The following is a 111,675-nucleotide window of genomic DNA, read 5'->3' as shown; positions in this document are numbered from 1 at the left end:
GGAGGCCGGAACGGTGAAGGTGAGGTCGGTGTATTTGCCGTCCTCGGACACGTTCTGCACGATCATGTCGACATTGATGCTCGCATCCGCAAGCGGCCCGAAAATCGCGGCTGCGATGCCTGGCTTGTCCTCGATCTGGCGCACGGAAATCTGGGCTTCGTCCTTTGAGAACGCGATCCCGGTGACGACCTGGCTTTCCATGATTTCCTCCTCGCTGCAAATCAGCGTTCCCGGCGGCGTGCCGTGGGGATCGATATCTTCCGGCTTGTCGAAGCTCGAGCGCACGAACACCGGCACGTTGTGAACCATGCCCAGCTCCACGGAGCGGACCTGCAGCACCTTGGCGCCAAGCGACGCCATTTCCAGCATTTCCTCGAACGCGACCTTCTCCAGCCGCCGCGCTTTCGGCACCACGCGTGGATCGGTGGTGTAGACGCCGTCGACATCGGTGTAGATGTCGCAGCGGTCGGCGTGGATCGCAGCCGCAATCGCAACGGCGGATGTATCCGAGCCGCCGCGGCCGAGGGTGGTCACGCGGCCCGTCGCTTCGTGGATGCCCTGGAAGCCGGCGATCACGGCGACTTCCTTGCGTTCTTTGAAACGCTGGATCAGCTCGCTGCCGTCGATGCCGGTGATGCGGGCGGACGCATGCGCGTCGCTGGTATGGATCGGAATCTGCCAGCCCTGCCACGAGCGGGCCTGGATGCCCAGCGACTGCAGCGCAATGGCCAGCAGACCGGACGTGACCTGTTCGCCTGACGCCACGATGGCGTCGTATTCACGCGCGTCGTGCAGCGGCGAGGTCTCTGTGGCCCAGGCCACCAGTTCGTTGGTTTTGCCGGACATGGCAGACACGACAACGGCGACGTCATGACCGGCATCGACCTCGCGCTTCACGTGCTGTGCGACGTTGCGGATGCGGTCGATGTTGGCGACGGAGGTGCCGCCGAATTTCATCACAAGGCGGCCCATGGTGAATGGTGCGGTCCCGGTTAGGCTGGTTGTCAGTAAGGGGCCAGTTCCGCGCAAAACGGCAGCACGGCCCCGAAAAGGCGGCTATACATACCCATCAGGTCGCGAGCAAGCAACACGGGACGGGAATGAGCCGCTATATCGACGATATCCTGCAGCCAGGCGAGAAGATTCTGTATTCCACCACGATTCACGGGATCGTCTATCTCCCGGGACTGGTTTGCCTGGCCGCCTCCGCGGCCTGTCTGGTCGGTTCGGGCGGCGGGGTCATCTTCCCGCTCCTGGCGTTGAGCGCCCTTCTGGCGCTTGTGGGCGGCTTCCTGCTGTTTCGGGCCTGGTTCCAGCGTTGGACGACGGAAACGGACGTGACGTCGCTGCGGGTGGTCCACAAGGAAGGCTTCATCAAGCGCCAGACCTTTGAGATGAGCCTCGATAAAATCGAAAGCGTCGATGTCAGCCAGAGCATCCTGGGCCGGATTTTTGGATGGGGAGATGTCAGGGTTAACGGTGTCGGAGAGGGCACGAAGACGATAAAGATGATCGGTGCGCCGATCGAATTCCGCAATCATATTACGGCACGCTAAATTTTCGGCAGGCATTGTCGATAACCCGGTAAACGCCCGTTATGAGTACAAACTCTCCATCTGCGTCCACGGTCGATCCCGGCGAAGTCGCGCGGTTCTCCGAACTGTCCGAACAGTGGTGGGATCCGAAGGGCAAGATGGCGCCGCTGCACAAGATCAATCCGTTGCGGCTGGCCTATATCCGCGACGCGGCGTGCCGCAAGTTCGACCGCAACCCGAAAAGTCTGAACTGTCTGTCGGGATTGCGCATCCTTGATATCGGCTGCGGCGCAGGCCTGCTGTGCGAGCCGCTGACCCGTCTCGGCGCGCAGGTGATCGGTGTCGATCCGTCGGCCACCAACATCGCGGTTGCCAAACTTCATGCCGAACGGGGTCATCTCAGCATCGACTACCGCTGCACGACCATCGAAGAGATGGACCCGCGTGAACGGTTCGACATCGTGCTGGCGATGGAGGTTGTCGAACACGTCGCCAATGTCGGGATGTTTCTCGATCGCTGTGCGGCGCTGCTCAAGCCGACCAGCATGATGGTGGTTTCGACCATCAACCGCACCTGGAAGAGTTTTGCCCTCGCCATCGTCGGCGCGGAATACATTCTGCGCTGGCTGCCGCGCGGCACCCATCAATGGGACAAGTTCGTCACGCCGGCCGAACTGACGCATCATCTCGAGCGCAACAAGCTCGCCATCAGCGATCAGGCGGGCGTGGTCTACAATCCGCTGGCCGACCGGTGGAGCCTCTCGTCCGACATGGATGTGAACTACATGGTGATCGCGGAGGCGGCGGTTTAGGATCGTGCAACGCCGGCATGAGATCGTGCCGGTTGACCGGGGCCCGCTGACAATGGCCCTCTGGGATGCAGCGCTCCCGCCGTTCTGGCCCTGTCCCTCATCATGACCCAGTTCGTTTGGCTCTGGATACCCTTCACCCTGCTCGCGGCGGCAGGTCAGGTCGTGCGCAACGCCATGCAGCGCGGGCTGACGGCTCAGCTTGGCACGCTGGGTGCGACCCATATCCGATTCCTGTTCGGATTTCCGTTTTCGCTTGTCTTTCTTGGGCTGATCCTCGCCGTGAATGGCGACCGGCTGTCGTGGCCCGAGACGGGGTTCTGGGCGTGGCTCGTGGTCGGCGGCATGGCGCAGATTCTTGCCACTGCCCTGATGCTGATGGCGATGAACGAGCGCTCGTTCGTGGTGACGACGGCATATCTGAAGACCGAGGCCATCCAGGCGGCGATCTTCGGATTTGTGTTCCTCGCGGACCATCTCACGGTGTTGAAGGTGGCGGCCATTCTGATCGCCACCATCGGTGTGGTGATTACCGCGCTGCGGCCCGGCGGCATGAAGGGCTTCGGCACCCTGAAGCCGACCGCGCTGGGATTGCTGGCAGCGTCGTTCTTTGCACTATCGGCGGTGGGCTATCGCGGCGCCATTCTCAATGTGACCGGCGTCAGCTTCGTCACCGCCGCAAGCGTGACGCTGGTCGCGACCCTGCTGATGCAAACCATCGTCCTGTCAGGCTGGCTGATCGTGCGCGCACCGGGCACGATGACGGCGATCTTCCGGCTCTGGAAGCCGTCGATGTTTGCCGGCTTCATGGGATCGTTCGCGTCGCTGTTCTGGTTTCTTGCCTTCGCGCTCACCGCAGCCGCGAATGTGCGGACGCTGGCGCTGGTCGAGGTGCTGTTCGCGCAAGTGGCGGCTTATTATTCGATGAAGCAGCCCATATCGGCGCGGGAAATATCCGGTATCGCGCTGATCCTGATCGGCGTGGCGATGCTGGTGGCGGTTTAAGTTACTTCTTCACGGCAAGAAGCACCGCGCCCGCCGCGATCAGCACGATCCCGAGCCATCCCGTTGCGGACGGCCGCTCGCCAAGAAACAGAAAAGCGAACAGCGCGACCAGCACCACGCTCAGCTTGTCGATCGGCGCCACGAGCGTCGCTGGCCCAAGCTTGAGCGCGCGAAAGTAACAGAGCCACGACGCGCCGGTTGCGAGCCCGGACAGCACGAGGAATGTCCAGGTTCTCGTTGAGATGGGACCGGGTGCGCTGAACTGTCCGGTGGCGAAGAGAATGACCGCGAAGCTCGCCAGCACGATGATCGTGCGGATGAAAGTCGCCAGATCCGGGTTGATGTCCTCGACGCCGACCTTGGCGAAAATCGCGGTGAGCGCGGCGAACACCGCCGACAGCAGCGCCCACATCTGCCATGAACCGGACCAGGACATCGAATCGGGGCTCATATCAGGTTCTCGGGTGGCTCCCAGGTTTGATCCAGGACGCAGACTCATGAGCGCCGAGCCATTGCGCCTCGTCGGGTTACCCTAGCGGACCGCCGATGGAGGTCGCCACTTTTTTCTCTCGAAGCGCGCCCAGGGTCAGAGCCGACCATCTTGCCGAGATTGCGCCGCCGATTTCTGATACTCCCGCGGTGAAGCCCCATACGCTGCTTTAAAGCAGCGGCCAAAGTGCGTCATGTCCGAAAACCCCCATCCCTGCGCGATTTCGGCTATGGTTCGATGCATCTGGTTGGGATCTTCGAAAGCAACCCGGCAATGTGAGAGCCGCCTGGACAGAATGAGACGGTGAAGCGAGAGATCCTGTTCGGCAAGAATTGCGTTCGCATATCGGACGCTTATTCCGACAATATCGGCGACCTTCTGTCCGTCGAGGTCGGGATCGGTGAGCCTCGCTTCGACCACTGCACGAATCTGTCCCAGCAACAACGCTTTTGGATTTGAGACGCGAGCAGTCGCGCCCCCTGTTGTTCTCGCAATGGATAATCCGATTAAGTCGAGGACATGATTTCCGACCATCTCTTCCATTAAAGAAGTTATCCTCCCAGCGAGCAATGGCAGCTTTGCGGCAACAGAAAGTGCCAGATCATCGTCCGCCCGCTCTGTCGACACACGGCGCCCGATCAAATCCTGGCAACCACCGATTCGTGCGCGTAGCTCGCGACGCGGAGCCTTGATAACAAGGGTTTTCGAATCTCGCGAAAACCGCGCATCATAAGGCAAGCGCGGCTCAAGAAGTGTCAGCGAACCGGCGTCCAGGTTAACCTCGCGCGCGTTCTGGACGATAAAGATTTTACCCGACAACTGGTAACACAGGAACACTGTGTCCGGGCTGGTGCGCCCGACATGGGCCAAGGTGTGAGCGACCTGCATCGGCGAGTTGTTGAATTCAACAAGGTCCAGATTGCCGAAGTTCGAGGCTTTGATCTCGGCCTGAAATGTCGCCCGGTTTTCCGGCACAGAGTCATGACCGATGATCTCCCTGCAGGCGACGCTGTGCCAAAAATCAAATCGGTCGCGGGGGTGAACCGCAGAGGTGGAGAATATCGCTTTCAACTGGTTGCCGTTCCTTAACCGTCGCGTAGCCGACGAATTGATCCATGGTAGCCGAATACAAGCACACACCATTTGCTAGGAACAAACGCAACTCGAAATTCCGTTGTTGGACGTTCACTCGCAGGGAACCTAGGACTTTTTCGCCGCCATTAGCAAAAATACGGGCTGCAGATGCAACGACCGACGATTCACGACCGTCAGGCGACTCAACTGTCAGAACAACTGCCAGTAGAGGCGGGAAACTTTTCCCGCATGCGAGCCATTGTCCTCGCAAATGAGTCGAGGACCAGGCAGACGCTGGGGTTTCCGTCCTTGAGTCTGGCGAAGCCGAAGCGCGTAGCTTTCTCCACTCCACTTTATGCGAGATGCACGTCGGTCGATGGATTGTGGGCCACAAACTGCCGGGTCTTGAGCGTTTGGGACCTCGGTGCCCAAATTGAGGCGATTCTTCCGGGCGATCTCACCCAGTTCCACCTCTTATTCACGCCCCCTCCAAGGTTGGTCTCCAAACAATGCAGGAGAGTCAGCACACGCGGCAACCTGATCGAAGTCTTGTATCTGCGAAGACAACCGACCTTCCTCCTGAACGCGAGTCTGGATTTATGAGCGAACGCAGCTTTAACGTTGATCAAATGTTGTCGGCATCCTGGGATCAACTGCTCGCTAGAGATCTCGCCTCAGAGGTAAAGGATTTTTGCGGCGACAAGCGTTATCCGTTTCCGGAATTGCGGAGATTCTTCGCCATAAAGGGGTATCGCGACCTTCTCGTTAGGTTGAAGACAGCATGCAAGGACCAAACGTCATTTGACGCCTTGAAGTCGGTTGCCCGAGAAATGCGACAGTATGCGTTGGACCGTCCCGCCTTGTGGGCTGCGACATCCAGAACGGCCACAATTGATTGTGCCGAATGGCGGGCAGGCGACAAAGAGCTTTACGACTTCATTAAATCTATTCTCGCCGAATGTGGAGTGCATGGGCAACACGCAGAAAGCGCTTGGTATATGCTTCGCAGCTTAGTGCGCGGCTTTACCATGCATCAGATCCTGGGCTCATTCTCGCAAGTCCATTCGTATGACGAGAGCTTCGAGAGGATGGTCGAGATTTACGTGGCCGGGGTGTGCTCGGTCGGGGCTTCTGCCAGGCAGCCGTGCGCGACCACGCCGGAGTAGGCCTGCCGCTTCATGAGCACGTGCCTTAATTCCTGTCGCCCGGCAGCACAGGAAGAGGAGCCACTTCGATGCCTTCGTCGATCAGCGCGCGCGCCTCTTCGGTGGTTGCCTCGCCGTAGATCGCGCGATGCTCGGTGTCGCCGTAGTGCATCCTGCGGGCTTCCTCGGGGAACTTGTTGCCGACATTGTCGGCATTCTTGAGGACGGTGTCGCGCAACTCTCTCAGTTTGGCCACAAGCTCGCGTTCCTGCGGCGCCATCACCAGCGATGTCGATGTGGTGTCGTCGGCCGCTGGGGCTACCGGCTCCGGCGCCGATTTGGATTTCCCCTTGCGCGCGATGCGCGGGGCCATGATTGCCTTATCGACCCTGATGGATTCACAGACGGGGCAGGCGACAAGCCCGCGCTTGCGCTGGCTGTCGTAAGCTGCGGAACTCTGAAACCAGCTATCGAATGCGTGGCCGCGCTCACAGCGCAGCGCATAGCGGATCATGCCGATCCTCGTACGAGATGCAGATGTTCAGGCCAGGCCTTCGGGTCGGCGAGGCCGAAGCGGCGGCCATGCTGCAGAGACGGGATGCTCTTGCGGACCGCCTGCACTTTCGCCGGATCGATCTTCGCCAGCACCACGCCGGGTTCGGTGCCGCCTTCCGCGAGGATTTCACCCCATGGATCGACGATCAGCGAATGGCCGTAGGTTTCGCGGCCGCTTTCGTGTTTGCCGGCCTGCGCGGCCGCGAAGATGAAGCAGCCGTTCTCGATGGCACGGGCACGCAGAAGCGTGCTCCAGTGCGCTTCGCCGGTCCTGACCGTAAAAGCGGACGGCACCGCAATGAACGATGCACCGGCCTCCGCGAGCGCACGGTAGAGCGCGGGGAAGCGAACATCGTAGCAGATCGTCAGCCCGATCCGGCCCCACGGCAGATCGGAGATGACGGCGGTTTCGCCCGGCTGATAGTTGGCGGACTCGCGGTAGCTCTCGCCGCCGTCGAGTTCGATATCGAACATGTGAATCTTGTCGTAGCTGGCAAGGATGGTGCCGTCCGGCGCGATCAGGAACGAACGATTGGCTGCGCGTTCCGGTGTAGCGCGTACCGCAATCGATCCGATGTGCAGGTAGATTTTCAGTTCGCGCGCGAGGTCGCGATAGGCCTTAAGCGAACGGTCGTCTTCGTCGTTCGCCAGCAGTTCGAACAGCGCCTTGCGGTTCTGCTGGATGATGTTGGTGACTTCAGGTGTCTGGACGTAGTCCGCACCCTTGGCCTTGGCTTCACGGATCAGCTCGATTCCCTGGGCAAGGCTTGTCTCCGGCAGCATCGCGGTGCGCATCTGCACCATGGCTGCGGTGAACGGAGCGCCGCTTTCGATGCTGGCTGTCATGAAGATACCTTCTGACCGGCGAGCAGGCCGTCGAGCCTGCCTTCGCGGTCGAGCGCATAGAGTTCGTCGCAGCCGCCGACATGCTGCTTGTCGATGAAGATCTGCGGAAACGTCGCGCCGCCGTTCGAGCGTTGGACCATCTCGGCGCGCCAGTTCGGATCGACCGCCACATCGAACTCGGTGAAGGCCGCACTCTTGCGGTTCAGCAGCGACTTGGCAGCGCTGCAATAGCCGCATCCGGGGCGGGTGTAGATCTCGACGACTGCGGGCATGGCTTGCCTTTGTGAAACGGGAAGTACCCAAATTATATGGGGCTCTGGAGCGTGTCCACAACCCGCGAGAACACCAGTACATCCACCGATGCAGCCCTGGCCCGCAGCAGCGCACGGGCGCAGGCATCGACCGTCGCGCCGGAGGTCAAAACGTCGTCAATCAGCACAATCCGGCGGCCCTGCACGGAAGATTTGTTCTCTAAAGGCACCTTGAACGCGCCTTGCACGTTGAGTGCGCGGTCAGCCTTGGAAAGACCGACCTGTTGCAGCGTCGGCCGCACCCGGCGCAGGGCGTTCCCGATCACCGGCAGATCTGCGGATTTGCCGATCACCGCCGCCAGCGCTCCGGACTGGTTGTAGCGGCGGCTCCATCCGCGCCGCCAATGCAGCGGCACGGGGACAAGTGCATCGGCCTCGCCGAGAAGCTCCTGACCGGCGCGCGCCATCCATCGCCCCATGGCGGGCGCCAGATCGGTGCGGTCCTGATACTTCAGGGCATGGACCATGGTCCGCGCCACCTCGTCGTACCGGACCGCGGCGCGCGCGCGCTGATAGGCCGGTGGATTGGCGATGGCCTGCATCGACAGCAGACCGGGTCCCGGATCGTAGACGAAGGGTATCCCGAGCCGCGCACAGAACGGCGGCGCGATGAACGACAGTTTGGCCCAGCAGGCCGCACAAACACCTTCGCCGGAGACGGGCTCGCGGCACGACACACAAAGCGTCGGCAGGGCAATGTCGAGAGCAAGCCGCGGCAGTGAGGTGAGGGCGGTTCGAAGCATGCCAAGCAGCGGCTGAAGCAACCGGCCTGAAGGATGTGACGCTGCCTGATCGAGCCCCGACATGATTTCCCCGCCGCCAGAGGCTAGTTGCTGTCCTTGCCGGAAACAAGCGCGGCCAGTGGTCCGATTCTAACACGCGCTTGCCCTATCGGCACGCAGGCAATTGCCAGACCAGTCTCCGAGGGCGTACCAACGGCCATGACCTCGCCTTCGACCGAAATGCCGCCGCGCCTGTTCGATCGCGCCCTGCTGCGCGACCGGCAGACTCGCGCGGTGAAGTACGGGGCCGCGTCCTTCCTGCTCGACCGCGTGGCCGAGGACATGGCGGAGCGGCAGCAGGCGGTGCTTCGCGAATTTTCCGACGGCATCGATCTCGGCACATCCGGCGACCAGGTGCGTGACGCGCTGAGAGGCAATGTCCGGCAGTTGCGTGCGGTGGTGCTGCCGGTCTCTGATACCGAGCCGCTGGCGCTTGCACCGGCCTCCGTCGATCTCGTGGTCTCGGCGCTGGCGCTGCAGTTCGTCAATGACTTGCCGGGTGTGCTGGCGCAGATCCGGCGCGCCCTGAAGCCTGACGGGTTGTTTCTCGCCGCGACGATCGGCGGCGAGACGCTGACCGAACTGCGGCAATCCTTCGCTGCGGCTGAAGCCGAGGTGGAAGGCGGCGTGTCGCCGCGCGTGGCGCCGTTCGCCGATCTGCGTGATCTGGGTGCGCTGTTGCAACGCGCCGGCTTCGCACTGCCGGTGACCGATGTGGACCGCATCGTCGTGCGCTACGACAACGCGTTTGCGCTGATGCAGGATTTGCGGCGCATGGGCGCGACCAACATTCTGAACGAGCGCCGCCGCACGCCGTCGCGCCGCGCCACGTTTCTGAAGATGGCGCAGGTTTATGCCGAGCGGTTTTCCGATCCCGACGGACGCATCCGCGCGACGTTCGATGTGGTCTGGCTGTCGGGATGGGCGCCGCACGAAAGCCAGCAGAAACCGCTCAGGCCAGGTTCGGCGAAAATGTCGCTGGCGGACGCGGTGAACAAGGCGCGCAAGGATACGACGTGATTTTTCTCGGTGTCGTCCCTGCGCAGGCGGGGACCCATACTCCCTGAGTCTTCAGTGCTGTGGCGATCGCGGGTCAACTCTTTCCTGGTCTTCACTGAGGATGGTGGTTACGGGTCCCCGCCTGCGCGGGGACGACTGGAGTGTGATGTGACAGCTTACGTCACTTCGGCTTTTCCGATTCAATTTTCAAACAGCATGCGCGTGTGGGGCTTGCCCCATTCGCGCCAACGAAAGGCGTGCGCATTCGTTCTCGCGCATCGTGCGAGGTGAGCTTTCGTTCTGCCCCTAGAAATTTGAGGGGCATGGAGCGCCGCGAGGCGCACCTTTGTATCGTCTCGCTTCCGGCATCGCGTGCGAAGCGATGTGAGGTCCGGAAGCGCATCGCCTTGCGGCGCTCCATTGCGGGACTTTGGGCGAGGGGACCGTACTTCCGGGTGCGGACGGGGGAGGTTACTCGACCCCTGATCCGGACGGCTTTCGCCGCCTTCGTCCGCTCCGCGTCCAGCCGGCGAACGGCAGAGCCACATAGTTGGCCCGGACGGTGACCCCAGCCTCCCGGGCGCGTGTTTGCGAGACACACGCGCAGGCGCCGCATCCTGCTCCGCCTTGAAGACGCCTCTAGAAAGCGCCCCTCACGAACAGGACGTGACGAACTTAAGCGCGGTTCAGAGCACGGGGACGCGTATCCCCATCACGAAATGTTTCGGGCCGCGCGCCCGCAATATTTTCCGCCGTCATTCCGGGGCGCGCGTTGCGCGAGCCCGGAATCCATGGCCACTCAGGAGATCGTCGCAATCATGGATTCCGGGCCTGCGCCTTCGGCGCATCCCGGAATGACGGAGGGAAGAGATCGCCGCGCCTACAGCAGCAAATCCGTCAGATGCGCGATCAGCGGAATGTCCGCGGGCGGCATCGGATAATCGCGCAGCTTGTTGGCGCGCACCCATGCAAGCTGCTGGCCTTCGTGCGGCGTCACGGTGCCTTCCCATTTCCGGCAAATGTAAAGCGGCATCAGCAGATGGAAGGTCTCGTAGCTGTGGCTGGCGAAGGTGAGCGGCGCGAGGCACGGCTCCTCCACCTTGATGCCGAGTTCCTCCGCCAGTTCGCGGATCAGCGCCGGCTCCGGCCGTTCGCCGGGCTCCAGTTTGCCGCCGGGAAATTCCCATAGCCCCGCAAGCGTCTTGCCTTCGGGGCGCTGCGCGATCAGGACACGGTTGTCCGTGTCGATCAGCGCGCAGGCGACAACGAGAACGAGTTTGATCACGAGCGGTAGTCGCCGTTGATGGCAACATATTCCTTGGTGAGATCGCAGGTCAGCACGCGGTCGCGGCCCTTGCCGAGACCAAGCCCGACCTTGATCTGGATCTTCGGCTGCTTCATCAGCGCGGAGACTTCCTTCTCATCATAGGACGGATCGCGCGCGCCCTTGGTGGCGACACGGATTCCATTGAACGCAATCGACAGCTTGTCGCGGTTGGCGGGCTCGCCGGCCTTGCCGACGGCCATCACCACGCGGCCCCAGTTGGCGTCCTCGCCCGCGATCGCGGTCTTCACCAGCGGCGAGTTGGCGATCGACATCGCGATTTTTCGCGCGGACGTCTTTGATGTCGCCCCCTCGACCACAACCTCGACCAGCTTGCGCGCGCCTTCGCCGTCGCGCGCGACCTGTTCGGCGAGATCAGCCAGAATGCCGTTGAAGGCCTTGGTGAACGCTTTCAGGCGCGGATCGGAGGCACGGGTGATTTTCGGTGCGCCATGTGCTGCTGCGGCGCCGGTGGCGAAGGCCAGCAGCGTGTCCGATGTCGAGGTGTCGCCATCGATGGTCACCGCGTTGAACGTGTCCTCGACGCCGGTCTTGAGCAGTGATTGCAGCGCTCCTGCCGAAATCGGCGCGTCGGTGAAGATGAATGACAGCATCGTCGCCATGTCCGGCGCGATCATGCCCGCGCCCTTGGCCATGCCGTTGATCGTGACCCTGGCCTTGCCGAGTTTCACAGTAGCGGTCGCAACCTTCGGGAAAGTGTCAGTGGTCATGATCGCGGTGGCCGCGTTCATCCATCCATGGGGTTCGGCGGCCTTTGCGAGATCGTCGAGCACACCGTTGAACTTGGTGGCGTCGAGCGGCTCGCCGATCACTCCCGTGGAGGCGAGAAAGATTTTGGCCGGCGTCGAGCCGGTTGCTTTCGCTGCGATCGATGCGGTCAGCGTGGTTGCCTGCTTTCCCGTTTTGCCGGTGAAGGCGTTGGCGTTGCCCGAATTGACCACCAGCGCGCGGGCCTCGCCGCCCTTGAGCCTGGCGCGGCACCAGTCCACCGCGGCGCTCGGGCACTTCGATTTCGTGAACACGCCGGCCACCGTGGTGCCCTTGTCGAACAGCGCCAGCAGCACGTCGGTGCGGTTCTTGTAGCGGATGCCGGCCGCCGCCGTCGCAAGGCGCACGCCGTCGATCTGCGGCATGTCAGGAACATCGGTGGGGGCGAGCGGGGAGACGGCGGTGGACATGAGGGCTCAATTCCTTGGTGAGGATGAGCGCTCTGTATCACCTCTCCCCGCCTGCGGGGAGAGGTCGGCTTTCGCGCGCAGCGAGAAAGTCGGGTGAGGGGCAAATCGGTAACATTCGGCCCCTCATCCGGCTCGCAAGCGCTCGCCACCTTCTCCCCGCTTGCGGGGAGAAGGAAACAAGTCGATTTACTTCTTCTTCGCCGGTGCCGCCTTGGCATCCGGCGTGGCAGCCGGAGCGGCAGCATCGGCCGGCTTATCGGTGCGCTCGACCTTGGCTTCGGTGCGCAGCTTGGTGACGTAGTCGGCCTGCGCCTTGCGGATCACGAAGTTCTGGATCTGGCCCTTCACCTGCTCGAAGTCCGGCGGCTTGCGGTCGCGGGCTTCCTCGACCTTGATGATGTGCCAGCCGAACTGCGACTTGACGGGATCGGAAATCTTGCCGGGCTCAAGCGCGAAGGCGACGGCGGAGAATTCCGGCACCATCTGCTCCTTGGTGAAGAAGCCGAGATCGCCGCCGTCGGCTGCGCCCGGGTCCTTGGATTTTTCCTTGGCGAGCTTGGCGAAGTCGGCGCCCTTATCGAGCTCGGCCTTGATCGCCTTCGCTTCTTCTTCGGTCGGGACCAGAATGTGCCGGGCGCGGACTTCCTTCTCACCGGACACCTGCTTGGTGGCGTCCTCATAGACCTTCTTCATGGCCTCGTCGGTGACGGCCGCCTTGCCTTCGGTCGCGAGCAGGCTGTCCATCAAGAGACGGTCGCGCGCAAAGGCGATTTTCTGCTTGAACTCTGCCGAGTCGCCGATCTTCTTGGCTTCGGCGGCCTTGGCGACGATTTTCATATCGATCAGGAAGGCGATCAGATTGTCGCGGCGGGTCGCGGGGTCCATCTGCTGGAGGCTCGGTCCCAGTTCTTCCTCGGCGACGGTCAGATCGCTCTGGCGGATCTCAGCCCCGTTAACCTTTGCGATCACGGCGTTGGCGTCCTGCGCGCGGAGCGGCTGGCCGGTGCTCAGAACGGCCGTGAGACAAATTGCAGCGGCCGATGTGAGCAGTCCTAGTCGCGCGCCCAGTCCGGTGTGGGAGGCTGTGCGGTTCGGAGAAACGGTCATGGAAAATCCTTATGGGTCAAAGGCTGGTTACCGAGCCGGCGTTCGCTTCGTGATGATGCGAATCTCAAAGACCGGAGGACCGGGCGGTTCGGGAGGCCGGACACTCGCCCAACCTCTGCCCGGACGCAACGTGAAAAACCCGCCAAAATCATGAAATCCTTGACAGGTTCGCGCGTTGACAAGGCTTTGGACGGCCCATATCTCTCCCGGCAGGCTCTCCTGGCTGCTGCGGGGCTTTGCCGCGCTCAAGCGGGTGAACCTTTAGAATTCGCTCCCGCACCCATCCTCGAGGATTCGCGCAAGGGTTTGCTCCATCAGCAATTCTGCGGACGTTTCATACCGGTTTCAGGGCTGCGGTGACTTCAGCCGCAACGCCAACTGCAAGACAGGAATTTTTCATGCTCGGCGCGCTCGCCCGCAAGTTTTTCGGCTCCGCCAACGACCGGCGGATCAAGGGATACCAAGCCCGCGTCGACGCGATTAACGCGCTGGAACCCGAGATCGCGGCCCTGTCCGACGAGGCGCTGAAGGCGCGGACCGCGGAGTTCCGCAAGCAGATCGCGGAAGGCAAGACCCTCGACGACCTCCTGGTTCCTGCATTCGCCACCGTTCGCGAGGCCGCCAAGCGGACCCTCGGTCAGCGCCATTTCGATGTGCAGCTGATCGGCGGCATGGTGCTTCATGAAGGCGACATCGCCGAAATGAAAACCGGCGAAGGCAAAACGCTGGTGGCGACGCTGGCGGTCTATCTCAATGCGCTCGCCGGCAAGGGCGTTCACGTCGTCACCGTCAACGACTATCTCGCCAAGCGCGACTCCGCCTGGATGGGGCAGATCTACGGCTTCCTCGGGATGACCACCGGCGTGATCGTCCATGGCCTCGACGATGCCGAGCGTCAGGCGGCCTATGCCTGCGACATCACCTACGGCACCAACAACGAGTACGGCTTCGACTATCTGCGCGACAACATGAAGTATCGGCTCGAGGACATGGTCCAGCGTGGTCACGCTTACGCCATTGTCGACGAAGTCGACTCGATCCTGATCGACGAAGCCCGGACGCCGCTCATCATTTCCGGACCGCTCGACGATCGCTCCGAATTCTACAACACTATCGACACCTACATTCCGAAACTGGAAAAGGTGACGGACTTCGAGGTCGACGAGAAGCAGCGCACCGTCACGCTGACCGAAGCCGGCATGGAGAAGATCGAGAACCTGTTGCAGGCCGCCGGCCAGCTCAAGGGCGATTCGCTCTACGACGTCGAGAACGTCTCCGTCGTTCACCACATCAATCAGGCGCTGCGTGCGCATTCGCTGTTCCAGCGCGACAAGGACTACATCGTCCGCGACGGTGAAGTGGTCATCATCGACGAGTTCACCGGCCGCATGATGCCGGGCCGCCGTTATTCGGAAGGCCTGCATCAGGCGCTGGAAGCCAAGGAACATCAGCCGGTCCAGCCTGAAAACCAGACGCTGGCCTCGATCACGTTCCAGAACTACTTCCGCATGTACGACAAGCTCGCCGGCATGACCGGTACGGCGGCGACGGAAGCGGACGAACTGTTCGACATCTACAAGCTCGAGGTCATCGAGGTCCCGACCAACGTGCCGATCGCGCGCCTCGACGAGGACGACGAGGTCTATCGCACCGCCGAGGAAAAGCATCGTGCGATCCTCGCGGAGATCGAGCAGGCCAACAAGCGCATGCAGCCGGTGCTGGTCGGCACGGCGTCGATCGAGAAGTCGGAAGTGCTGGGCGAGTATCTCGCCAAGAACGGCTACAAGCAGATCGACTTCGGCAATCCGAAGGCGCTGGAGAAGCTCTATGCGGCCGCGCGCGCGGGCAAGCCGGCCAAGCTGTTCGCCGTTCTGAACGCGCGCTTCCACGAACAGGAAGCCTACATCGTGGCTGAAGCCGGCGTGCCGGGCGCGATCACCATCGCGACCAACATGGCTGGCCGCGGCACCGACATCAAACTCGGCGGTTCGCTGGAAATGCGCAGCCAGATCGAGACCGCCGACATCACGGATGAGGCCGAGAAAAAGGCCAAGATCGAACAGATCAAGGCCGACATCGAACGCTTCCGCGAGATGGTGTTGAAATCCGAGGAAGTGATCGAGATCGAACCGGCGAAGGGCAGCAAGCCGGCCAAGACCATCACCAAGCCGGGCGGCCTCTACATTATCGGTTCGGAGCGTCACGAATCCCGCCGCATCGACAATCAGCTTCGTGGCCGCGCCGGCCGTCAGGGCGATCCCGGCCGCACCAAGTTCTATCTGTCGCTCGAAGACGATCTGATGCGCATCTTCGGATCGGACCGGCTCGACAGCATGCTGACCCGTCTCGGCCTCAAGGAAGGCGAGGCGATCATCCATCCGTGGATCAACAAGGCGCTGGAGAAGGCGCAGCAGAAGGTCGAGGCGCGCAACTTCGACATCCGCAAGAACCTGCTCAAGTTCGACGACGTGCAGAACGACCAGCGCAAGGCGATCTTCGATCAGCGCATCGATCTGATGCGCGACCAGAACGTCGCCGAGACCGTCGCCGACATGCGCCATGCGCTCGTCGACGATCTGGTCGCCAAGCACGTGCCCGAGCATGCCTATGCCGAACAGTGGGACGTCGCCGGCCTGAAGGACGAATTGAAGCGCGTCCTCGATCTCGATCTGCCGGTCGATGAATGGGCCAAGGAAGAAGGCATCGCCAACGAGGAGATGCTGTCGCGCATCGAGCAGCGCGTCGACGAACACATGGCGGCGAAGTCGGCCCAGTTCGGTCCCGATGTCATGCGCTATGTCGAAAAGTCGATCCTGCTTCAGACGCTGGATCATCTGTGGCGCGAGCATCTGGTGATGCTGGATCACCTGCGGCAGGTGATCGGTCTGCGCGGCTACGGCCAGCGCGATCCATTGCAGGAGTACAAGTCCGAGGCGTTCAATCTGTTCGAGGGCCTGATCTCGCACCTGCGCGAAGCGGTTACCGCCCAACTGGTGCGCGTCGAGATCGTGCCGCCGGACGAGCAGCCGGAACTGCCGCAGATGGAAGCGCACAAGCTCAATCCGAATACCGGCGAGGACGAGATGGCCTTTGCACAGGCAGCTCTCGCGCCGGTCCCGGCCGCACAGCGCGATCCGCAGAATCCTGCGACCTGGGGCAAGGTCGGCCGCAACGAGGATTGCCCGTGCGGTTCCGGCAAGAAGTTCAAGCACTGCCACGGCAAGTTCGCCTGAGCAGTCCAACCCGCTGAATAAAAAACGCCGGTCGAAAGACCGGCGTTTTTTTATGTGCGGTAATGACGCTTGCTTAGCGGACCGTCGACCAGCGGCTGTCGAAGGAGTTCGCCTGCACTGCGGGCTGAGCCCCGGCCAGCGACGGCTGAGATGCCGGAGCGGCGGGCGCGGCTGCCGCGGCTGTTGTCGCAGGCGCTGGAGCGGCAGGCTTGGCGGGCGCCTGAGCCTGCTGCGAACGATCAAGCGGAATAACGCGCGGCGGGGTGCTCTTGGCGGCTTCCCTGGTCGGGCCGGGCGACTTTGCCTTCGGTGCAGTGGTCACCGCGGTGGGCTTTGCCGGCGCAGCGGCAGGCTGGGGATCGGATCCGCGCAGGCCGACGGAACGGGACAGCTTGCTGAGGAAGCCCTCGGACGAGCTCGCGCTGGCATTGGAAGACGCAGCAGGCGTCGTGCTGGTCACCGCCACCACCGGCTCGCTGTTGGACGATGAGGTGAAGCTGAACGACGGCGCGGTTTCCGGCGCCTTTGGAAGGGTCGCGTGAGCGGGAATGGTGCCCGGAGCAGGCAGATACGCCGCGACCGCATAGTCGGTGACGTCCTTGTCGATCGCGGCTTCGCCTTCGGGCAGCTTGGAGGCGAACACCGGATGCATGCCGCCGTCGATACCGGCGCGCGAACGCGCCGTCGCCGTGCCGCGCGAGATCAGTTGCGCAGTCTTCAATTCATCCTGACGCTGCTTCTCCTGGACCGCTTCGGCGATCTCGGGCGAAACCTGATAGGCGGGGCATTGCGCCGAGGCGTTGAAGGTCAGCGGGCGGGTCGAACCTGCGGGCTTCTCCGCGTCGAAGACGTACTTCTTCTCGCAGAAATCGACCTTCGGCTCCTGCTTCGTGACCTCGAAGTGATCGTTGCCTTCCTTGATCATCTTCCAGAACGGCATGTTCGGATTGTTGCGGTGGCGGGCCATGTTCTGCGGCGTCATCCGGAACGGATAGGCCTGCACCTGAAATGCGTTCTGGCCGCCGAAGAAGGATTCACGGCCGAGCGCATAGATTTCCGAGATCTGCTCGTCGGTCATCGCGTAGCAGCCGCGCGACGAGCAATCGCCGTGGACCATCAACTGCGATCCGGTACGGCCCCATGCCTTATCGTAGGCATTGGGATAGCCCATGTTGAACGACAGGAAATACGCCGACGTCGGATTCATCTGCGCGGGGGTGATCGAGTAGAAGCCCTCCGGCGCCTGACGGTCGCCTTCCTTGACCTTCGGTCCGAGGTCTCCCGACCAGCGGCAGATCGGGTAGGTCTTCAGCAGCGCGAACTTGCCGTTGCGGTCCTGCTTCCAGACTTCGAGTTCGGCTTCCTGCTTGAACAGGCGGACAAGGATCGGCGACGCCTTGTCCATGTTCTTCGTTTCGATGTCGGCGAGCAGCTTGTCGGGGATCGGGCGATTGGCCTTTGAACTCGGCGAGAGCTGTTCGCCGTTGCATCCAGCAAGCAAAACGCCGGCCGCAAGCGCAGCCGACGTGACAAGCGCGCGAATGTGCGTGCGGTCAATCATGCAAGGCTCCGCGGCAGACCGGCAATCCCCATACTCCGGCTAGACCCAAGACTCGACCCCGGTAACAGATCGTCTTCCGGCAAAGTGGCGCGCAGGAGGCGGCCGGAAAACACTGTCTGTTAAAACAGGCCGCACGTGTTTTCGTCGTAAAAGCGAGGTTGGCTTTTCGGCTAAAAACGTGCGTCAGCAATTGAGCAATTATTATCCTTAAATACCCCTCTGTCGCAAGCCGAGCGGCCTGTCCCGCAGGGACGGGAAGCGTTTTATGGTCAACGCTAAGTAAATCAAAATACAGGGGAAAAACGGCTAGGACAGAAGCGGGCCTGTCTCGAAAAAGCCACGATGTGACTTCGCCGCATGGATTGCGCAGATTTGGCTTGGGCGACGCCCTAGCCGAGCTTGCGTCCGATATCGAGGAACTTCTGCCGGCGCTGGTTGCGGACCGCCTTGGAATCGAGGCTGCGCATGTCGTTGAAGGCCTGCGCGATGGCGTCGCCGGTCCGGGAGATCATCGCTTGTGGATCGCGGTGCGCGCCGCCCGGCGGTTCCTTCAGGATGGTGTCGATCACACCGAAGCGGGCGAGATCCTGCGCAGTGATCTTCATGTTGATCGCGGCTTCCTGCGCTTTCGTCGAATCGCGCCACAGGATCGAGGCCGCGCCTTCCGGTGAGATCACGCTGTACACCGCGTGTTCGAGCATCAGCACGCGGTTCGCGGTGGCAATCGCGATCGCGCCGCCTGAACCGCCCTCGCCGATGATGACGGCGACATTGGGCACGCCGAGATTGAGGCAGGCTTCGGTGGATCGCGCGATCGCTTCCGCCTGTCCGCGTTCCTCCGCGCCGATACCGGGATAGGCGCCCGCAGTGTCCACCAGTGACAGCACGGGAATACCGAAGCGATCCGCCATTTCCATCAGCCGGACGGCCTTGCGATAGCCCTCGGGCTTGGCCATGCCGAAATTATGCTTGAGCCGGGTTTCGGTGGTCGCGCCCTTCTCCTGGCCGATCACGCAAATGCTTTCGCCTCTGAAACGGCCGAAGCCGCCGATCAGCGCTTCGTCGTCGCCGAACTTGCGGTCGCCCGCGAGCGGCGTGAACTCGGTGATGAGCTGCCTGACGTAATCGAGGCAATGCGGCCGCAGCGGATGACGCGCAACCTGGGTTTTCTGCCATGGAGTCAGGTCGGAATACAGTTCCGTCAGCGCCTGCGCCGCCTTCTCTTCAATGCGCGACACCTCTTCGCTGATGTCGCTGCCGCTGGCGGCAAGCGCACGCAACTCGTCCACCTTGGCATCGAGTTCGGCGACGGGTTTTTCAAAGTCCAGATAACTGCGCATCAGGTCCGGCATGTGACAAATATAAGGGGCGGGCACGATTGGGCGAAGGGCGCGCGAATCGGTCTTTTGGTCGCTCTTGATCGAGGATTGAGGTCTTTCGTGGGGTCTTTCAAGTCAAGAAGCGCTCCCAAGTCAAGCGCCGTGGTCAGGAGGGCCGATATTGTTGGGCTTTTCGTCGCCTCATGTGTCGGCCAATGGATGCAGATCGCGCACCAGGCTCTTCAGTCGCTCCTCGACGATATGGGTGTAAATCTGGGTCGTGGAAATGTCGGTATGGCCGAGCAGCGTCTGGACGATCCGCAGATCGGCTCCATTGTGCAGAAGATGGGAAGCGAATGCGTGACGCAAGACGTGGGGACTGATCAGCCGCGGCGCAATGCCCGCGGCCATCGCTAATTCTTTGAGGTCGCGGGCGAAATGCTGCCGCGTCAGATGGCCGCTTTCGCCGGATGAGGGAAACAGCCACTTCGATGCCGCCGATGCCTTCTTCTGCGTGCGCCGCGTCTCGTCAAGGGCGGCGAGATAGTCGGCCATGGCCTGCTTCGACGTTTCGTTGAGCGGGACCAGACGTTCCTTGTTGCCCTTGCCGCGCACCACGATCATACGTGCGTCGCGCCGCGCGGCGGAGAGCGGCAGCGCCACCAGTTCCGAGACGCGAAGCCCCGTCGCGTAAAGAATCTCGAGCAGACAGGAGAGCCGGAGCGCGCGCAGTCGTTGCAGCGGCGATTGTTCGGGCGCAACCGACAGCGCCTTGGCCTGCGTCAGCAGACGATCGACATCGGCGATGGACAGCACCTTCGGCAATGCGCGCCCGCGTTTCGGGCCTGACAGGATTGCAGCCGGGTCATCGCCGCGCACACGTTCGCTGAGAAGAAAGCGAAACAGGTGACGCGTCGACGAGAGCTTGCGCGCCACGCTCGACGATTTGAATCCGCGGGTGTCGAGGTCGGCCAGATAGTCGCGCAGTGTCTGGGTGTCGGCATTCATGAAGGTGGATTTGCGCCGCGCGAGAAATTCGGAGAGGTCTTCGAGATCGCCGCGATAGGCGTCGAGCGTGTTGGCGCCGGCGCCCTGCTCAGCCGCGAGCATATCGAGGAACAGGCCGGTGAGCCGTACGTCGGAGGATTTGTCGGACGGCATGACGTTCCTCCAGCCGCCTACTTCTTGAGAAATCTGTCGGGCGGAACGCTGACCGTCATTTCGCGCGGCTTGGGATTGACGAAATTGGCGAGCGCAAAGATGCCGCCGTAGATCAGCCCGCCGAGCACCGCCACGACAGTCAGGAAGCGAAACAGGCTGGGCATCGCGAATAGCCTCGAAATTAACCTTTGAGATGCGGCGCCAAAGGCGTGTTAACCGCCGGAACACTGCGGTTCGGACCGACTAAACTACCAACATGTTCGCGCCGTTTCGGCAAGAGTCTCTGGCAACGGGATCGGCAGGAGTAGTATAGGTGACACATGAGCTTAGCCGCATTTGCGGCCAACCGGGCCAGAGATGACCGAAACCGCAGCCAGCCATCAGGACGGCATGACCCATGAGGCCGACATCGTCGCGGCTCTGGGCGGCCGCTCGATCGTGCTTGTCGGCATGATGGGGTCGGGCAAGTCAACCATCGGGCGCCGGCTGGGTGCGCGGCTGCATGTGCCGTTTCTCGATGCTGATCATGAAATCGAAATCGCGCATGCGGGCATGACGGTCAGCGAAATCTTCGCGCAGCATGGCGAACCCTATTTCCGCGATGGCGAGGCCCGGGTGATCGCGCGGCTGCTGGAGACCGGCCCCTGCGTGATCGCCACCGGCGGCGGCGCGTTCATGCGCGAGGAGACGCGCAGGCGAATTCATGACAAGGCCGTCTCCATCTGGCTTCAGGCGGACGGCGATATCATTCTCAGGCGCGTCAAGCGCCGCGCCGACCGGCCGCTGCTGCAGACTGCCGATCCGGCTGCGACCATCGCGCGTCTGATCGGTGAGCGCAGCCCGTTCTATCAGCTTGCCGATCTGGCGATCGCGTCGCGCGATGTGCCGCACGAGAAAATCGTCGATGAATGCATCGACGCGCTGGCCGCACACCTGTTGTCGGGCGGCACGGCGTCCTCTTCCTCAAGCGAAACACAATGACCGCTCCCATCAAGACCAATAACCCGGTGACCGTCGGCGTCGCCCTCGGCGACCGCGCCTATGACATTGTCATCGGCCGCGATGTGCTGCCGTCGCTCGGCCATCGCATCGCCGCGCTGCGGCCCGGCGCACGCGCGGCCATCGTGACCGATCGCACCGTCGCCAGACACTGGCTCGGCAAGACCGAAGCGGCGCTCGCGGATGCCGGCATTGCATCGTCACGCATCGTGGTGGGCGAGGGCGAGGCGTCCAAAAGCTACGCAGTGTTGCAGGAGGTTTCCGAAGGGCTGATCGCGGCGAAGATCGAGCGCAACGATCTGGTGATTGCGCTCGGCGGCGGTGTGATCGGCGATCTTGCGGGCTTCGCGGCCTCGATCGTCCGGCGCGGGGTCGATTTCGTGCAGGTGCCGACATCGCTGCTTGCGCAGGTCGATTCATCGGTGGGCGGCAAGACCGGGATCAACTCGCCGCACGGCAAGAATCTCGTCGGCGCATTTCATCAGCCGGTGCTGGTGATCGCCGATACGGCGGTGCTCGATACGCTGTCGCCGCGCCAGTTCCGCGCCGGCTATGCGGAAGTCGCCAAATACGGCGTGCTCGGCGATGCGGCGTTGTTCGACTGGCTGGAGGCTCATCACGGCGAGATATTTTCCGGCGGAGCTGCGCGTGAACAGGCCATCGCCGCCAGTTGCCGCGCCAAGGCCGAGATCGTGGCGCGCGACGAGCGCGAAACCGGCGACCGCGCATTGCTTAATCTCGGGCACACCTTCGGCCACGCGCTGGAAGCGGCGACCGGCTTTTCCGATCGCCTGTTCCACGGCGAAGGGGTTGCTGTCGGCATGGTGCTGGCCGCCGAATTCTCGGCGCGTCTGAACATGATCTCTGCGTCCGATGCCGCGCGCGTGCAGCGTCACCTCGCGTCGGTCGGTCTGCCGACGAAGGTGCAGGACATCGCCGGCTTCCAGCAGGAAGGTCTTGCGGATGCCGACACGCTGATGACGCTGATGGCGCAGGACAAGAAAGTGAAGCGCGGGCGATTGACGTTCATCCTGCTGGAACAGGTCGGCAAGGCAGTGATCGTCAACGACGTCGATCCGTCGATGGTTCGTGCGTTTCTTCAGGAAAAATTGTCGGGGTGAGGTGATGCTGTCTCAACGCGGAATGCCAGGACTTGTCGTCGGCGCACCGCATAAAGACGAGGCAGTCGCGGGACAAACATGAATTCAGCCGCCGTCAATCTGCTCATCGCGGTCCTTCTGCTCGCCGCCAACGCATTCTATGTGGCGGCGGAATTCGCGCTGGTGAAAAGCCGCGGGTTTCGCGTCAAGGCGATGGCCGAGCAGAACCGCTTCGGCGCTCGGCTGCTGATGAAAATGATGGGCAATATCGAGGCCTATCTCGCGTGCTGCCAACTTGGCATCACCATGGCCTCGCTCGGTCTCGGCTGGGTCGGCGAGCCGACCGTTGCGGCGCTGCTCAAGCCGGTGCTCGAGCCGCTGGGAATGCCGGAGTCCGCGCTGCATTTCGCGGCCTTCATCACAGGCTTTCTGGTGTTCTCGTCGCTGCATATCGTGATCGGCGAGCAGGTGCCGAAAACGCTTGCGATCAGGCAGCCCGTGCCGGTCTCGCAATGGATCGCGTATCCGCTCTATGTCTCCTTTCTCGTTCTTTATCCGCTGAACTGGCTGCTCAACGGCGCGTCGCGGGCTATCCTGCGGATGCTCGGCGTCAAGGAATCCTCAACGAGCGAAATTCTCACCGACTCCGAAATCGAAGGGCTTGTGGAAGAGTCGGCCGAGCACGGAAAGATCGAGAGCGGCGAAGCCGAATACATCCAGAACGTGTTCCGGTTCGGCGATCTTGCTGTGTCCGACGTGATGGTCCACCGCACCAAGATGGTCAGCGTCAACGCGGACGGCCCGCCTGACGCGGTCATCAAGGGAATTCTCGAGTCCGAATATACCCGTATCCCGCTCTGGCGCGAGAAACCCGAGAACATCATCGGCGTTTTGCACGCCAAGGATCTGCTGCGCGCCATCCGCGCCAACGACGGCGATCTTTCCAAGATCGATGTCGGTGCGCTCGCCTTGCCGCCGTGGTTCGTGCCCGAGATGCGGCCGCTGTCCGAGCAACTCAAAGCCTTCCGCCGCCGCAAGACGCACTTTGCGCTTGTGGTCGACGAGTATGGCGAGGTCGAAGGCCTGGTGACTCTGGAAGACATTCTGGAAGAGATCGTCGGCGACATCTCCGACGAGCACGATGTGGTGGTCGCCGGTGTCCGGGCCCAGCCGGATGGATCGGTTGTGGTCGAGGGCTCGGTGCCGATCCGCGATCTGAACCGCGCGATGGACTGGCATCTGCCGGACGAGGAAGCGACGACCATCGCCGGTCTCGTCATCCATGAGGCGCGCTCGATCCCGGACCGGGGTCAGAGCTTCACCTTCCACGGTTTCCGTTTCAGGGTGCTGCGGCGTGAGCGCAACCGCATCACGGCGCTGCGGATCGTGCCGCTGCCGCGCGACAGCGGCGCGCCCGAGAAAAAGCCGAAGGCGGGAACGGCGTTTTGAGCGCCACCGACGACGATGTGAGGCGATGAGATAGATAAGAGGAGCGCTCCCTGCAGCGGGTGGCTGACGAGACGCGAACGAAAAAGATCGAGGCAGAGGGTTATCGTGTATTGCGGTTCTGGAATCACGATGTGATCCGGAATCTGGACGGTGTGCTTCATGAGATTCAGGATACGTTGACCCCCACCCCCGCCCCCTCCCCGCAAGGGGGAGGGGAGTGATTGATGGATCGTGCCGCTGCCGCGCGAAAGCGGCGCGCCGGAGAAAAAGCCGAAGGCGGGAACGGCGTTCTAGCGCCACCGACGACGATGTGAGGCGATGAGATAGATGATGTGAGGCGATAAGATAGATGACGGGAGCGCTCCCTGCTCCCCTCCCCCTTGCGGGGAGGGGTCGGGGGTGGGGGCGCAGATCTTTGCGCAGCAGTTAAATTTGCGGCGGCTGATCGGCAACAATCAGTGCATCAGTGTTTGCACGCCTTGGCAGGGGCGGGCCGCGGGGCGTCCTCACCGGGGGCGTAGGTGTGCATCGCCAGCGCGTGAACGGAGCCGGCGAGTTCCGGCGCCAGCAGCGTGTTTATCATGCGATGGCGCTCGATCCGGCTCTTCCCTTCGAACGCCTTCGACACGATATATATCCTGAAATGCGTCTCGCCGCCCGGCCTGTGGCCCGCGTGGCCCTCATGCAGATGGGATTCGTCGGCGACATCGAGGCTTTCGGGCGCGAAAGCTTCGCTCAACTTCTTTGTGATGTGATCTTTTGCGGTCATCATCTGCGCAATATCGTGCGTTATTCGCCAAGGTCAATGACCGTTTCAATTGCGGTTCACCGTCGCGGTGATGTATAATCCGCGACCGTCAAAATTCACGCTTCCAGCAAGGCGTTATCGTAGCAGCCATGGCCATCGACTCATCCAAATTCTTCGACAGCATTCGCATCAAGCCCAACAAGCAGAGCGCGAAGCAGCAGGCTGCTGCGCGCGAGGAAGCTGTGATGTGCGAAGCGCCGGGATGCAAGAACAGGGGTGCACATCGTGCACCGAAGGGCCGCGGAAACGAGAAAGAATACTGGCATTTCTGCCTGAACCACGTCCGCGAATACAATCAGGGCTACAATTTCTTCCAGGGCATGAGCGACGAGGCGGTCGCCACCTACCAGAAGGATGCGCAGACCGGACACCGTCCGACCTGGAAGATGGGTCAGAACGGAGCGAAGGGCAAAGGCAAGTCCGGCGCGGTCAACCTGGACGACGCTGTCGATCCTTTCAGCGTCTTCAGCGAGATGAATGGCCGGAGCCGCTGGCGTTCGAATGCGAAGGCGGAGGAGCCGAAAGTCGAGACGCGAAAGATCTTCAATGCCGAGAAGAAGGCGTTGCTGGTCATGGGTCTCGGTCCCGACGCGACGCTTGAGACGGTGAAGGCCAAATACAAGCTGCTGGTGAAGCAGCATCATCCCGATGCCAACGGCGGCGATCGCTCGACCGAAGACCGCCTGATCGAGATCATCAAGGCCTACAACTATCTCAAGACGGTCGTGCGCGCGTCCTGAGCGCGGGCTGTTCCGGCTTGCCGGGTTCGCGCTGTTTCTTTGAAACGGCCTTCTTTACCCCGATTGCTTTTTTCTTCGACGCAGCCTTGTTCTTCGAAGGCGTCTTGTTTTTCGAAGAGACTTTGCGCGCGTGATAGGTCAGCGCCAGCCCGACGCAGTGGCGAAGCGCGTTTTCCGGAATCCGCGTTGCCACCTTGAACAGGATACTGCGGTTGCCGCCGTACTCCATCTGCGTCGGATAAAATTCCCGGAAGGTCTCAACGAGATCGGTCTGGCAATGGAAATACATCGCGACGCGGCCGTCGGATTTTTCGCGGTCGATACGGATCGTGCTGCCGCTGCCGGTTTCAGTCGTGAGATAGCTGGGCTGGCCCCATTTCAGCGTTTCCTCCAGCGGACCGACACCGTCGATGGTTTCCGCGGTCTCGAAAATGATGGCACGCAGCTTCATCAGTTTAGCCCGGACGTCCTCGGGGTAGGCCGCGAAAACCTTCGCGACATTGCTGTCGTTGAAGGTCCCGCTCCGTCCGGTATTGCGCTTCATGGAATGCTCACTGCTGGCTGGAGCGCTTCTCGGCCGGAGCAGCCGTTTTGCGCCGGCTGTGCCAGTAGTGAACCGCGACCACGATCGTTCCGATCGCGATGATGCCGCCGACCAGCGGGAATCCATAGTGTTCGACTTTGGCGCCCCATCGCTCGGCAACGGAACCGGCGAGAAGGCCCGGCAACACATGCGCCGGCGCCCATAACAGGCAGGCCGCGATGCTTGCGGGATAAAAGCGGCGCGGTGGCATGCCGAGTGCGCCAGCCACGACCGGGACGAGCGCGCGGACCGGCGGCACGAAACGCGCGAAGAACACCGCAAATGTCCCGTAACGGTGAAAGAACTCCTCGCTTTGCGCCATGACCGCCGGGTATTTCGACATCGGCCATGATGTCAGGATCTCGCGCTTGCTGACGTAGCCGATCAAGTAGGCGAGAGCTTCTCCGATCACCGCGCCGGCGATGGCGGAAGCCAGGACCGGTGTGAGGCCAAGGCTGCCGGCGGGGATCAGGGCGCTGAGGGCCAGAATGATGGTCGATCCCGGAACGAGCGTGCCCAGGATAGGAATGGCCTCGAGAAACGCCGCCAGGAAAATCGCGGCATAGGCAAGCTCGGCGTGAAGCGAGACGAAGCCGATCAACTGATTGAGGTAATTCACGGGAGGTCCACTGCCGGCGTCAGACGGTACAATACACCGCAGGAACCGGCGGCGAAGCGGCGAGATCGGCTCTCAAAAACGACAAAACCGGCTCCAGACACCCGGCGCGTATCGTCACAATCGCAGGGCAGACCTACCAAACGCGCAAAAATAGCTTATCTCAATGAAAATACACTGGAACTTTCATTGCATGGTGGGCTTCTGCCGTTTGCATCTGTCTGCTAGGTTGAATCACGCACCCCACCCGCAGCAAGCACGTCTGGTTTCGGGAGCATCCGGGACCACGGAGGATTGATGAGCGCCGCCACGACTCTATCGCAGGAACCCACGAACCTCCCCGACATGAAAGTGTCGGTTCGTCAGGTCTTCGGTATCGACAGCGATCTCGAGGTTCCTGCCTATTCCAACAGCGATCCCCATGTGCCCGACGTCGACTCGGATTACCGTTTCGACCGCGCCACCACGCTCGCGATCCTCGCCGGTTTCTCCAAGAACCGCCGCGTCATGGTCACCGGCTTCCACGGCACCGGCAAGTCGACGCACATCGAGCAGGTCGCGGCCCGCCTCAACTGGCCTTGCGTGCGCGTCAACCTCGACAGCCACATCAGCCGTATCGATCTCGTCGGCAAGGACTCCATCGTCGTCAAGGATGGCAAGCAGGTCACCGAATTCCGTGACGGCATCCTGCCGTGGGCGCTTCAGCACAACGTCGCGCTGGTGTTCGACGAGTACGACGCCGGCCGCCCGGACGTGATGTTCGTGATCCAGCGCGTGCTGGAAGTCTCCGGCCGCCTGACGCTGCTCGACCAGAACAAGGTCATCAAGCCGCATCCGGCGTTCCGCCTGTTCTCGACCGCCAACACCATCGGTCTCGGCGACACCTCGGGCCTCTATCACGGCACCCAGCAGATCAACCAGGGTCAGATGGATCGCTGGTCGATCGTGACCACGCTGAACTATCTGCCGCATGACGAGGAAGTCGAGATCGTGCTCGCCAAGGCGAAGCACTATCGCACCGATGCCGGCCGCGACACCGTCAACAAGATGGTCCGTCTTGCGGACCTCACGCGCAACGCGTTCGCCAACGGCGACCTGTCGACGGTGATGTCGCCGCGCACCGTCATCACCTGGGCCGAGAACGCCGAGATCTTCGGCGACATCGGCTTCGCATTCCGCGTCACCTTCCTGAACAAGTGCGACGAGCTTGAGCGTCCGCTGGTGGCGGAGTTCTATCAGCGCTGCTTTAATGCGGAGCTGCCGGAATCCGCGGTCAATGTGGCGTTGAGCTGACGTCTTCTGCGCGAGTCATCGCGTGCGCTGGTCGAATCCCTCCCCCTTGCGGGGAGGGTCGGCCGAGCGAAGCGGAGGCCGGGGTGGGGGTCGACGCAGTACAGAACTTGTAGCTCCCCCACCCGACGCATCGTTCGCTTCGCTCTCGATGCGCCACCCTCCCCGCAAGGGGGAGGGAGTCAGAAAGCGAAGCGTGAGGTCCACGCCGCAATGAGCACGTCCAATATCAAGTTCAGGACCGGGTCGAAGGAATCTCCGACAGAGCCGTTCAAGCGCGCGGTGACGTCCGCATTGCGGGCCATCGCCAAGCAGCCTGAACTTGAAGTGACGTTTGCCGCCGAACGTCCGGGCCTTTCGCCCGGCAAGGCGCGGTTGCCCGAACCGGCGCGCAAGCTGACCCGCAAGGACGCGGCGATCGTGCGCGGCCATGCCGATTCAATTGCACTGCGCATCGCCTGTCACGATCCGAAGGTTCACCGCAAGCTGGTGCCGGGCAATCCGCAGGCGCGCGGCGTGTTCGATGCCGTCGAGCAGGCCCGCGTCGAGGCCATCGGCGCCAAGCGGATGAGCGGCGTCGCCAAGAACCTCACCGCGATGCTCGACGATCATTTCCATCGCGGCAAATACGACGAGATCACCGACCGCGCCGATGCGCCGCTGGCCGATGCGCTGGCGATGATGGTGCGCGAACGGCTGACCGGCCAGGCGCCGCCGGCGGCCGCGCGCAAGATGGTCGATCTGTGGCGGCCGATCCTCGAAGACAAGATCGGTGCGCGTCTCGACCGATTGAAGGAGTTCACCGAAGATCAAACACGCTTCGGCGATGTGGTTCACGATCTGCTGGACGCGCTTGAGCTTGGCGACGAGAGCAATGCCGATCAGGACGAGGACGACAATCAGGACGAGAACCGCGACGGCGAAAAGGATCAGTCCGGCGCGGACGGCTCACCCGACACCGAGTCGGCGGAGGAGATGAGCGCCGACCAGTCGCAATCCTCCACCGAGGAGATGTCGGAAAACGCCATGGAGAGCGCGCAGGCGTCCGCCAGCGATGCGTTCGACGACAACGAGATGGGCGAGGACGAATCGCCGGGCGAGGCGCATCGCCCGCCCAGCCGCGGCGGCAACGAGCCGCGCGGGCCGGAATATCATGCGTTCGCGCCGAAATTCGACGAGGTCGTGTCGGCGGAAGATCTCTGCGAGCACGACGAACTGGAGCGCCTGCGCAGCTATCTCGACAAGCAGCTCGCGCATTTGCAGCACATCGTGGCGCGGCTGGCCAATCGCCTGCAACGCAAGCTGATGGCGCAGCAGAACCGCGCCTGGGATTTCGATCTCGAGGAAGGCATTCTCGATCCGGCGCGGCTGTCGCGCGTTGTGACAGACCCCTTCCATCCGCTGTCGTTCATGCACGAGAAGGAAGCGACCTTCCGCGACACGGTGGTGACGCTGCTGCTCGATAATTCCGGCTCGATGCGCGGACGCCCGATCACAGTGGCGGCGACGTGCGCCGATATTCTGGCGCGGACGCTGGAGCGCTGCGGCGTCAAGGTCGAGATTCTCGGCTTCACCACGCGGGCGTGGAAGGGCGGTCAGTCGCGCGAGGCATGGCTGGCGGCGGGCAAACCCGCCAATCCGGGCCGCCTCAACGATCTGCGGCACATCATCTACAAGTCGGCGGACGCGCCATGGCGGCGCGCGCGCAAGAACCTCGGCCTGATGATGCGCGAGGGCCTGCTCAAGGAAAACATCGACGGCGAGGCGCTCGACTGGGCGCACAAGCGCCTGCTCGGGCGTTCCGAGCAGCGCAAGATCCTGATGATGATTTCGGACGGTGCGCCGGTTGACGACTCGACGCTGTCGGTCAATCCGGGCAACTATCTCGAGCGGCATCTGCGTCACATCATCGAAGAGATCGAGACCCGCTCGCCGGTCGAACTGATCGCGATCGGTATCGGCCACGACGTGACGCGCTACTATCGCCGCGCCGTCACCATCGTGGATGCGGAAGAACTCGGCGGCGCCATCACCGAGAAGCTGGCCGAGCTTTTCACCGAGACTCATACTGAGGCTCCGACGCCGCGCCGCCGCAGACTGCATTCCTGAGATCATGGCCATCGACATCAGCCGCCGGTCGTTTCTGCGGAACGCCATGGCGGCGCTTCCGGCCGGCATGTTGGGCGCAGGCGCAGAGTTCGCGCACGCGCAAACCTCATCCGTCGAGGTCAACGCCCGCAGGATCGAGTCGTTCGATCCACGCGATGCCTCTCACATCCGCTATGGTTCGCTGGAATTCCGCAGCGGCCTGGTGCTGACGTCATCGTTTCGCGGCTTCGGCGGCCTGTCGGGATTGCGGCTGGATAAAAAGGGCGAACAGTTCATCGCCCTGAGCGACAAGGGGAACTGGTTCACCGGCCGGATCGCCTATCGCGGCAAGGTCATGACTGGACTTGCCGATGTGAAGTCCGCGCCGATGCTGGACAGCGACGGCGAGAAGATTACAGCGCGCGGCTGGTTCGACAGCGAGTCCCTCGCTCTCGATGGGTCGACCGTCTATGTGGGTCTCGAGCGGGTCAATCAGATCCTGCGGTTCGATTTCAGCAAGGGCGGGATCAGGTCGCGCGGCGAGATCGTGCCGGTGCTGCCCGAAATCGGCAAGTTGCCCTTCAACAAGGGGCTGGAAACGCTGGTGTTCGTTCCCAAGGGGCAGCCGCTCGCCGGCACGCTGATCGCGATTTCGGAGCGCGGGCTCGATGCGTCGGGAAACATCCAGGGCTTTCTGCTCGGCGGCCCGTCGCCGGGGTTGTTCTCCGTCAGGCTGACGAAAAATTTCGATATCAGCGATGCCACCCTGCTGCCGTCCGGTGATCTTTTGCTGCTCGAACGGAAATTTTCGATACTCGAAGGTGTCGGCATCCGGATTCGCAGGGTGCCGCTCGCCTCCGTCGTTCCCGGTGCGGTGATCGATGGGCCGACAATTTTTGAGGTCGATCTCGGCTACGAGATCGACAACATGGAAGGCATCGACACCCATGTCACGGCGGAGGGCGATACGGTCGTGACCATGGTGTCCGACGATAATTTCTCGATGATCCAGCGCACGCTGTTGCTGCAGTTCACGCTCATTGAGGAGTGATTATCGTCCACCGCTCGCGTTTTCTTCGTCATTGCGAGCGAAGCGAAGCAATCCACTCTTTGAAACAGAAGGAAATGGGGCTTCGTCGCTACGCTCCTCGCAATGACGGTGTCTGCTTCGCACGAAAACAAAAAAGGCCGGGTCGAAACCCGGCCTTTTTGAAATCCTAAATTGCGGATCGAAGGATCAGCTCGCAGCGGCGAGCTTCTTCTTTTCGATCTGGCGCTTCAGCTCGACCGCCTTCGGCGACAGGTCGCCGGAGTTGGCCTTGAGCAGGAACGCGTCGAGACCGCCGTTGTGGTCGACCGACTTCAGCGCATTGGTCGAGACGCGCAGGCGCACGTTGCGGCCCAGCGTCTCCGAGATCAGGGTGACGTTGCACAGGTTCGGCAGGAACCGGCGCTTGGTCTTGTGGTTCGAGTGGCTGACCTTGTGGCCAACCTGAGGGCCCTTGGCCGTCAATTCGCAGCGCCGAGACATCGTGTAATCCTTTGGCGAAACCTAGTGTCGCCCCGGACCGCCCAAAGGGGTCACGTGGGGGTTTAAACCGTCCATTTCAGGAACGGCGGAGCTATAAGGGGCTGGCGGCCCAGCGTCAAGGTTGAGAGGCGATTTCAGCGGCTTTTCTGTGCGCCAGGGGCCAGGCCGCGGCGGCTGGAAATGACGATTTTCCCCGTCAAACCAGTGATTTCCTAACATATAATCGACGTAATCCGTGACCAGACAGATATCTGAGGCTATCGATACGACTTTCGCGGCCTATTCGGGAACAAGTCCCGCAGACGCTGCGCCCGGTGGCTCCGGTCAATCGCTGGTCAGCAGGATTTCGTCGGCAATGCCCCGGTTCCCAAAGCTTTCTTGGATGCTCTCCCGGACCGCCCAAACCCAGCTTTGTCTGGGTATTGTGGCCGTAGCGGGCCTGTTGGCGATGTGTGCCTGCCCGGCCAGCGCCCAGGGCCGTCTGGACGCCAAGTATGAAGCAACGCTCGCGGGCCTTCCGATCGGCAAGGGCGCCTGGGTCGTCGATGTGTCCGAGGATCAGTATTCGGCAGCCGTCAGCGGCGCCACCACCGGATTGATGAAATCCATCGGCGGCGGCAATGGCACCGGCACCTCGCAGGGACGCATCACCGCGGGCCAGTTCGCGCCGCTGAGCTATATTTCGACGGTCAATTACGGAAAGAAGGCGGAAGTCATCCGCATCACGCTGGGCGGCGGCAATATCAAGGATTCATCCATCGAGCCGAAGCCCGACGAGAATCCGGATCGGATTCCGGTCACCGAGGCGCATCGCCGCAACGTTCTTGATCCGATGACGGGTGCGCTGCTGAAGGTTGCGGGCACCGGTGATCCGGTCGGTCCCGAGGCCTGCCGCAAGACGCTGTCGGTATTCGACGGCAGGATGCGCTACGATTTGCGCCTTGAATACAAGCGCATGGAAAATGTGAAGGCTGAAAAGGGCTATCACGGCCCGGTTGTGGTCTGTGCGGTCTACTTCACGCCGATCGCGGGCTACGTCCCGGATCGCGCCTCGATCAAGTACGTGGCCGCCCAGCGCAACATGGAAATATGGTTTGCGCCCATCGCCGGAACGCGGGTGCTGGCGCCTTTCAGAATTACAATTCCGACCCCGCTCGGCACCGGCATGATCGAGGCGACGGAGTTCATCTCGGTGCAGAAGACGGCCAAGACGAACTGACAAACCCGGCTGGCATTGACCGCCGCGAGGATGATTCAGGAACGAATCTCACCGTGAATCGTGTTGACTCTCCGGCCAATCCGATTCGACTCCGGATTTAACGATTTCATTCAAGTCTGGCCGCGCGCGGAGCATCTTCAAACTTCATCTAGTATCGCCATCTATTGGTTTGTGCGACATGTTGAGGCGATCTGGGCAGACTCACTGCGAGTCAGCGATTCGGGCTTCTTTCGTTCCTTAACCGTTCCAAACCTTAAGTCGCGGCGCGAAAAGCGTCGCATTGTGAGACACTTCCTTCAAACTTGCTGCGGCGTCCGCGTCGTGTGCGTCATGCGGACCTCTCGATTATGCCTCTGTCGTCTTCCGTTCCGCTGTTTTCGAATGAGCGCGCCCCCGGAGCCGGTGTTACGGCGGTGCTGGGCCCGACCAACACCGGCAAGACCCATCTCGCCATCGAGCGGATGCTGGCCCACTCGTCGGGCATCATCGGTCTGCCGCTGCGTCTCCTGGCGCGCGAGGTCTACAACAAGATCGCCGCGCGGGCCGGAGCGGGCGCGGTCGCGCTCATCACCGGCGAAGAAAAGATCAAGCCGCCTCATGCGCGCTATTGGGTCTCCACCGTCGAGGCGATGCCCCGCGATCTCGATGTGTCGTTTCTGGCCGTCGACGAAATCCAGATCGCGGCTGATCTCGAGCGCGGTCACGTCTTCACCGACAGGGTTCTGAACCGGCGCGGGCGGGACGAAACCCTGCTGCTTGGCGCGGCCACGATGCGGCCGATCATCGAGCGGCTGCTTCCTGGCGCGAACATCGTCACCCGGCCGCGATTGTCGCAACTCGAATTCGCCGGCGACCGCAAGATCACCCGGCAGCCGCGGCGAACAGCGATCGTCGCGTTCTCGGCGGATGAAGTCTACGCCATCGCCGAGCTGATCCGGCGTCAGCACGGCGGCGCTGCCGTTGTGCTGGGCTCATTGTCGCCGCGCACCCGTAATGCGCAGGTGGACATGTTCCAGTCCGGCGATGTCGATTATCTCGTTGCCACCGATGCCGTCGGCATGGGCCTCAATCTCGATGTCGATCATGTGGCGTTCGCGTCGGACCGCAAATACGACGGCTATCAGTTCCGCCGCCTGACACCCGCCGAGTTCGCGCAGATCGCGGGCCGCGCCGGCCGTGCGACGCGCGACGGGACGTTCGGAACCACCGGGCGCTGCGCGCCGTTCGAGCCCGAACTGGTCAATGCGCTTCAGAACCACACGTTCGACAGCGTAAAGATGTTGCAGTGGAGGAACACGCGGCTGGATTTCTCCTCGCTGGGCGCGCTCCAGGTCTCGCTGGCGCTGACGCCGAACCATGAAGCCCTGACCCGCGCGCCGATCGCCGAGGACATCCGCGTGCTCGACCATGCGGCCCGTGATGAAGACGTTCGGGATATGGCCAAGGGCGCGGCCGCCGTGGAACGGCTCTGGGAAGCCTGCCAGATTCCCGACTACCGCAAGCTGTCGCCCGCCGCCCATGCCGAACTTGTCACCACGCTGTATGGGTTCTTGATGCGGAAGGGCCGTATTCCGGACAACTGGTTTGAGGCCCAGATCGCGCAAACTGACCGCACAGACGGCGATATCGACACATTATCGGCCCGGATTGCCCAGATACGGACCTGGACATTCGCGGCAAATCGTCCCGATTGGCTGGTGGACCCCGAGCGCTGGCAGGCAATTGCCCGCGCCGTCGAGGATAAATTGTCGGATGCCCTGCATGAACGGCTAACTGAGCGTTTCGTTGATCGCCGGACCAGTGTATTGATGCGGCGCTTGCGGGAAAACACGATGCTGAATACTGAGATTGGGAAGACGGGCGAAGTGATCGTAGAGGGCCATATGATTGGCCGTCTCGACGGATTCATGTTCGCGCCGGAGTCCGCTGAAGCGGGCTCCGATGCGAAGGCCTTGCAGGCCGCGGCGCTCAAGGCGCTGGCTGGTGAAATCGATGCGCGCGCCGAAAAGCTTTCAAAGGCACCGGACGAACAGTTCGTGCTGGCGTCCGATGGAACGCTGCGCTGGACCGGCGACGCCGTCGCCAAGCTCGTCGCGGCCGACGATGCGTTGCATCCGCGTATCCGCATCATTGCGGACGAACGGCTGACTGGCCCGTCACGCGAGGCCGTGCAGACGCGGCTCGATCTGTGGCTGAAGACGCATATCGAAAAAATTCTCGGGCCGATGTTCGAACTGTCGAAGGCGGAGGATGTCACCGGCATCGCGCGCGGCATCGCCTTCCAGTTGATCGAGGCGCTCGGCGTGCTGGAGCGGCCGAGGATCGCTGCCGAGATGAAGGATCTCGATCAGCCGTCGCGCGCGAGCCTGCGCAAGTACGGCGTGCGGTTCGGCGCCTATCACATTTTTCTCCCCGCATTGTTGAAGCCGGCCGCGCGCGGTCTGGCATCGCTGTTGTGGGGACTGAAGCGCGACAACGTGGACTGGTCGGCACTGACCGGTGCGCAGCATCTGGCGGCAAGCGGCCGTACCTCGTTCCCGGCGGACAAGGCGCTCGATCAGGAGGCCTACCGCACGCTCGGCTACAAGCTGTGCGGCGACCGCGCGGTGCGTGTCGATATTCTGGAACGTCTCGCGGATCTTATTCGCCCTGCGCTGTCGTGGCGTCCTGGTTCGCCCGGCGACAAGCCGGCCGGCGCGTTCGACGGCCGCTCGTTCACGGCGACACAGGCCATGACATCGCTCACAGGCTCCGCAGGCGAAGATTTTGCCTCGATCCTGAAGGCGCTCGGCTATCGCATGGAGAAGCGTCCGCCGCTGCCGGAGGTTGTCGCGCCGCCAGTCGCTGCGGAAACCGTGGCTGATGCGACTGCTGAAACAGCGGACACCGCTTCGGTCTCCGAAGCGGTCGTTGCCGAGCCCGAAGTTGCCGCGGCAACCGATTCGATCGCAGATGTTACGAACGACGCGACGACTGAGGCGGTGCCCTCTGCCGAATCCGTCTCCACGGAGACATCCGCGTCGCGCTTGCCTGAAGTGAACTTCGCGCCGCCATCGGAAACCTCAGAACCTGTGGCGGAAGCCGTGGTCGCTGAGACATCTTCCGAGCCGGCCATTGTCGCCGAAGCCACGGAAACAGCGGCTGTTGAAGCGCCTGCTGGCGAGGCTGGTCCCGATCAGGCTGCGACTGAGGCGGCGGTTTCTGCAGAACCGGTCCTGGTCGAAGTCTGGCGGCCGGGCGGACGTTCGGACGAGCGCCGTCCGCGTCATGATCGCAGCCGCTACAAGGGGCCGGATAAATCCGCCGCTCCCGCAGCCGAAGGTGAAGCCGCTTCCGGCGATGACAAGCGCGAGCGTCATGGCCGCCATCGCCGCGACCGTAACAACGAGCATCGCCGGCCACGCCCCGACGCTCCGGCGGTTGCAGCGGAAGGCGCAGATGCCGCGCAGGCGCGCCCGCCGCGTGACGACAAGGGCGGCCGTCCGCGCGAAGGCTTCAAGGGCAAGGACCGCAATCAGGAGCGCGGCAAGGGCAAGTTCGACAAGCGCGGCCGCGACGGGCGCAAGGATGACCGCGACCGCAGCGGCGGCTCGCATCGCACCTACGCGACCAGCGCCACGCCCCGCGAGCGCGATCGTCCCGCCGATCCGAACTCGCCGTTTGCAAAGCTGGCGGCGCTCAAGGAGCAGCTTGCGGGCAACCGCAAGGAATAATTTGGATCGTCAGCGCCTCGACAAGTGGCTGTGGCACGCGCGGATCGTCAAGACCCGGGTCGATGCCGCGGCTCTGGTCGCAAAAGGGCGCGTTCGCATCAACGGTATGCGCCAGACGTCACCGGGACATGCGGTGAAGGCAGACGACGTCCTCACCATCGCGCTCGACAGCCGGGTTCGTGTGCTCAAGGTCACCGGATTCGTGGACCGGCGAGGGGATGCGGCTGCGGGACGCGCAATCTACGCTGATTTACAAACGCCTCCCGAGTAACTAGTTGCCTCTCATTACGGGCAGAACTTCCCTTGCGGCGATGCACATCCTGCGCTACGCCAAACTGAAAATTTAGACCTTCCGGAGCTTTGGATGACGTACGTCGTCACTGAAAACTGCATCAAGTGCAAGTACATGGACTGCGTGGAAGTTTGCCCCGTGGATTGCTTCTACGAGGGCGAGAACATGCTGGTGATCCATCCGGACGAATGCATCGACTGCGGTGTGTGCGAACCTGAATGCCCGGCGGACGCGATCAAGCCCGACACCGAGCCCAGCCTTGAGAAGTGGCTGGAGGTGAACGCGGAATACGCCAAGTCCTGGCCGAACATCACCCAGAAGAAAGACGCGCCGGACGACGCCAAGGAATTTGACGGCGTCGAGGGCAAGTTCGACAAATATTTTTCTGCCAATCCGGGCTCGGGCGACTGATCTGGCCTGCTGGCGCCGCCCCCCGGCACGGCTAACTTTTAACCCTACCCAGCGATGAGGGCCTGCCGGACGCCGCCCGGAAGGCGTCGCAGGGCATAAATCATTGATTTTTGCGGGAAATGTGCTATTTTGGGCACATTCAAGAGCCGAACCCCATTTTTGTGTCCCGGTTAGGACTGACGGGTTCCCCGAGAAACCATTGAACAGGGGCGTGGCGTTTCCACGCAAAGGCGCTGTGTCAGACAAATTGCGTCACAAAAAGAACTCCAAAATAAAAGACAAGGGTTCCAAGGATAAGGGCACCAAGAAGGCGTCTGCGATTCGCAGCGCGCCTAAAAAGGATGCTCGCGCATCCGCCCCAACCTCAAAAAACAAAAGAAGCACAATGCCCAACAAAAAAACTGCAAAGCCGTCTGCGAAGGCCCCGGCAAAGTCCGCTGCGAAGCCTGCCAAGACGGTGTCGAAGGCCCCTGTCGCCAAGGCTCCCGTCAAGACCGTTGCCGGCAAGCCCGCCGCGAAGCCGGCTGCGGCCGCACCGCGCGTGGAAGAGCCGAAGAAGCCGCTGACCCAGCGTCAGGGATTCAAGACCAACGAGTTCGTCGTGTATCCGGCGCATGGCGTCGGCCAGATTCTTGCGATCGAAGAGCAGGAAATCGCGGGTGCGCGGCTCGAGCTTTTCGTCATCAACTTCATCAAGGACAAGATGACCCTTCGGGTGCCGACGGCGAAGGTCGCCAATGTGGGCATGCGCAAGCTGTCGGACCCCTCGCTGGTGAAGCGCGCGCTGGAAACCCTGAAGGGCCGTGCGCGCATCAAGCGCACCATGTGGTCGCGCCGCGCGCAGGAATACGAAGCAAAGATCAATTCGGGCGACATCGTCGCGATTGCCGAAGTGGTCCGCGACCTGTTCCGTTCGGAGTCGCAGCCGGAGCAGTCCTACAGCGAACGTCAGCTTTATGAAGCGGCGCTCGATCGCCTGTCGCGCGAAATCGCCGTCGTTCAGCACGTCACGGAAACCGAGGCGGTCAAGGAGATCGAGTCGAATCTCGCCAAGAGCCCGCGCCGCGGCGCAGCCAAGGCTGATGCCGATGCGGGCGCCGACGCAGTTTCCGACGACGCCGATGAGGGCGACGAGGGAGATGACTCGGTATCGGCCGACGAAGCGGCCTGATCTCGTCGACAACAATTGAAATGAAAAGCCCGGCCTTGGAGCCGGGCTTTTTTTATGGAGAATTATTTGTCAGGGCGTGATGTTGTCCCAACGCCGGTTCTCACTTTCGGGATCACGCCTAATCCACGACGATCTTCACGCGATCGCGCGGCTTCACCGTTGAGCGGCTGTCGAAACCGTTCAGAACGCGAAACCGGTCAACCGGACGATCGACGCCCTGCATCCGGGACGCCAGCGATTCAATCGTGTCACCGGGCTGTACGGTCACGATCTTGATCCGCAGCGGCCGCGCGGCCTGAATCTCGGCAAGTGTCAGACGCCGGAATGAATTCACCGTTTCGCGGAAGCTGCGATCGGCCTCGGGTGTTTTCTTCTTCGCCGCGAAAATGAAGCGGTAGACATCGCTGCCGAAACGCAGGGCGTAAATCCTGAACTGCCATTGATCGCCGCTGGCCGTCGCGGTCGCGGACGGAAAGCCGTTGATGCTCGTGTCCTCGGTCGAGGATTTGTCGACATTCTCCATCCAGCCGGAATTGAGATAGTCGCCGAGCGACTGCTCCGCGGGGACGCGCACGACGTCGAAGCGCATCGCCTGGGTGCCGCCTTCGCGAACGCCAACGACGGCCTGCGCGGTGTTCTCCAGCACGAAGCCGTCCGGCACCTGGAACGTGAAGCCAAGTTTGGGATGCAGGAAGCGGCGTCCGCGCACAAACCCTTCGCTGGGATCTTCGCCATAGACAAGATTGTCGATGGCGGAGAGATAGGTGTCGCGGTCGCGTTCACCGGCTTCGGGCGATGAATATTGCCGTGCGTTGGCCTGCGCATTCTGGACACGCTCGGGTGTTGCCGGGTGTGACGACAGGAAGTCCAGCGAGCGCGGATCGGCCGGCGCACGGCTGGCCTTGAGCGCTGCGTTGCGTTCCATCGCGGTGAGGAAGCGCGCCGCGCCGAACGGATCGAACTTGGCGCGCGCCGAGATGCCGACACCGATTCCGTCGGCTTCGAATTCCTGTGCGCGCGAAAAGCTCGCCATCGTCAGCTTGGTCTTGGCCAGCGCCAGCGCGTTCATATCGGGGTCATTGCCCATATCGGCGACGACGCGGGTGACCACGGCGGCCTGCTTGGCCTGGTCTTCGCGGATCGCCGCATGCTTGGCGAGCACATGCGCCATCTCGTGGGCGAGCACGGAAGACAATTCGGATGTATCGCTGGCGAGTGCAATCAGGCCGCGCGTGACATAGAGCTGCCCGGTCGGAAGCGCGAAGGCGTTGACCGCGCCGGAATTCAGGATCGTCACCTTGTAGGTGAGATCGGGCCGCTCGGAGGCCGCGACAAGGCGATCGACGGTCTTGGTGATCAGGGCTTCCAGTCGCGGATCGTCATACGATCCGCCGTAGGATGAGATGATGCGGCTGTGTTCGCGTTCGGTGGCCGGCGTCTGGGCCGCGGGCTTGTTCGGTTTGACCGGAGCGAAACCGGGGCTCGAAGCGGTCTGGAACCGGCCGAGGTCTCCGCAGGCGCCCAGCGCCAATGACGCGCACAGCGAAGCGGCCGCAAAAACGCGGCTGAGGTTCCTGGTTTCGCGTCGGTTGGCAGGTGTCGCCACGCCGCTATTTGCCCTCGTCCCTCGGCATCGTGCCGTTCGCGGCCACGTCCGCCGCAGCAATTAACTCGATCTGCCCCGCGTAGGTGACCTCGATCCTTGGCCCGCCACGCTTCTCGATCCAGCCTCGAACCCGAACTCTCTTGTTTTTCAGAGACTTAAGGTCGATCCCGGCGCTTTCCAACGACGGCATCATGCGCCTTGAAATAGTCGCGGCAAAGTCCCGTGTCCATCGCCGTCCGAAATTGACGTAAAATACCGCCCCGGCCAAACGGGCCGATGAAACCGTTCCTTCCACCACGGTAAAACGTCCAACGCCGGCCAAAATATCGTCGGTGCTTTCCGCGTTTTTTATGGCAGCGGAACTGGCCCAAATGCCGCGCCTAGCGGCGCGGGCGGCAGCCTCGGCGGTCAGCAGCGCGGTGGAACATGATCTGTCCGTGACAGGCGACGCGAGCGCTTCACCGCGCGCCAGGAGTTCGGACTGGATCGGCGTCTCCATGTCTTTCAGAAAGACGAAGGCATGCTGACGTCCATAACGGTCCGGCCCGTCGTCGGAGCTGCGCAGTGTCACATCGCGGCCATCGATCAGGGAAGCCAGAGTTTCCTTCCCGCGCGTGCGTATGTCCCCGGCGGGCTCGATGCCGGCGAGACGTATCTCGCGTCCGTCGCCGAGACGAAACGTACGCATGTCGAGCACGCCGCTGACGCGGCCTTCGCCCTGAAGCGCGAACTCGCATGCGGCGTGAAGGCTGCCGCCACTGCTCGCGGTCAGCAGGACCGCGCAGCAAAAGGTGATCGGGATGCGGCGGTTCATCACCACGCTGTCAGGCCTTGCGGGCACGCCGAAGCGCCTTCGGCATCAAACCAGTTTCGACCTGCGGAATGTGTTGCGGCTTGCACGTGTGAGTCAAGCCGCACGCGCGTTGACCGATGGCATTTGCAGGGCCGGTTGCTTGCCGCGATGTCAGGGTTGCGCCATGATGAAAGCAACCAAAGATGCCGCCGGGGAAGGCGCGCCATCGACAACGGGAGACAACATTGAAGAAAATCCTCGCAAGCCTCGTGTCATCTGCGCTCGTGATCGGCTCAACGGCCGCGATGGCGCAAGGCAAGCCGCCTCTGAAACTCGGCGCGATCCTCGACATGTCCGGCCTCTATGCCGACATCACTGGCACCGGAAGCGAGACGGCGGCGAAAATGGCCGCGGAGGATTTCGGCGGCGAGGTGCTGGGCCGCAAGATCGAGATCATCGCAGCGGATCATCTCAACAAGGCCGATCTGTCATCGAGCATCGCCCGCGACATGTTCGACAATCAGGGCGTCGAGGCGATCGTCGATGTCGCGGCGTCTGCGACCGCGCTAGCGGCCAACGAGATCGCCAAGGCGCGGGGCAAGATTATCATGTTCAACGGCCCGGGATCGGTCCGTCTGACCAACGAGGCCTGCGGCCCCTACACCGTGCATTATGTCTTCGACACCTTCGGGCAGGCGAATTCCACCGGCCTCGCGGCCGTGAAGACCGGACTCGACACCTGGTTCTTCCTTCAGGCTGACTATGCGTTCGGACAGGATCTCGAGAAGGACACCTCCGCAGTCGTCACCAAGATGGGCGGCAAGGTGCTCGGCACCGTCAAGCATCCGCTCAACACGTCGGACTTCTCATCGTTCCTGCTGCAGGCACAGGGATCGAAAGCCAAGGTCGTGGGTCTCGCCAATGCGGGCGGCGACACCATCAATGCCATCAAGCAGGCCGCTGAATTCGGCCTGATGAAGGGCGGACAAAAACTGTCGCCGCTGCTGGCTTTCATCACCGACGTCGACAGCATCGGGCTTGAGACCGCGCAGGGCCTCGTGCTGGCGGAAGCGTTCTACTGGGACCTGAACGACGATACACGCGCGTTCAGCAAGCGTTTCATGGAGAAGGTCAAGCGCGTTCCGACCTCGGCGCAGGCCGGGGTCTATTCATCCGTCACGCATTACCTCAAGGCGGTGAAGGAGGCGGGCACGACCGATTCAGCAGCCGTGATGAAGGTCATGAAGTCGACGCCGATCAACGACATGTTCGCCAAGAACGGCAAGATCCGTGAAGACGGACGCATGGTGCACGACATGTATCTGTTCGAGGTGAAGAAGCCGTCGGAATCGAAGGCGCGGTGGGACGATTACAAGCTGCTGGCGACCATCCCCGGCGATCAGGCCTTCCAGTCGCTCGACGCGTCGCGCTGCCCCCTGATCAAGAAGTAGATCGATCTGCGGCGCCGGTTTGTCCGGCGCTGCTGATGATCCAACACAGGAAATCGCCATGCCCGGTACGATTCTGCAAAGCCTCGATCGCGGTCTCTTGACCATCACCATGAACCGGCCCGAACGGCGCAACGCGATCAACGCCGAAATGTCGGCAGATCTGATCGAGGCGGTGCGGCGGGCGGCGGACGACACCGAAGTCCGGGCTGTGCTCCTGCGCGGCGCCAACGGCACCTTCTGCGTCGGCGGCGACGTCAAGTCGATGGCCGAGAACAGGTCGGAGCTCACCTATGAGGTGAAGCGCGCCAACCTGCGCAAGGGCATGGAAATCTCGCGGCTGCTGCATGAACTGCCGAAGCCGGTGGTGGCGCAGATCGATGGCGCGGCGGCGGGAGCGGGTCTCTCCATTGCACTGTCCTGCGATCTGCGCGTTGCCGGGGCATCTGCAAAGATCACGACGGCCTTTGCCAAGGTCGGCTTTTCCGGCGATTACGGCGGCACGTATTTCCTGACGCAGATGCTCGGCAGCGCCAAGGCGCGTGAGCTGTATCTAATGTCGCCTGTTCTCACAGCGCAGGAAGCGCTTGCGCTCGGAATGGTCACGAAGGTTGTCCCGGATGCAGAGGTCGCCGATGCCGCGACTACGCTTGCGATGTCGCTGGCGCAGGGGCCGACCGTGACGCTCGGCTACATCAAGCGCAACATCAACAATGCCGAGCACCTGTCGCTCGAAGCCTGCTTCGACGCTGAAGCGGCGCATCACACCCGTTGCGGCGAAACGGCGGATCATCTGGAAGCTGCCAAGGCGTTCATGGAAAAGCGATCCGCGGTGTTCAAGGGACGCTAGGGCGTGATCCCGACAAGTGGGGACCCGACAAGATCACGCTTGGACATCAGAACGGGAATGCGTGAATGACGGATGCAACAAGGCTGCGGCAGATCTGCCTCGTTGCGCCGCATCTTGAGCCGGTGATCGGCGATATTGCCGCGATCATGGGTCTGACCGTCTGTTACCGCGATCCCAATGTTGCGCGCTACGGCCTGGAAAACGCACTTCTTCCGGTCGGCACCACCCTGCTTGAAGTCGTTGCGCCGTTTCAGGGCGGCACTGCTGCCGGCCGGTTCATCAACAAGACCGGCGGGCGGGGCGGCTACATGGCGATCCTGTCCTGTGCCGATCCGCGCGAGCGGCAGAAGAATGCCGAAGCCATCGGCGTCCGGACCTCTCACGTGATTGATCGCGCGCCCTATCTCGGGGTTCAGCTTCATCCGCGCGACTGCCGCGCGGCCTTCATCGAGTTCAATCACACCGCAAACAGCGACAACATTCGCGGTCCCTATCCGCCGGCGGGGCCTGACTGGCACACGGCGATCCGCGATGATGTGACCCTGGCGCTGACCGAGGTCACTCTCACCAGCCCCGATCCGCGCGGGCTTGCGGATCACTGGGGCCGCATCATTGGCATTCCGGCCGGCGGCAGCGGGATCGAGCTTGTCAATTGCAGCATCAAGGTCGTTGAAGGCGAGAACGAGATCATGAGCGGGCTGACGTTTCGTGTCCGCGATCCCGCCGCCGTGCTGCGTGCGGCACAGGCGCGGGGACATGCGGTAACGGCAGAGTCGTTCCGCCTCGGCGGCGTTGATTTCCACATCACCGCGTAAGGCTGGCGTTTGCGCACCTGCCATTCCTACGGTGTGTTGGCCTGAAAATCGCTGTCACGGCCTGAAATTGGCCGTTAGATTGCGCGCGCAAAAATGGTTTTCCAAGAAGGATACGAAATGGCCAAGGATGGATTGTCGGTAATCGTCACGGGTTCTGCTTCGGGCCTCGGCGCGGCGTCCGCGCTGCTGCTGGCGAAGCAGGGCGCGCGCATCGTCATCAACTACGCGTCGAGCCAGAAAGAGGCCGAGCAGACTGCGGATGAATGCCGGAGCGCGGGTGCAGCCGAGGTGGTGGTCGTGCAGGGCGACGTTTCGCGCGACGAGGATTGCAGGAAGATCGCGGCAGCCGCAGCCCCGTGGGGAAGGCTCGATGGCCTGATCAACAATGCCGGCATGACCAAGCATGTCGATCATGGCGATCTCGAGGGACTCTCGGCGGAAGACTTCCAGCGCATCTACGCTGTCAATACCATCGGTCCGTTTCAGATGATCCGCGCGTCGCGCGCTTTGCTGGAGGCCGGCGCGAAACATTCTGCCCGCACGGCATCTGTCGTGAACATTTCATCGATCGCGGGTGTCGCGGGGATCGGATCGTCGGTCGCCTATGTCGGAAGCAAGGGCGCGCTGAACAGCATCACGCTGTCTCTGTCACGCGCGCTCGCGCCGCTGATCCGCGTCAATGCCGTTTGTCCCGGTTACATCGATACGCCCTGGTTCACCAAGGGGCGAGGTCCCGAACTCGCCGGAAAGATTCGCCAGATGGTGACGGAGCAGTCGCCGCTCCAGATCGCGACAACGGCGGACGATGTGGCCGAACTCGTTTGCTTCCTTGCCGGTCCAGCGTCACGCAGCATGACCGGAGAGATCGTGCGGATCGATGCGGGCGCACATCTCGGATCGGCCGTTCTGCCCAAACGGTGACCGGGCCCTCCTGAGCGGAAGATGAAACTTCCGCTCAGACCTTGTTGCCGGGATCGGAGACGATCCCGCGCGCAACCAGCCGGTTCCAGATGAACAGCACCACCAGCGCGCCGATGGTGGCGGTGATGAATCCGGCGCCCTGGCCCGGAGCGTAGTGGCCGATCGCCTGACCGACGAAGGTCGCCAGAAACGCGCCGGCGATGCCGAGGACAATCGTCAGAATGAAGCCTGTCGGATTATTCGGGCCGGGTGACAAGAGCCGCGCAAGAAAACCCGCGACCAATCCGACGATCAGAACGTAGAGCATTGCTGGAATCCTTCGTGCTTAAAATTCAAGGAGCCGTTTGCCGGTCAGCGTGGAGCGAGCAAAACCGCTCCACGTCCTTCGTGACGCCGATCAGATCCAGCGCGCTGCTTCTTTTTCTGTCGGCAGCCGGCCGTCGGGCGTCAGCTGATTGATGACGTCGGGCAACTGCCTTGCGAGACCCGCAAGCAGTTCGTCGCGTGACAAACCGGTCTGTGAGGTCAGCGTGCTGATCTGGTCCGCACCGAGCGCGGAGGCGAGGTCGCCGGGTGAGATCTGCTTGTTGGGGCCGGGGCTGACCCACGAGTTTGCCGTCTCGGCGTGGCCCTTGTCCTGAAACTGCTTGAGCAGATCGTTCAGCCCGCCGCTCAGGACGCTTCCGGCTGCGCCGCCTGCCAGCAGTCCGCCGAGTGCGCCTCCGAGTGGACCTTTCATCAGGTCGCCAAGCGCGCCGCCGAGACCGCCGGTGCTGGCGGTCGTGGTGCCGGGCAATGGGGTTGGTGTCGATGGCGCAGGCGCGCCGGGGGCTGTGCCCTGCTGGCCACCGCTGATGTGTTTGACGGCCTTGTAGGCAAGAAGCGCAAGGATCGCCATGGTCATCGGCGACATCCCGCCGCTGCTTTCACCCGATGCGCTCGGTTCGCTTGGCCCGCGAGGTCCGTTTTGCATGCCGTTGAGAATGTCGAGCAAACCCATCGTTTGTCTCCTGTCGAACGCCCGCCCAGTGCGAAAGACTAGTGTTTCGTCATGACGGTTACAAGGCAGCGAAGCCTGCGCGCGGGTTTGGTATGGAATTGCGAAAGTTTTAGGCGCTCTTGCTGTTCATCCGGGGTTCAGCCATTGCGCGGACCAAAATCTTGACGTGTCATGTCCGGGCGAGTTCATACCGGACGGCCGGGTTTCGCCGCGCGACGATGCATCACGCCGAACTATGCGGATGGCGGTAGTGAGTTCCGGGCAAAGCCATACCGATCAGGCATCATGTGTGACCGAAACCAGACGGCTCGAAATGCCGTATCTGAACGATGTTGCAAAAGCGAAGGTGAATGCATGGTCTATGTTGTGGGATATCTCTGCGCTCTGCTTGTCTTCGGTGCCGCTGACGCCGTCTGGCTCAGCACGGTGGGACCGGCTCTCTATAAACCGGTGCTTGGCGATATTCTTTTGGCCGACGTTCGTCTCGGGCCTGCTGTCGCGTTCTACGCCATGTATCCAGTAGGCATCCTGGTATTTGCGGTGCTTCCGGGACTGCGCTCAGGGTCAGTCGGCACCGCTCTGGTGCTGGGTCTGCTGTTTGGGGCAATCGCTTATGCGACCTACGATCTGACGAATTATGCCACCCTGCGTAACTGGTCGCTCCAGATCGTTATTGTGGATGTCGTATACGGAGCAATCGCAACCGGCGCAGCGGCAGCGGTGTCTTGCCTGCTCACGCGTCTCGGCAGTTCGTGGCTCGGTTACAGCGGGGGCTAGGCGCTATCCGGCAGGCCGAAGCCGATAGTGGCTGACGCCCCATTCCTCGCCGCGGGCATGACCGAACAATCCGGCGGTTGCGAGAAAAAACAACCGCCAGCGTCGTTGCCAGATGCGTGCCTCGGTGCCGTAAACGCGCAGAAGAATATCAAATATCGCGTCAGCGTTCCGGTCATAATTCGCAAGCCAGTCGTTGGCGGTTTTCTCGTATTGCGTCCCGCTCCAGCGCCACTCGGCATCGACTGAAAAGATGTCTGGGAATTGCCGGATCAGCGAATGACCTGGCATGATGCCGCCGGTAAAGAAATGTTGCGCGATCCAGTCGCCGCGGTTGGCGGCGTCGAAGCGATATGACGCCGAGCGGTGACTGAACACGTGCAAGAAAAGATGTCCGTCGGGCTTCAGGGCTTTTCTCAGCCGTTCCAGAAGCGGCTGCCAGTTAGCCATGTGCTCGAACATTTCGATGGAAACGATGCGGTCGAACTGTCCGGACGGAATAAATTCGTTCATGTCGGATGTTATGACTTCGAGATTGGGCAGACCCTCTTTTCGCGCCCGATCGCAAATATACTGACGCTGTGAGTGCGAGTTCGATACGGATACGATGCGTGACGCGGGATAGTGCCGGGCCATCCAGAGCGAAAACGATCCCCAGCCGCAGCCCAGTTCAAGAATGCGCTGGCCGTCACGCAGCAGGGCATGCTCTGCCGTGACGCGCAGCGCGTTTTCCTCGGCGTCGATGAGCGAGCTCGTATCGCTTTCATAGAGGCAGCAGGAATACTTTCGCTGCGGCCCCAGGATCAACGCGAAAAACTCCGCCGGAATTTCATAATGCTGGGCGTTCGCGTCGTCGGTATGCACCGCCACAGGGTAGACAGACATGCCGCGCGCAAAATCGGCGTCATCGGTTGGGGCTGCCGAAAGGGATCGCCTTGTTCGCCCGACAAGCTGGCTGATAACCGCTCGGCTCAATGCGTCGGGCCACGGCACGGACTCGCCAATGCGGATGGTCGCTTGTGTCAGGCTCACAGCATCCTCGCGTCATGCCTGGGATATGGAAAGAAGGCAGAGGTCTTCGACTGATAGTCGTGAAATTTCGATCCGTGCCGCCTGAGCATGTGTTCTTCCAGTGGAGGAATGCCGGATACGTGGACCAGCAGCCAGTACATGCAGATGGGGCCGGCAAGAGCGGCAAATCCCCACGGGAAATCTCCGCCGAAGTCGATCGCAAAGAGCGGATAGGCGAGCCAGCCTAGCCATTCAAAGAAGTAATTGGGATGACGTGACCATCCCCACAGGCCGGTATCGCAAACCGAGCCTTTGTTCTCCGGATGCGCCCGAAAGCGGCGCAATTGTTCGTCGGCGAGCGCTTCGCCGCCAATGGCAACAGCAAAGATCAGGATCGCCGCAATATCCTGCGCGCGTAACCCGGGAGCGGGGTTCGAAGCAGCCAGCAGCATCGAGAACGCCAGGGGAATGCTCACCAGCGCCTGTTTCTGCAGGAGCCAGAACATCTGGCGCCGTGCATCCTGCCCCCAATCCTTTGCGAGCATTGCATATCGGGGATCATCCACAATTTTCGTGGTACGGTGTGCGATATGCAGCCCCAGCCGGAGTGACCAAAGGACGATCAATGATCCAACGATGAGCCTGCGCTCGCTGCCGGTCTGTGACAGCAGGGCGCTGCCACAACCGAGCCCCCCGAGGCCGAACGTCCAGATCATATCGATCCAGCCCGAATTCCCGGATTGTCGCCAGACCAGCCAGGCGCCAGCCATGATGAGGGATAATATGACCGCCAGCGTGCCGAGGGCCGCGACGGCGTTAAGGCCGGTCATTACACGTAACCTCTACTATTCTATGGGCTTTTTGGCATTGACGGGCTGAAGGTTTTTGGCCTGGAGTTGCCCCTAATGCGGCCGAACGAGTCGGCCCTGCGCTTCTGCGCGGTGCCGTCCCGTTTGCTGAAACCCGCGCTTGCCTCGCGCGTATCACTCTAACAATGCTGTGCACAGCAAACGATACGAACCCCGCCGTGTTTGGTTTCATTCCAAGCGCGAATTTCTCCGGGGTACCTGATCGTTTGCGATAACGGGACGGAAAAATTGCAGGATGAGACGCGATAGTAGCAGGAAAAACATAGCCATTGTCGGGACGGGTGTCGCAGGTATCTCCGCTGCCTGGTTGCTCAGCGACAGCCATGATGTGACCGTTTACGAGCAGGACGGCCGTATCGGCGGCCACTCCAATACCGTCACCGTAAGGCGAGGGGCAGACGATGTTGCGGTCGATACCGGCTTCATTGTCTACAACGAAGTGACCTATCCCAATCTGACGGCTTTATTCGATCATCTGAACGTCCCGACCCAGGTTTCGGAGATGTCGTTTGCCGTGTCGCTTGCCGACGGCAATCTGGAATATTCCGGCGGGAAGCTCGCGGGCCTGTTCGCCCAGCCGCGCAACGTCCTGCGTCCGCGCTTCTGGTCGATGCTGAGCGATCTTCAGCGATTTTACCGTGAGGCACCGCGCGATCTTGTCTTGCTCGATGGAATCCATACAACGCTCGGGGACTATCTTGACGCCGGTCGCTATGGCGCCGCCTTCCGAAATGACCATTTGCTGCCCATGGCGGGCGCGATCTGGTCGGCTCCGGCCCACAGCATTCTGGGATATCCCGCAGCATCGTTTATCCGGTTTCATGACAATCATGGATTGCTGAAGATCCGGAACAGGCCTCAATGGCGGACTGTGGTGGGTGGCAGCCGTGTCTATGTCGAAGCCCTGACGCGGCGTTATGCCGATCGCATTCGCCCGTCCACTGGTGTGCGGTCGATCCGGCGATGCGGCGACCGCGTTGAAATTCGGGATAGTGACGGAAACACCGACAGCTTCGATGCTGTCGTGATTGCGGCACACGCGGATCAGGCGCTGTCAATTCTCTCCGACGCCGATGAACAGGAGCGCGGATTGCTCGGCGCTTTCCGCTACAGCGTCAACCGCGCTGTCCTGCATTCCGATCCGGCGCTGATGCCAAAGCGGCGGGCTGCATGGTCGAGCTGGAACTACATTGGCCGGGCAGATCAGGAAGGGCTCGAGAGCCCGATGGTGACCTACTGGATGAATGCGCTACAGAATATTCCAACCAACCAGCATTGGTTCGTAACGCTTAACCCTCTGCGCGAGCCTCGTGAAATCTGGCATAGCGAACGTTATGAACATCCTCTGTTCGATTCACATGCGATCAGGGCGCAGCAGCAGCTCTGGTCGTTGCAGGGCAATCGCAATACATGGTTCTGCGGAAGCTACTTCGGTGCGGGCTTTCATGAGGACGCGCTGCAGTCGGGACTTGCCGTGGCCGAAGCATTGGGACACGTGCGGCGGCCCTGGCGCGTGGAGAATGAATCAGGGCGCATTTTCCTCGGTGCAGGCGCCCGTAACTCCGTCGAGATGGCGGTATGACGATCAATTCGAGGCTCTATGTCGGAGATGTATTTCACCATCGCCTGAGGCCGCGCGTCCATAAACTGCGTTACGGCGCGTTCTGGATGCTGATCGACCTCGATGAGATAGGTTCGATCGCTGGCAGGCTGAAATCCTTCTCCCATAACCGGTTTAATCTGACGAGCTTTTATGACGCCGATCACGGGAACGGCAGCGGTACGGCACTTCGCGTTCAGATCGAGGAGTTGCTGAATGCATCAGGAATGACGGCTGAAATAGGCAGAATTGAACTGCTCTGCATGCCGCGAATCCTCGGTTACGGCTTCAATCCTCTCAGTGTGTACTTCTGTTATCGGCCCGACGCATCGCTGGCCGTCATCATTTATGAAGTTCACAATACGTTCGGTGAGCGGCACAGTTACATCATTCCATGTAAGCAAACGGGCGGCGCGGCTGTCGAACAGCGATGCGCCAAGGCTTTTTTTGTCTCGCCGTTTCTCGACATGGATATGAGTTATGCCTTCCGGGTGGACCTGCCGGCAGAAAAGGTCAAAGTTACCGTTCGAGGCGAAGATCAGCAGGGGCCAATTATCGTTGCGTCGCTTGCCGGATCGAAGCTGCCGTTGAGCGACAGGTCTCTTTTGCACCTGATGATACGTCATCCCATGCTGACGGTTACGGTGATCGCAGCGATCCATTGGCATGCGCTGCGGATGATTTTGAAGGGCTTTCGCCTGCGCCGGCATACCCCTGCGCCACGTCGTCTTGCGACGGTCGTCTCAGGCGCGGATCTATCCTGAGTTTCCCCGAAGGATCTGGCATCGCGTTCAGCCGGGGTAGCGGTCGCGCGCGCCCTCTGATATGGAATTGCGAAAGTTTTAAGCTCTTGCAGTTCATCTTCGGCGAGAGACAGAGACCGGTCCCGTAGCTCAGCCGGATAGAGCGACGGTTTCCTAAACCGTAGGTCGGAAGTTCGAGTCTTCCCGGGATCGCCATTCACCTCGGACAGTCCGGGGACCGTTCATCCGAGATTACCGCGCATTGCCGGTCCAGCACATGCTGAACCGGCAATTGTATGTGCGTGTGAAGCGCCTTGTGCCGGTCAGTCCAGCTTGACGCCCGCCTCGGTGACCACCTTCTGCCAGCGCACGGTTTCCGCAGCCACCATCGCGCCGAACGCTGCGCCCGTGACGTCGGGAACGTCGGAGCCGTTGCGCTCCCACGCCTCCTTGATCGCCGCCGACTGCATCGCCTTCTGCAGTTCCTTGGTCATGCGTTCGACGACCGCCGGTGGTGTTTTCTTCGGTGCGAAGACGCCATACCAGGTCGAAACTTCGTATCCTGGCACGCCTGCTTCCGCGGCAGTGGGGACATCAGGGAAGGCCGCGACCCGCTTCGGGGCTGCGACGGCGAGCGCGCGGAGCTGCCCGCTGCGGATCTGCGGCGCCGACGAGCCGAGCCCGTCGAACACCAGCGGCACGTGGCCGGCGACCAGATCCTGCATCGCGGGTCCGGCACCGCGATAGGGCACATGCTGAATGCGCGTCTTGGTCACGATCTTGAACAATTCGCCAGCGAGATGATGCGTGGTGCCGGTGCCGGCGGAGCCGTAGTTCAGCTTGTCCGGATTGGCGTGAAGATAGGCGATGAACTCCGGCAGCGTCTTGGCGGCAACCTTGTCAGGATTGACGACGATCACCTGCGGCGGCCGCGCGATCAGCGCCACCGGGACAAAATCCTTTTCAAGATTGTAGTCGAGATTGGGGTAGATCGCGGGGGCGATGGCGTGATGCGCAGCGCCGACAAAGAAGGTGTAGCCGTCGGGCGCGGCCTTGGATGCCTGCGAGGCTCCCACGGTTCCACCGGCGCCTGCCCGGTTTTCGATCAACACACGTGTTCCCAGTTGCGTATCGAGCTGGGCGGCGAGTGGGCGGGCGAAGGCATCGGTGCCGCCACCGGCTGCGAACGGCACGACGAAGGTGATCGGCTTCTCCGGCCATGTTTGAGCCCGGGCCTGACCGGCCACGGCGAAAGAGCCCGCCACAAGTGCAAATAAAGCGTACCAGCCGAATTTCAGGTTCACGTCAGATCCTCCCGGGATTATTGGATTGCGTCGTCTCTTGGCGACGCTTTGGGTGTCGTTACGCAGCAAAATACCGCTCATGTTCCTGCAATGCGTCTCGCCGGACAACGGGACGTTTCGCCGCTGCCCTTGCCTCCGGGGCGAACGACTCCGCGCAGATTTGGCCTGATGTATGAGGATTTATTGACAACATCATACAGTGCGTGCCAGCGTGCACTGCCGGTTCAGAGATGAGACGTCACACCAATGTTCGGAATTCTGGGCCTCGGCTTTCTTCTTGGCATGCAGCATGCGTTAGAGGCCGATCACATCGCGGCGGTGTCCAGCATCGCGGCCCGGCGATCGAGCGTCACTGACATCGTCAAGCATGGGCTGACCTGGGGGCTCGGTCACACCATCACCCTGTTCATGTTCGCCGGCGCGGCAATTCTGCTCGGCCATGCGATCCCCGAACACCTGGCGCGCCCGCTGGAAACCGCCGTCGGCGTCATGCTGGTTGGGCTCGGCGCGCATGTGCTGTGGCGGCTGTGGCGCGACCGGGTGCATTTCCATCAGCACCGGCACGGCGACGGCACTGCGCACCTTCATCTGCACAGCCATGCGGCGGAATCCGTTCCGCACCAGCGCAGCGGTCACGATCATCAGCACGGATTCCGGTGGCGGTCGTTGCTGGTCGGGCTGATGCACGGCATGGCTGGCTCGGCCGCGCTGCTGGTTCTTGTGGTCACGCAACTCGCCAATCCGGTCTACGGCCTGCTTTACGTCCTGCTGTTCGGAATTGGCTCAATGCTCGGGATGGGAGCACTGTCGACGGTGATCGCAGTGCCGCTCGCCGTCTCGGCGCGCTGGCTGACTTGGGCCAACCGCGGGCTTCAGGCTGTTGTTGGTGTCGTCACCATCGGGATCGGCGCTATGACGATCTATTCCACGGCGCTGGCGTAGATCGCCCATCCTGCCGCGCGGCTTGTGGCGACCGCTGCCGATGTGCAGACTGTCGGCAAAACAACAGCCGACGAGGAACGCCTTGGCCCATCATCACGAAATTTACGCCATCCGTTACGCGACGATGACGGGACGCCAGCCGCATCAGAACTATCTGACCCCGGATGTTCACAACGAAGGCACCGATCTCGATTACTTCGTCTGGCTGATCCGCGCCACGGATGGCGACATTCTGGTCGATACCGGCTTCAATGACGACGCGGCACGCGAGCGGTCGCGCAATCTCACCATCAATCCGGCGAATGCGCTGGAGTTGTTTGGCGTTGCGCCCGGCAGCATCCGCGACGTCGTGATCACGCATCTGCATTACGATCACGCCGGTAATCTCGATCGCTTTCCCAATGCGCGGTTTCACCTGCAGGATCGTGAGATGAGTTTCGCCACCGGCCGGTGCATGTGCCATGGCCTGCTGCGGCATCCGTTTTCCGCTGGGGATGTCACGCTGATGGTGCGCCATGTGTTCAGTGATCGCGTCGTGTTTCATGACGGGGACGAGGAGATCGCGCCGGGCGTGACGCTGCATCATGTCGGCGGACATTCCGATGGTCTTCAGGTGGTGCGCGTCGAGACCGAGCGGGGGCCGGTGGTGATCGCCTCCGACGCCGCGCACTATTACGGCAACATGCATCGGCGCAATCCTTTCCCGATCGTCTACAACGTCGGCGACATGATGGAGGGCTGGAACACCGTCGAGCGTCTTGCCGGTCATCCCGATCGCGTCATTCCCGGTCACGATCCGATGGTGCGCGAGCTTTACCCGCAGGTGGGCGGCAAGGCCGATGCGGTCGCACTGCACAAGAATCCGAAACGATCGTTCGTCGCCTAGATATCCCGAAGGTTGAGCCGCCTCGCGAAAGCGGGGTAAGAATTCCAGTCAATAACGAACAATGTTCTGCGTAACAGAACAGAGGCGCGGCAGGGACGATCATGAGCGAGTATGACGTTGTTGTAGTAGGCGCGGGCAATGCCGCGATGTGCGCGGCGCTGGCGGCCCGCGAGCACGGCGTCAGCGTCGCCGTTCTGGAATGCGCGCCGGAAGGCGAGCATGGCGGTAATTCGAGTTTCACCGCCGGCGCCATGCGCGTCGCCTACAACACCCTAGACGATCTCTATGCACTGATGCCGGATCTCTCCGACAGCGAAAAAGAAAGCACCGACTTCGGCACCTACAGTGAGGATCAGTTCTTCGACGATATGGCGCGCGTGACGCAGAACCGCACCCATCCCGACATGGTCGAACTGCTGGTACGCCGCAGCCACGCCACCATGAACTGGATGCGAACCAAGGGCGTGCGTTTCGTGCCGATCTATGGACGTCAGGCCTTCAAGGTCGACGGCAAGTTCAAGTTCTGGGGCGGGCTGACCGTCGAAGCCTGGGGCGGCGGGCCGGGGCTTGTGGAGGCGTTGCACAAGTCCGCAGCGCGCGAAGGCATTGCGGTGATGTTCGAGACCCGCGCATTGTCACTGATCGCCGACGACAATGGCGTGCAGGGCGTTCGCGTCAGGCAGAACGGCAAGACGCGGGACATCCGCGCCAAGGCCGTGATCCTCGCCAGCGGCGGCTTTCAGGCCAACGCCGAGTGGCGTACGCGTTATCTCGGTCCGTCATGGGATCTCGCCAAGGTGCGCGGCACGCGCTTCAACACCGGCAGCGGAATCCAGATGGCGCTTGATATCGGCGCCCGGCCGACCGGCAACTGGTCCGGCTGTCATGCGGTGGGTTGGGATCGCAATGCGCCCGAGCATGGCGACCTTGCGGTGGGTGATGGCTTCCAGAAGCACTCCTATCCGTTCGGCATCATGGTCAATGCGAAGGGCGAGCGTTTCGTCGACGAGGGCGCGGATTTCCGCAACTACACCTACGCGAAATACGGCCGCGTGATCCTCGATCAGCCGGGTCAGTTCGCCTGGCAGATTTTCGACCAGAAAGTCGCGCATCTGCTGCGCGATGAATACCGGATCCGGCAGGTGACGAAGGTTCAGGCCGATACGCTGGAGGAGTTGTCGACAAAACTCGACGATGTCGATCCGGCAGGCTTCATGCGCACGGTCACCGGCTGGAACAGCGCGGTGAAGACCGATGTGCCGTTCAATCCGAACATCAAGGACGGGCGCGGCACCAAAGGCCTCGCTGTGCCGAAAAGCAACTGGGCCAACACGCTCGACAAGCCGCCTTATCTCGCGTTCGCGGTGACATGCGGCATCACCTTTACTTTCGGCGGCCTGAAGATCACGCAGGCCGGTGAAGTCGTCAGCCTCGATGAGGCGCCGATCCCGAATCTTTATGCTGCCGGTGAACTCGTGGGCGGACTGTTCTATTTCAATTATCCCGGCGGTACCGGACTGATGGCAGGCGCGGTGTTCGGCCGGATCGCAGGCGATTCCGCCGGCAAGCGGGTGAAGGCGTCATGACGTCATCGGCAATGAACGCGATCGGATTCATCGGGCTTGGCGTTATGGGCGAGCCGATCTGCCGCAATCTGTTGAAGAAGAGCGGGAAGCCGCTCGTGGTCTATGATCTCGCGCACGAACCGCTTGCGCGGCTGGGTGCGGACGGCGCACGTGTGGGGGCTTCAGTCGCTGATGTCGTGTCACGAACTGACGTCGTGTTTCTGTGTCTGCCCAGCGCCAGGCATGTCCGCATTGCCTTCGATGGCAGCGCAGGGCTGTTGCAGAATATCAGGCCGAACCAGATCGTCATCGATCTCGGAACGTCATCGGTCGAACTCACCCGCGGCTTTGCAAGGCAGTTTGAGAGCAGGGGAGCGTCGTGGATCGATGCGCCGATCGCCCGGACACGTCAGGCCGCACAGGACGGCACATTGAGCGTGATGGTCGGCGCATCGCCGCAGTTGTTCGATACGGTCGAGCCGCTGATCCGGTGTTTCGCGACCGAAGTGACGCTGTGCGGTGGCACCGGTGCGGGGCAGGTCACCAAAATTCTCAACAACATGGTGCTGTTCGAGACCGTCAACGCGCTTGCGGAAGCGGTCGCAATCGCCAAGCGCAGCGGCGTCGAGCCGAAGCTGCTGCTCGATACATTGTCGAAAGGATCGGCAGACAGCTTCGCGCTGCGCAACCACGGGCTGAAGGCCATCGTGCCGGGCGATTTTCCCCTGCGCGCATTTTCGACGGAGTATGCGCTTAAGGACATGTCCTATGCGCTTGAGCTTGCTGCGCAGGGCGGCATCGAGCCGCGCGGCGCTGCGCTGGTCCACGAGATTCTTCAGGAGGCTATCGACGGGGGCTTTGGCGATGCGTACTTTCCCGTCATCGCCAAACTCATTGATCGGGATGGGTCGCTCAGCAAGGCATAAGCAAATTGCCTCCTCAATGCGACGCTCGCGGTCCTGACGATCAATGACGCTCGCCGTGAACAAGCGATCTTGATTGCGTGTGCGGCGCACGGATTGGTATAATTCCGGCGATGCACGGCAAGGACGATCACACCGCAACAAAGACTGCTTTCGTTTTCGCGGGCGGCGGAAGCTTTGGCGCGATTCAGGTCGGGATGATGCAGGCCCTCGCAGCGCATGGGGTCACGGCCGATCTCGTGGTCGGGTCAAGCGTGGGCGCGATGAACGGCGCTTACTATGCCGGCGCGCCGACACTGGACGGCGTCAAGAAACTGGCGGAGATCTGGCGGGGGCTGACACGGCAGGATGTGTTTCCGGTCTCGGCGCGTTCGTTCCTCAGCTTTCTGTGGCGGCGGGATTTTCTCATCTCCCACGACGGCGTGCGCAAGCTGATCGAGGATCATCTTCCGTACCAGAAACTGGAAGACTCGATCATTCCGGTTCATATCGTCACCACCGACATCGTGACCGGCGAGACAGTGGTGCTGTCGGAGGGCTCCGCCGCCGAGGCGATTGTGGCCAGCACCGCCATTCCGGGTGCATTCGCACCGGTCAAGCACGAGAACCGTTTTCTGGCCGACGGCGCAATATCGAGCAACACGCCGATCCGGGTTGCGATCCAGAAAGGCGCGAAGCGGCTCGTCATCATGCCGACAGGATTTGCCTGCGCGGGACAGCACCCGCCGGTCGGGGCTGTGGCAACCGCACTGCACGCGCTGACTCTGCTGATCGCGCGGCAGATGACCACCGAGCTGGAGTATCTGGAGTCGACCATCGACTATTGCGTCGTGCCGCCGCTCTGCCCGCTGGTCGGCTCGCCCTATGACTTCACCCGCACAGACGATCATATCGCGCGGGCCATAAAGAGCACCGAGATGTGGATCGCCGATGGCGGGCTTGAGAAGGGCGGCATCCCCGGCGAAATGCGTCCGCACCAGCACTGAGCGAGCGCCTGCTATGACGCGGGCCGCGCCATATTGCTTTGCAATATGGCTGCAGGGGCAGAGCCTCCTGCAAATACCAACCCTTACGTGCGCGATATGACAGGGTGACGTCAAACCATCCGCGCGGCCGGCCGCACGGCTGATGTCGAGGTCTCACGCTTTGGTGTATAGTTTCCGTCTGTGGTGGCAGTTTCTGCTGTGCTATCGACCTGCGCAGGGAAACACGCCAACATGCGGGCCGGCGTTGCGCCACACGAATCTGTTGTCGAGGTTTTTATGCAAAATTTCTCGCTGCTGCTCTCGCCTCGCTTTATCATTCTGACGCTCTGTATTTGCATCACCGCGCTCCTGATCGGCTGCGCGATCTATTACGACTTCAAGCATATTTTTCTGTTTGCCATTCCGATCGCGATTTTCGGGTCGCTGTCGGCGCTCGGCATTCACGACATGCTTCAGAAAAGTCACGCAGTCCTGCGCAACTATCCGATTTCCGCGCATATCCGCTTTCTGCTCGAAGAAATCCGCCCCGAGATGCGGCAGTATTTCTTCGAGAGCGAAAAGGACGGCAAGCCGTTCAGCCGCGACACGCGCGCGGTGGTTTACCAGCGCGCCAAGATGGTGCTCGACAAGCGTCCGTTCGGCACACAGGAAGATGTCTACGCCGAAGGCTATGAATGGATGAACCATTCGGTAGCGCCGAAGCCGCCGACCGACGAACATTTCCGTATCACCATCGGCGGCCCCGATTGCACCAGGCCGTACTCGGCGTCGGTGTTCAATATTTCAGCGATGAGCTTCGGTGCGCTCAGTCCCAACGCGGTGCGCGCGCTCAACGCGGGCGCCAAGAAGGGCAACTTCGCGCACGACACCGGCGAGGGCGGAGTGAGCCCGTATCATCGCGAGAACGGCGGCGATCTGATCTGGGAAATCGGCTCGGGATATTTCGGCTGCCGCAATCCTGACGGAACGTTCAATCCCGAACTGTTCGCGAAGGTGGCCAGCGACGATCAGATCAAGATGATCGAACTGAAAGTCAGCCAGGGCGCCAAGCCGGGTCATGGCGGCGTGCTGCCGGCTGCGAAGGTGTCCGAGGAAATCTCGCGCATTCGCGGCGTCCCGATGGGGGAGGATTGCATTTCGCCGGCCTATCACCGCGCCTTCTCAACCCCGATCGGGATGATGCAGTTCATCGGCGAGATGCGGCGGCTGTCGGGCGGCAAGCCGGTGGGGTTCAAGCTCTGCATCGGTCATCGCTGGGAATTTCTTGCGATCTGCAAGGCCATGGTGAAAACCGGAATCTATCCAGATTTCATTGTGGTCGATGGCAACGAGGGCGGCACCGGCGCGGCGCCGGCCGAGTTCATGGACCATCTCGGGATGCCGATGCGCGAAGGCGTCAGCTTCGTCCATAACGCCCTGATCGGCATCAATGCGCGCGACCGCGTCCGGATCGGCGCTGCCGGAAAGATCGCGACAGGATTCGATCTCGCCCGCGCCATGGCGCTTGGCGCGGACTGGTGCAACTCAGCGCGCGGTTTCATGTTCGCGCTCGGCTGCATCCAGTCGCTGAGCTGTCACACCGATCGCTGTCCGACCGGCGTGACGACGCAGGATCCGACGCGCAGCCGCGCGCTGGTAGTGCCGGACAAGACGACGCGCGTTTACAACTATCACCGCGCCACATTGCATGCGCTGGCGGAACTGATCGCAGCTTCCGGTCTGAGCCATCCGCAGGAGATTCGTCCGATCCACTTCTCGCATCGGATATCGGGAACGGACGTGCTTTCGTTCGCGCGGCTCTATCCGCAGCTCCGTCCTGGCGAACTGCTCGAAGGCAAGGTCGATAATCCGCGCTTCCATGCCTGGGCGTTCGCGCAGGCGGAGTCGTTTGCGCCTCTTCCGGCGCCGCCTGTGTCCGTATCGGCGCCGGTGGCCTTGCGCGGCTGATTTTTAGAACTCGCCGTGCAGGCGTCCTGAGAAGATCGAGACCGGTCCGCGATCCGCGTTGTAGGCTGGGTTCGTGATCAACTGATAGTCGGCGGTGAAGGTGAAGGCCTTGTTGAGCGCCAGCGCGTAGTAGGTCTCCAGAATGCGCTCGTTGCTGTAGTTCAACCGGCCATCGCCGATCAGAAGACCCTTGCCGCCGGCGGCCAGGAAATCGCGGTGTGCGCTCGACAGTCCGTTGATGGCTCCGCCGAGGCCGATGGTGTCGGCCGGCCGTCCCCAGTAACTGCCTTTAACCGAAACGCCGCTGGACACGCTCCGGTCGACATCCGTGAACGAGAGAATCTCGTTCTGGCCGTCGTTCCAGCTTGCACGGGCAAAGATGCCGATGTCGGTTGCGACCTGCTGTTCGGCGTTGACGTAGAAGCCGTACTTCGATCGCTCTTTGCGCTCGCCTGTGACAATATCGTTGATGTCGATGCCGGGATTGGCTGCGCTGATTCCAAGCACGTCGCGATAGCTGGCCGTGTTGCCCTTGTTGGCGAAGACGCCAATGCGCAGTTTGCCGGGCTGGTTGAGGATGGTGTGGCGTTCCTCGAACTCGACGACCGCGCCGCCGGTCTTGAGATTGAGGACGTCGCTGTTGGGCTGCGAGGGCACCTGGAACAGGCCAGCCCTGATCGCCCAGTCCTTGCGGTTGAGTTCGACCACGGCGCCGCGCGTGAAGCCCGGCAGATCGGCCGGAAAGTCATAGGCGGCGGACGCCCACATCGCCCAGTTCAGGAAATCGGCGCGCGGATCCTTTGCATAGGAATTGCCGTCGAAGAAATCGCCGACGGCGAACCGTCCGACCGTGACCGTGACGCGGTCGATATCGCGCTTGCCGGGCAACTGATTGGCGGCGTCGGCCACGTCTTCCTGCTCACCGCCGAGACCGAAGGTCTGACGGAAGAAATAGCGCTGAGCACGGAATTTCGGATACTCCGCGCCGCCCTTCTGAGCTTCGCCATTCGAGAAGCCGGCAAGGCCGAGGGTGCTGCCGATGCCGAAGCCCTGTGCGAGTTCAGGGTTGAAGTAAAATTCTCCGCCCTCCCACAGCCGCCATCCGAGAAACGCGCCGGCGGTCCACGTCTCGCGCGTGCGTCCGGCGCCGGGCAGGCTGTTCGGCCCCTGATAGGGCGCGCGGAAGGACGGATAGCCTTGCGTGATCAGCGTGGTCTGGCCGTGGACATTCCAGTCGGTTGATTCCGGAAGCGAAGGGGGCTTGATCGCGGCGCCTGTCACCCATGGAGGTGCTTCCCAGAGCCGGTAGTTCAGTCCGAGCTTGACGGTGTGAACCTGCGGATCGACCCGCACATCAGGCAGCGGCACGTCGCCGAGCCCGTAAGTGCGCGCGCCAAGATCGATGTAGTTGTACTCGACCTTGCCGGACCAGTTGCCGCCCAGCGCGAATTCAACGCCGGCACCGGCCACCCAGCCCAGATGCATGCGCGACTTGTTGCCAATGACATCGCCGGCCGGATCGTTAAGATCGATGCGCGTGCGGCCCCACGCGGCGCCGCCGGTGACATAGGGCAGCCACGTCCCGAAGGCGTAACCGATGCGGCCGCGCGCCGTGCCGAAATAATCGAAGGTTGTGTGGAACGGAGCCGGCACCAGCTTCGGGCGATCCAGCGGGCTTGTGAAAGAGATGTCGGCCTCAAAGCCGAGCACCCACTTGTTTGCAAGCTGGAGATTGTAGCCCGCCTGATAGCCGCCGATCAGACCGGTGATGCTGTGCGGAAAGAAGATGCCCTGCTGCGGCAGTGGATTGGTGCCGGGCCCAAAAGTGCCGCCGCCATAGCCCGCGTGACCGCCGACATAAAGCCCGCTCCAGTCAAAAACCGGCGCGGCGCGCGGCGCTTTCAGGGGCAGTGCGGCGTCGGCCGCCCGTGCGACATCAAGCGACGTCGCTCCCAGCGCAAGTCCCGCGACTGCGCCTTTCATCAGGACTATGTGGCGTTTGATGGAGATCATGAAACGGCCAGCGCGCGGGATCGCATCTGCGGGTTGAGGGACCAGAAAGAACCGGGCTTGCTGGCATTTGGCGGTATTTGCGAATTGTTCTCAAGTGATTGTTTTGCTTGTGAGCAGCCGATCTGTGGGCCGGCCGGAATTCGCCCGGGACCCATGGCATTGTTATGTGACAATCAGACGACATGCGGCTGTGGCTTAGAGACGCTCGGCGAATCGCGCAAGCAAAAATGAAATGACCCGCCCGGGGGGACAACCGGGCGGGTCCTTGGGTCGACGCGGCGTGGATGAGGCGTCGCGCCGAACTCAACTTTGAAGCGGATCAGTAGCAGCTACGAACGCGGCCGATGTAATTGCCGTATGCGTCGAACTGGCGAACCCAGCCGCAGCGGCGATAGCCGTAATAGTCGCCCGCGTAAGCATTGCTGGCAGCGGCGGCGAACAGCGCGCCGGCGGCGAGACCGACACCAATGCCGACACCATGGTGATGATGAAACTTGCCGGCGTGGGCTTCCTGGGTGGTGGCGGCGATGCCACCGGTCAGAGCGACAGCAGCAACAGCGAGGGCGGCAATCCTGGTCTTGATCGACATGAAACTCTCCATCCTTGATTTGGGGCGGGCCGTGGGGACCGCATGCCAATTGGTGGTGAGTTCACGAGAATAGGTTCGAAGATTCTTTCCGAGAAATCATCGCGCCGAAAAATCTAGTTATTTCAATATATTATGTGACTACTTCAGGATCTCAGGCCGATTTGCCAGCCGGGCGAGGTCGAACTTTCGGACATCATCGAGCAATTCCACGAATGCGCGCGCGCCGTGATCCAGCACCGCTTTGCCTTTCTGCGCGCTGGCCAATGTTGCATCGCCGACTGCGCCCAGCGGATTGAGATCCTGCATCGCCCACGCGAACGGTGCGGGCCGTCCCGCCGAGAGCCAGCGGAATTCTTTGGTCATCTGTTTTTCAGCAGACTCGAAATTCGCGAGCCGGTCCTCTCGGACCTGATCGGGAAAGGCCGCAAGCATGATCGAGGTTTCAACTGCGCCGCCGTGAATGCCGAAGCGCAATTCATCGGCAGGGAATAATCCATCCGGCGCGCCGAACCGGCTCCAGCTTGTGGTCACCGCCAGCATCCGATGCTTGGCGCGCAAATCCTGCGCGATCAGCGCCATCGCGGCGCTGTTGCCGCCGTGGCTGGTGACGATGACGAGTTTGCGGATGCCTGTCTGCGCGACCGTATCGCAGAGCGCCATCCATTTGCCGAGCGCGACGTCCGTCGCCAGCGTTTGTGTGCCGGGATAGTCGGTATGTTCGGTTGAAATTCCGACCGGTTCGATCGGCAGAAACGTCACCGGCAGATTCTCTGGCAGGATGGCAAGGACGCGCGCGAGGTAGGCTTGCGCGATCAGGGTATCGGTCTCGAACGGCAGATGCGGCCCATGCTGCTCGGTTGCCGCGAGCGGCAACACGGCGATCCAGCGGGCGGCATCGGTTTTGTCGATGCCGGACAGGTCAATTCCGGCCCAGTCATGCGGAGGCTTGGAGATCATCGTGCGCGGGTTTCTTCGAACAGGCGTTTCTTTGAATCAATTAGCAGAGTAGCCTTGCGATGCCCATCATGGGCAAAACGCTCAACGGAGTCCAATGATGCCACCCAGCCACTTGCTGCGCGCGTTTCTCGTCGGGATGGCGCTCGCTGCCGGGCCCGCACATGCGCAGGCGCCCGGCGGACTGGACAAGGTGTCGTTCGGCACCAACTGGGTCGCCCAGGCCGAACACGGCGGGTTCTATCAGGCCGTGGCGGACGGCACCTACGCGCGTTACGGCCTTGATGTCACCATCGTTCCCGGTGGCCCAAACGTCAACAACCGCATCCAGTTGATCGCCGGCAAGATCGAGTTCTTCATGAGCGCGAACACGCTGCAATCGTTCGACGCCGTCGCGAACAACGTGCCGGTGGTCGCCGTCGCTGCGATTTTCCAGAAGGACCCGCAGGTTTTCCTGGCGCACCCTCAATCAAAGGTCACCAAACTGGAAGACCTCAAGCCGCTGACGCTGTTCGTTTCCAAAGAGGGAATGCCGACCTATTTCCAGTGGCTGAAATCCGAATACGGCTTCAGCGAGGAGAACGTAAAGCCCTACACTTTCAACGCGCAGCCGTTTCTTGCCGACAAGAACAGCGCGATGCAGGGCTACGTGACGTCCGAACCGTTCGCGGTCGAGAAGCAGGCGAAGTTCAAGCCAACGGTGATCCTGCTCGCCGACTATGGCTTCAACGCCTATTCGACGCTGATCGAAACCAGAACCGCCTTCGCCGAGAAGAAGGCCGATCTGGTGCAGCGCTTTGTCGATGCGTCGGTGACCGGCTGGTACACCTATCTCTATGGCGATAACAGCGCCGGCAATGCGCTCATCAAGAAAGCCAATCCCGAGATGACCGACGACCTGCTCGCGTACTCTGTCGAGAAGATGAAGCAGTACGGCATCGTCGATTCCGGCGATACCTTGAAAGACGGCATTGGCGCGATGAGCGACGCACATATGGCGGATTTCTTCGGCAAGATGGTTCGCGCGGGCGTGACGCGGCGCGACATCGATTATCGCAAGGCTTACACCTTGCGCTTCGTCAACAAGGCCGTGGGTCTTAACCTGCGCCCGAAGAACTGACTGAAGCGGATTGCCCGGAATGTCCATCCTCGAGGCTGACGATACGCAGGGCAGGCCGCCGGGGGGCGCGGCGGTGTCGCTGCGCGGCGTCACCAAGATCTATGACAACGGCGTTGCCGCGCTGGGTCCGCTCGACCTGACCGTTCGCGCGGGCGAGTTCGTGTCGCTGCTCGGGCCGTCCGGCTGCGGGAAGTCCACGGCGCTACGCATCATGGCCGGGCTGAATGAGCCGACATCCGGCACCGTGCAGGTTGCCGGGCGCGGTGCGCGGGATCGTTCGCGTCACACGATCGGCTTCGTGTTTCAGGAGCCGACCCTGATGCCGTGGGCGACGGTGCGCGGCAATGTCCAGCTTCCGCTCGATCTGGCGCACCTGTCCCGCGCCGATGCCGCCGCGCGGGTCAATCAGGCGCTGTCGCAAGTCGGGCTCGCGGAGTTCGCCGAGGTCTATCCGCGCGAACTGTCCGGCGGCATGAAGATGCGGGTCTCGCTGGCGCGGGCGCTGGTGACCGATCCGGAAATTCTCCTGATGGACGAACCTTTCGCGGCGCTCGACGAGATCACGCGCTTCAAGCTGAACAATGACCTGCTCGCGCTCTGGCGCAAGCTGGGCAAGACCGTCGTGTTCGTGACGCATTCGGTGTTCGAATCGGTGTACCTGTCGCAGCGCGTGCTGATCATGACATCCCGGCCCGGACGCATCGCGCGCGAATTTCGCATCGATGCAGCCGAGCCGCGCGGCGAGGCGTTCCGCACATCCGCGGAGTATGCGGCCTGCTGCCGCGATGTGTCAGCGGCGCTGGCCAAGGCAATTGGCGCAGGAGCTGCTCCATGACCGCGCGTGAGTCATCGCCGGCACGCTTGCTGAAAATCCTTCTGCCGCTAATCGCCCTGGCTGTCGGCGTTGCGGTCTGGGAGGCTGTAGTTCGCCTCAATAATCTTCCGGTCTACGTCCTGCCCGCACCGAGCGTCGTTTTCTCGACCCTCGTGCAGGACTGGCCGATCCTGTTCGGATCGTTGCTCACAACACTATTGACCACGGTTCAGGGCTTTGTCGCGGCGGCGGTCGGCGGCATTGCGCTTGCGGTGTTGTTCAGCCGATCGAAATGGCTGGAGTATGCGCTGCTGCCCTATGCGGTGATCCTTCAGGTCACACCGGTCATCGCGATCGCGCCGCTGCTGCTGATCTACCTGCCACAGCATGTGGCGGTCGTGGTCTGCGCCTGGATCGTGGCGTTCTTTCCGGTGCTGTCGAATACCACGCTGGGGCTGAATTCGGTCGATCGCAATCTGCTCGGACTGTTCGAACTGTACGGCGCCTCGCGCGCGCAGACGCTGCGCCACCTGAAACTGCCTTCGGCGCTGCCGCATATCCTCGGGGGCTTGCGGATCGCGGGCGGCCTGTCGCTGATCGGCGCGGTGGTCGCCGAAATCGCTGCGGGTTCGGCCGGGGCAGGTTCCGGACTGGCTTACCGGATCGCAGAGGCCGGCTACCGGCTCAATATCCCGCGGATGTTCGCGGCGCTGTTGCTGCTCTCGATTGCCGGAATTGTCATCTATTTGGGCCTCTCGCTGGCCTCGTATCTTGTGCTACGACGCTGGCACGAAAGTGCGCTTGGAAAGGAAAACTAATGGCTGCGAATGGTTCTCAGGAAAAGGTCGATGTGCTGGTTTACGGCCCATCGAAGCCGGTGATCGATAACGGGTTTCCTGCGAACTTCGTTCTCCACAAATTCGAGAACCATCGCGATCTGAGCCGCCTGGCCCCGGAAATCTCCGGGCGGATTCGCGGCATTGCGGTCACCGGCCTGGTATCGACTGACGCCACGACGCTGTCGCATTTTCCGAAGGTCGAGATCGTGTCCAGCTTCGGGGTCGGCTACGACCATATCGATGCGAAATACGCCGCCGAGCACGGCATCGTCGTCACCAACACGCCGGACGTGCTGACAGAGGAGGTCGCCGACACCGCGCTGGGTCTTTTGATCGCGACGGTGCGTGAGTTCATCAAGGCGGACCGCTATCTGCGGGCTGGGCACTGGACCACGAAAGCCTTTCCGTTGAGCCCGGGTTCGCTGCGTGACCGCAAGGTCGGCATGGTTGGCATGGGGCGTATCGGCCAGGCCATCGCGCGCCGCCTCGATGCATCGCTGGTGCCGGTGGTTTATCACTCGCGCAACCCGGCGAAGGGCGTGACCTACAAGCACTATCCCAACCTGATCGAGATGGCGAAGGACGTCGATACACTGATCGCCATCACCCCTGGTGGTCCGTCGACCGCGAAAATGATCAATGCCGAGGTGCTCAAGGCGCTCGGGCCGCGTGGCGTGTTCATCAACGTCGCGCGCGGATCGGTGGCTGACGAGGATGCGCTGATCGCCGCGCTCAAGGATGGCACCATCATGGCGGCGGGCCTCGACGTGTTCGCGAACGAACCGGAGGTGCCGGATGCATTGAAGGCGATGCAGAATGTCGTGCTGCTGCCCCACATTGCTTCCGCCTCGGTGACCACGCGCAACGCGATGGATCAGCTTGTGGTCGACAATCTCAAGCTGTGGTTCTCCGGCAAGGCGCCATTGACCCCGATTGCCGAGACGCCGGTGAAAGGCCGCTGAACATGTCCCGCGCCGCACTGCCCGGACTCACGAGACGTCTGCCGACCGGGCGGGCTTGCCTGCTCGCATTGGCGGCGGCTCTCATGAGCGCACCGGACGCCGTGGCGCAAGATGCGCGCTCGCTCACCAAGGAGATGGTCGGAGAGTGGGAGTTATCGACGGCAGGCCGCGACAAGACCTGCATTGTGACGCTGAAGAGCGATTCCACACCGCAAGGCCTGAAGCTGGAGCTCGATAAAGGGTGCGGCAATGCGTTGCCTTTCACCAAGAGCATCGTGGCGTGGAGTGTGAAGGGCCTCGACATCGTGCGGCTGCAGGATGCGGCGGGGCAATCGGTCATCGACGTGACCGAGGTCGAAAGCGGAATCTTCGAAGGCCTGCGGCAAGGCGAGGGCGTGTATCTTTTGCAGAATCTCGCAGCCGCGCGCGCCCTGTCAAAATCCGCCGACCAGCTCATTGGCGACTGGGCGATGGTGCGCGGCAGCGGCAAATCGATCTGCGGATTAACACTGACCAACACTGAAACGAACACGCCGGAGAATTTCGCGGTGTACCTGAAGCCGCGCTGCGACCCGCTGGTGGCGGCTTTCGCGCCAACCGTATGGCGCATCGAGCGCGGCGAACTGCTGCTGCAGTCGGCAAAGGGCGAAATCTGGCGCTTCGAGGCCGACGACAATGCACAGTGGCGGCGCATTCCCGACAGCGCCGATCCGTTGCTGCTGACGCGGCAGTAGATTTAGATCAGCCGCATCCCCTTCAGGCTGGCGTGGCCGTTCTTGCCGACGATGATGTGATCATGCACGGAGATCCCGAGCGGGCCCGAAATCGACATGATCGATTTCGTCATCTGGATGTCGGCGGTCGATGGCGTTGGATCACCGGAGGGATGGTTGTGCACCAGAATGATCGCGGTAGCCGACAGTTCCAGCGCGCGCTTGACCACTTCACGCGGATAGACCGGCGTGTGATCGACAGTTCCGATCTGTTGCAATTCATCCGCGATCAACTGATTGCGCTTGTCGAGAAACAGGATGCGGAACTGCTCCTTGTCGGCAAAGGCCATGGCAGCGCGGCAGTACTCGATCACGTTCGACCACGACGACAGCACGGTCTTCTCTTTGCTGATCTGGCCCTTCGCGACCCGGCTCGCGGTCGCGGCGATCAGCTTGATCTCCGTGATCGCCGAATCCCCGAGACCGCTGACTTCCTTCAGGCGTAACTCCGGAGCGTGAACCACCTCGGCGAACGATCCGAATTTCGCGATCAGCGCCTTGGCCAGCGGTTTGACATCACGCCGCGGCAGCGCACGAAACAGCACCATCTCCAGCAGTTCGTAGTCGCTCAGCGCATCGGCGCCCGCCTCGCGGAATCGCTCGCGCAGCCGCTCGCGATGGCCATGATAGTGCGGCGCTTCGGAGAAACCGGATGACGAGGACGGATCGTCGGATTTTGCGGGCATGGCGGAATGCGTGCTCAAGTATGCTGCAAGCATCGCCGCGCCCGGCTGCATTTGCAACCGGGTTTATTCCACAAGAATCTCTGCTGAATGCGGATATGTCCATCCGCGCGAAGCCAGAGCGTCACACCTTGTAAGGCGGCTTGTCCAGCTTGCCGGGGGAGAGAGTGAAGATTTCGACGCCGTCGTGCGTCACGCCGACCGAATGCTCGAACTGCGCCGACAGCGAGCGGTCGCGGGTCACGGCGGTCCACCCGTCAGACAGCACCTTCACATGCGGCTTGCCGAGATTGATCATCGGTTCGATGGTGAAGAACATGCCCGGCTTCAGTTCCACGCCTTCGCCGGGGCGGCCGATGTGAATGATATTCGGCTCGTCGTGAAACATCCGGCCGAGACCATGGCCGCAGAAATCGCGCACCACGCTCATCTGTTGCGGCTCGACGAAACTCTGGATCGCATGGCCGATGTCGCCCGTGGTGGCGCCCGGCTTCACGGCGGCAATGCCGCGCATCATCGCTTCATAGGTGACATCGATCAGCCGCTCCGCGCGGCGTGAAATTTCGCCGACGGCATACATGCGGCTGGAGTCGCCATACCATCCGTCGACGATCATCGTCACGTCCACGTTGACGATATCGCCTTCCTTGAGCGGCCGGTCGCCGGGCATGCCGTGGCACACCACATGATTGATCGACGTGCAGGTCGAATAGCGATAGCCGCGATACATCAGGGTCGCGGGATAGGCCTTATGGTCGAAAGCGAACTTGCGGACGAAATCGTCGATCTGCGAGGTGAAAATACCCGGCCTGACGATGGTGGCCAGTTCGTCGAGACATCGCGCGACCAGCGCTCCCGCCTTGCGCATGCCGGCAAACGCCTGGGGACCGTGCAGCTTGATCTGCCCGGTCTTTCGCAGCGAGGTTTCGGTGGCTTCGACATAGTTCATGGGCGAATCTGGCTTGAAATCGAGGAAAATTGACGGTGCATCAACCCAATTTAATGGATGCTGCCCGCAGTGCAAGCCGCAGCACCAGCCGGGCTGCCCAGCCCTATTTTCAGGGCATTTATGACCGTTTTCAGGTCTCGATGGGAACGGAACGCCCAAGCCTGATGTCGTGGCGTGTGAGATCGCACGTCCATGCCAAAGCCTCGACGCCAGCGGTGCGGGCCCGGTCGAAGGCGCGCGCATAGGCTGGATCGATGTCGCGGGCCAGCGCGAACGAGCGGGCCGAGCCGATCTGGATCACGAACAGCATCACGGCGCGGGCGCCTGAGGTGACCATCTCCGCCAGCTCGTCGAGATGCTTCGCGCCGCGCGCGGTGACAGAATCCGGGAACTCGGCAATACCGGCGCGCCGCATCAGATGCACGTTCTTGACCTCGACATAGCAGGGCGGACGCGAGGGATCCTCCAGCAGGAAGTCGACGCGTGAGCCCTTGCCGTTTATGGTGCGGCCGTACTTCACCTCGCGCCGGATGGTTGCGTAACCCGTCAACTCGGGAATCGCACGGGCCGCGAGTGCTTCGGCCACGATCGGGTTCGGATGCATGGTGTTGACGCCGGTCAGCTCAAGGCCGCCGCCGAAGTCGGCCTCAACCAGTTCCCAGGAGTAAGGCAGCTTGCGCGCAAGGCTCGGCGATTTCGACAGCCAAACCCGCGCGCCTTCGGCCTGAAGCCCGGTCATGGCGCCGGGATTGGCGACATGCGCGGTAATCATCGTGCCGTCGGCCAGTTCGACGTCGGCGAGGAAACGCTTGTAACGGCGGATCAGGGTCGCCGGCACCAGTTCACTGGCAAAGCGCATGGATGTCAGCTTTGCACGTCGACGACGGTTTCGACCGGCAGCGCGCCGCCGCGGATACGGATTTCCCGCACGGGATACGGCACGCGGATGTTCTCGCTCTTGAAGGCGTTCCACAGCTTCAGCATCACGTCGCTGCGGACATTGTCGGCGCCGACATCGAGATCGGCCACCCAGAATGTCAGCGAGAATTTCATCCCGGTTTCGGCAAATTCCGTCAGCAGGCAATTCGGCGCCTTGAAGGTCGCAACATTCGCTGTCTTGGATGCGATATCGACAGCGAGCTTGCAGACGAGGTTCGGATCGGCGTCGTAATTGGTCGCGAAGTTGACCTTCACCAGCATGTTCTTGTTGGTGTAGGTCCAGTTGACCACCCGCTGGGTCACCAGATCTTCATTCGGGATCAGGATTTCGCGGCCGTCACCCGCCGCGACGGAAATATAGCGCGTATTCATCGCGCTGATCTTTCCCGAACTGTCGCCGATGGTGATGAGGTCGCCGGGCTTCACCGACTTGTCCGCCAGCAGGATCACGCCGCTGATGAAATTGGCGACGATCTTCTGCAAGCCGAAGCCGAGGCCGACGCCGATGGCGCCGGAAAACAGCGCAAAGGCGGACAGGTCGATGCCCGCTGCGCTCATGACAACTGCGAATGCGGCGACCATCAGCAGCAGGCGAACGATCTTGATCAGAAGAACCTGAACCGACGGCGTGAGATCGCGCGAGCGCGAAATGCGGGCTTCGAGGAAGTTGCCGAGGATATTGACCAGCCAGAGCGCGATGCCGAGCGACACCACGACCTTCAGAATCAGCAATGGAGTGACCCGCAGCGCGCCGAGCGGGATGGATACCGAATCCAGCGCGGCCGACACGTCATCCAGCTTCCCGATGATGCTGAGGGCCGCGATAATCCAGGCGGTGACAGACACCGCACGGACCACGAACTCGTTGCGGATCAATCCGGTGGCAAGACGAATGATGACCCATGCTGTCGCGAGGCTGGCCGCAGTGGAGAGCAGGTAGCCGTGTCGGAGAACTTCGGTTTTCACAACGACTGCGCGGGCGATGCTGGTCAGCAGCGCGAAGATGATCGCATCGGCCCGGTTCAGCAGGATGCGGATCAGCGCACGCAGCGGCGCCGGCAGACCCATCGCCAGCGATGTCGGACTGACCCGCGCGCGCAAGAAGCTGGCAAGGGCCAGCGACAGGCCCGCAGCGGCCAGAATGATGCCAGCCTGCATGTAGAACCAGGGCGAGATCAGATAGGCCTCGGCAGATTTGACGCTGGCCTGTAACGCCTGCTGGATATCATCCCATTCCATGGGTAACTCACCTCAAAAGGAGGCAGGCCGGTTGGCCTGCCCCAGCTTCGATCCTGATTCGATCACATCGACAGATTCCCATATTCCGCCGCTACGGGCGTGTGAGAATTCCGCGCACGGCCGACTTAACACCAGCAAATCCGGCACAATCGTGATGACAGCGACAAATCGGTTGGCGGCAGGCGGCTGCGACTATATTCATGGATTTGCAGACGTTTTAGGAGACTTACACAGCTAATGGCATCTCTCGACTCGGTCAGCATTGCCATTCTGCTCGGCTCGGTTCTCGTGATGGCGGGCATCCTCTCGAGCCTGCTCGCGCTGCGCTTCGGCGCTCCGTTGCTGCTGGTCTTCCTTTTTGTCGGTATTCTCGCAGGCGACAGCGGACCCGGCGGCATCCGCTTCGACGACGTGCAGTCGACCTATCTGGTCGGGTCGGTGGCGCTGGCGCTGATCCTGTTCGATGGCGGCCTCAAGACACGCTTCCAGAGCATCCGCGCGGTGCTGGCGCCGTCGGCCGCTTTGGCGACCTTCGGCGTGCTGGTAACGGCGCTGATCACGGCGCCCGTTGCCAAATATGCACTCGGGATCGGCTGGGCGGAGGCCCTGCTGGTCGGCGCTGTGGTGGGCTCCACCGACGCGGCAGCGGTGTTCCTGCTGGTGCATAGCCAGGGCCTTCGCCTGCGCCCGCGCGTCGGCGCGACCCTTGAGGTGGAATCCGGCACCAACGATCCGTTTGCGATCTTCCTGACGCTGATGCTGGTGGAGTTCCTGTCGATCGGGCAGAGCTCGGCGGCGCACATTGCGCTTCAGTTCGTGCGGGAGAGCGCGCTGGGCATGCTCTTCGGTGCTGTCGGCGGCTGGCTTGTGGTCCTGGCGCTGAATCGCATCTCCTTGCCGCAGGGTTTGCACGCCCCCTTCGTGACGACAGCCGCGCTGGTCATTTTCGGGGTGTCCCAGATCTCGCACGCGTCGGGATTCCTCGCGGTCTATCTCGCCGGCATGATCATCGGAAACCGTCCGACCCGCGCGCACAATTCCGTCGTGGCATTTCTCGACGCCGCGACATGGCTGGCGCAGATCGTGATGTTCGTGCTGCTCGGTCTCCTGGTTTCACCCGAGCGAACCCTGGCGACCGTGCTGCCGGCTGTCGCGGTAGCACTGGTGCTGATGCTGGTGGCGCGGCCGGTCGCGGTGTTTCTTTGCCTCGCGCCGTTCCCGTTCAACTGGCGCGAAAGGACCTTCATCGCTTGGGTCGGCCTGCGCGGCGCGGTCGCGATCTTTCTGGCCTCGATCCCGATGCTGGTCGGGCTGCCGAACGCGCAGGTGTATTTCGACGTCGCCTTTGTGGTTGTCATTATTTCGCTGCTGCTGCAAGGCTGGACCCTCGCTGCGGCGGCGCGTCGCCTGCATGTGGCGTTGCCGCGGGCTGATCGCGGGCCCCGGCGCGTCGAACTCGATCTGCCGGGACAGCTCGAACAGCAGCTTGTGGGTTATCCGGTTCGCGCCAACAGCCTGTTTCTGAAGCGCGGGCTGATCCCGTCATGGTCGAAGCCGACGCTGGTGATCCGCGACGAGAAAATTCTGTCTCCGACCGAGGCCGAGCCGGTGGTCAGGGGTGACTATCTCTATCTGCTCGCACCGCCGGAGAAGGCCGAGGCGCTGGATCGCTTCTTTGTCGACATGCCGGTGGTGCCAGCGCCGGACCCGCATCTGCTCGGCGACTTCATGATGCCCGGCGACGTGACCCTCAAGGATGTTGCCGATATTTACGGCGTCACCATCGCCTCCAGCGACGCGCATCTGACACTGGCGGATTATTTCGACATTCATCTCGATCATGCGCCCCGCGTCGGCGCGACCTTGCCGCTCGATTCCATTGTACTGGTGGCGCGGAGCATCGGCGGCAACCGGGTGAACGTGGTCGGGCTCCGGCTGCCGGAGGATGAGGAGCCGCCGGCCCCTGAACTGAGCCGCACCGCTGCCGCCAGACGCAAGCTGTCGCGGATCGGGACCCGGCTGCTCGGGAGCTGAGCCTGTTTAAAGTGCGCGGGACGGCAACAGCAGCGGCCCGTCCGGCGTCTCGACGCGGTTCACCGAGATGCCGAAGATCTCCGCAATGCGATCGGGCGTCAGTGCAAGCTGCGGGCTGTCGTTGGCGACGATGCGGCCCTCGTTCATGATGACCACGCGATCGGCGAACCGCATTGCCAAAGCGAGATCGTGAATGATCGCAAGCACGGCGGTGCCGCCATGGGCGATCCGCTGAAGCAGATCCATGACGATTAACTGGTGGCGCTCATCCAGCGAGGTCGTCGGCTCATCTGCGATCAAGACCGACGCTTCGGTGGCGAGTGCCCGCGCAATCGCGACGCGCGCCCGTTCCCCGCCTGACAGTGTCGTAATCAGCCGCGAAGAAAACTCGCCGACGGCGGTTGCCTCGATGGCGCGCTCGATGGCGATGCGATCCTTGATGGAGGTCTGCGAGAACGGGTCCGCATGGGGTTCGCGTCCGAGCGCAACGATGCTGTCCACCCGCATCGGCCAATGGAATTCATGTCCCTGCGGCAGATAGGAGATCGCACGCGCGCGTGCGCGGGGTAGCATGTTCCGCAAGGCGACGCCATCGAATGCGGTTGAGCCCTCGGTTCGCATCACGCCGGCCATGGCGCGCGCCAGTGTGGTTTTGCCGGCGCCGTTGGGTCCGGCGAGAATTGTGAATTCGCCGGCATTCAAAGTCAGATCGGCATTATCTACGATCCGGCGCGAACCACGGACAACCGTGATACCGGAGGAGACAAGGCGCGGCGCATTGTTTGGCTTCATTGCGTGCTGTCCTCCAATGCACGGCGCTCATGGAAGATCATCGCCAGGAAGAACGGTACGCCGATCAGCGCCGTCACCACGCCGATCTTGATTTCAATGACGGCGGGGATCAGGCGCACCGCGATATCCGCCGCCATCAGCAGCGCCGCGCCCGCCAGTGACGCCGGCAGCAGCACGCGCGCAGGGTCCGATCCATAGAACCGCCGCACCAGATGCGGCGCGACCAGCCCCACGAAGGAGATGGCGCCAGCGACGGAGACGGCTGCGCCGACGCCGAGCGCGACACCGATCACCACCAGCACGCGCGTGCGCTCGACATTGACGCCGAGCGAGGCAGCGGCGTCTTCACCGAGCGTCAGCGCGCGGAAGGCGCTCGCATTGAACGCCAGCACGAACCAGCTCACGATCATGAACGGTGCGGCAAGCCAGACGTGTTCCATGCTGCGGTCCCGCAGCGAGCCGAGCAGCCAGAATGCGATCTCCAGTGCGATGTACGGATTGGGCGCGAGATTAAGGATGAGCGCGATGGCCGCGCCCGCGAGACTGGCGAGCGCGAGGCCGGCGAGAAGAGTCACTGTCAGCGAAGCCCGGCGTCCGGCGATGGCGACCAGCGCACCGACCGAAAGAAGTGCGCCGGCGATGCCGGCGAGCGGCACCGCCAGCGACAGCGCGTTGGCCAGACCAAATGCCATGATCGCGGCGGCGGCTGCTGCTGCCGCCTGCGGCGCGCCGAACAGCGACGGTTCGGCGAGCGGATTGCGCAGCAGGCCCTGCAACGACGCGCCGGCCAGTCCGAACGTGGCGCCGATCAGCATGGCCAGCAATGTTCTCGGCAAACGAATATCGCGGACGATAATCGACGCCACGCCCTGATCGGAAAACAATGCTGCAATGACCGTACGCGGCGAAAAGGACGCAGGCCCGGTCATCAGCGACAGCACGAACAGCACCGCCACCAGAATGGCGAGCGTCGCGGTCAGCACGGGTCCCTGAATATCGCCTCGGCTATCGCTCTTCATCTTGTTCCGGCATATCTCCGCAGCAGCAAGGGCCGCTGACGCAATCCGATTGGCGTGGCATAACAGGCTGTCATGATCAAGAAAACCATCTTCGCGGGCATGAGTATTTTGGTCCTGCTCGCGGTGTTTTGCGGCTCCGTGCAGAACACGCGTGCGGACGGGCCGCCGAAGCGCATCGTATCCTTCAATCTTTGCGCCGATCAGTTGCTGCTCGCGCTGGCCGACCCGGTCCAGATTGCCGGATTGTCGCCCTATGCGGTCAATCCGCTTCTGTCGGTGATGACAGACAAGGCCGCGGCGTTTCCCCGGCTGGATTGGGATGCGGAATCGGTCGTGAATCTCGCGCCTGATCTGGTGCTGGGCGGACCCAGCCATCGCCCGATCCATGCCATGCTCAGCGCGATGGGCATTCGCGTCGTGGACGTCGAACTCATCCGCAATCTCGCCGATGCGCGCCGTCAGGCCATCGAGGTGGGAAAGCTTGTCGGCCATCCCGAGCGCGGCGAGGCGCTGGCGCGCCAGATTGAACAGGCCGAGGCGAGATTGTCGGCGGTTGCCCTGAAGCCGCCGCTGACGGCGCTGGTCATTCAGCGCGAAGGCTACCGGGAAGGTCCAGCCAGTCTGGCTTCCGGTATGCTCTCCATCGCGGGATTGCGGCCGCCGCAACGGGCCGCTGGCGGAGCCGGCGGCTTCATGGCTGCGGAGCAGGGCGGATTCGTATCGCTTGAGCACTTGCTCACTGACGGACCGGATGTGCTGGTGTTGCAGGACCCGCCGCGCGAGGCCCAGGATCAGGGTGCGCTGTTCATCACCCATCCGGCGCTGCTGACGCGCTATGGGGCGAACAGGCGGATCGACCTCCCCGAACGCTACACGCTGTGCGGCGGACCGCCGTTGCTCGCAGGACTGGATTATCTCGCAAAGGCGATCACGACGCTGAAGTAGAGACCTCAGGCGGTCGCGGGCAAAACCTCGACGCCGCCACTGGCGACCACCTTGCCGCGCTTGAGCATCACCACATTCGTCGCCAGCCGCCGCATCTCGCCGGCATCGTGGCTGACAAACACCATCGGCACGCTGGCTTCATCGCGCAGCCGGACGAAGTAGGGAAGGATCTCCGCTTTCCGTTCCTCGTCGAGCGAGCCTAGCGGTTCGTCGAGCAGCAGCAGGCGCGGTTTCGCGAGCAGGGCGCGGCCGAGCGCCACACGTTGGCGCTCACCGCCGGAGAGTTGGGCGGGGCGCCGAGTGAGCAGATGTCCGATGTCGAGCAGATCGACGGTGTGTTTCTCAGCGGCCGCGTCGCGGTCGAGGCCATTCATGCGGCGCCCGTAGTCGAGATTCTGCATGACATCGAGATGCGGAAACAGCCGCGCGTCCTGAAACACGTAACCGATCCGCCGTTGATGTGGAGGAATGTGCAGGTGCAAAGCCGTATCGTCGAGCGTTTCCTCGTCGAGCACGATGCGGCCGCGATCGGGCGTCACCAGCCCGGCGATCATGTTGATGATCGAGGTCTTGCCGGCGCCGGAATTGCCGAACAGCCCGGTGACAAGCCCATTGCTTGTGAAGGATGTTTCGAGCCTGAAATCGCCAAGTTGCTTTTCAATATCGACGAGCAGCATATCAATAACCGTGCAGCCGCGCCGTCGCGCGACGCGCAAGAATTTCAGACGCGATCAGTGCGGCCATGGCAATTGCGATCGATACGATCACAAGCCGCAGCGCAGCCGTATCGCCGTCCGGCGTCTGGGTCAGCGAATAGATCGCCGCCGAGATGGTTTGCGTTTCGCCGGGAATGTTGGAGACGAATGTAATCGTCGCGCCGAATTCGCCGATGGCTTTGGCGAAGCCGAGCACCATGCCGGCCAGGATTCCCGGCAATGCAAGCGGCAGTGTGACAGTCAGGAACACGCGCCAGGGCGCGGCGCCGAGCGTGCTGGCCGCCTGTTCGAGCTTGCGGTCCACCGCCTCGATGGACAGCCGGATGGGCCGCACCAGCAGCGGAAACGACATCACGCCGCAGGCAAGCGCCGCGCCGGTCCAGCGGAATGCGAACACGATACCGAGTGTGTCGGCAAGCCACGCGCCGACCAGGCCTTTACGTCCGAAGGTCAGCAGCAGCAGATAGCCGGTGACGACAGGCGGCAGCACCAGCGGCAGATAGATCAGCGCATCAAGCGCCGCCTTGCCCCAGAAGTTCCGCCGCGCCAGAAGCCACGCTACGGCGATGCCGAGTGGCGTGGCGACAAGTGTGGCGACGGCGGCGACCCGCAATGAGAGCAGGATCGCTGTCCATTCTTCGGCGGAGAGCTGGGACACGGCGGGTTGTTACGACGTCGGCTTGATCAGGAAGGTGAAGCCGTACTTTTCGAAGATCGATTTCGCCGCGGCCGAACGAAGGAACGCGAGATAGGGCGTTGCGTCTGGCTTCGCGCTCGCCGTCGCCGCCACCGGATAGATGATCGCCGGATGCGAGTCCGCCGGGAAGGCGCCGATGATCTTCACGCCGGGTTCGACCTTGGCGTCGGTCTCATACACGATGCCGAGATTGGCTTCGCCGCGCGCGACCAATGCGAGTGCGGCGCGGACGCTTTCAGCCATGGCGAATTTCGGCTCGGCGGCCTGCCACGCACCGAGCTTTTCCAGCGCAGCCTTGGCGTATTTGCCGACCGGCACGGCCTTGACGTCGCCGGTGGCGATCCTGCCGTCACCTGCAAGTTTGGCGAGATCGAAGCCCTGACCGATCGTGACCGTCGTGAGCTTGGAATCTTTCGGAACGATCAGCACGATCTTGTTGCCGAGCAGGTTGATCCGCGACGTGTCGCTGATGGTCTTCTTTCCTGCGGAGTAATCCATCCAGTCAGTGTCGGCCGAGATGAAGATATCCGCCGGCGCGCCCTGCTCGAGCTGCTTGGCGAGCGCGGAGCTTGCAGCATAACTTGAGACCACTTTAACGCCGGTCTTGGCGGTGTAAGCGGCATTGGCTTCATCCAACGCATTCTTCATCGAGGCCGCAGCGAACACGGTGAGGGTCTTGCCCTGCACGGCGGCCGGTGGTGCGCCTGCCGGCTTCGCGTCCTGCGCATAAGCCATCGAGAACAGCGGCGCGCAGACAAGCGCGGTTACGACGAGGAAGCGGGACATAAAGGTCATTTGGGCGCTCCATAGCGGGGCGCGCGCAACAATGCGCGCAAGCCGGCTTTGATCAAATCATCTGACGACAAGCGGAAGCGCCGTTCCGGCAACCCCGGCAGCGCGCAGCATGCCAAGGCATCGTTCGCCGGGACAATATCAGGCGTGGTCGCTGCGTAAAGTCCCGGATCGCTCCCCGGTTACGCGCTCGGGCTATTTTGCGTCCGGAGCCTGAAGAACCTGCCGGCATTCGGACGGCAGGTTTGCGAGTGTGAGCGGCGGCTTCGGTTTGGGCGGCACCGGCGGCGGCTTTGGATGCAGCACCGCGTCGCTGAACCAGTAGGCCAGGTCGCCTGCGCTGCAACCTTCACCGTCAGCGGGCGGCGTCTGCGCTTCACAATTCGTGCTGCCTGCCGGACACTTCATACGGATGTGAAAATGGTAGTCGTGCCCGTACATCGGGCGCACCTTCGACAGCCAGCTCCGGTCGCCCTTCGCTTCCCGGCACAGCGCCTTCTTGATCGCGGCGTTGACGAAGATGCGCTCCACCTGCGGCTCCTGAGCGGCAGCGCGGATCACGGGAAGATGTGTCGGCATCCATGTAGCCGGATCGATGTCGAGGCGATCTTTCCGCACCATCATCACGGCGGATGTTTCCTCGCGTTCCTCGCGGGAGAGCTGCCGGTTCGGCATCGGCGTCAGCCAGATGTCGGCATCGAGGCCGATCTGGTGGCTTGCGTGCCCGGTGAACATCGGCCCGCCGCGCGGCTGGGACATGTCGCCGACCAGAAGTCCCGGCCAGCCCGCCGTCTTCTGCGCTTTGACCGCCACGCGTTCGAGCAAAGCAATGAGATCAGGGTGTCCCCAGTTGCGGTTGCGCGACAGCCGCATGACTTGCCACGCCGATCCGTTGATCGCCAACGCGACCGCGCCGGCGATACATCCTTTGGCGTAAAATCCGATGGCTTGCGGCGCGAGCGCAGCCGGCTGCAGCTTGCGGCCGAACAGTTCCTTGGCGGCGATGTTGGGATCGTTGGGATTGGCCAGCGGCGGAAGCGGCTTGGGGTTGACGCTGCCCTTGTCCTGCGCCTGTGCCGGGACTGTCACAGCGAGAGCAGCCGACATCAGAGCGAGCGCGGGAATCAGACGGAATCGGATCATGACTCTCTTATAGCGGACAGCGGGCCCGGCGACGAGGCGGCGCGATTCTTAACCGGGCATTAGCCATGCCGGAGACTGACGCAAATTGGAGCGAAATGCCATGCGTGCGAATATTTGTTGTGCAGATGGCGCATCGAAGCCGAAGTAGTGTCATGATCGCGGGGGAGAAACGATCATGCGAGCCTTATCTGGTGTGGCCTGCCACTGTGAACGCCTCGCAATTGAGCACCCCAAGGGCCATCGCATAGGTGGCATCAGCTTCAGGCAGCCCGCTAAAGGATACCAATTTTTCAGACACTTATAGCAAAACTGGCGCCCGCAGAATGCAAGGGATGCGGGGCAGATGCCGATCAATCGGCCAAAACCAAAAAACAGAACCGGTAAGTCAGCACTCACGCGGGGAAGGTTGTCGGTTCGCCGGCCCAAGGCCGTGCCGAAGCTGTTACCCAAGGGCCGCAAGATCTCCGAGATCGGCGAAATCGTGCGCAAGCGCGCGGAAGCCGAGGCGGCGATCGCGGATGCGGCGCGCTCCAACGCGCGTTTGCGCGAGGCGATCGATATTCTTCCGCAAGGCATCGTGTTTCTCGATGCCGAGGGGCGATACATCCTCTGGAACAAGAAGTACGCCGAGATCTACAACAAGAGCGCCGACCTCTTTAAAGAGGGCGCGATGTTGCGTGACACCCTGAAGGAGGGCGTGGCGCGCGGCGACTATCCGGACGCGATCGGGCGCGAGGATGAATGGATCAACGAGCGGCTCGAGAAGCTTTATCATCCCGGTCATCGCCACGAACAAACCCTGTCCGACGGCCGCTGCATCCTGATCGAGGAACGCCTGACCGGCGACGGCGGCGTGATCGGGCTCCGCGTCGACATCACCGAACTGAAGCAGCGCGAAGCCTCGTTCCGCCTGCTGTTCGACGGCAATCCCGTACCGATGATTGTCTGTGCCCAGGACAACGAGCGCATCATCAGCGTCAATGACGCGGCGGTCGCGCATTACGGATACGCGCGCGAGGACTTCGAGAAACTGAAGATCTCCGACGTGCAGGCCTTCGATCAGGCCGCGCCCTGGACCGGCGACCAGACCACCGAGGAGCGCGCGGCGCGAACCTGGAAGCACGTCAAGGCCGACGGATCGCTGATCGATGTCGCGATCTATTCGCGCATGCTGACGTTCGAAGGCAAGCCCGCGGTGCTGCTGGCGCTGATGGACATCACCGAGCGCAAGCGCGCCGAAGCGCGGCTCGCTTTCATGGCGCAGCATGACGGCCTCACCGGGTTGCCGAACCGCATCCTGCTGCGGCAGCGGCTCGATGAACTGCTGGCGCATACCCGCCGCAGCGGCGACAAGGTCGCGGTGCTGTTTCTCGACCTCGACAACTTCAAGGCCATCAACGACACGCTGGGCCATGCCATCGGCGACAAGCTGCTCAAGGGCGTGACCAAGCGCCTGCGCTCTTCGCTGCGCGAGGAAGACGCGATCGCGCGCCTCGGCTCCGACGAATTCGCCATCGTGCAGGCCGGCGTGTCGCGGCCCGAGGATGTCGCGTTTCTGGCCCGGCGCCTGATCGACGCCATCAGCGAGCCCTATCTGTTCGACGGCCACACCATCGTCAGCGGCGCCAGCATCGGCATTGCGATTGCGCCGGGCGACGGCGACGATGCCGAGAAGCTGCTCAAGAATGCCGACATGGCGCTGTCGCGCGCCAAGAGCGAGGGTCACGGCACGTTCAGTTTCTTCGAATCGGAAATGGACGCCCGCGCCCAGACCCGCCGTCGCATCGAAATCGATCTGCGCGCGGCGATCGAGAGCAACATCCTGCAGCCTCACTACCAGCCGCTGGTGGATCTCAAGACCGGACGGATCACCGGCTTCGAGGCGCTGGTGCGCTGGCCGGACCCGGACCGCGGCATGATTCCGCCGGTGGAATTCATCCCGGTCGCGGAAGAAACCGGCCTGATCAACGCGGTCGGCGGCCTGATGCTGCGGCGCGCCTGCATGGACGCGGCGCATTGGCCGGACGACGTGCGCGTCGCCGTCAACCTGTCGCCGCTGCAATTCCGTGTTGGTAACCTTCTCTCGGTGGTGATGGACGCGCTGAAAACATCAGGCCTGTCGCCGAAGCGGCTTGAACTCGAAATCACCGAAACCCTGCTGCTCGAAAAGAGCGATCAGGTGCTGGCGACGCTGCATGCGCTGCGCGCGCTCGGCGTGCGGATTTCGATGGACGATTTCGGCACCGGATATTCGTCGCTGAGCTATCTGCGCAGCTTCCCGTTCGACAAGATCAAGATCGACCGCTCATTCGTGCGCGATCTCGGCTCCAATCAGGACGCGCAGGCCATCGTCCGCTCGATCATCTCGCTCGGCATGGGCCTTGGCGTGACGATCACCGCGGAAGGCGTCGAGACCGAATGCGAACTCGCCTGCCTGCGTGCGGAAGGCTGTCATGAGGGACAAGGCTTCCTGTTCAGCCGCGCCCGGCCGAACGCCGAGATCACCGCGTTGTTGCAGGCCCAGCGCAACGCGACCAGCGGCGCAAGCGTCCGCGTGGCGTGATCCCGGTTCTCGGCGCGGACCGATGCAAATGAAAAACCCCGGCTTTGAGCCGGGGTTTTCCTTGCGATGATCGCTGAAAATCACTTCTTCTTGGACTTCTTCTTCTTTTTCTTCGCAGGCTTGTCCTTCGCCTTCACGGCCTTCGAGACGTCGTCGATATCAGCCTTGGCGACATGCTTGACGATCGACTTGATCGTGCTCTTGGCGGACGCCTTGTTGGAATAGCCTTCCGAGGCGAACATCTTCTCGCCGTTCGGGGCGCGGAAGCGAAAGCGGAATTCGCCGGATTTGTCTTTGTAGATTTCAAATTTATACGACGCTGCCATCATTCTCTCCGATGGTTGAAAATTCGATCACGCGCACCGTCGATGGACGGGCGCGAAGAGTCAAGCGGCTCGCGCCTTTCTCTCGATCACGCACCCGCCAGATTCGACTTGAACGGGCGATGAACGGCGAGTGGCTCCGCAGTGATGAAGCGTGTCATCCCCCATTTGTGACATCGATTGTGACAGTGAGCCGCCGTATTCCGCGTGTCGTTGTGATTTGCTAAGGTGCGGCTCCAGAAAAAAGCGGGGAGGGACGCATGCCGGGCCTGTTGCGCGTGATGGGGACAATCGACCTCGATCAATTCTGGCCCGATGGCGATTCCGACGCCGATACAACGAAGGTCAAGGTCACGGTCGGACGCAACTCGTTTGCCTACGCCGCGGACGGCAAGACCTTCAAGAAGACCAATGCGTATTTCGGGGCGTTCGCGCGCGGCGCCAGCAACAAGGAGGTGATCGACACGCAAGGCCGGATCACTGTCCGGCTGCAAGGGATCGATGCGCCCGAACTGCATTATCGCGCGGGGCCGCTCAAGAAGAGCACCGGCGTTTCCACCGCCAAGCGCGAAAAATTCAATCTCGAAAACAAACAGCCGCGGCGGCAATACTGGGCGGAAACCGCGACGGTCGCGCTGGCGAAGAAACTGTCCGGCTTCGGCAGCCCGATCAAGTGTCAGGTGGTCTCGTTGATCGACAAGCCGTTCGAGGTGATCGACACCTACGGACGTTTCGTCGCCAACATCCGGGTCGGCACCGGATACAAGACCGACATCAACCTGTGGCTCGCCGAACAAGGCTGGGCGTATCCGACATTCTACTCCTCGATGGAAGAAGAAGAGATCCAGTCCTATCTCGATATCTTGAGCAAGGCCAAAGCCAAGGGCCGCGTCTGGAAGGACTACTCGGCTGACACCGGCAAGTTCGATCCGAAGCTGGTGTTTCGTCCGCACGGACCGGCTCAGCCAGCCAGGGACAGGGGCAAGGTGCTGATGCCCAAGATGTTCAGGCGGCAGTTGTCATACAAGTTGCAGAAGAAGGTCGGCGTCGTCAACGGAAGCTTCACCGACTATCTGAAGGCCAACAACGATTCCTGCTTCACGACGGACGATTTTATCAAACAGGGCCCGACCACCGCGCCGGTGCGCTCGCTGTACGAGTTCATGAAGGGCAACAAGTTCACCGTGAAGCCGCACGACATCGTGTTCCGCGAGAAATTTTCGAGTCTGGTCGACAAGAACGGCAGGAAGATCGAAAAATTCTGAGGGCGGGGCATGACGCGACCCGTTGCGCCGATATGAAACCACTTTCACGGTGTCTGTGAAAGCACCTGTTCCGCAGCGAAGGAAGCTCCAAGCCAAATACCGACGTTAGGGGCTATGGGTCCCCGCCTTCGCGGGGACGACCCGAAGGGTATGATCGCCGCCTAACCCTCAGCTATCCACCTTCAGCGCGGCAATGAAGGCTTCCTGCGGGATGTCGACCTTGCCGAACTGCCGCATCTTCTTCTTGCCTTCCTTCTGCTTCTCCAGAAGCTTGCGCTTGCGCGTGATGTCGCCGCCGTAGCACTTCGCGGTCACATCCTTGCGCAGCGCGCGGACGGTTTCGCGCGCGATCACCTTGCCGCCGATCGCCGCCTGGATCGGAATCTGGAACATGTGCGGCGGGATCAGCTCCTTCATTTTCTCGACCATGGCGCGGCCGCGGCCTTCGGCGCGGGTGCGATGAACCAGCATGGAGAGCGCATCCACCGGCTCGTTGTTGACGAGGATCTGCATCTTCACGAGATCGGCCGGCTTGTAATCGGTCAGGTGATAGTCGAACGAGGCATAGCCCTTCGAGACGGACTTCAGACGGTCGTAGAAATCGAACACCACCTCATTGAGCGGCAGTTCGTATTTCACCATGGCGCGGGCGCCGACGTAGGTCAGTTCCTTCTGGTTGCCGCGGCGCTCCTGACAGAGTTTGAGCACGCTGCCCAGATAGTCGTCCGGCGTGAGGATGGTGGCCTCGATCCACGGCTCCTCGATTTCCTTGATCTGCGTCACGTCCGGCATGTCGATCGGATTGTGAATCTCGATCTCGCTGCCGTTGTTGAGGTGCATCTTGTAGATGACGCTCGGGGCGGTCGCGATCAGGTTGAGATTGAACTCGCGGGAGAGGCGCTCCTGGATGATTTCCAGATGCAGCAGGCCGAGGAAGCCGCAGCGGAAGCCGAAGCCCAGCGCGGCCGAGGTCTCCATCTCGAACGAGAAGCTTGCGTCATTGAGCCGCAGCTTGCCCATCGCCGCGCGCAGCGTCTCGAAGTCGTCGGCATCGACCGGAAACAGGCCGCAGAAAACCACCGGCACGGCGGGCTTGAAGCCCGGCAGCATTTCGGTGATCGGCTTGCGGTCGTCGGTGATGGTGTCGCCGACGCGGGTATCGGCGACTTCCTTGATCGCCGCGGTGATGAAACCGATTTCGCCGGGGCCGAGTTCGTCGACATTAACCATCTTCGGCGTGAAGTAGCCGACACGCTCGACGTCGTAAGCCGCGCCCGTGCCCATCATGCGCACGCGCTGGCCCTTCTTCAGGACGCCATCGACCACGCGCACCAGAACCACGACGCCGAGGTAAACGTCGTACCAGCTATCGACCAGCAGCGCCTTCAGCGTCGCGTCGCGGTCGCCCTTCGGCGGCGGCAGGCGGGTGACGATGGCTTCCAGCACGTCGGGAATGCCGAGGCCGGTCTTTGCCGAGATCATCACCGCCTCGGAGGCATCGATGCCGATCACATCCTCGATCTGCTGCTTCACCTGTTCGGGCTCGGCGGCGGGCAGATCGACCTTGTTCAGCACCGGCACGATTTCGAGATTGGCGTCGAGCGCGTGATAGACGTTGGCGAGCGTCTGCGCTTCCACGCCCTGCGAGGCGTCGACCACCAGCAGCGCGCCTTCGCACGCGGCCAGCGAACGCGAAACCTCGTAGGCGAAGTCGACGTGGCCGGGCGTGTCCATCAGGTTGAAGATGTAGGTGTTGCCGTCCTTGGCCTTGTAGTTGAGACGAACGGTCTGCGCCTTGATGGTGATGCCGCGCTCACGCTCGATATCCATCGAATCGAGCACCTGTTCCTTCATCTCGCGCGCCTCCAGTCCGCCGGTGGTCTGGATCAGCCGGTCGGCGAGAGTGGACTTGCCATGGTCGATATGGGCGACGATGGAGAAGTTGCGGACGTTGGAAATAGGGGTCGTTGTCATGGGCGCGGGATAGCATTCGCGCCCCTTTGCGGCAACTGAATTGGGCGGCGGAACGCGGACTTCCAGCGGATTGGCGCGGATTTCCTGCTGTTCGCGGCGCTGCGTGCGATCCTTGCCGCAATCTCCCGGCACTGGTAGCAACAAGCCAGCGCAACGAGCCAGTTCCGACACAGGTTGACCGCGATGTCCGATGCTTCCTCGACCGAAACCGGGCGCAGAACCGGGAAAAACCCCGGCCCGCGCACCGGACTGCGATCCCGGCAGAAGGCGCGCCTGCGCCACGTGCCGGTCACGCGCCGCGTGGCGGCGTGGATCGCGGCAGTCGCCCACGATCCGGCGACGTCGCTCAGATTCGTCATCGGCTTTGCGGTGGTGCATGCGCTGCTCTGGACCATCATCCTCACTGCGCTGAAGGCCGCGCAGGATGTCCATATGGATGTCGCGGAGGCTTACGCCTGGGGCCAGAAATTCCTGCTCGGCTACGGCAAGCATCCGCCGCTGGCGGGATGGGTCGCGGGCGTCTGGTTCAGGATTTTTCCCGTCACCGACTGGGCGACCTATGCGCTGGCGATGACAGTCGCCGGCACCGGCCTTGTGATCTGCTGGCTGATCGCGGTGCGCGTGGTCGATCATCGCCGCGCCATGTTCATGGTGGCGATGCTGGCGCTCTATCCGGTCTTCACCTTCAAGGGCTTCAAGTACAATCCCGATCTGCTGCAACTGGTGACGCTGCCGCTGTTCGTGCTGGCCTATCTCGAGGCGTTCCAGAAGCGCACGGTGATGTCGGGCATCTGGCTCGGACTCGCCGCCGCGCTGGCGCTGATGACCAAATACTGGGTGCTGACCATGATCGGCGCTGCGGGGCTCGCATCGCTGCTCCATCCGGACCGGATGCGTTTTTGGCGCTCACCCGCGCCGTGGGTGGCGTTCGCGGCGTGTTTTGCCGGCTTGTTGCCGCATCTGTGGTGGCTGAAGCAGGCGGATTTCCTGCCGCTGATCTATGCCGACGATGTGTATGGCGGGCGGACCTTCGCCACCACGCTGCGGCTCGCGTCGATCTATCTTGCGCACAATCTCGGCCTGCTGCTGCTTCCCGTGAGCTTCGCCGCCATTGCACTGGCGTGGAAGCTGCAATGGTGGAGGTCGCTGCGGCGGAGAGGATTTATCGGCGAGTTCATCGCCTCGGCAAGGCGTCCATGGGTGCGCGGTCCCAACTCCGGCGTGTTCCTCACGCAGGCGCGCAATATCTGGATCATGCAGATCATTGTCGCGCTGGTGCCGCCGATCGCCGCTGTGGCGTTCGGCATCTACATGAAGACCGACTGGGGAATCTCGCTGTTCTTCCTAGTCCCGCTGGCGCTGATTGCGCTGCCGACGCTGCGCGTCACGCAGATGGCGCTGATCCGGCTGATGCTGATGTGGCTGGTGTTCACCCTCGTCATGCTGCTGATCTCGCCGATCATCGCGGCGCAGACCGTGCGGCGCGACGGCGACGCCGGCGTTCCGTTCGCGCCCAAGTCTGAATTCGCGATGCAACTGACCGAAGCCTGGCGCGCGCGGTTCAACAGGCGCTGGGCCGTGGTCGCAGGCACCACCGAAATCGGCGAGCCTCTGACCTTCTACAGCCCCGATCATCCGGCGCCGCTGACCCCGCGGGAGGTCTGGGCCTCGGGCCTGACCAGTCTGGAGGAGGCGAAGCAGCGCGGCTTCATCGGCATCTGCGACACCAAGGATCTCGAGCTTAACAAGTGCGAAGCCTGGATGGCGGAGAACGCGCCGAACGCGGAGCGCCTCGATCTGACCTCGCGGCGCTACTTCCACGGCAAGGCGGGCCCGGCGGTGAAGTGGAAGATCTGGATCGTGGGTCCGGAGCGGCCTGACGAAGAGGACGACAAGTAGTAGGCTTCGCACGATCTATTCCACGGGTCGTCCCCGCGAAGGCGGGGACCCAGACTACCTGAATCAGATGTCAGCTACGTGTTCCGAACCGTGGACTGAGTGGTTATGGGTCCCCGCCTTCGCGGGGACGACATCTGAGATGGTGCAGCTTTGAGTGGAATCAGCCCGCTTCTTCTTCGCCGAACTTGTTGGCGAGCAGTTCGGTGATGGCGTTGATCGCCGCCTCGGCTTCGCGGCCGCTCGCCGCCACCGTGATGGTGGTGCCGATCCCGGCCGAAAGCATCATCAGGCCCATGATCGATGTGCCGCCGACGCTTTCGCCGTTGCGCGTGACGGTGAGTTCGGCGTCGAACTTTTCCGCCGTCTGCACGAATTTCGCGGAGGCGCGCGCATGAAGGCCGCGCTTGTTAATGATGGGAAGTTCTCGGACGATAACGCCGGCTGACGAAGACGTATGCTCCGGCGTGGCGCTCATTTCCCGGCGAGCACACGGCTGGCGATCGTCACGTATTTGCGGCCGGCTTCCTGAGCGGCGGCGATCGCGTCGGGCAGCGGCTTGTCGTCGCGCACCTTGGCGAGCTTGACCAGCATCGGCAGGTTGATGCCGGCCAGCACTTCGACCTTGGGACGGCTCATACAGGAGATCGCGAGGTTCGACGGCGTGCCGCCGAACATGTCGGTCAGAATCGCAACGCCATCGCCGCTGTCCACGCGCTTGACGGCTTCGATAATATCGCTGCGACACAGATCGGCATCGTCTTCGGCGCCAATCGTAATCGACTCGATTTGTTTTTGCGGACCCATCACGTGTTCAAGGGCAGCCTTGAACTCGTCGGCAAGACGCCCGTGGGTCACCAGTACTAGACCAATCATCCAAAACTCCTCGCGGGCGCTTTTTGATGCACCGCACGAAAGGGCCACATGTTGACCATCCAGAGCCCCGGCGCAAGGGGGGATGTTGCCGCGTACCCCCTTAAAAAAGGTGTCCGCGCGGGTCGTCTTCAGTGGCGGGGTCTGGGTTATATGGCGACCAAACCGCCGCCAGCAATCAGCCTAAGGTCGCGAGTTCGCTTTTGAAACCTTAAACTGTCGTAAGGAATGCCAGAACCAGGGGCAGAGCGCCATACCCCCGTGCCACCGGGATTCGCGGGATTTCCAGCCCGGAAACCAGGGTTTTGAGGGCTTCCGGCGGCGGCAGGCGCTCGGCGTCGGCGGCGTCGAGGTCGACCACCAGCCCCACGGGCGCGTCGGCGGCAAAGCCGATGGTCCTGATTCCAAGCCCGCGAATTTCGATCATTCCCGCCAGTTCAGGCACGCCGCGCACAATCAGCCGGCCGCCGTGGTCCGTCAGGCGGACCCGGTCGTCGCCGATCAAAGTGACGGCGGGGAGCTGTCCCGCGCGGCCGGCGAGGATCAGGTCGAACGCCAGCCGGGACTTGCCGGAGCCCGAGGGCCCGCGAATCAGGACCGCGCGGTCGCCGACCAGGACTGCCGAGGCATGGATGCTTGGGTCGCTGCCAGCGGTCATATGGCGGGCAGCCGGACCGTGAAGCGTGCGCCGACGATCCGGGCATCGCCTTCGGCGTCGAGCGGACCGGCGCGGTTTTCCGCCCAGATGCGCCCGCCGTGCGCTTCCACGATCTGCTTGGAGATCGACAGGCCGAGACCGGAATTCTGTCCAAAACCCTGATGCGGGCGGTCGGTGTAGAAGCGCTCGAAGATTTTCTCGAGTGCGCCGGGCCGGATGCCGGTGCCGTCGTCGTCGATCACGATCTCGATTTCGGATTTGAGGCGGCGGCAGACGATGCGCACCTTGCTGCCCGGACGCGAGAACGACTGCGCGTTGCTCAAAAGATTCGAAATCACCTGTCCGAGCCGCGAGTCATGTCCCGGCACGGAGAAGCTGTCGTTGGGCTTGCCCTCGAAACGGGCTTCGACCGTGACGTCGGTGCCGTGCTGGGTCTCGTTGGCGACCGAGACCAGCGTGTTGAGCAGGCGGCGGATATCGACCGGCTCCACATCCTGCCGCTGCAACTCGGCGTCGAGCCGGCTGGCGTCGGAAATGTCGGAGATCAGGCGGTCGAGCCTGCGCACGTCGTGCTCGATCACGGCCAGCAGCCGCGAGCGGCTGTCGTCGGAGCGCGCCAGCGGAAGCGTCTCGACCGCAGAGCGCATCGAGGTCAGCGGGTTCTTCAGTTCGTGGGCGACGTCCGCGGCGAAACGCTCGATCCCTTCAATGCGGTTGTACAGCGCGTCGGTCATGTCGCGCAGCGCCCGCGACAGATGGCCGATCTCGTCGCCGCGCGAGGTGAAGTCCGGAATTTCGACACGGGTCTTGATACGGCGGCGGACGCGCTCGGCGCTGTCGGCGAGACGGCGCATCGGGCCGGCGATGGTCGAGGCGAGCAGCAGCGACAGCAGGATCATCACGCCCGACGCGATGCCGAACACCTTGAGGATCGCGAGCCGCTCGTTGGTCACCAACTGGTCGATGTCGTCGCCCTGGGTCGAGAGCATCAGCGCGCCATGCACCGCGCGGAAGCGCTGCACCGGCACCGACACCGAGACGATCACTTCGCCGCGGTCGTTGATCCGCACCATGCTGCCCTTGCGGCCGTCGAGCGCCTGCTGGACTTCCTGATAGCCGTTGCCGTTTTCCGGTCCGAGTTCGCGGTACAGCGGCAGGTCGCCGCGGTTGAGCCAGGTGCGGATCGCGATCATGGTCTTTTCGGCGAAGCCGGGCTTCTCGGCATTCGGCGGCGCCAGTTCGAAGCGCATCACGTCGCCGCGGCCGTAAAGATTGCGGCTGTCGAGCACCAGCACGCCCTCGCGGTCATAGATGCGCGCGCGGGTCTTGGTCGGCGAAATCAGCCGCCGCAGCACCGGCGCGACGCGTTCGGGATTAATCGGGAAATCGATGTTGCTGAGGGTCTCGTCGGTCGGGCCGTAAGTTTCGCCGGGCTTCAGATCGAGCAGGCGCTCGGGATCGACGGTGATGGCGTTGGTCTCGACCGTGGCCGAGGCCGCGATCGCGCCCGAGATGATTTCGGCCTGCACCAGCAGGCTCTGCGCGCGCGCGTCGATCAGGCCGGCGCGGAATTGCGACAGATAGAGAATGCCGGCCAGCATCGCGAACAGGCCGATCAGGTTGAGGACCACGATGCGGCGTGTGAGGCTCGAGAAGGTCAGCGCGGTGAGATAACGTCCGGCGCGCTTGATCAGATCAACCGGACTCCAGCGCCGGCGCACGGCTCCGGCGTCCGACGGCGCGTCGGCAACCGGCGCAAGTGGCGGCGCACCGGCTTCGGCATCGTCGTCGCTGTCATGCTGCGTTCGATCAAGCAATGGCTAGACGCCCGATTGTTCGGTTCGAGATCGGCCGATTATAGCAACCAACCGGCATGCGAGCGACCCGCCATACGGCGCTGTCGCCGGACCAGTTCCCTCCGTGTCGCATGCCGGAACGATCAGGTTTCCTTGAAGCGATAGCCGACGCCGTACAGGGTTTCGATCATCTCGAAGTCATCGTCGGCTGCCTTGAACTTTTTCCGCAGGCGCTTGATGTGGCTGTCGATGGTGCGGTCGTCGACATAGACCTGGTCGTCATAGGCCGCATCCATCAGCGCGTTGCGGCTTTTCACCACTCCGGGGCGGGTGGCCAGCGCCTGAAGGATCAGGAATTCGGTCACGGTGAGCGTCACCGGTTCGTTCTTCCAGGTGCAGGTGTGACGTTCCGGGTCCATGCGCAGCAGTCCGCGCTCGAGCGCCTTGGCGTCCATTTCCTTCTGCGTGGCGGCAGGGTCCTTCGGCACCGCGCGGCGGAGCACCGCCTTGACGCGCTCCACCAAGAGGCGCTGGGAGAACGGTTTGCGGATGAAATCGTCGGCGCCCATCTTGAGGCCGAACAGCTCGTCGATTTCCTCGTCCTTGGAGGTGAGGAAGATCACCGGCAGATCGGACTTCTGGCGCAGCCGGCGCAGCGTTTCCATGCCGTCCATGCGGGGCATCTTGATGTCGAGGATGGCAAGGTCCGGCGGACTCGTCTTGAAGCCGTCGAGGGCTGACGCGCCATCCGTATAGGTCATGATCCGGTAGCCTTCGGCTTCCAGTGCGATCGAGACCGACGTCAGAATGTTGCGGTCGTCATCGACCAGGGCGATTGTGGGCATGAGCCTGCTTTCCAAATCGATAGTTTCGGGCGGGGCGACTGTTTACTGACCGGACAAACCGGATGCCGTGAAATAAGGCGTTCGCTTATCTTCAACGAGCAATGCAAGCTGGGCTGAAATGTGACCGAGTTCCTGGGCCCTGCGAATATTGGAACCTGACGTTTATATAAGCGGATTGTTCCGGGATATAACCCCTTTTTGCCGCAAAAAAGCCCGTTAACCTTTGAAATCAGGCTCCCGATGGACCCCTCTGCAACCGTCAAACCGGCCCGCCTGACCCGCTCACTGCTGGCCCGCCGCCGTCAGGGCGCACTGGCGACGCTGATGCCCGAGAGCGGCGATCCGTATTCCTCGCTGGTCAATGTCGGCTCGATGCCGGATGGCTCGCCGGTCCTGCTGATCTCGCGGCTTGCGATCCACACCAGGAACATTCTGAACGATCCGCGGGTGTCGCTGATGCTGGACGAACGGGCGCCGGGCGATCCGCTGGAAGGCGCGCGCATCATGCTGGCAGGCACCGCCGGAGAAACGCAGGGCGACGACGCCGGGCTTGCAAGACGGCGCTATCTTGCGGCTCATCCCTCGGCCGAGGACTTCGCCGGCTTCAAGGATTTCTCGTTCTTCAAGATCGTGCCGAAAGGTGTGCATCTGGTTGCGGGGTTCGGCCGTATCGTCGATCTGGAGCCGCGTGACTTTCTCACCGATCTCTCGGGTGCGGAGGCACTGGTGGAGGCCGAGCCGGACATCGTCGCGCATATGAATGCCGATCATATGGACACGATGAATCTGTACGCGGTGAAACTGCTCGGCGCTTCCCAAGGCGCATGGCGATGCACCGGCTGCGATCCCGAGGGCCTCGATCTGCAGGATGACGGGCGCACGCTCCGGCTCGATTTTCCGCAGCGGATCGTCACACCTGCCGCACTGCGGCAAGCCCTGAAGGCGCTTGCCGACCGCGCCAAGGCCCTCCCAAGCCCGTGAAATTCAATCCGTTTTCGCCGGTCCCGGCGATCTTTACCGCATTATGACGGATCGACTTGGCAAGCCGCGCGTTGGCCACTAATAAGTCGCCGGATTGAGGCCCGGGAGCTATGATCCCCGGCATCCGCGACAGGGGCGTTTGGCGAATAGCCGCGCGAAACGATACGCGGTCTTTTTGGGAGATTCTGACAGTGCAAGAGACGGGTGTGCGCAACGGTGCTTTCGGCGCCGATAAATTCGGTTTCAAAAATCTCAAACAGGTAAACTGGAATCTCGGCACCGCGCCGCTCTACGAGCACTCGCTGCGCAACAATGAAGCCGAGCTGTCAGCCGGCGGCGCGCTTGTCGCAGAAACCGGCGTGTTCACCGGCCGCTCGCCGAAAGACAAGTTCACGGTGCGCGACGCGCTCACCGACAAGACCATGTGGTGGGGCGGCAACCAGTCCATCACCTCCGAACAGTTCGAAACGCTGTATCAGGATTTCCTCAAGCACTGCGAAGGCAAGACCCTCTTCGCGCAGGATCTCTACGGCGGCGCCGATCCGAAATTCCGGATCAAAACGCGCGTGTTCACCGAAATGGCGTGGCACTCGCTGTTCATCCGCACGCTGCTGCGCCGTCCCGAAATGGCCGAGCTTGCGAACTTCGCACCCGAACTGACCATCGTCGATCTGCCGAGCTTCCGCGCCGATCCGAAGCGTCACGGCTGCAAGTCCGAGAACGTCGTCGCGATCGACTTCACCCGCAAGATCGTTCTGATCGCAGGCAGCCAGTACGCCGGCGAAATGAAGAAGTCGGTGTTCACCACGCTGAACTACTTCCTGCCGGCGCAGGGCGTGATGCCGATGCACTGTTCGGCCAATGTCGGCCCGGACGGCGACAGCGCGATCTTCTTCGGCCTCTCCGGCACCGGAAAGACCACGCTCTCCGCCGATCCGAACCGTACCCTGATCGGCGACGACGAGACCGGCTGGGGTCCGGACGGCATCTTCAATTTCGAAGGCGGCTGCTACGCCAAGACCATCAAGCTGTCGCGTGAAGCCGAACCTGCGATCTATGACGCCAGCATTTGCTTCGGCGCGGTGCTCGAGAACGTCGTGCTCGATCCGGTCACCCGCGAGCCCGACTTCGACGACGGCTCCAAGACCGAGAACACCCGTTCCGCTTATCCGCTGGAATCGATCCCGAACGCATCGCGCACCGGTCGCGCCGGTCATCCGAAGAATCTGGTGATGCTCGCCGCCGACGCCTTCGGCGTGATGCCGCCGATCGCCAAGCTGACCCCGGCGCAGGCGATGTACCACTTCCTCTCCGGCTACACCGCGAAGGTCGCCGGCACCGAGCGCGGCCTCGGCAACGAGCCCGTTCCTGAATTCTCGGCGTGCTTCGGCTCGCCGTTCCTGCCGCGCGATCCGGCCGAATACGGCCAGCTCCTGAAGGAGCTGATCGCCAAGCACAACGTCGATTGCTGGGTGGTCAACACCGGCTGGACCGGCGGCAAGTATGGCACCGGCAGCCGCATGCCGATCAAGGTGACCCGCGCGCTGCTGACCGCCGCGCTGAACGGCTCGCTGCGCAACGCCCAGTTCCGCACCGACAAGTATTTCGGCTTCGCGGTGCCGACGGCTCTCGAAGGCGTGCCGAGCGACATTCTCGATCCGGTCAACACCTGGAAGGACAAGGCCGAGTTCGACAAGACCGCGCGGGCGCTGGTCGGCATGTTCCAGAAGAACTTCGAACAGTTCGAAAAGCATGTCGACGCGGAAGTCCGCGCCGCCGCTCCCGAGGTCAAGCTCGCCGCGGAGTGAGTTCCTTCATACCGGTTTTGAACATATAAAAGGGCGGCTCACGGGCCGCCCTTTTTGTTGCCCCGTCACACGGAGATCTCGGAATGAAGATCAGCGCGCGCAATCAGCTCAAGGGCAAGGTCGTCGCCATCGATCACGGCGTCACCACCAGCCATGTGAAGATCGACATTGGCGGCAGCATTATCACCTCGGCCATCACCAAGACCTCGGTCGAGGAGTTGAAGCTCGAAGTCGGCAAGCAGGTCTACGCCATCGTCAAGGCGAGCGACGTCATGGTGGGCATCGACTGAGGCCATCCATGATCCGCATCAACCGGCGATCGTTTGTGGCGGGCGCCAGCATGATGATGCTGGCACGGCCGGCGCACGCCGCGCGCACCGTCACCGACAGCGCCGGGCGGAGCGTCGAACTTCCCGATCGCATTGATCAAGTGTTCGCGGCGGGCGGGCCGGCGTCGGTGGTGGTCTATGCGATGCGGCCGGAGACCATGGTGGGCTGGCCGCGCGCATTGCGCGCCGAAGAGCGCCCGTACATCGCTGCGGGCCAGCGTGATCTGCCGGAGGTCGGTTTGCTGACCGGACGCGGCGACACGGCCAACATAGAGACCGTGCTGAAAATCAAGCCCGACCTGATCGTCGACTACGGCTCGGTACGGCAGACCTTCGCGTCGCTGGCCGACAGCGTGCAGCAGCGCACCGGCATTCCCTATGTGCTGATCGACGGGCGCTTTGAGGCGACGGCATTATCGTTCCGGCTGCTCGGCAATATCTTTGGCGTGCCGGAGCGCGGCGAGGCGCTTGCAAAATATTCGGACGACCTGTTCAAGGGTCTCGATACGACGCTGGCGGGAATTCCCGAGGATCAGCGCCCGCGGGTCTATCTGGCGCGCGGTCCTGACGGATTTGAGACGGGGCTGCGCGGCTCGATCAACACCGAGATCATCGAACGGGCCGGCGGGCGCAACGTCGCCGATGCGCAGGACCAGCGGCGCGGCATTGCCAACGTGTCGCCCGAACAGATTCTCGCGTGGAATCCCGACATCATTGTCACCTGGGATCGCAACTTCCACGACAAGGTCGCCAAAGGCGGCGATTCAGTCTGGCAGGGCCTCAAAGCCGTCAAGGATGGCCGCGTGTATCTCGCGCCGACCGCGCCGTTCGGCTGGATCGATCGGCCGCCGTCGATCAACCGTCTGATCGGGCTGCGCTGGCTTGCCAATCTGTTTCACGGCGCGCGCTTTCCATTCGACATCCGGCAGGACACGCGCGCCTTCTACAGGCTGTTCTACCATGTCGATGTCGCGGACAGCGATCTCGATACGCTGATCGCATGGGCGGACGGCAAGCCGCCGTCAATTCCGGCACGCCGATGACGGCACAGCGCGGGGCATCGCGAGTCTCCTGGATGATTCCCGGCCTCGCGTTGCTGGCGCTTGCAGCCGCGGTGATCGGACTGACCGTCGGCGCCTTTCCTATGACGCTCGATGGATTCTTTCGTGCGCTGAGCAATTTCTGGTCGGGCGATCTGCCGCAGACCGCTGAACAGCGCGTGCTGTTCGGCATTCGCGGTCCGCGCGTGCTGGCAGGCCTGATCGTCGGGGCTTCGCTCGCAGGTGCGGGCGTCGTCTATCAGGGGCTGTTTCGCAATCCGCTGGTCTCACCCGATGTGCTCGGCGTCTCGGCAGGCGCGGGCCTCGGCGCAGTGATCGGCATTTTCCTGTCACTGCCAGTGTTCGCGATCCAGATGCTCGCGTTCGGCGGTGGCCTTGCGACGGTGGGCCTTGTCTATCTGATTGCGGTGGCTGTGCGCGGCCGTGATCCGACGCTGGTGCTCGTGCTGGGCGGCGTGGTGGTCGGCGCGCTTGCGGGCGCGGCGATCTCGCTGCTGAAAATTCTCGCCGATCCTTATGACCAGTTGCCCGCCATCACCTTCTGGCTGCTCGGCAGTCTCGCCAGTGTGCGCGGCGGCGATCTGTGGAATGTCATGCCGGCGGTCGCGATCGGCCTTGTGCCGCTGGTGCTGCTGCGCTGGCAGATCAACGTGCTGTCGCTGGGCGACGAGGAGGCCAAGTCGCTTGGCGTCGAATCCGGGCGGCTGCGCGTCATCGTCATCGCCGCAGCGACGCTGATCACCGCCAGCGTTGTGGCGATCTCCGGCGTGATCGGCTGGGTTGGTCTGGTGATCCCGCACATTGCGCGGATGCTGGTCGGCCCGAACTTCGAGCGGCTGCTTCCGGCGGCGATGCTGATGGGCGCGAGCTATCTGGTGCTGGTGGATACGCTGGCGCGTTCGCTGGGGCGCATTGAAGTGCCGCTCGGTATTCTGACGGCGGTTGTCGGGGCGCCGTTCTTTTTGTGGCTCTTGTGGCGCGGCCGGCACGGGTGGTCATGATGCGTCTCATTGCCCGCGATCTCGCATTCGGTTATCCCGAGCGGCCTGTCGGCCGAAATCTGAATCTGACCGTCGAGACCGGCGAGGTGCTGTGTCTGCTCGGGCCGAACGGATGCGGCAAGAGCACGCTGTTCAAGACGTTGCTCGGCCTGTTGCGGCCGCAGGGCGGCGACATCTCGCTCGGCGGTGATGCACTGTCTACCCTGCCGCGCGTGGACATCGCGCGCCGCATCGCCTATGTGCCGCAGGCGCAGGACACTGCGTTTCCCTATACCGCGTCCGATCTGGTGCTGATGGGCCGGGTCGCGCATCGCGGCGTGTTCGCGGCCCCCACGAAGGAAGACCGGACTATCGCGCAGAGCTCGCTGGCAGAGCTTGGGATCGCCGAACTCGCTTCGCGCGAGGTAACGACACTATCCGGCGGTCAGCGCCAGCTCGTGATCGTGGCGCGGGCGATGGCGCAGGCGGCGCCGCTGATCGTGATGGACGAGCCGACCGCCAGTCTCGATTTCGGCAATGAGGCCGCTGTGCTGGCGGAAATCCGCAAGCTCGCCGCGCGCGGCACCGGCATCATTCTCTCAACCCACGATCCCGATCAGGCCTTTGCGGTGGCGAGCCGCGTCGCGTTGATGCAGGACGGCGTCATCGTTGCGCAAGGAACGCCGCACGAGGTGCTCACCGCCGCGCGGCTGAAAGCAGTGTACGGCATCGATGTCACGGTCGAACGGCTGGCAAGCGGGCAGACGGTCTGCGCGCCGGTCTATCCGCGCTGAACGTCACGCCTTGAGTACCCCAATGGCTTTGGCGGTTGCCGTCATAATCCAGTCGCAAGGCGCGCTATTCTGAAATCCAAACCGGGGAGGGTCAGATGGCGGATATCGACGGTATCAAGATCGCCAGTCTCACGCATGACTTCGTGACGAAGAAGTCGTTCGTCGGACTGGTCTGGGAAAGCGACGCCAGCAAGTCACTGGGGCTGGAGGTACCGTTTTGCTGCAGCCCGGAGCAGCTTCCGGCAGAGGCTGAAAAGGCCGTGCGCAAGCTCTCTCACGAACTCGCTTCGATCCCCATCATGGTTGTGCCGTAAGGGTCGCGCGAGCATCGCCGGTCAGCGGATGGACGCCGCCAGTTGTTGTGCGACCTTGCGATGGCCCTCTGCCGTCAGATGAATTCAGTCGGGTTGCCGCAGCCCGCTGCGAAGCGCCGACCACACATAGCTGTCAGCCTCGATGATGCGGATGCCGCGGGCATGCAGCCGCTTTCGGATTTCAGACCTGTTGGCCGCTGCCTCCGCTTCGCTGATGCCCTTCCGGCGATCGTTGCCGCCGATCTGAAGAATCACGATCTTCGTTCCGTCCGGCGCTACGCTCGATAATCGCGACAGCATGCCGCCGGTTGTGTCTCCGCTGACCCCTGCGTTGCTCACCGTCATCGGCTGGCCTTTCGCACGCAGAAGTTCTTGCAGGACGGCTGGAAAGGCCGCCGATGCGCCGACGCCGTATCCGGCGGTATTGCTGGCGCCGAGCGCGACGATCTGGGCGCTGCAATTTGTGGTGGCGGCAAATGTCACGAGGCAGATGAGGATCAGACTTCTGAGCATCTTGGAAGCCCTCGTTGGTTTAGCGAACTTTTCGAAATTCCATTCTGTAAATGACCGCTTCACCGGTCACCGGGTCCTCACCCGGTGCTCCGCTAATCACGAGCGTATCGCCCTCAAGCGTATAAGGCCGGATCAGATCCGAAACGCCCCATGCCGGATTCCAGGCCGCATCGACATGGTGGACGACTTTGTCGTCGTCGAGCGTATACGACGCGGAATAGGCCAGCATGGAATCGAACAGCGCGACCTTTTCATCGTCCGTAGGCGTTGTCCCCTTGAGCTTGGCCCTGTGGCGATCGACAACCAACGCCATCATGCGGCCGTCGGCGTGATAGGCGATATATCCGATAGGGTCCGCGCCCATTGCATCGGTTATCTTGCCGGTCGCGACCGCCGTACGCGTCCATGACACCATCCGCCACGTTCCGAGAAGTGCAGCCGCGTCTGCCATGCCTCGCTCCGCGAATGAATGGCCGCTCATTGAGCGGCCATTTTTTATCATAGTATATTGGTGACCGGTTTTGACGTCACGTCTCCAGCGTTGCGTCTAGCGTGATGTTGGCTTTCAGCAGCTTCGACACCGGGCAACCCGCCTTCGCCATGCCGGTGAGCTTCTCGAACTGCTCCTGCGTTGCGCCGGGAATTTTCGCCTTCAGCGTCAGATGCACGGCCGTGATGGAAAATCCGTCGCCGTCCTTGTCGAGCGAGACTTCGGCGACCGTTTCCATTTTTTCGGCGGTGAGTTTGGCTTCACCCAGGATCAGCGACAGGGCCATGGTGAAGCAGCCGGCATGGGCCGCGCCGATCAGCTCTTCGGGATTGGTGCCGGGCTTGCCCTCGAAGCGCGAAGCGAAGCCGTAGGGGTAGCTGCTCAGTGCCCCGCTCTTGGTCGAGATCGCACCCTTGCCGTCCTTGATACCGCCGCTCCAGACGGCCGATCCTTGAGTCTTCATCGTCGCACGCTCCGTATTTTGGTGACTGATACCCGGCCCGAGCAGTCACGCTAGCAGACATCCGACGACAGCATTGTGCAAAGAAGAATGATCTCGGAACAAATTAAGAACACTTTAGCAAGTCATTGATATATCATTGTGATTCGGTCCGCATGGGCCACCACATCTAGGGTCTGTCATCGGTCTTGAGGACTACATGTCCAATATCGCTTTCGACAACACGGCGCTGACGCGCATCGCGGACTTCGCCCGGACGCTTTCCCGTCTCCATGCCGCCGCGCGGACGCGGCTGGTGGACGACGACCACATCGACCGCGAATTCAACGCGGTCTGCATGTCGGTGTGGGGCTATACCACCGACGATTTCAGCGACGATCTGTTCTCGCTGAAGGATCATGAATTCCTCGACTCGCTGGACGAGGCGCGGGCGCGCATCTTCGCCGCCGAACACGGCTACGACCTGGTCGACGACACCGGCATCCTCGCCGACTGGTGGGGCTATTGCTGGATGATCCTGGCCGAGCATCGCGGCCTGCTGACGCCGGAGATCAAGGCGCGGGCGCGGATGGAAATGGAAGAGAAGTATCTCGCAGCCCCGAACGTGATCGGCGTCATCGTCGGGCGGTGAGTTGAATTACATCCGTGCGCGAGGCTTCGGCGCGAGCTTCGGCATGACGGCATCCGGCGCCATCGGCTGGGCGTATTTCGGCTCGGGCACCGACCCTGTGATGTCCTGCGACGAATAGGTGTCTTCGGGAATTTCAGCGGCCACCGGCGCGACCTTCATCTCGCCGAGCCGCGCGCGCAGCTCTGACGTCAGGCCGGGATAGTTGTTGACCGGGGTGAACTGCGCGATCTGGCCGTTGGCGGAATTGGTGCCGGAGTAAGCAACAAGCCCGTTCGAGGTCGCGACAATGTCGCCGGGGCGCAATGTGGTGTCGAGCGACAGATCGACCGGCGCAAGGCCCGCAGGGTCGCGGCCGTTGCAGGTGCAATCCGTCTTCAGCGCTTTGCGATAGGCGAAGGCGTTCGGCGTATCGACATAGCGTTCGCCCATATTGCCGACGGCGTAGTCGATGCTGTTGCCGGAAAAGACCTTGGTTGCGCTTGCCGGGCAGAACGCCTGGCACATCTGTGCCGGCGTACCGTTGCCGCGCGACGTCAGCGGGAAATAGCGGCCATCGCAGGTCCGCACGCAATAGGTGGTGAAGCGACCGCCGGAGGAAGCCGACGGCGCAGGCGCGGGATTGGGTGTCGACAGGCCGAACGGATCGGCAAAGGCATTGCTCGGCTGCTGTTGCTGCTGAGGCTCCTGCCGCTGCGGCTTGTCACCGCCGAACAGGAAATCGAAAATGCCGGCGGAGGCCGCGTGGGGCGCAAGCGCCACGGGCATTGCCAGCATGACAGTGAGAACAAGCGTCATGCGGCGCCGCACGCGCGAAATACGCAACTCTGTACGCAACACGGACTGCCCCACTCACGCAACGCTGACGCCTGCGGCAACTTCATGCCGCAGCGTCCATGACCTTAATGCGTGATGGTAAACGCCGAGTTAGGGAGCGGATTTGCGCCAAAGAATCGTGCAGACGAGCGCCGCGCTCACGGCCTGAAAAACAGGAACGTCGCCAGCACGAAAGTCGGCACCAGCACCAGCATCGACCACACCATATAGCCGAAAAAGCTCGGCATTTTCACGCCGGCCTGCCGCGCGATGGCATAGACCATGAAGTTTGGAGCGTTGCCGATATAGGTGTTGGCGCCCATGTAGACCGCGCCGGACGAGATTGCCGCCAGCGTCGCAGCTTTTACTCCCATCAAAACCTGCGGATCTCCGCCGGCGAGCTGGAAGAACACCAGATAGGTCGGCGCATTGTCGAGGAACGACGACAGGATGCCGGTCAGCCAGAAATAGGCGGCGGCGTTGTTGCTGCCGTCGGCGTTGGTGACGAGTCCGAGCAGCGCGGCGAACGGTCCTTGCGGCCCTGCCTGAAGCATCGCCATCACCGGCACGATGCAGATGAAGATGCCGGCGAACAGGATGGCAACTTCCTGAATCGGCCCCCATGAAAATCCGTTGGCCTCGCGATCTGATTTTTGCGTCCACGTCATGGATGCGATCGCGACCACGATGAAGATCGCATCGCGCAGCAGGTCCTGAATTTCGAGATCGACGCCGGCGATGTGGAAGGAGATTCCAGGCTTCCACTGCGCGCTCATCAGGATGGCGGCGATGATGACCGCGATCAGCACGAGGTTGATCCTGCCGTGCAGTTTGAGCGGTTTGTCCGGCGTCGGGTCTTTCAGTTTGGTGAAGCGGCCCTCCCGGTGATGCATGTAAAGATCGATCACCATGAAAATCGCGAGCACGATGCCGCCGACCACCAGGGTCTCCTGCCACAGATGTTTCGTGGTCCAGAAGAAATCGACACCCTTGAGGAAGCCGATGAACAGCGGCGGGTCGCCGAGCGGCGACAGCGCGCCGCCGATATTGGCGACGAGGAAAATAAAGAACACCACGACATGCGCGTTGTATCGCCGGTCGTCATTGGCGCGGATCAGGGGGCGGATCAGGATCATCGCCGCACCGGTGGTGCCGACGACGCTGGCCATCAGCCCGCCGACGGCGAGCAATACAGTGTTGGTGAACACGCTGTCGTGCAGGTTGCCTTCGAGATAGATGCCGCCCGCGACCACAAACAGCGCCAGCAGCAGCAGGATGAACGGCATGTATTCAAGCAGCGCCGTGTGCGCGAGTGTCGTCGTGACGGTGTGAACATCGGCGGTTGCGAACAGTGGAACGACGATCAGCGCCGCCCAGAGCGCGGTGAACTTGCCGTAGTGATGCTCCCAGACGTGGGGGTAGAACACCGGACCGGTGGCGATACACAAAAGAATGCCGACGAACGGCAGCGCCCAGAGGATCGAGAGCTTCGCGCCATTCAGCCCTTCGGCGGCGAAGGCCGGCGCGGGAAGAAGGAAAAACAACGTAAAGGCCAGAATGCATGTCACGGTCGTGCCGGCGAAGGTCCGGACCCACAACCCTTGAAGCCGTTGGTGACGGGGAGATATCTGCATTCTCATCTCTATTCCGTGGTTATGGATTCCCGCTCGCGCTCGCTTGGAACGACCGGAGAACTTTCTCCGAGCGGCGATAGGGCCGATATCAGCTCTTGAGAAATTCGCCCGCCTTGTAGAGCGCGCGGAACGGAATGCCGGCCTCGGAGAACGCTTCGGTCGCGCCTTCGTCGCGGTCGATCATGGTGAACACCAGCACGACTTCGCCGCCTGAATCCTTCACCGCATCCACCGCCTTGATCGCCGAGCCGCCGGTGGTGGTGACATCCTCGACGATGACAATGCGTTTGCCGGCCAGGCTCTCGCCCTTGGCGAGGCCTTCGACTGCGAGGCGTGCGCCGTGTTCCTTCGGCTTCTTGCGCACGAAGAACGCCGCGATGGGATGTCCCTTCAGCCACGACAGTTGTGCGATGGCGCCTGCGATCGGCACCGCGCCCATCTCCAGTCCGCCGATGTAATCGACCTGATCGTCCTTCAGCGCATCCAGCGACAGCTCGGCGAGCAGCGCCGCGCCTTCGGGATCGAGCATGGTCGGCTTCAGGTTGAAATAGAAATCGCTCTTGCGGCCCGAGGCCAGCGTGATTTCGCCGCGCCCGAATGAGCGCTTGCGGATGATGTCGGCGAGGCGGGCGCGGGACGCTGATTTGGACAAGGCGATCTCTTCAGGCTATGGGGGATTTGCGGGAATTTATCCTCTGCTTTGTAGACATTCCACAGCGGATCGCTCACCGTCAACAGTGCAAGATCAATTAAAGGAAGCGAATGACCATCGACTTCTACGCCTGGAACACCCCGAACGGCCGCAAGATCAGCATCGCACTCGAGGAAATGGGGCTGCCCTACAAGGTGCATCCCATCAACATTTCCAAAGACGAGCAGTTCGCGCCGGATTTTCTCAAGATCAGCCCGAACAACAAGATTCCCGCCATCATCGATCCCGATGGCCCGCACGGCAGGCCGGTCAGTATCTTCGAATCCGGGGCGATCCTGCTCTATCTCGGCGAGAAGACCGGACAATTCCTGCCGAAGGATCTGGGCGAGCGGATTCCCGTGCTGGAATGGCTGATGTGGCAGATGGGCGGCTTCGGGCCGATGCCGGGCCAGGTGCATCACTTTATCGCACTCGAAAACGAGCAGGATCGCCGCTACGGCCTCGAGCGTTTTTCAAAGGAAACGCGAAGGCTCTATGGCGTGCTGGACCGCCGCCTTGCGGAGCATGAATTTGCCGCGGACAAGATCTCGGTGGCCGACTTCGCCATTCTCGGCTGGGCGTGGCGGCACGAGCGCCACAAGGTGTCGCTCGAGGATTTCCCGAACGTGAAGCGCTGGTACGCGACGATGATGGCGCGGCCCGGCGTGAAGCGCGGGTTTGAGGTGAAGCTGGGTTAGGTCTTAGCGGCTGGTGCTGAACGCAAACCAGATCGCGATGGCAGCCAGCAACACGGCAAGGACGCGGCGAACCGTACGCCGCTGTTCTGCCGTTGCGATCACACGTTGCAGCCGCGAGGCAAGCAACACGATGACGAGATGAATCGAAGTCGCGATGCCGACATAGATCGCCGATAGCATGAGCGTCTGCTCCGCGACCGCGCCTTTCTCGATCTGGATAAAGTCCGGCAGCACGGCGACATAGAATACCGCGGCCTTCGGATTCAGGAGATTGGTGATCAGTCCGCGCCGGAATGCGGTCCATGGGCTGATCCCGCCGTCGACAGTTTCCGGCGAGACCTCGCGTTCGGCGGTCCATGCCTCCCATGCCAGCCACAGCAGATAGGCGACGCCGCCCCAGCGCAGCGTCTCATAGAGGAATCGCGAGTTGTCGATGATGGCGCTGAGCCCGAGCGAGGCAGCCACACCATAGATTGCAAGCCCGAGTGCAATTCCGGCGACGGCCGCGATGCCGGCGCGGACGCCCTGCGAAAGCGACAGCGCGGCGAGATAGGCCATGTTCGGGCCAGGTGTGATCTCAATCACGAGACAGGTCAGCGCGAAAGCAAGCAAGGGCGGGGACATTGCTATGACCTTTCACGCCGGATCAATGTGCCCGTCCTAGCCGTGGGGGACGCGGGCGTCGACTTGCTCCACAAGATGCGCGCGCGAGGGTGCGGGGTCGAACCGATCGGCGAAATACTGCGTTTCGTTGGCCACCAGCCCGTCGCGAAATTCCATAATGCTCACAGTGTAGGACGGTATGCCGTCGTAGGTCAGGACGAATTCCGTGACCCAGAGATCGCCGCTGCCGATGATCCGTTGAACCGTAAAGCGCTTCCTGTTCGGCTGGAGGCGCCGGCTTTCCTGAATGTTGCGCCGGCTGCGAATCCGCTCACCGGACTGCGGATAATGAAGCACGGCATCCTCGCGATAGATCTCGTGTTCGGTGTCGAAATTGTTCGCATCGGACGCCTCCCAATGGCGCTCCAGCGCTGCCCGCACGGTTTGATCATCCATCTCGATCTCCCACGTATAGGCGTGCAGTTACGGCTTAATGCGCCTCGTCCCAATTGTTGGCGGCGCGAGCATCGACCTGCAGCGGCACCGAGAGCGACACAGCAGGGAACGGCGCGTCCTGCATCACATGCTGGATCACCGGCAGCGTTTTCGCCACCTCATCGTCCGGCACCTCGAAGATCAGTTCGTCGTGCACCTGGAGCAGCATCTGCGCCGACAGCTTGTGCTCGGCGAGTGTATCCTCCATGCGGATCATGGCGCGGCGGATGATGTCGGCTGCCGAGCCCTGAAGCCGCGCATTGATCGCGGCGCGCTCGTTGAACGAGCGGACCGACGGATTGCTGGCCTTGATGTCCGGGTAATGGCACTTGCGGCCGAAGATCGTCTCGACATAGCCGTGCTCGCGGCAGAAGTCGCGCGTGGCGTCCATATAGGCGCGGATGCCGGGGAAACGCTCGAAGTACTTTTTAATGTACGCGCCGGCTTCCTCGCGCGGAATGCCGAGCTGGTTGGCGAGGCCGAAGGCCGAGATGCCGTAGATGATGCCGAAGTTGATCGCCTTGGCGCGGCGGCGGACTTCTGCCGGCATGTCCTTGATCGGCACGCCGAACATTTCCGACGCCGTCATGGCATGAATGTCCAGCTTGTCCTGGAACGCCTGCTTCAGCGAGGGAATATCCGCGATCTCCGCCAGCAGCCGCAGTTCGATCTGCGAGTAATCCGCCGAGACCAGCTTGTGGCCCTTGGTGGCGATGAAAGCCTTGCGGATCTTGCGGCCATCCTCGGTGCGCACCGGGATGTTCTGGAGGTTCGGCTCGTTGGACGATAGCCGCCCCGTGGTGGTCGCCGCGAGCGCGTAGGTCGTGTGCACGCGCTGGGTTTGCGGATTGACGTATTCCGGCAGCGAATCCGTGTAGGTCGATTTCAGCTTGGTGACCTGCCGCCATTCCAGAACATGCTTCGGGAATTCATGTCCGGCTTCGGCCAGTTCATCCAGGATTTGCGCCGACGTCGACCATGCGCCGGTCTTGGTCTTTGCGCCGCCCGGCAGGCCCATCTTGCCGAACATGATGTCGCCGAGTTGTTTCGGGCTGCAAGGATTGATCGGCTCGCCGGCCATTTTCTGGATCTCGGCCTCGACGCGCGCGGCGGTCTGCGCGAATTCGCCGGACAGGCGCGAGAGCACCTGACGGTCGATGGAAATGCCCCGCCGCTCCATGCGCGCGAGCACGGACACCAGCGGGCGCTCCAGCGTTTCGTAGACCGTGTTGACGCGGTAGGCCAGCAGGCGTGGTTTGAGCACCCGCCACAGCCGGAGCGTTACGTCGGCGCGTTCGGCGGCGTATTCGGCGGCCTTCTCGACCGGCACCTGATCATAAGCGATGCGGTTCTTGCCGCTGCCGATGAGTTCGCCGAAGCCGATGGCCTTGTGGCCGAACCAGCTCTCGGCCAGCGACTCGTAATCGTGCTTGGCGCGGCCTGCGTCGAGCACATAGGAAATCAGGATGGTGTCTTCGAGCGGCGCCATGTCGATGCCGTGCTGCGCCAGCACCACGGTATCGAATTTCAGATCATGGCCGATCTTGAGGACGCCCGCGTCCGTGAGCAGCGGCTTGAGCGCGGCCAGCGCATCGGCGGCCTTGATCTGGTCCGGAGCCAGTCCGCCGGCGAAGAGTCCCGACCCATCGCCGGGCTTGGTATGCGCGAGGGGAATGTAACAGGCTTCATTGACGCCGGTGGCGAGCGAGATGCCGATGATCTCGGCCTGCATCGGATCGGCGCTCGAGGTCTCGACCGTCACGGCGACCTGACCGAGATCGAAGGCGCGCGCGATTCGCCGCTGCAACTCCTCGACGGTCTTGATCGTCGTGTAGGCGGTGCGATTGAACTTGGCGCTGCGCGCTTCCTCGGCGCGCGCATCGGCCAGCGCCTTCGGCGTTTGAGGTCCTGTGGCGGGTGCCGCGGCCTGCTTCGGCTGCGATCCGGTCCACTGTCCGGCGTTTGACGTTTTTTCGGCCGTCCCGCGCGCGAAAAGGTCAGGCTCGCCGCCCAGCGGCGGCGTTTTGGGTGAATCGGCTGCGACATCGGCGGGCGCGAACGAGCTTTTCATGCTGGCGTCGGCTTCGACGTCCGATGGATCGATCTGCGAATACTCCGCCACGCGCCGCGTCAGGGTCGAGAATTCCATCGCTTTCAGGAAGGCGATCAGCTTGCGTGAATCCGGCTCGTGCACGGCGAGATCGTCCAGCGGCACATCGAGCTTCACGCGGTCGTCGAGTTGTACCAGCTTCTTCGAGATGCGCGCCTTGTCGGCGTTCTCGATCAGCGCCTCGCGCCGCTTCGGCTGCTTGATTTCGGGGGCGCGCTTGAGCAGCGTTTCGAGGTCGCCGTACTCGTTGATGAGCTGGGCCGCGGTCTTGATGCCGATACCCGGCACGCCCGGCACGTTATCGACCGAGTCGCCCGCGAGCGCCTGCACCTCGACCACCTTCTCCGGCGGCACGCCGAATTTCTCGATCACTTCAGGAATGCCGATACGGCGATCCTTCATGGTGTCGTACATCGACACACACTCAGTCACGAGCTGCATCAGGTCTTTATCGGAAGAGACGATGGTCGCCGTCGCGCCGCGTTCGCACGCCTCGCGCACATAGGTCGCGATCAGGTCATCGGCCTCATAGCCGGATTGTTCGAGGCAGGGCAGGTCGAAGGCGCGAACCGCTTCGCGGATCAGCGCGAACTGCGGAATGAGATCGTCGGGAGCAGGGGCGCGCTGCGCCTTGTATTCCGGATAGAGCTCGTTGCGGAACGTGACTTCGGACTTGTCGAAGATGATGGCCAGATGCGTCGGCCGGTTATCCGGCGGCATGTCGCGCATCAGCTTCCACAGCATGTTGCAGAAACCGAGCACGGCATTGACCTGCAAGCCGTCGGACTTGCGGTTCAGCGGCGGCAGCGCGTGATAGGCGCGGAAGATGTAGCCCGAGCCGTCCACCAGAAAGACATGATCGCCCTTGGCGGGGGTCTTTGCGGCTGGCGCGCTGGCGGCGGGTTTCGTGGCGGGCGATTTCGCGGGGGATGCAGGCTTTTTGGGCATGGGCGCAATTTAGGGATTTTGGCCGCGATTGACACCCCTCTGTGAGACAGATGCGCACGGGAATCTTCGCTGCTCCCTCTCCCCGTTTACGGGGAGAGGGTTGGGGTGAGGGGCGGGAAGTTCCTTCTGTGATGGAATGCCCTCACCCGATGCACTTCGTGCATCGACCTCTCCGCGCAAGCGAGGCGAGGTGAAGAGAGGCGCTTTACTCCGCCGCCTGCAGGGCCGCCGGACGCTTCTGCTTCGGCGCGATCCAGAACATGGCAGGCCGCTCGAACAGGAAATTGAGCCCGGCGCGTTTGGCGCCCCACCACATCAGGAGCGCACCGACCACGCCGGCGATGGTGTCGATCAGCGAGACAAGGCCGATGTCGGGGATGATGCCGGTCTTGAGCAGCACCACCCGCACGATCGCCATTGGCAGGAAGAAGGCGAGATAGATCACGATGGAATGCTCGCCGCAGTAGCGCAGGAAGCCCAGCCAGTTGGCGCGGGCCAGCAGCGTGCCGGTGACGATGATGGCGCAGGCGCCGGCAAATCCGAGTGCGAGCGAAATCACTGGCCGGTCGCCGAAGCCGGTAAATACCAGCACGCCATTGACCAGCGCCCATGCCGCGAGACCGGCCAGCGCGAGACCCGGCTTTTCGCGTGCACGATCGGCCAGCGCGAACACATAATTCGCCAGCAGATAGCCGGAATAGAAGTAGACGAAGCGCGCGGCGAACTCGTCGATCACGGTCCAGCCGGTTGCAATATGCGCCGTTTCAAGCGCTGCGGCCGCAAGCCAGATCACGATTGCAGGCACGCGCAGGGTGGCTTTGGTCACCACAAAGAAGATCGGCAGCAGGTAGATGAACCACAGCGTGCCGAACGGCTCGATGAAAGATTGCAGATACATGACACCGACATGGGTCCAGCCCTGCTCGGCGGCGAAAGCGGGGGCCTTGAAGGCGAACTGGATCGTAACCCACAGCACATAGAAGTAGGCGAAATGGACGACCTTGCGGTCCAGATAGGTGCGCCAGTCGCGGCCGATCACCCGCGCCAGGAACAGGCCCGATATCAGGAAGAAATCCGGCATCCGGAACGGTTTCGCGAACTCGACGAACAGGTGCATGAAGCCCTGCTTGCCCGCGGCGGCCTCGACGCCCAGGGTCGAGTGCATCATCACCACCATGACGATGCAGATGCCCTTGGCATAGTCGACCCAGTCGATCCGCTCGGAGGCGGGCGACGGGCACGCGCCGGATGTGCCGTTGCTGCTCATGATGTCCCGTTTCGGTCCAGTTGCACGCCATCCTGGGGCGCATGGGTTTCATTCTCCTTTATTCATACAAATGTTGTGCCCCATTCACGCCGATTTGCGCTAAAAGCCCCGCGAAACTGAACATCGTTAATGAGTTTTGGAGCGGGTGGTACATGCGGATTGCCATGATCGGCACGGGCTATGTGGGGCTGGTTTCGGGGGCCTGTTTCGCGGATTTCGGCCATCGCGTGACCTGCGTCGATACCGACGCCGGCAAGATCGCGGCGCTCAACCGCGGCGAAATCCCGATCTTCGAGCCCGATCTGGACCGGCTTGTGGAGGCGTCCGTCAAGGCGGGGCGGCTGGATTTCACCACCGACATTGCCGGGCCCGTGGGCAAGGCCGACGCGGTGTTCATCGCGGTCGGCACGCCGTCACGGCGCGGCGACGGCCATGCCGACCTGACCTATGTGCACGCCGCCGCCCGCGATATCGCGAAGGCCTTGCAGGGCTTCACCGTGGTCGTCACCAAGTCGACCGTGCCGGTGGGCACCGGTGACGAGGTCGAACGCATCATCCGCGAAACCAATCCGCAGGCCGATGCTGCCGTTGCATCCAATCCTGAATTCCTGCGCGAGGGCGCGGCGATCCGCGACTTCAAGCATCCCGACCGCATCGTGGTCGGTACCGACGACGAACGTGCGCGAAAAGTTCTCGGTGAGGTCTATCGCCCGCTGTACCTCAATCAGGCGCCGATCATGTATACCGAGCGCCGCACGGCGGAGCTGATCAAGTACGCAGCCAACGCATTTCTTGCGACCAAGATCACCTTCATCAACGAGATGGCGGATCTGTCGGAGAAAGTCGGCGCGGACGTGCAGGAGGTTGCGCGCGGTATCGGCCTCGACAACCGCATCGGCCCGAAGTTTCTCAACGCCGGTCCCGGATTCGGCGGCTCGTGTTTTCCGAAGGACACCCGCGCGCTGGTCAAGACCGCGCTGGACCATGACGTGCCGCTGCGCATTGTCGAAGCGGTGCTTGCGGTCAATGACAATCGCAAACGCGCCATGGCGCGCAAGGTCTCGAGCGCTCTCGGTGGCAACCTGCGCGGCAAGACCATCGGTCTCCTCGGCCTCACTTTCAAGCCGGACACCGACGACATGCGCGAAGCGCCGTCGATTCCGCTGGTGACAGGCCTGCTTGATCTCGGTGCGAAAGTGCGCGCCTACGATCCCGCCGGCATGGAGCAGGCGAAGAGCGAACTGCCGGACATCACCTATTGCGAGGATCCCTATGCCGTCGCCAAGGATGCCGACGCGCTGGTGATCGTCACCGAGTGGCGGCAGTTCCGCGCGCTCGATCTGAAGCGGCTGAAGCGCGAAATGGCCAATCCCGTGATGGTCGATCTGCGCAACATCTATCGCCGCGACGAGATGGAAGCGCTCGGCTTCACCTACGAGAGCGTCGGGCGGGGAGCGATTTAGGCGCAGGCCGCCCGGCGTCATTGCGAGGAGCATTTGCGACGAAGCAATCCAGCTTTTCCTAAGAGTGGATTGCTTCGCTTCCCTCGCAATGACGGCTATATCTGTTCCGATGATTGATTTCTCCACGCCTCTTCCCATCGATGCGGTTCTGGCCGACCTGACATCGACGCTCGCGCGCGGCAGCACTGCCGTGCTGGTCGCGCCGCCGGGCGCGGGCAAGACCACGCGCGTGCCGCTGGCGCTGCTGGATGCGGAGTGGACCGCGAAGAAGAAAATCATCGTGCTGGAGCCGCGCCGGATCGCCGCGCGCGCCGCTGCCGAGCGAATGGCGCAGACGCTGGGTGAGCGTGTCGGCGACACGGTCGGCTATCGCGTGCGGTTCGGTTCGAAGGTCTCGCGCGCGACCCGGATCGAGGTGGTCACCGAAGGGATCTTTACCCGGCAGATTCTCGACGATCCGGAATTGAACGGCGTTGCCGCCGTGCTGTTCGACGAATTTCATGAGCGCTCGCGGGATGCGGACCTTGGCCTTGCGCTGGCGCGAGATGCGCAAACCGGATTGCGCGAGGATCTGCGCATTCTAGTGATGTCCGCGACACTTGATGGTGCGCGGGTCGCTAAACTGCTCGGCGATTGTCCGGTGATCACCAGCGAAGGCCGTGCGTTTCCGGTCGATACGCGCTATCTCGGCCGCAAGCCGGATGTGCAGATCGAACGGCAGATGGCGGACGCCATCGCCACGGCGCTGCGCGCAGATAGCGGTTCGGTGCTGGCGTTCCTGCCGGGCGCCGCCGAAATCCGCCGCACCCAGAATTTTCTGTCCGAGCGTGTCAGCGATCCGAACACCGAGATCGTGCCGCTGTTCGGCGCGCTCGATGCCGCCGTGCAGGACCGCGCGATTTCGCCGCCGCCCAAGGGGCAGCGCAAGGTGGTGCTGGC

The 111,675-nt window shown here is 62.4% G+C and carries 107 protein-coding genes, 1 tRNA gene and 1 pseudogene (2 of these 109 running past the window's edge); 54 read left to right on the top strand and 55 right to left on the bottom strand.

All coding sequences use genetic code 11. The features are described from left to right. Positions 1-972 carry the 5' portion of an aspartate kinase gene (locus HMPREF9695_RS18640; protein WP_006022450.1) on the bottom strand. The gene continues 282 nt to the left of window position 1, outside the view, so 972 of the gene's 1,254 nt are visible here — the first part of the coding sequence; the start codon lies at positions 970-972; the stop codon falls past the left edge of the window. A gap of 128 nt (positions 973-1,100) precedes the next feature. Between HMPREF9695_RS18640 and HMPREF9695_RS18635 the strand changes: the two genes are divergently transcribed. The 3 genes from HMPREF9695_RS18635 (at position 1,101) to HMPREF9695_RS18625 (ending at position 3,349) form a co-directional block, all read left to right on the top strand. After that, positions 1,101-1,556, top strand: coding sequence for a PH domain-containing protein (locus tag HMPREF9695_RS18635; RefSeq protein WP_024921414.1), 456 nt, complete (start codon positions 1,101-1,103; stop codon positions 1,554-1,556). A 41-nt stretch (positions 1,557-1,597) separates the two neighbouring features. Next, the gene (ubiG, locus tag HMPREF9695_RS18630) at positions 1,598-2,347 is read left to right on the top strand and encodes a bifunctional 2-polyprenyl-6-hydroxyphenol methylase/3-demethylubiquinol 3-O-methyltransferase UbiG (protein ID WP_006022448.1); all 750 of its coding nucleotides are present in this window, start codon (positions 1,598-1,600) and stop codon (positions 2,345-2,347) included. A gap of 102 nt (positions 2,348-2,449) precedes the next feature. Then, positions 2,450-3,349, top strand: a complete 900-nt coding sequence (locus tag HMPREF9695_RS18625; RefSeq protein ID WP_006022447.1) for a DMT family transporter — start codon at positions 2,450-2,452, stop codon at positions 3,347-3,349. A gap of 1 nt (position 3,350) precedes the next feature. Here HMPREF9695_RS18625 and HMPREF9695_RS18620 read toward each other — a convergent pair whose 3' ends face one another. Both HMPREF9695_RS18620 and HMPREF9695_RS18615 read right to left on the bottom strand, forming a co-directional pair. After that, positions 3,351-3,800, bottom strand: coding sequence for an EamA family transporter (locus HMPREF9695_RS18620; protein ID WP_006022446.1), 450 nt, complete (start codon positions 3,798-3,800; stop codon positions 3,351-3,353). Between the two features lie 135 nt (positions 3,801-3,935). Further along, a complete protein-coding gene (locus HMPREF9695_RS18615; protein ID WP_041712692.1) occupies positions 3,936-4,910 on the bottom strand; it encodes an AraC-like ligand-binding domain-containing protein in 975 nt (324 codons plus the stop codon). Between the two features lie 602 nt (positions 4,911-5,512). Here HMPREF9695_RS18615 and HMPREF9695_RS18605 point away from each other — a divergent pair. After that, a complete protein-coding gene (locus tag HMPREF9695_RS18605; RefSeq protein WP_006022444.1) occupies positions 5,513-6,079 on the top strand; it encodes a TetR-like C-terminal domain-containing protein in 567 nt (188 codons plus the stop codon). 25 nt (positions 6,080-6,104) lie between these two features. Here the strand turns inward: HMPREF9695_RS18605 and HMPREF9695_RS18600 are convergent, their stop codons facing one another. From HMPREF9695_RS18600 to HMPREF9695_RS18585, 4 genes are read right to left on the bottom strand one after another with little or no spacing between them, the layout of a single operon-like run. Next, positions 6,105-6,572 (bottom strand): DUF1178 family protein, encoded by a 468-nt coding sequence (locus tag HMPREF9695_RS18600; RefSeq protein ID WP_006022443.1) that lies wholly within the window; start codon positions 6,570-6,572, stop codon positions 6,105-6,107. Beyond that, positions 6,569-7,459 carry a carbon-nitrogen hydrolase family protein gene (locus HMPREF9695_RS18595; RefSeq protein ID WP_006022442.1) on the bottom strand — a complete coding sequence of 297 codons (891 nt, stop codon included), beginning with the start codon at positions 7,457-7,459 and terminating at the stop codon, positions 6,569-6,571. The genes HMPREF9695_RS18600 and HMPREF9695_RS18595 overlap by 4 nt, the downstream gene beginning before the upstream one ends. Then, positions 7,456-7,731, bottom strand: coding sequence for a glutaredoxin 3 (gene grxC, locus HMPREF9695_RS18590; RefSeq protein WP_006022441.1), 276 nt, complete (start codon positions 7,729-7,731; stop codon positions 7,456-7,458). The genes HMPREF9695_RS18595 and grxC overlap by 4 nt, the downstream gene beginning before the upstream one ends. 32 nt (positions 7,732-7,763) lie before the next feature. Next, positions 7,764-8,576: a ComF family protein gene (locus HMPREF9695_RS18585; RefSeq protein WP_006022440.1), complete on the bottom strand. Its 813-nt coding sequence runs from the start codon at positions 8,574-8,576 to the stop codon at positions 7,764-7,766. Between the two features lie 135 nt (positions 8,577-8,711). On the opposite strand from HMPREF9695_RS18585, the gene HMPREF9695_RS18580 reads away from it, so the two are divergent. Next, positions 8,712-9,572, top strand: coding sequence for a methyltransferase domain-containing protein (locus HMPREF9695_RS18580; RefSeq protein WP_006022439.1), 861 nt, complete (start codon positions 8,712-8,714; stop codon positions 9,570-9,572). A gap of 859 nt (positions 9,573-10,431) precedes the next feature. On the opposite strand, the gene HMPREF9695_RS18575 is transcribed toward HMPREF9695_RS18580, so the two are convergent. The 3 genes from HMPREF9695_RS18575 to HMPREF9695_RS18565 all read right to left on the bottom strand — a co-directional run bounded on the left by HMPREF9695_RS18575 (position 10,432) and on the right by HMPREF9695_RS18565 (position 13,181). Then, the gene (locus tag HMPREF9695_RS18575; RefSeq protein WP_006022438.1) at positions 10,432-10,836 is read right to left on the bottom strand and encodes a (deoxy)nucleoside triphosphate pyrophosphohydrolase; all 405 of its coding nucleotides are present in this window, start codon (positions 10,834-10,836) and stop codon (positions 10,432-10,434) included. Continuing rightward, positions 10,833-12,074 carry a bifunctional glutamate N-acetyltransferase/amino-acid acetyltransferase ArgJ gene (gene argJ / locus HMPREF9695_RS18570; protein WP_006022437.1) on the bottom strand — a complete coding sequence of 414 codons (1,242 nt, stop codon included), beginning with the start codon at positions 12,072-12,074 and terminating at the stop codon, positions 10,833-10,835. The genes HMPREF9695_RS18575 and argJ overlap by 4 nt, the downstream gene beginning before the upstream one ends. A 186-nt stretch (positions 12,075-12,260) precedes the next feature. Beyond that, the gene (locus HMPREF9695_RS18565) at positions 12,261-13,181 is read right to left on the bottom strand and encodes a peptidylprolyl isomerase (RefSeq protein ID WP_006022436.1); all 921 of its coding nucleotides are present in this window, start codon (positions 13,179-13,181) and stop codon (positions 12,261-12,263) included. Positions 13,182-13,579: 398 nt separating this feature from the next. Here HMPREF9695_RS18565 and secA point away from each other — a divergent pair, with 398 nt between their 5' ends. Then, the gene (gene secA / locus HMPREF9695_RS18560; protein WP_006022435.1) at positions 13,580-16,414 is read left to right on the top strand and encodes a preprotein translocase subunit SecA; all 2,835 of its coding nucleotides are present in this window, start codon (positions 13,580-13,582) and stop codon (positions 16,412-16,414) included. A gap of 73 nt (positions 16,415-16,487) precedes the next feature. Here the strand turns inward: secA and HMPREF9695_RS18555 are convergent, their stop codons facing one another. The 4 genes from HMPREF9695_RS18555 to HMPREF9695_RS18540 form a co-directional block, all read right to left on the bottom strand. Then, positions 16,488-17,975 (bottom strand): L,D-transpeptidase family protein, encoded by a 1,488-nt coding sequence (locus HMPREF9695_RS18555; protein WP_006022434.1) that lies wholly within the window; start codon positions 17,973-17,975, stop codon positions 16,488-16,490. A gap of 389 nt (positions 17,976-18,364) precedes the next feature. Continuing rightward, positions 18,365-19,327 carry an acetyl-CoA carboxylase carboxyltransferase subunit alpha gene (locus tag HMPREF9695_RS18550; protein WP_024922058.1) on the bottom strand — a complete coding sequence of 321 codons (963 nt, stop codon included), beginning with the start codon at positions 19,325-19,327 and terminating at the stop codon, positions 18,365-18,367. 168 nt (positions 19,328-19,495) lie between these two features. Further along, positions 19,496-20,455 carry a site-specific tyrosine recombinase XerD gene (xerD, locus tag HMPREF9695_RS18545; protein WP_006022432.1) on the bottom strand — a complete coding sequence of 320 codons (960 nt, stop codon included), beginning with the start codon at positions 20,453-20,455 and terminating at the stop codon, positions 19,496-19,498. Positions 20,456-20,472: 17 nt separating this feature from the next. After that, positions 20,473-20,619 (bottom strand): hypothetical protein, encoded by a 147-nt coding sequence (locus HMPREF9695_RS18540; RefSeq protein WP_006022431.1) that lies wholly within the window; start codon positions 20,617-20,619, stop codon positions 20,473-20,475. 193 nt (positions 20,620-20,812) lie between these two features. Here HMPREF9695_RS18540 and HMPREF9695_RS18535 point away from each other — a divergent pair, with 193 nt between their 5' ends. The 4 genes from HMPREF9695_RS18535 to HMPREF9695_RS25905 all read left to right on the top strand — a co-directional run bounded on the left by HMPREF9695_RS18535 (position 20,813) and on the right by HMPREF9695_RS25905 (position 24,224). Next, complete coding sequence (locus HMPREF9695_RS18535; RefSeq protein ID WP_006022430.1) at positions 20,813-21,436, top strand: shikimate kinase; 624 nt, start codon at positions 20,813-20,815, stop codon at positions 21,434-21,436. Beyond that, positions 21,433-22,575, top strand: a complete 1,143-nt coding sequence (gene aroB / locus HMPREF9695_RS18530; RefSeq protein ID WP_006022429.1) for a 3-dehydroquinate synthase — start codon at positions 21,433-21,435, stop codon at positions 22,573-22,575. Before HMPREF9695_RS18535 ends, aroB begins: the two co-directional genes overlap by 4 nt. Before the next feature lie 78 nt (positions 22,576-22,653). Continuing rightward, positions 22,654-24,003, top strand: a complete 1,350-nt coding sequence (locus HMPREF9695_RS18525) for an HlyC/CorC family transporter (protein ID WP_006022428.1) — start codon at positions 22,654-22,656, stop codon at positions 24,001-24,003. A 59-nt stretch (positions 24,004-24,062) separates the two neighbouring features. After that, entirely contained in the window at positions 24,063-24,224 is a 162-nt protein-coding gene (locus tag HMPREF9695_RS25905) for a DUF559 domain-containing protein (RefSeq protein WP_245258785.1), read from the top strand. A gap of 242 nt (positions 24,225-24,466) precedes the next feature. Here the strand turns inward: HMPREF9695_RS25905 and HMPREF9695_RS18520 are convergent, their stop codons facing one another. Next, positions 24,467-24,772, bottom strand: coding sequence for a BolA family protein (locus tag HMPREF9695_RS18520; protein WP_041712890.1), 306 nt, complete (start codon positions 24,770-24,772; stop codon positions 24,467-24,469). 128 nt (positions 24,773-24,900) lie between these two features. On the opposite strand from HMPREF9695_RS18520, the gene HMPREF9695_RS18515 reads away from it, so the two are divergent. Beyond that, a complete protein-coding gene (locus tag HMPREF9695_RS18515; RefSeq protein WP_006022425.1) occupies positions 24,901-25,551 on the top strand; it encodes a J domain-containing protein in 651 nt (216 codons plus the stop codon). Here the strand turns inward: HMPREF9695_RS18515 and HMPREF9695_RS18510 are convergent. Both HMPREF9695_RS18510 and HMPREF9695_RS18505 read right to left on the bottom strand, forming a co-directional pair. Beyond that, on the bottom strand, positions 25,526-26,095 hold the full coding sequence (locus HMPREF9695_RS18510; RefSeq protein WP_006022424.1) for a DUF1801 domain-containing protein: 570 nt from the start codon (positions 26,093-26,095) through the stop codon (positions 25,526-25,528). The genes HMPREF9695_RS18515 and HMPREF9695_RS18510 overlap by 26 nt on opposite strands. A 7-nt stretch (positions 26,096-26,102) precedes the next feature. Further along, complete coding sequence (locus HMPREF9695_RS18505) at positions 26,103-26,753, bottom strand: DedA family protein (protein WP_006022423.1); 651 nt, start codon at positions 26,751-26,753, stop codon at positions 26,103-26,105. 294 nt (positions 26,754-27,047) lie between these two features. On the opposite strand from HMPREF9695_RS18505, the gene cobS reads away from it, so the two are divergent. The 3 genes from cobS (at position 27,048) to HMPREF9695_RS18490 (ending at position 31,179) form a co-directional block, all read left to right on the top strand. Next, the gene (cobS, locus tag HMPREF9695_RS18500; RefSeq protein WP_006022422.1) at positions 27,048-28,043 is read left to right on the top strand and encodes a cobaltochelatase subunit CobS; all 996 of its coding nucleotides are present in this window, start codon (positions 27,048-27,050) and stop codon (positions 28,041-28,043) included. A gap of 210 nt (positions 28,044-28,253) precedes the next feature. Then, entirely contained in the window at positions 28,254-30,149 is a 1,896-nt protein-coding gene (gene cobT, locus HMPREF9695_RS18495) for a cobaltochelatase subunit CobT (protein WP_006022421.1), read from the top strand. Positions 30,150-30,153: 4 nt separating this feature from the next. Further along, positions 30,154-31,179 (top strand): esterase-like activity of phytase family protein, encoded by a 1,026-nt coding sequence (locus tag HMPREF9695_RS18490; protein ID WP_041712681.1) that lies wholly within the window; start codon positions 30,154-30,156, stop codon positions 31,177-31,179. Positions 31,180-31,365: 186 nt separating this feature from the next. On the opposite strand, the gene rpmB is transcribed toward HMPREF9695_RS18490, so the two are convergent. Next, on the bottom strand, positions 31,366-31,659 hold the full coding sequence (gene rpmB / locus HMPREF9695_RS18485; protein ID WP_006022419.1) for a 50S ribosomal protein L28: 294 nt from the start codon (positions 31,657-31,659) through the stop codon (positions 31,366-31,368). A 382-nt stretch (positions 31,660-32,041) separates the two neighbouring features. Between rpmB and HMPREF9695_RS18480 the strand changes: the two genes are divergently transcribed. The 5 genes from HMPREF9695_RS18480 to HMPREF9695_RS25900 all read left to right on the top strand — a co-directional run bounded on the left by HMPREF9695_RS18480 (position 32,042) and on the right by HMPREF9695_RS25900 (position 38,465). Next, entirely contained in the window at positions 32,042-32,878 is an 837-nt protein-coding gene (locus HMPREF9695_RS18480) for a DUF3108 domain-containing protein (protein ID WP_083875201.1), read from the top strand. 347 nt (positions 32,879-33,225) lie between these two features. After that, positions 33,226-36,591 (top strand): helicase-related protein, encoded by a 3,366-nt coding sequence (locus HMPREF9695_RS18475; protein WP_006022417.1) that lies wholly within the window; start codon positions 33,226-33,228, stop codon positions 36,589-36,591. 1 nt (position 36,592) lies between these two features. Then, on the top strand, positions 36,593-36,862 hold the full coding sequence (locus HMPREF9695_RS18470; RefSeq protein ID WP_006022416.1) for an RNA-binding S4 domain-containing protein: 270 nt from the start codon (positions 36,593-36,595) through the stop codon (positions 36,860-36,862). A 93-nt stretch (positions 36,863-36,955) separates the two neighbouring features. Next, positions 36,956-37,294 carry a ferredoxin FdxA gene (fdxA, locus tag HMPREF9695_RS18465; protein WP_006022415.1) on the top strand — a complete coding sequence of 113 codons (339 nt, stop codon included), beginning with the start codon at positions 36,956-36,958 and terminating at the stop codon, positions 37,292-37,294. 385 nt (positions 37,295-37,679) lie between these two features. After that, positions 37,680-38,465 (top strand): CarD family transcriptional regulator, encoded by a 786-nt coding sequence (locus HMPREF9695_RS25900; protein ID WP_425989027.1) that lies wholly within the window; start codon positions 37,680-37,682, stop codon positions 38,463-38,465. 118 nt (positions 38,466-38,583) lie between these two features. On the opposite strand, the gene HMPREF9695_RS18455 is transcribed toward HMPREF9695_RS25900, so the two are convergent. Together HMPREF9695_RS18455 and HMPREF9695_RS18450 are read right to left on the bottom strand one after the other, a co-directional pair. After that, entirely contained in the window at positions 38,584-40,071 is a 1,488-nt protein-coding gene (locus tag HMPREF9695_RS18455) for a M48 family metalloprotease (RefSeq protein WP_006022413.1), read from the bottom strand. Positions 40,072-40,075: 4 nt separating this feature from the next. Next, on the bottom strand, positions 40,076-40,912 hold the full coding sequence (locus HMPREF9695_RS18450; protein ID WP_006022412.1) for a thermonuclease family protein: 837 nt from the start codon (positions 40,910-40,912) through the stop codon (positions 40,076-40,078). A 257-nt stretch (positions 40,913-41,169) separates the two neighbouring features. Between HMPREF9695_RS18450 and HMPREF9695_RS18445 the strand changes: the two genes are divergently transcribed. From HMPREF9695_RS18445 to HMPREF9695_RS18430, 4 genes are all read left to right on the top strand, one after another. Beyond that, complete coding sequence (locus tag HMPREF9695_RS18445) at positions 41,170-42,315, top strand: ABC transporter substrate-binding protein (RefSeq protein WP_430648574.1); 1,146 nt, start codon at positions 41,170-41,172, stop codon at positions 42,313-42,315. Positions 42,316-42,373: 58 nt separating this feature from the next. Then, positions 42,374-43,162 (top strand): enoyl-CoA hydratase, encoded by a 789-nt coding sequence (locus HMPREF9695_RS18440; RefSeq protein WP_006022410.1) that lies wholly within the window; start codon positions 42,374-42,376, stop codon positions 43,160-43,162. A 65-nt stretch (positions 43,163-43,227) separates the two neighbouring features. After that, positions 43,228-43,977: a VOC family protein gene (locus HMPREF9695_RS18435; protein WP_006022409.1), complete on the top strand. Its 750-nt coding sequence runs from the start codon at positions 43,228-43,230 to the stop codon at positions 43,975-43,977. 117 nt (positions 43,978-44,094) lie between these two features. Next, positions 44,095-44,898, top strand: a complete 804-nt coding sequence (locus HMPREF9695_RS18430) for an SDR family NAD(P)-dependent oxidoreductase (RefSeq protein ID WP_006022408.1) — start codon at positions 44,095-44,097, stop codon at positions 44,896-44,898. Positions 44,899-44,932: 34 nt separating this feature from the next. Here HMPREF9695_RS18430 and HMPREF9695_RS18425 read toward each other — a convergent pair whose 3' ends face one another. Together HMPREF9695_RS18425 and HMPREF9695_RS18420 are read right to left on the bottom strand one after the other, a co-directional pair. Next, complete coding sequence (locus HMPREF9695_RS18425; protein WP_006022407.1) at positions 44,933-45,205, bottom strand: GlsB/YeaQ/YmgE family stress response membrane protein; 273 nt, start codon at positions 45,203-45,205, stop codon at positions 44,933-44,935. Between the two features lie 90 nt (positions 45,206-45,295). Next, positions 45,296-45,898: a YidB family protein gene (locus tag HMPREF9695_RS18420; protein ID WP_006022406.1), complete on the bottom strand. Its 603-nt coding sequence runs from the start codon at positions 45,896-45,898 to the stop codon at positions 45,296-45,298. A 354-nt stretch (positions 45,899-46,252) separates the two neighbouring features. Between HMPREF9695_RS18420 and HMPREF9695_RS18415 the strand changes: the two genes are divergently transcribed. After that, on the top strand, positions 46,253-46,675 hold the full coding sequence (locus HMPREF9695_RS18415) for a DUF2177 family protein (protein ID WP_006022405.1): 423 nt from the start codon (positions 46,253-46,255) through the stop codon (positions 46,673-46,675). A 3-nt stretch (positions 46,676-46,678) separates the two neighbouring features. Here HMPREF9695_RS18415 and HMPREF9695_RS18410 read toward each other — a convergent pair whose 3' ends face one another. Beyond that, a complete protein-coding gene (locus tag HMPREF9695_RS18410; protein WP_006022404.1) occupies positions 46,679-47,704 on the bottom strand; it encodes an SAM-dependent methyltransferase in 1,026 nt (341 codons plus the stop codon). Further along, entirely contained in the window at positions 47,701-48,513 is an 813-nt protein-coding gene (locus tag HMPREF9695_RS18405) for a DUF1295 domain-containing protein (RefSeq protein WP_006022403.1), read from the bottom strand. The genes HMPREF9695_RS18410 and HMPREF9695_RS18405 overlap by 4 nt, the downstream gene beginning before the upstream one ends. A gap of 274 nt (positions 48,514-48,787) precedes the next feature. On the opposite strand from HMPREF9695_RS18405, the gene HMPREF9695_RS18400 reads away from it, so the two are divergent. The 3 genes from HMPREF9695_RS18400 (at position 48,788) to HMPREF9695_RS18390 (ending at position 51,111) form a co-directional block, all read left to right on the top strand. Beyond that, a complete protein-coding gene (locus HMPREF9695_RS18400) occupies positions 48,788-50,134 on the top strand; it encodes an NAD(P)/FAD-dependent oxidoreductase (RefSeq protein ID WP_006022402.1) in 1,347 nt (448 codons plus the stop codon). After that, positions 50,131-50,916 (top strand): DUF1365 domain-containing protein, encoded by a 786-nt coding sequence (locus tag HMPREF9695_RS18395; RefSeq protein ID WP_006022401.1) that lies wholly within the window; start codon positions 50,131-50,133, stop codon positions 50,914-50,916. Before HMPREF9695_RS18400 ends, HMPREF9695_RS18395 begins: the two co-directional genes overlap by 4 nt. Before the next feature lie 118 nt (positions 50,917-51,034). Further along, a tRNA-Arg gene (locus HMPREF9695_RS18390) sits at positions 51,035-51,111 on the top strand. 107 nt (positions 51,112-51,218) lie between these two features. On the opposite strand, the gene HMPREF9695_RS18385 is transcribed toward HMPREF9695_RS18390, so the two are convergent. After that, complete coding sequence (locus HMPREF9695_RS18385) at positions 51,219-52,199, bottom strand: Bug family tripartite tricarboxylate transporter substrate binding protein (protein ID WP_006022400.1); 981 nt, start codon at positions 52,197-52,199, stop codon at positions 51,219-51,221. Positions 52,200-52,445: 246 nt separating this feature from the next. Here HMPREF9695_RS18385 and HMPREF9695_RS18380 point away from each other — a divergent pair, with 246 nt between their 5' ends. From HMPREF9695_RS18380 to HMPREF9695_RS18355, 6 genes are all read left to right on the top strand, one after another. Then, complete coding sequence (locus HMPREF9695_RS18380; protein ID WP_006022399.1) at positions 52,446-53,141, top strand: sulfite exporter TauE/SafE family protein; 696 nt, start codon at positions 52,446-52,448, stop codon at positions 53,139-53,141. A gap of 124 nt (positions 53,142-53,265) precedes the next feature. Next, positions 53,266-54,027: an N-acyl homoserine lactonase family protein gene (locus HMPREF9695_RS18375; protein WP_430648573.1), complete on the top strand. Its 762-nt coding sequence runs from the start codon at positions 53,266-53,268 to the stop codon at positions 54,025-54,027. Between the two features lie 101 nt (positions 54,028-54,128). After that, complete coding sequence (tcuA, locus tag HMPREF9695_RS18370) at positions 54,129-55,613, top strand: FAD-dependent tricarballylate dehydrogenase TcuA (RefSeq protein WP_006022397.1); 1,485 nt, start codon at positions 54,129-54,131, stop codon at positions 55,611-55,613. Continuing rightward, the gene (locus HMPREF9695_RS18365) at positions 55,610-56,518 is read left to right on the top strand and encodes an NAD(P)-dependent oxidoreductase (RefSeq protein WP_006022396.1); all 909 of its coding nucleotides are present in this window, start codon (positions 55,610-55,612) and stop codon (positions 56,516-56,518) included. The genes tcuA and HMPREF9695_RS18365 overlap by 4 nt, the downstream gene beginning before the upstream one ends. Before the next feature lie 110 nt (positions 56,519-56,628). Next, positions 56,629-57,501 carry a patatin-like phospholipase family protein gene (locus tag HMPREF9695_RS18360; protein WP_006022395.1) on the top strand — a complete coding sequence of 291 codons (873 nt, stop codon included), beginning with the start codon at positions 56,629-56,631 and terminating at the stop codon, positions 57,499-57,501. Positions 57,502-57,777: 276 nt separating this feature from the next. After that, positions 57,778-59,448: an FMN-binding glutamate synthase family protein gene (locus HMPREF9695_RS18355; protein WP_006022394.1), complete on the top strand. Its 1,671-nt coding sequence runs from the start codon at positions 57,778-57,780 to the stop codon at positions 59,446-59,448. A 3-nt stretch (positions 59,449-59,451) separates the two neighbouring features. On the opposite strand, the gene HMPREF9695_RS18350 is transcribed toward HMPREF9695_RS18355, so the two are convergent. The 3 genes from HMPREF9695_RS18350 to HMPREF9695_RS18340 all read right to left on the bottom strand — a co-directional run bounded on the left by HMPREF9695_RS18350 (position 59,452) and on the right by HMPREF9695_RS18340 (position 63,007). After that, positions 59,452-61,461: a carbohydrate porin gene (locus HMPREF9695_RS18350; RefSeq protein WP_006022393.1), complete on the bottom strand. Its 2,010-nt coding sequence runs from the start codon at positions 61,459-61,461 to the stop codon at positions 59,452-59,454. Between the two features lie 319 nt (positions 61,462-61,780). After that, entirely contained in the window at positions 61,781-62,050 is a 270-nt protein-coding gene (locus HMPREF9695_RS18345; RefSeq protein WP_006022392.1) for a hypothetical protein, read from the bottom strand. A 138-nt stretch (positions 62,051-62,188) separates the two neighbouring features. Continuing rightward, a complete protein-coding gene (locus HMPREF9695_RS18340) occupies positions 62,189-63,007 on the bottom strand; it encodes a creatininase family protein (protein WP_006022391.1) in 819 nt (272 codons plus the stop codon). A gap of 97 nt (positions 63,008-63,104) precedes the next feature. Here HMPREF9695_RS18340 and HMPREF9695_RS18335 point away from each other — a divergent pair, with 97 nt between their 5' ends. The 5 genes from HMPREF9695_RS18335 to HMPREF9695_RS18315 are packed head-to-tail and all read left to right on the top strand — an operon-like array spanning position 63,105 to position 67,473. Next, on the top strand, positions 63,105-64,124 hold the full coding sequence (locus HMPREF9695_RS18335; RefSeq protein WP_006022390.1) for an ABC transporter substrate-binding protein: 1,020 nt from the start codon (positions 63,105-63,107) through the stop codon (positions 64,122-64,124). Positions 64,125-64,143: 19 nt separating this feature from the next. Further along, positions 64,144-64,959 (top strand): ABC transporter ATP-binding protein, encoded by an 816-nt coding sequence (locus HMPREF9695_RS18330; RefSeq protein WP_006022389.1) that lies wholly within the window; start codon positions 64,144-64,146, stop codon positions 64,957-64,959. Continuing rightward, on the top strand, positions 64,956-65,756 hold the full coding sequence (locus HMPREF9695_RS18325; RefSeq protein ID WP_006022388.1) for an ABC transporter permease: 801 nt from the start codon (positions 64,956-64,958) through the stop codon (positions 65,754-65,756). Before HMPREF9695_RS18330 ends, HMPREF9695_RS18325 begins: the two co-directional genes overlap by 4 nt. Next, on the top strand, positions 65,756-66,739 hold the full coding sequence (locus HMPREF9695_RS18320) for a 2-hydroxyacid dehydrogenase (protein WP_006022387.1): 984 nt from the start codon (positions 65,756-65,758) through the stop codon (positions 66,737-66,739). Before HMPREF9695_RS18325 ends, HMPREF9695_RS18320 begins: the two co-directional genes overlap by 1 nt. A gap of 2 nt (positions 66,740-66,741) precedes the next feature. Next, complete coding sequence (locus HMPREF9695_RS18315; RefSeq protein WP_006022386.1) at positions 66,742-67,473, top strand: AprI/Inh family metalloprotease inhibitor; 732 nt, start codon at positions 66,742-66,744, stop codon at positions 67,471-67,473. 2 nt (positions 67,474-67,475) lie between these two features. On the opposite strand, the gene radC is transcribed toward HMPREF9695_RS18315, so the two are convergent. From radC to HMPREF9695_RS18295, 4 genes are all read right to left on the bottom strand, one after another. After that, positions 67,476-68,198 (bottom strand): RadC family protein, encoded by a 723-nt coding sequence (radC, locus tag HMPREF9695_RS18310; protein ID WP_041712886.1) that lies wholly within the window; start codon positions 68,196-68,198, stop codon positions 67,476-67,478. A gap of 121 nt (positions 68,199-68,319) precedes the next feature. Next, complete coding sequence (gene map / locus HMPREF9695_RS18305) at positions 68,320-69,144, bottom strand: type I methionyl aminopeptidase (protein WP_006022384.1); 825 nt, start codon at positions 69,142-69,144, stop codon at positions 68,320-68,322. Positions 69,145-69,274: 130 nt separating this feature from the next. Continuing rightward, the gene (gene sfsA / locus HMPREF9695_RS18300) at positions 69,275-70,003 is read right to left on the bottom strand and encodes a DNA/RNA nuclease SfsA (protein ID WP_006022383.1); all 729 of its coding nucleotides are present in this window, start codon (positions 70,001-70,003) and stop codon (positions 69,275-69,277) included. 5 nt (positions 70,004-70,008) lie between these two features. Then, positions 70,009-71,322: a mechanosensitive ion channel family protein gene (locus HMPREF9695_RS18295; RefSeq protein ID WP_006022382.1), complete on the bottom strand. Its 1,314-nt coding sequence runs from the start codon at positions 71,320-71,322 to the stop codon at positions 70,009-70,011. A gap of 237 nt (positions 71,323-71,559) precedes the next feature. Here HMPREF9695_RS18295 and HMPREF9695_RS18290 point away from each other — a divergent pair, with 237 nt between their 5' ends. Next, positions 71,560-73,356, top strand: coding sequence for a potassium/proton antiporter (locus tag HMPREF9695_RS18290; RefSeq protein WP_006022381.1), 1,797 nt, complete (start codon positions 71,560-71,562; stop codon positions 73,354-73,356). 6 nt (positions 73,357-73,362) lie between these two features. On the opposite strand, the gene HMPREF9695_RS18285 is transcribed toward HMPREF9695_RS18290, so the two are convergent. Both HMPREF9695_RS18285 and HMPREF9695_RS18280 read right to left on the bottom strand, forming a co-directional pair. Next, entirely contained in the window at positions 73,363-74,148 is a 786-nt protein-coding gene (locus HMPREF9695_RS18285; RefSeq protein WP_006022380.1) for an ABC transporter ATP-binding protein, read from the bottom strand. After that, positions 74,145-75,167 (bottom strand): FecCD family ABC transporter permease, encoded by a 1,023-nt coding sequence (locus tag HMPREF9695_RS18280; RefSeq protein ID WP_006022379.1) that lies wholly within the window; start codon positions 75,165-75,167, stop codon positions 74,145-74,147. Before HMPREF9695_RS18280 ends, HMPREF9695_RS18285 begins: the two co-directional genes overlap by 4 nt. 72 nt (positions 75,168-75,239) lie before the next feature. On the opposite strand from HMPREF9695_RS18280, the gene HMPREF9695_RS18275 reads away from it, so the two are divergent. After that, positions 75,240-76,112 (top strand): ABC transporter substrate-binding protein, encoded by an 873-nt coding sequence (locus HMPREF9695_RS18275; protein ID WP_006022378.1) that lies wholly within the window; start codon positions 75,240-75,242, stop codon positions 76,110-76,112. A 5-nt stretch (positions 76,113-76,117) separates the two neighbouring features. Here the strand turns inward: HMPREF9695_RS18275 and modC are convergent, their stop codons facing one another. The 4 genes from modC to mepA all read right to left on the bottom strand — a co-directional run bounded on the left by modC (position 76,118) and on the right by mepA (position 79,460). After that, on the bottom strand, positions 76,118-76,789 hold the full coding sequence (gene modC, locus HMPREF9695_RS18270; protein WP_006022377.1) for a molybdenum ABC transporter ATP-binding protein: 672 nt from the start codon (positions 76,787-76,789) through the stop codon (positions 76,118-76,120). 1 nt (position 76,790) lies between these two features. Next, positions 76,791-77,486, bottom strand: coding sequence for a molybdate ABC transporter permease subunit (gene modB, locus HMPREF9695_RS18265; protein WP_006022376.1), 696 nt, complete (start codon positions 77,484-77,486; stop codon positions 76,791-76,793). Positions 77,487-77,495: 9 nt separating this feature from the next. Continuing rightward, complete coding sequence (gene modA / locus HMPREF9695_RS18260) at positions 77,496-78,320, bottom strand: molybdate ABC transporter substrate-binding protein (protein ID WP_006022375.1); 825 nt, start codon at positions 78,318-78,320, stop codon at positions 77,496-77,498. A 192-nt stretch (positions 78,321-78,512) separates the two neighbouring features. Then, positions 78,513-79,460 carry a penicillin-insensitive murein endopeptidase gene (gene mepA / locus HMPREF9695_RS18255; protein WP_006022374.1) on the bottom strand — a complete coding sequence of 316 codons (948 nt, stop codon included), beginning with the start codon at positions 79,458-79,460 and terminating at the stop codon, positions 78,513-78,515. A gap of 343 nt (positions 79,461-79,803) precedes the next feature. On the opposite strand from mepA, the gene HMPREF9695_RS18250 reads away from it, so the two are divergent. Further along, positions 79,804-82,023, top strand: a complete 2,220-nt coding sequence (locus HMPREF9695_RS18250) for a putative bifunctional diguanylate cyclase/phosphodiesterase (RefSeq protein ID WP_006022373.1) — start codon at positions 79,804-79,806, stop codon at positions 82,021-82,023. A 137-nt stretch (positions 82,024-82,160) separates the two neighbouring features. Here the strand turns inward: HMPREF9695_RS18250 and HMPREF9695_RS18245 are convergent. Beyond that, a pseudogene (locus tag HMPREF9695_RS18245) lies at positions 82,161-82,349 on the bottom strand (YegP family protein); the annotation flags it as partial. A 257-nt stretch (positions 82,350-82,606) separates the two neighbouring features. On the opposite strand from HMPREF9695_RS18245, the gene HMPREF9695_RS18240 reads away from it, so the two are divergent. Next, the gene (locus HMPREF9695_RS18240) at positions 82,607-83,611 is read left to right on the top strand and encodes a thermonuclease family protein (protein ID WP_006022371.1); all 1,005 of its coding nucleotides are present in this window, start codon (positions 82,607-82,609) and stop codon (positions 83,609-83,611) included. Between the two features lie 168 nt (positions 83,612-83,779). On the opposite strand, the gene lepA is transcribed toward HMPREF9695_RS18240, so the two are convergent. Further along, positions 83,780-85,585: a translation elongation factor 4 gene (gene lepA, locus HMPREF9695_RS18235; protein WP_024920522.1), complete on the bottom strand. Its 1,806-nt coding sequence runs from the start codon at positions 85,583-85,585 to the stop codon at positions 83,780-83,782. Between the two features lie 183 nt (positions 85,586-85,768). Between lepA and HMPREF9695_RS18230 the strand changes: the two genes are divergently transcribed. Then, entirely contained in the window at positions 85,769-87,484 is a 1,716-nt protein-coding gene (locus tag HMPREF9695_RS18230; RefSeq protein ID WP_006022369.1) for a glycosyltransferase family 39 protein, read from the top strand. Between the two features lie 160 nt (positions 87,485-87,644). Here HMPREF9695_RS18230 and HMPREF9695_RS18225 read toward each other — a convergent pair whose 3' ends face one another. From HMPREF9695_RS18225 to HMPREF9695_RS18205, 5 genes are all read right to left on the bottom strand, one after another. Further along, the gene (locus HMPREF9695_RS18225) at positions 87,645-87,959 is read right to left on the bottom strand and encodes an HPr family phosphocarrier protein (RefSeq protein ID WP_006022368.1); all 315 of its coding nucleotides are present in this window, start codon (positions 87,957-87,959) and stop codon (positions 87,645-87,647) included. Further along, the gene (locus HMPREF9695_RS18220; protein ID WP_006022367.1) at positions 87,956-88,357 is read right to left on the bottom strand and encodes a PTS sugar transporter subunit IIA; all 402 of its coding nucleotides are present in this window, start codon (positions 88,355-88,357) and stop codon (positions 87,956-87,958) included. Before HMPREF9695_RS18220 ends, HMPREF9695_RS18225 begins: the two co-directional genes overlap by 4 nt. A 208-nt stretch (positions 88,358-88,565) precedes the next feature. Next, positions 88,566-89,012, bottom strand: a complete 447-nt coding sequence (locus tag HMPREF9695_RS18215) for an HPr kinase/phosphorylase (RefSeq protein WP_006022366.1) — start codon at positions 89,010-89,012, stop codon at positions 88,566-88,568. Next, positions 89,009-90,829 carry a sensor histidine kinase gene (locus HMPREF9695_RS18210; protein ID WP_041712673.1) on the bottom strand — a complete coding sequence of 607 codons (1,821 nt, stop codon included), beginning with the start codon at positions 90,827-90,829 and terminating at the stop codon, positions 89,009-89,011. Before HMPREF9695_RS18210 ends, HMPREF9695_RS18215 begins: the two co-directional genes overlap by 4 nt. Before the next feature lie 122 nt (positions 90,830-90,951). Then, positions 90,952-91,653 (bottom strand): response regulator transcription factor, encoded by a 702-nt coding sequence (locus HMPREF9695_RS18205; protein WP_006022364.1) that lies wholly within the window; start codon positions 91,651-91,653, stop codon positions 90,952-90,954. Positions 91,654-91,893: 240 nt separating this feature from the next. Between HMPREF9695_RS18205 and HMPREF9695_RS18200 the strand changes: the two genes are divergently transcribed. From HMPREF9695_RS18200 to HMPREF9695_RS18170, 7 genes are all read left to right on the top strand, one after another. Beyond that, the gene (locus HMPREF9695_RS18200) at positions 91,894-92,634 is read left to right on the top strand and encodes a HugZ family pyridoxamine 5'-phosphate oxidase (RefSeq protein ID WP_006022363.1); all 741 of its coding nucleotides are present in this window, start codon (positions 91,894-91,896) and stop codon (positions 92,632-92,634) included. Positions 92,635-92,825: 191 nt separating this feature from the next. Continuing rightward, positions 92,826-94,442 (top strand): phosphoenolpyruvate carboxykinase, encoded by a 1,617-nt coding sequence (locus HMPREF9695_RS18195; RefSeq protein WP_041712669.1) that lies wholly within the window; start codon positions 92,826-92,828, stop codon positions 94,440-94,442. Between the two features lie 83 nt (positions 94,443-94,525). Beyond that, a complete protein-coding gene (locus HMPREF9695_RS18190) occupies positions 94,526-94,732 on the top strand; it encodes a TOBE domain-containing protein (RefSeq protein ID WP_006022361.1) in 207 nt (68 codons plus the stop codon). 8 nt (positions 94,733-94,740) lie between these two features. After that, positions 94,741-95,814 (top strand): iron ABC transporter substrate-binding protein, encoded by a 1,074-nt coding sequence (locus HMPREF9695_RS18185; RefSeq protein ID WP_006022360.1) that lies wholly within the window; start codon positions 94,741-94,743, stop codon positions 95,812-95,814. Then, positions 95,811-96,833, top strand: coding sequence for a FecCD family ABC transporter permease (locus tag HMPREF9695_RS18180; RefSeq protein WP_041712883.1), 1,023 nt, complete (start codon positions 95,811-95,813; stop codon positions 96,831-96,833). The genes HMPREF9695_RS18185 and HMPREF9695_RS18180 overlap by 4 nt, the downstream gene beginning before the upstream one ends. Next, positions 96,833-97,606: an ABC transporter ATP-binding protein gene (locus tag HMPREF9695_RS18175; protein ID WP_041712881.1), complete on the top strand. Its 774-nt coding sequence runs from the start codon at positions 96,833-96,835 to the stop codon at positions 97,604-97,606. The genes HMPREF9695_RS18180 and HMPREF9695_RS18175 overlap by 1 nt, the downstream gene beginning before the upstream one ends. A 95-nt stretch (positions 97,607-97,701) precedes the next feature. Next, positions 97,702-97,920: a hypothetical protein gene (locus tag HMPREF9695_RS18170; protein WP_006022357.1), complete on the top strand. Its 219-nt coding sequence runs from the start codon at positions 97,702-97,704 to the stop codon at positions 97,918-97,920. 84 nt (positions 97,921-98,004) lie between these two features. Here the strand turns inward: HMPREF9695_RS18170 and HMPREF9695_RS18165 are convergent, their stop codons facing one another. The 3 genes from HMPREF9695_RS18165 to HMPREF9695_RS18155 all read right to left on the bottom strand — a co-directional run bounded on the left by HMPREF9695_RS18165 (position 98,005) and on the right by HMPREF9695_RS18155 (position 99,386). Continuing rightward, positions 98,005-98,433, bottom strand: a complete 429-nt coding sequence (locus tag HMPREF9695_RS18165) for a GDSL-type esterase/lipase family protein (RefSeq protein ID WP_006022356.1) — start codon at positions 98,431-98,433, stop codon at positions 98,005-98,007. A gap of 19 nt (positions 98,434-98,452) precedes the next feature. Then, complete coding sequence (locus HMPREF9695_RS18160) at positions 98,453-98,884, bottom strand: lipocalin-like domain-containing protein (protein WP_006022355.1); 432 nt, start codon at positions 98,882-98,884, stop codon at positions 98,453-98,455. Between the two features lie 76 nt (positions 98,885-98,960). After that, positions 98,961-99,386 carry an OsmC family protein gene (locus HMPREF9695_RS18155; RefSeq protein ID WP_006022354.1) on the bottom strand — a complete coding sequence of 142 codons (426 nt, stop codon included), beginning with the start codon at positions 99,384-99,386 and terminating at the stop codon, positions 98,961-98,963. Between the two features lie 196 nt (positions 99,387-99,582). On the opposite strand from HMPREF9695_RS18155, the gene HMPREF9695_RS18150 reads away from it, so the two are divergent. Continuing rightward, positions 99,583-100,014, top strand: a complete 432-nt coding sequence (locus tag HMPREF9695_RS18150) for a hypothetical protein (RefSeq protein WP_006022353.1) — start codon at positions 99,583-99,585, stop codon at positions 100,012-100,014. Positions 100,015-100,020: 6 nt separating this feature from the next. Here HMPREF9695_RS18150 and HMPREF9695_RS18145 read toward each other — a convergent pair whose 3' ends face one another. The 3 genes from HMPREF9695_RS18145 to pyrE form a co-directional block, all read right to left on the bottom strand. Next, positions 100,021-100,809 (bottom strand): DUF2865 domain-containing protein, encoded by a 789-nt coding sequence (locus HMPREF9695_RS18145; protein WP_041712661.1) that lies wholly within the window; start codon positions 100,807-100,809, stop codon positions 100,021-100,023. Positions 100,810-100,985: 176 nt separating this feature from the next. After that, positions 100,986-102,461 carry a sodium:proton antiporter gene (locus HMPREF9695_RS18140; protein ID WP_006022351.1) on the bottom strand — a complete coding sequence of 492 codons (1,476 nt, stop codon included), beginning with the start codon at positions 102,459-102,461 and terminating at the stop codon, positions 100,986-100,988. Positions 102,462-102,549: 88 nt separating this feature from the next. Further along, the gene (gene pyrE / locus HMPREF9695_RS18135) at positions 102,550-103,113 is read right to left on the bottom strand and encodes an orotate phosphoribosyltransferase (protein ID WP_006022350.1); all 564 of its coding nucleotides are present in this window, start codon (positions 103,111-103,113) and stop codon (positions 102,550-102,552) included. 110 nt (positions 103,114-103,223) lie between these two features. Between pyrE and HMPREF9695_RS18130 the strand changes: the two genes are divergently transcribed. Then, positions 103,224-103,850, top strand: a complete 627-nt coding sequence (locus HMPREF9695_RS18130; RefSeq protein ID WP_006022349.1) for a glutathione S-transferase family protein — start codon at positions 103,224-103,226, stop codon at positions 103,848-103,850. A 3-nt stretch (positions 103,851-103,853) separates the two neighbouring features. Here HMPREF9695_RS18130 and HMPREF9695_RS18125 read toward each other — a convergent pair whose 3' ends face one another. The 4 genes from HMPREF9695_RS18125 to HMPREF9695_RS18110 form a co-directional block, all read right to left on the bottom strand. Beyond that, entirely contained in the window at positions 103,854-104,474 is a 621-nt protein-coding gene (locus HMPREF9695_RS18125) for a LysE family translocator (RefSeq protein ID WP_006022348.1), read from the bottom strand. A 36-nt stretch (positions 104,475-104,510) separates the two neighbouring features. Continuing rightward, positions 104,511-104,909: a nuclear transport factor 2 family protein gene (locus tag HMPREF9695_RS18120; RefSeq protein WP_006022347.1), complete on the bottom strand. Its 399-nt coding sequence runs from the start codon at positions 104,907-104,909 to the stop codon at positions 104,511-104,513. Positions 104,910-104,943: 34 nt separating this feature from the next. Then, positions 104,944-108,006, bottom strand: coding sequence for a DNA polymerase I (polA, locus tag HMPREF9695_RS18115; protein ID WP_006022346.1), 3,063 nt, complete (start codon positions 108,004-108,006; stop codon positions 104,944-104,946). 205 nt (positions 108,007-108,211) lie between these two features. After that, positions 108,212-109,273 (bottom strand): acyltransferase family protein, encoded by a 1,062-nt coding sequence (locus HMPREF9695_RS18110; RefSeq protein ID WP_006022345.1) that lies wholly within the window; start codon positions 109,271-109,273, stop codon positions 108,212-108,214. 152 nt (positions 109,274-109,425) lie between these two features. Between HMPREF9695_RS18110 and HMPREF9695_RS18105 the strand changes: the two genes are divergently transcribed. Continuing rightward, positions 109,426-110,736 (top strand): UDP-glucose dehydrogenase family protein, encoded by a 1,311-nt coding sequence (locus HMPREF9695_RS18105; RefSeq protein WP_006022344.1) that lies wholly within the window; start codon positions 109,426-109,428, stop codon positions 110,734-110,736. Between the two features lie 109 nt (positions 110,737-110,845). Continuing rightward, positions 110,846-111,675, top strand: the beginning of a protein-coding gene (hrpB, locus tag HMPREF9695_RS18100; RefSeq protein WP_006022343.1) for an ATP-dependent helicase HrpB. Its footprint extends 1,801 nt past the window's final position; only the first 830 of its 2,631 coding nucleotides appear in the window; it begins with the start codon at positions 110,846-110,848; its stop codon lies off the right edge, out of view.

The sequence above is a fragment of the Afipia broomeae ATCC 49717 genome, assembly GCF_000314675.2.
Classification (GTDB): Bacteria; Pseudomonadota; Alphaproteobacteria; order Rhizobiales; family Xanthobacteraceae; genus Afipia; species Afipia broomeae.
The sequence above is the reverse complement of the archived record's forward strand: the minus strand, read 5'-3'. Positions and strand labels throughout refer to the sequence as shown.

What these genes read in the sequence shown, in the direction of transcription:
- HMPREF9695_RS18225 (WP_006022368.1), bottom strand. Translation starts at nt 87,959, where the DNA reads ATGAGCGCCACGCCGGAGCATACGTCTTCGTCAGCCGGCGTTATCGTC.
- HMPREF9695_RS18445 (WP_430648574.1), top strand. Translation starts at nt 41,170, where the DNA reads ATGGCGCAAGGCAAGCCGCCTCTGAAACTCGGCGCGATCCTCGACATG.
- HMPREF9695_RS18515 (WP_006022425.1), top strand. Translation starts at nt 24,901, where the DNA reads ATGGCCATCGACTCATCCAAATTCTTCGACAGCATTCGCATCAAGCCC.
- HMPREF9695_RS18480 (WP_083875201.1), top strand. Translation starts at nt 32,042, where the DNA reads ATGCTCTCCCGGACCGCCCAAACCCAGCTTTGTCTGGGTATTGTGGCC.
- HMPREF9695_RS18280 (WP_006022379.1), bottom strand. Translation starts at nt 75,167, where the DNA reads ATGAAGAGCGATAGCCGAGGCGATATTCAGGGACCCGTGCTGACCGCG.
- HMPREF9695_RS18585 (WP_006022440.1), bottom strand. Translation starts at nt 8,576, where the DNA reads ATGTCGGGGCTCGATCAGGCAGCGTCACATCCTTCAGGCCGGTTGCTT.
- secA (WP_006022435.1), top strand. Translation starts at nt 13,580, where the DNA reads ATGCTCGGCGCGCTCGCCCGCAAGTTTTTCGGCTCCGCCAACGACCGG.
- argJ (WP_006022437.1), bottom strand. Translation starts at nt 12,074, where the DNA reads ATGTCCACCGCCGTCTCCCCGCTCGCCCCCACCGATGTTCCTGACATG.
- HMPREF9695_RS18340 (WP_006022391.1), bottom strand. Translation starts at nt 63,007, where the DNA reads ATGATCTCCAAGCCTCCGCATGACTGGGCCGGAATTGACCTGTCCGGC.
- HMPREF9695_RS18355 (WP_006022394.1), top strand. Translation starts at nt 57,778, where the DNA reads ATGCAAAATTTCTCGCTGCTGCTCTCGCCTCGCTTTATCATTCTGACG.
- HMPREF9695_RS18125 (WP_006022348.1), bottom strand. Translation starts at nt 104,474, where the DNA reads ATGTCCCCGCCCTTGCTTGCTTTCGCGCTGACCTGTCTCGTGATTGAG.
- aroB (WP_006022429.1), top strand. Translation starts at nt 21,433, where the DNA reads ATGACCGCTCCCATCAAGACCAATAACCCGGTGACCGTCGGCGTCGCC.
- HMPREF9695_RS18535 (WP_006022430.1), top strand. Translation starts at nt 20,813, where the DNA reads ATGACCGAAACCGCAGCCAGCCATCAGGACGGCATGACCCATGAGGCC.
- HMPREF9695_RS18395 (WP_006022401.1), top strand. Translation starts at nt 50,131, where the DNA reads ATGACGATCAATTCGAGGCTCTATGTCGGAGATGTATTTCACCATCGC.
- HMPREF9695_RS18250 (WP_006022373.1), top strand. Translation starts at nt 79,804, where the DNA reads ATGCCGATCAATCGGCCAAAACCAAAAAACAGAACCGGTAAGTCAGCA.
- cobS (WP_006022422.1), top strand. Translation starts at nt 27,048, where the DNA reads ATGAGCGCCGCCACGACTCTATCGCAGGAACCCACGAACCTCCCCGAC.
- HMPREF9695_RS18375 (WP_430648573.1), top strand. Translation starts at nt 53,266, where the DNA reads ATGACGGGACGCCAGCCGCATCAGAACTATCTGACCCCGGATGTTCAC.
- HMPREF9695_RS18325 (WP_006022388.1), top strand. Translation starts at nt 64,956, where the DNA reads ATGACCGCGCGTGAGTCATCGCCGGCACGCTTGCTGAAAATCCTTCTG.
- HMPREF9695_RS18415 (WP_006022405.1), top strand. Translation starts at nt 46,253, where the DNA reads ATGGTCTATGTTGTGGGATATCTCTGCGCTCTGCTTGTCTTCGGTGCC.
- HMPREF9695_RS18200 (WP_006022363.1), top strand. Translation starts at nt 91,894, where the DNA reads ATGGACCCCTCTGCAACCGTCAAACCGGCCCGCCTGACCCGCTCACTG.
- HMPREF9695_RS18520 (WP_041712890.1), bottom strand. Translation starts at nt 24,772, where the DNA reads ATGACCGCAAAAGATCACATCACAAAGAAGTTGAGCGAAGCTTTCGCG.
- HMPREF9695_RS18290 (WP_006022381.1), top strand. Translation starts at nt 71,560, where the DNA reads ATGGCATCTCTCGACTCGGTCAGCATTGCCATTCTGCTCGGCTCGGTT.
- radC (WP_041712886.1), bottom strand. Translation starts at nt 68,198, where the DNA reads ATGCCCGCAAAATCCGACGATCCGTCCTCGTCATCCGGTTTCTCCGAA.
- fdxA (WP_006022415.1), top strand. Translation starts at nt 36,956, where the DNA reads ATGACGTACGTCGTCACTGAAAACTGCATCAAGTGCAAGTACATGGAC.
- HMPREF9695_RS18215 (WP_006022366.1), bottom strand. Translation starts at nt 89,012, where the DNA reads ATGACCGCTGGCAGCGACCCAAGCATCCATGCCTCGGCAGTCCTGGTC.
- HMPREF9695_RS18425 (WP_006022407.1), bottom strand. Translation starts at nt 45,205, where the DNA reads ATGCTCTACGTTCTGATCGTCGGATTGGTCGCGGGTTTTCTTGCGCGG.
- HMPREF9695_RS18510 (WP_006022424.1), bottom strand. Translation starts at nt 26,095, where the DNA reads ATGAAGCGCAATACCGGACGGAGCGGGACCTTCAACGACAGCAATGTC.
- HMPREF9695_RS18345 (WP_006022392.1), bottom strand. Translation starts at nt 62,050, where the DNA reads ATGTCGATCAAGACCAGGATTGCCGCCCTCGCTGTTGCTGCTGTCGCT.
- modC (WP_006022377.1), bottom strand. Translation starts at nt 76,789, where the DNA reads ATGCTGCTCGTCGATATTGAAAAGCAACTTGGCGATTTCAGGCTCGAA.
- HMPREF9695_RS18160 (WP_006022355.1), bottom strand. Translation starts at nt 98,884, where the DNA reads ATGGCAGACGCGGCTGCACTTCTCGGAACGTGGCGGATGGTGTCATGG.
- HMPREF9695_RS18140 (WP_006022351.1), bottom strand. Translation starts at nt 102,461, where the DNA reads ATGCAGATATCTCCCCGTCACCAACGGCTTCAAGGGTTGTGGGTCCGG.
- HMPREF9695_RS18420 (WP_006022406.1), bottom strand. Translation starts at nt 45,898, where the DNA reads ATGGGTTTGCTCGACATTCTCAACGGCATGCAAAACGGACCTCGCGGG.
- HMPREF9695_RS18295 (WP_006022382.1), bottom strand. Translation starts at nt 71,322, where the DNA reads ATGGAATGGGATGATATCCAGCAGGCGTTACAGGCCAGCGTCAAATCT.
- HMPREF9695_RS18595 (WP_006022442.1), bottom strand. Translation starts at nt 7,459, where the DNA reads ATGACAGCCAGCATCGAAAGCGGCGCTCCGTTCACCGCAGCCATGGTG.
- HMPREF9695_RS18275 (WP_006022378.1), top strand. Translation starts at nt 75,240, where the DNA reads ATGATCAAGAAAACCATCTTCGCGGGCATGAGTATTTTGGTCCTGCTC.
- HMPREF9695_RS18315 (WP_006022386.1), top strand. Translation starts at nt 66,742, where the DNA reads ATGTCCCGCGCCGCACTGCCCGGACTCACGAGACGTCTGCCGACCGGG.
- ubiG (WP_006022448.1), top strand. Translation starts at nt 1,598, where the DNA reads ATGAGTACAAACTCTCCATCTGCGTCCACGGTCGATCCCGGCGAAGTC.
- mepA (WP_006022374.1), bottom strand. Translation starts at nt 79,460, where the DNA reads ATGATCCGATTCCGTCTGATTCCCGCGCTCGCTCTGATGTCGGCTGCT.
- tcuA (WP_006022397.1), top strand. Translation starts at nt 54,129, where the DNA reads ATGAGCGAGTATGACGTTGTTGTAGTAGGCGCGGGCAATGCCGCGATG.
- HMPREF9695_RS18165 (WP_006022356.1), bottom strand. Translation starts at nt 98,433, where the DNA reads ATGCTCAGAAGTCTGATCCTCATCTGCCTCGTGACATTTGCCGCCACC.
- HMPREF9695_RS18605 (WP_006022444.1), top strand. Translation starts at nt 5,513, where the DNA reads ATGAGCGAACGCAGCTTTAACGTTGATCAAATGTTGTCGGCATCCTGG.
- HMPREF9695_RS18435 (WP_006022409.1), top strand. Translation starts at nt 43,228, where the DNA reads ATGACGGATGCAACAAGGCTGCGGCAGATCTGCCTCGTTGCGCCGCAT.
- HMPREF9695_RS18110 (WP_006022345.1), bottom strand. Translation starts at nt 109,273, where the DNA reads ATGAGCAGCAACGGCACATCCGGCGCGTGCCCGTCGCCCGCCTCCGAG.
- lepA (WP_024920522.1), bottom strand. Translation starts at nt 85,585, where the DNA reads ATGACAACGACCCCTATTTCCAACGTCCGCAACTTCTCCATCGTCGCC.
- HMPREF9695_RS18320 (WP_006022387.1), top strand. Translation starts at nt 65,756, where the DNA reads ATGGCTGCGAATGGTTCTCAGGAAAAGGTCGATGTGCTGGTTTACGGC.
- HMPREF9695_RS18155 (WP_006022354.1), bottom strand. Translation starts at nt 99,386, where the DNA reads ATGAAGACTCAAGGATCGGCCGTCTGGAGCGGCGGTATCAAGGACGGC.
- HMPREF9695_RS18350 (WP_006022393.1), bottom strand. Translation starts at nt 61,461, where the DNA reads ATGATCTCCATCAAACGCCACATAGTCCTGATGAAAGGCGCAGTCGCG.
- HMPREF9695_RS18190 (WP_006022361.1), top strand. Translation starts at nt 94,526, where the DNA reads ATGAAGATCAGCGCGCGCAATCAGCTCAAGGGCAAGGTCGTCGCCATC.
- HMPREF9695_RS18550 (WP_024922058.1), bottom strand. Translation starts at nt 19,327, where the DNA reads ATGCCGGACCTGATGCGCAGTTATCTGGACTTTGAAAAACCCGTCGCC.
- HMPREF9695_RS18220 (WP_006022367.1), bottom strand. Translation starts at nt 88,357, where the DNA reads ATGATTGGTCTAGTACTGGTGACCCACGGGCGTCTTGCCGACGAGTTC.
- HMPREF9695_RS18580 (WP_006022439.1), top strand. Translation starts at nt 8,712, where the DNA reads ATGACCTCGCCTTCGACCGAAATGCCGCCGCGCCTGTTCGATCGCGCC.
- HMPREF9695_RS18380 (WP_006022399.1), top strand. Translation starts at nt 52,446, where the DNA reads ATGTTCGGAATTCTGGGCCTCGGCTTTCTTCTTGGCATGCAGCATGCG.
- HMPREF9695_RS18400 (WP_006022402.1), top strand. Translation starts at nt 48,788, where the DNA reads ATGAGACGCGATAGTAGCAGGAAAAACATAGCCATTGTCGGGACGGGT.
- cobT (WP_006022421.1), top strand. Translation starts at nt 28,254, where the DNA reads ATGAGCACGTCCAATATCAAGTTCAGGACCGGGTCGAAGGAATCTCCG.
- polA (WP_006022346.1), bottom strand. Translation starts at nt 108,006, where the DNA reads ATGCCCAAAAAGCCTGCATCCCCCGCGAAATCGCCCGCCACGAAACCC.
- HMPREF9695_RS18145 (WP_041712661.1), bottom strand. Translation starts at nt 100,809, where the DNA reads ATGACGCTTGTTCTCACTGTCATGCTGGCAATGCCCGTGGCGCTTGCG.
- HMPREF9695_RS18180 (WP_041712883.1), top strand. Translation starts at nt 95,811, where the DNA reads ATGACGGCACAGCGCGGGGCATCGCGAGTCTCCTGGATGATTCCCGGC.
- HMPREF9695_RS18365 (WP_006022396.1), top strand. Translation starts at nt 55,610, where the DNA reads ATGACGTCATCGGCAATGAACGCGATCGGATTCATCGGGCTTGGCGTT.
- HMPREF9695_RS18330 (WP_006022389.1), top strand. Translation starts at nt 64,144, where the DNA reads ATGTCCATCCTCGAGGCTGACGATACGCAGGGCAGGCCGCCGGGGGGC.
- HMPREF9695_RS25900 (WP_425989027.1), top strand. Translation starts at nt 37,680, where the DNA reads ATGCCCAACAAAAAAACTGCAAAGCCGTCTGCGAAGGCCCCGGCAAAG.
- HMPREF9695_RS18335 (WP_006022390.1), top strand. Translation starts at nt 63,105, where the DNA reads ATGCCACCCAGCCACTTGCTGCGCGCGTTTCTCGTCGGGATGGCGCTC.
- HMPREF9695_RS18565 (WP_006022436.1), bottom strand. Translation starts at nt 13,181, where the DNA reads ATGACCGTTTCTCCGAACCGCACAGCCTCCCACACCGGACTGGGCGCG.
- HMPREF9695_RS18105 (WP_006022344.1), top strand. Translation starts at nt 109,426, where the DNA reads ATGCGGATTGCCATGATCGGCACGGGCTATGTGGGGCTGGTTTCGGGG.
- grxC (WP_006022441.1), bottom strand. Translation starts at nt 7,731, where the DNA reads ATGCCCGCAGTCGTCGAGATCTACACCCGCCCCGGATGCGGCTATTGC.
- HMPREF9695_RS18185 (WP_006022360.1), top strand. Translation starts at nt 94,741, where the DNA reads ATGATCCGCATCAACCGGCGATCGTTTGTGGCGGGCGCCAGCATGATG.
- map (WP_006022384.1), bottom strand. Translation starts at nt 69,144, where the DNA reads ATGAACTATGTCGAAGCCACCGAAACCTCGCTGCGAAAGACCGGGCAG.
- rpmB (WP_006022419.1), bottom strand. Translation starts at nt 31,659, where the DNA reads ATGTCTCGGCGCTGCGAATTGACGGCCAAGGGCCCTCAGGTTGGCCAC.
- xerD (WP_006022432.1), bottom strand. Translation starts at nt 20,455, where the DNA reads ATGCCGTCCGACAAATCCTCCGACGTACGGCTCACCGGCCTGTTCCTC.
- HMPREF9695_RS18625 (WP_006022447.1), top strand. Translation starts at nt 2,450, where the DNA reads ATGACCCAGTTCGTTTGGCTCTGGATACCCTTCACCCTGCTCGCGGCG.
- HMPREF9695_RS18555 (WP_006022434.1), bottom strand. Translation starts at nt 17,975, where the DNA reads ATGATTGACCGCACGCACATTCGCGCGCTTGTCACGTCGGCTGCGCTT.
- HMPREF9695_RS18360 (WP_006022395.1), top strand. Translation starts at nt 56,629, where the DNA reads ATGCACGGCAAGGACGATCACACCGCAACAAAGACTGCTTTCGTTTTC.
- modA (WP_006022375.1), bottom strand. Translation starts at nt 78,320, where the DNA reads ATGACCTTTATGTCCCGCTTCCTCGTCGTAACCGCGCTTGTCTGCGCG.
- HMPREF9695_RS18440 (WP_006022410.1), top strand. Translation starts at nt 42,374, where the DNA reads ATGCCCGGTACGATTCTGCAAAGCCTCGATCGCGGTCTCTTGACCATC.
- HMPREF9695_RS18600 (WP_006022443.1), bottom strand. Translation starts at nt 6,572, where the DNA reads ATGATCCGCTATGCGCTGCGCTGTGAGCGCGGCCACGCATTCGATAGC.
- HMPREF9695_RS18430 (WP_006022408.1), top strand. Translation starts at nt 44,095, where the DNA reads ATGGCCAAGGATGGATTGTCGGTAATCGTCACGGGTTCTGCTTCGGGC.
- HMPREF9695_RS18525 (WP_006022428.1), top strand. Translation starts at nt 22,654, where the DNA reads ATGAATTCAGCCGCCGTCAATCTGCTCATCGCGGTCCTTCTGCTCGCC.
- HMPREF9695_RS18540 (WP_006022431.1), bottom strand. Translation starts at nt 20,619, where the DNA reads ATGCCCAGCCTGTTTCGCTTCCTGACTGTCGTGGCGGTGCTCGGCGGG.
- HMPREF9695_RS18230 (WP_006022369.1), top strand. Translation starts at nt 85,769, where the DNA reads ATGTCCGATGCTTCCTCGACCGAAACCGGGCGCAGAACCGGGAAAAAC.
- HMPREF9695_RS18405 (WP_006022403.1), bottom strand. Translation starts at nt 48,513, where the DNA reads ATGACCGGCCTTAACGCCGTCGCGGCCCTCGGCACGCTGGCGGTCATA.
- HMPREF9695_RS18175 (WP_041712881.1), top strand. Translation starts at nt 96,833, where the DNA reads ATGCGTCTCATTGCCCGCGATCTCGCATTCGGTTATCCCGAGCGGCCT.
- HMPREF9695_RS18170 (WP_006022357.1), top strand. Translation starts at nt 97,702, where the DNA reads ATGGCGGATATCGACGGTATCAAGATCGCCAGTCTCACGCATGACTTC.
- HMPREF9695_RS18635 (WP_024921414.1), top strand. Translation starts at nt 1,101, where the DNA reads ATGAGCCGCTATATCGACGATATCCTGCAGCCAGGCGAGAAGATTCTG.
- HMPREF9695_RS18120 (WP_006022347.1), bottom strand. Translation starts at nt 104,909, where the DNA reads ATGGATGATCAAACCGTGCGGGCAGCGCTGGAGCGCCATTGGGAGGCG.
- HMPREF9695_RS18240 (WP_006022371.1), top strand. Translation starts at nt 82,607, where the DNA reads ATGCCGGGCCTGTTGCGCGTGATGGGGACAATCGACCTCGATCAATTC.
- HMPREF9695_RS18620 (WP_006022446.1), bottom strand. Translation starts at nt 3,800, where the DNA reads ATGAGCCCCGATTCGATGTCCTGGTCCGGTTCATGGCAGATGTGGGCG.
- HMPREF9695_RS18475 (WP_006022417.1), top strand. Translation starts at nt 33,226, where the DNA reads ATGCCTCTGTCGTCTTCCGTTCCGCTGTTTTCGAATGAGCGCGCCCCC.
- HMPREF9695_RS18130 (WP_006022349.1), top strand. Translation starts at nt 103,224, where the DNA reads ATGACCATCGACTTCTACGCCTGGAACACCCCGAACGGCCGCAAGATC.
- HMPREF9695_RS18205 (WP_006022364.1), bottom strand. Translation starts at nt 91,653, where the DNA reads ATGCCCACAATCGCCCTGGTCGATGACGACCGCAACATTCTGACGTCG.
- HMPREF9695_RS18490 (WP_041712681.1), top strand. Translation starts at nt 30,154, where the DNA reads ATGGCCATCGACATCAGCCGCCGGTCGTTTCTGCGGAACGCCATGGCG.
- HMPREF9695_RS18285 (WP_006022380.1), bottom strand. Translation starts at nt 74,148, where the DNA reads ATGAAGCCAAACAATGCGCCGCGCCTTGTCTCCTCCGGTATCACGGTT.
- HMPREF9695_RS18150 (WP_006022353.1), top strand. Translation starts at nt 99,583, where the DNA reads ATGTCCAATATCGCTTTCGACAACACGGCGCTGACGCGCATCGCGGAC.
- sfsA (WP_006022383.1), bottom strand. Translation starts at nt 70,003, where the DNA reads ATGCGCTTTGCCAGTGAACTGGTGCCGGCGACCCTGATCCGCCGTTAC.